The 114,174-nt window shown below is 74.8% G+C and carries 109 protein-coding genes (2 of these 109 only partly in view); 58 read left to right on the forward strand and 51 right to left on the reverse strand.

Features of this window, described 5'->3' with window-relative positions; translation table 11 throughout:
- From BUB17_RS05655 to BUB17_RS05700, 11 genes are all read left to right on the forward strand, one after another.
- Positions 1-176: the 3' end of a glycosyltransferase gene (locus BUB17_RS05655; protein WP_280173854.1), read on the forward strand. 466 nt of this gene lie to the left of the window's left edge; the window shows 176 of its 642 coding nt (coding positions 467-642); the start codon falls outside the window, past its left edge; its stop codon occupies positions 174-176.
- A complete protein-coding gene (locus BUB17_RS27705) occupies positions 173-316 on the forward strand; it encodes a glycosyltransferase family protein (protein ID WP_244276956.1) in 144 nt (47 codons plus the stop codon). The genes BUB17_RS05655 and BUB17_RS27705 overlap by 4 nt, the downstream gene beginning before the upstream one ends.
- A gap of 195 nt (positions 317-511) precedes the next feature.
- A complete protein-coding gene (locus BUB17_RS05660) occupies positions 512-1,267 on the forward strand; it encodes an ANTAR domain-containing protein (protein WP_083606095.1) in 756 nt (251 codons plus the stop codon).
- 181 nt (positions 1,268-1,448) lie between these two features.
- Positions 1,449-1,874 (forward strand): response regulator, encoded by a 426-nt coding sequence (locus BUB17_RS05665; protein WP_072914797.1) that lies wholly within the window; start codon positions 1,449-1,451, stop codon positions 1,872-1,874.
- Positions 1,875-2,083: 209 nt separating this feature from the next.
- Positions 2,084-2,764 carry a response regulator transcription factor gene (locus BUB17_RS05670; RefSeq protein ID WP_072914801.1) on the forward strand — a complete coding sequence of 227 codons (681 nt, stop codon included), beginning with the start codon at positions 2,084-2,086 and terminating at the stop codon, positions 2,762-2,764.
- Between the two features lie 25 nt (positions 2,765-2,789).
- The gene (locus BUB17_RS05675; RefSeq protein WP_072914804.1) at positions 2,790-4,088 is read left to right on the forward strand and encodes a sensor histidine kinase; all 1,299 of its coding nucleotides are present in this window, start codon (positions 2,790-2,792) and stop codon (positions 4,086-4,088) included.
- Positions 4,089-4,223: 135 nt separating this feature from the next.
- Positions 4,224-6,254 (forward strand): multicopper oxidase domain-containing protein, encoded by a 2,031-nt coding sequence (locus BUB17_RS05680; protein ID WP_072914807.1) that lies wholly within the window; start codon positions 4,224-4,226, stop codon positions 6,252-6,254.
- The gene (locus BUB17_RS05685) at positions 6,251-6,910 is read left to right on the forward strand and encodes a hypothetical protein (protein WP_072914809.1); all 660 of its coding nucleotides are present in this window, start codon (positions 6,251-6,253) and stop codon (positions 6,908-6,910) included. Before BUB17_RS05680 ends, BUB17_RS05685 begins: the two co-directional genes overlap by 4 nt.
- Complete coding sequence (gene lepB, locus BUB17_RS05690) at positions 6,907-7,530, forward strand: signal peptidase I (protein WP_208983320.1); 624 nt, start codon at positions 6,907-6,909, stop codon at positions 7,528-7,530. Before BUB17_RS05685 ends, lepB begins: the two co-directional genes overlap by 4 nt.
- Positions 7,531-7,669: 139 nt before the next feature.
- Positions 7,670-8,773 carry a spore photoproduct lyase family protein gene (locus BUB17_RS05695; RefSeq protein ID WP_141242917.1) on the forward strand — a complete coding sequence of 368 codons (1,104 nt, stop codon included), beginning with the start codon at positions 7,670-7,672 and terminating at the stop codon, positions 8,771-8,773.
- 101 nt (positions 8,774-8,874) lie between these two features.
- Positions 8,875-10,551, forward strand: coding sequence for a SpoIIE family protein phosphatase (locus BUB17_RS05700; protein ID WP_072914815.1), 1,677 nt, complete (start codon positions 8,875-8,877; stop codon positions 10,549-10,551).
- 81 nt (positions 10,552-10,632) lie between these two features.
- On the opposite strand, the gene BUB17_RS05705 is transcribed toward BUB17_RS05700, so the two are convergent.
- Positions 10,633-11,319, reverse strand: coding sequence for a DUF6766 family protein (locus tag BUB17_RS05705; protein WP_072914818.1), 687 nt, complete (start codon positions 11,317-11,319; stop codon positions 10,633-10,635).
- Positions 11,320-11,404: 85 nt separating this feature from the next.
- On the reverse strand, positions 11,405-11,800 hold the full coding sequence (locus BUB17_RS05710; RefSeq protein ID WP_072914820.1) for a hypothetical protein: 396 nt from the start codon (positions 11,798-11,800) through the stop codon (positions 11,405-11,407).
- Positions 11,801-11,955: 155 nt separating this feature from the next.
- On the opposite strand from BUB17_RS05710, the gene BUB17_RS05715 reads away from it, so the two are divergent.
- On the forward strand, positions 11,956-13,458 hold the full coding sequence (locus BUB17_RS05715; protein ID WP_072914823.1) for a phytoene desaturase family protein: 1,503 nt from the start codon (positions 11,956-11,958) through the stop codon (positions 13,456-13,458).
- A gap of 250 nt (positions 13,459-13,708) precedes the next feature.
- On the opposite strand, the gene BUB17_RS05720 is transcribed toward BUB17_RS05715, so the two are convergent.
- The 6 genes from BUB17_RS05720 to BUB17_RS05745 all read right to left on the reverse strand — a co-directional run bounded on the left by BUB17_RS05720 (position 13,709) and on the right by BUB17_RS05745 (position 23,225).
- Entirely contained in the window at positions 13,709-15,139 is a 1,431-nt protein-coding gene (locus BUB17_RS05720; RefSeq protein WP_072914827.1) for a hypothetical protein, read from the reverse strand.
- Positions 15,139-16,650: a leucyl aminopeptidase family protein gene (locus tag BUB17_RS05725; RefSeq protein ID WP_072914829.1), complete on the reverse strand. Its 1,512-nt coding sequence runs from the start codon at positions 16,648-16,650 to the stop codon at positions 15,139-15,141. The genes BUB17_RS05720 and BUB17_RS05725 overlap by 1 nt, the downstream gene beginning before the upstream one ends.
- Before the next feature lie 89 nt (positions 16,651-16,739).
- Positions 16,740-16,907, reverse strand: coding sequence for a DUF3117 domain-containing protein (locus BUB17_RS05730; RefSeq protein WP_012947303.1), 168 nt, complete (start codon positions 16,905-16,907; stop codon positions 16,740-16,742).
- 310 nt (positions 16,908-17,217) lie between these two features.
- Positions 17,218-17,787, reverse strand: a complete 570-nt coding sequence (locus BUB17_RS05735; protein WP_280173852.1) for a DNA-3-methyladenine glycosylase I — start codon at positions 17,785-17,787, stop codon at positions 17,218-17,220.
- A 35-nt stretch (positions 17,788-17,822) separates the two neighbouring features.
- The gene (locus BUB17_RS05740) at positions 17,823-22,202 is read right to left on the reverse strand and encodes a fibronectin type III domain-containing protein (RefSeq protein WP_072914836.1); all 4,380 of its coding nucleotides are present in this window, start codon (positions 22,200-22,202) and stop codon (positions 17,823-17,825) included.
- 117 nt (positions 22,203-22,319) lie between these two features.
- Positions 22,320-23,225: a DMT family transporter gene (locus BUB17_RS05745; RefSeq protein ID WP_072914840.1), complete on the reverse strand. Its 906-nt coding sequence runs from the start codon at positions 23,223-23,225 to the stop codon at positions 22,320-22,322.
- 85 nt (positions 23,226-23,310) lie between these two features.
- Here BUB17_RS05745 and BUB17_RS05750 point away from each other — a divergent pair, with 85 nt between their 5' ends.
- The 3 genes from BUB17_RS05750 to BUB17_RS05760 all read left to right on the forward strand — a co-directional run bounded on the left by BUB17_RS05750 (position 23,311) and on the right by BUB17_RS05760 (position 25,006).
- The gene (locus BUB17_RS05750) at positions 23,311-23,766 is read left to right on the forward strand and encodes a DUF2243 domain-containing protein (protein ID WP_244276958.1); all 456 of its coding nucleotides are present in this window, start codon (positions 23,311-23,313) and stop codon (positions 23,764-23,766) included.
- On the forward strand, positions 23,763-24,569 hold the full coding sequence (locus tag BUB17_RS05755) for a cytochrome c oxidase assembly protein (protein ID WP_244276960.1): 807 nt from the start codon (positions 23,763-23,765) through the stop codon (positions 24,567-24,569). The genes BUB17_RS05750 and BUB17_RS05755 overlap by 4 nt, the downstream gene beginning before the upstream one ends.
- A gap of 86 nt (positions 24,570-24,655) precedes the next feature.
- Complete coding sequence (locus BUB17_RS05760; protein ID WP_072915297.1) at positions 24,656-25,006, forward strand: TfoX/Sxy family protein; 351 nt, start codon at positions 24,656-24,658, stop codon at positions 25,004-25,006.
- Between the two features lie 81 nt (positions 25,007-25,087).
- Here the strand turns inward: BUB17_RS05760 and BUB17_RS05765 are convergent, their stop codons facing one another.
- From BUB17_RS05765 to dapE, 4 genes are all read right to left on the reverse strand, one after another.
- Complete coding sequence (locus BUB17_RS05765) at positions 25,088-25,555, reverse strand: SRPBCC family protein (RefSeq protein WP_072914850.1); 468 nt, start codon at positions 25,553-25,555, stop codon at positions 25,088-25,090.
- Positions 25,548-25,913, reverse strand: coding sequence for a DivIVA domain-containing protein (locus BUB17_RS05770; protein ID WP_072914852.1), 366 nt, complete (start codon positions 25,911-25,913; stop codon positions 25,548-25,550). The genes BUB17_RS05765 and BUB17_RS05770 overlap by 8 nt, the downstream gene beginning before the upstream one ends.
- A 162-nt stretch (positions 25,914-26,075) precedes the next feature.
- Entirely contained in the window at positions 26,076-26,915 is an 840-nt protein-coding gene (locus BUB17_RS05775; RefSeq protein ID WP_072914855.1) for an LOG family protein, read from the reverse strand.
- On the reverse strand, positions 26,912-28,024 hold the full coding sequence (gene dapE, locus BUB17_RS05780) for a succinyl-diaminopimelate desuccinylase (protein ID WP_072914858.1): 1,113 nt from the start codon (positions 28,022-28,024) through the stop codon (positions 26,912-26,914). The genes BUB17_RS05775 and dapE overlap by 4 nt, the downstream gene beginning before the upstream one ends.
- A 206-nt stretch (positions 28,025-28,230) precedes the next feature.
- Here dapE and dapD point away from each other — a divergent pair, with 206 nt between their 5' ends.
- Positions 28,231-29,205 carry a 2,3,4,5-tetrahydropyridine-2,6-dicarboxylate N-succinyltransferase gene (dapD, locus tag BUB17_RS05785; RefSeq protein WP_072914862.1) on the forward strand — a complete coding sequence of 325 codons (975 nt, stop codon included), beginning with the start codon at positions 28,231-28,233 and terminating at the stop codon, positions 29,203-29,205.
- A 209-nt stretch (positions 29,206-29,414) separates the two neighbouring features.
- Here dapD and BUB17_RS05790 read toward each other — a convergent pair whose 3' ends face one another.
- Positions 29,415-30,518 carry an alpha/beta fold hydrolase gene (locus tag BUB17_RS05790; RefSeq protein WP_072914865.1) on the reverse strand — a complete coding sequence of 368 codons (1,104 nt, stop codon included), beginning with the start codon at positions 30,516-30,518 and terminating at the stop codon, positions 29,415-29,417.
- 97 nt (positions 30,519-30,615) lie between these two features.
- On the opposite strand from BUB17_RS05790, the gene BUB17_RS05795 reads away from it, so the two are divergent.
- Entirely contained in the window at positions 30,616-31,275 is a 660-nt protein-coding gene (locus BUB17_RS05795; RefSeq protein WP_141242918.1) for a hypothetical protein, read from the forward strand.
- Between the two features lie 25 nt (positions 31,276-31,300).
- On the opposite strand, the gene dapC is transcribed toward BUB17_RS05795, so the two are convergent.
- On the reverse strand, positions 31,301-32,422 hold the full coding sequence (gene dapC / locus BUB17_RS05800; protein WP_072914872.1) for a succinyldiaminopimelate transaminase: 1,122 nt from the start codon (positions 32,420-32,422) through the stop codon (positions 31,301-31,303).
- Positions 32,419-32,745, reverse strand: a complete 327-nt coding sequence (gene fdxA, locus BUB17_RS05805; RefSeq protein ID WP_072914876.1) for a ferredoxin — start codon at positions 32,743-32,745, stop codon at positions 32,419-32,421. The genes dapC and fdxA overlap by 4 nt, the downstream gene beginning before the upstream one ends.
- Before the next feature lie 154 nt (positions 32,746-32,899).
- On the opposite strand from fdxA, the gene BUB17_RS05810 reads away from it, so the two are divergent.
- Positions 32,900-33,652 (forward strand): GNAT family N-acetyltransferase, encoded by a 753-nt coding sequence (locus tag BUB17_RS05810; RefSeq protein WP_244276962.1) that lies wholly within the window; start codon positions 32,900-32,902, stop codon positions 33,650-33,652.
- Between the two features lie 44 nt (positions 33,653-33,696).
- Positions 33,697-36,537, forward strand: a complete 2,841-nt coding sequence (locus tag BUB17_RS05815) for a bifunctional diguanylate cyclase/phosphodiesterase (RefSeq protein WP_072914881.1) — start codon at positions 33,697-33,699, stop codon at positions 36,535-36,537.
- Positions 36,538-36,547: 10 nt separating this feature from the next.
- Here the strand turns inward: BUB17_RS05815 and BUB17_RS05820 are convergent, their stop codons facing one another.
- The 7 genes from BUB17_RS05820 to BUB17_RS05850 form a co-directional block, all read right to left on the reverse strand.
- Entirely contained in the window at positions 36,548-36,934 is a 387-nt protein-coding gene (locus BUB17_RS05820; protein ID WP_072914884.1) for a hypothetical protein, read from the reverse strand.
- Positions 36,931-37,815 carry an N-acetyl-1-D-myo-inositol-2-amino-2-deoxy-alpha-D-glucopyranoside deacetylase gene (gene mshB, locus BUB17_RS05825; protein WP_072914886.1) on the reverse strand — a complete coding sequence of 295 codons (885 nt, stop codon included), beginning with the start codon at positions 37,813-37,815 and terminating at the stop codon, positions 36,931-36,933. Before mshB ends, BUB17_RS05820 begins: the two co-directional genes overlap by 4 nt.
- A 96-nt stretch (positions 37,816-37,911) precedes the next feature.
- On the reverse strand, positions 37,912-38,982 hold the full coding sequence (locus tag BUB17_RS05830; RefSeq protein WP_072914889.1) for an ABC transporter ATP-binding protein: 1,071 nt from the start codon (positions 38,980-38,982) through the stop codon (positions 37,912-37,914).
- The gene (locus BUB17_RS05835; RefSeq protein WP_072914892.1) at positions 38,975-40,027 is read right to left on the reverse strand and encodes an ABC transporter ATP-binding protein; all 1,053 of its coding nucleotides are present in this window, start codon (positions 40,025-40,027) and stop codon (positions 38,975-38,977) included. The genes BUB17_RS05830 and BUB17_RS05835 overlap by 8 nt, the downstream gene beginning before the upstream one ends.
- Positions 40,024-40,974, reverse strand: a complete 951-nt coding sequence (locus BUB17_RS05840) for an ABC transporter permease (protein ID WP_083606072.1) — start codon at positions 40,972-40,974, stop codon at positions 40,024-40,026. Before BUB17_RS05840 ends, BUB17_RS05835 begins: the two co-directional genes overlap by 4 nt.
- Positions 40,967-41,890: an ABC transporter permease gene (locus BUB17_RS05845; RefSeq protein ID WP_072914894.1), complete on the reverse strand. Its 924-nt coding sequence runs from the start codon at positions 41,888-41,890 to the stop codon at positions 40,967-40,969. The genes BUB17_RS05840 and BUB17_RS05845 overlap by 8 nt, the downstream gene beginning before the upstream one ends.
- Positions 41,891-42,026: 136 nt before the next feature.
- Entirely contained in the window at positions 42,027-43,688 is a 1,662-nt protein-coding gene (locus BUB17_RS05850) for a peptide ABC transporter substrate-binding protein (RefSeq protein ID WP_072914897.1), read from the reverse strand.
- A 340-nt stretch (positions 43,689-44,028) separates the two neighbouring features.
- Between BUB17_RS05850 and BUB17_RS05855 the strand changes: the two genes are divergently transcribed.
- Positions 44,029-44,199 (forward strand): CsbD family protein, encoded by a 171-nt coding sequence (locus BUB17_RS05855; RefSeq protein ID WP_091215265.1) that lies wholly within the window; start codon positions 44,029-44,031, stop codon positions 44,197-44,199.
- Between the two features lie 112 nt (positions 44,200-44,311).
- On the opposite strand, the gene BUB17_RS25395 is transcribed toward BUB17_RS05855, so the two are convergent.
- Entirely contained in the window at positions 44,312-45,073 is a 762-nt protein-coding gene (locus BUB17_RS25395) for an NUDIX domain-containing protein (RefSeq protein WP_175561292.1), read from the reverse strand.
- Between the two features lie 35 nt (positions 45,074-45,108).
- Between BUB17_RS25395 and BUB17_RS05865 the strand changes: the two genes are divergently transcribed.
- The 6 genes from BUB17_RS05865 (at position 45,109) to BUB17_RS05895 (ending at position 50,099) form a co-directional block, all read left to right on the forward strand.
- Entirely contained in the window at positions 45,109-45,591 is a 483-nt protein-coding gene (locus BUB17_RS05865; protein WP_072914899.1) for an RrF2 family transcriptional regulator, read from the forward strand.
- 35 nt (positions 45,592-45,626) lie between these two features.
- On the forward strand, positions 45,627-46,178 hold the full coding sequence (gene cysC / locus BUB17_RS05870; protein WP_072915307.1) for an adenylyl-sulfate kinase: 552 nt from the start codon (positions 45,627-45,629) through the stop codon (positions 46,176-46,178).
- Between the two features lie 227 nt (positions 46,179-46,405).
- Positions 46,406-48,076 carry a nitrite/sulfite reductase gene (locus BUB17_RS05875; RefSeq protein WP_072914902.1) on the forward strand — a complete coding sequence of 557 codons (1,671 nt, stop codon included), beginning with the start codon at positions 46,406-46,408 and terminating at the stop codon, positions 48,074-48,076.
- 174 nt (positions 48,077-48,250) lie between these two features.
- On the forward strand, positions 48,251-48,961 hold the full coding sequence (locus tag BUB17_RS05880; protein WP_072914905.1) for a phosphoadenylyl-sulfate reductase: 711 nt from the start codon (positions 48,251-48,253) through the stop codon (positions 48,959-48,961).
- 17 nt (positions 48,962-48,978) lie between these two features.
- Complete coding sequence (locus BUB17_RS05885) at positions 48,979-49,281, forward strand: 4a-hydroxytetrahydrobiopterin dehydratase (protein WP_072914907.1); 303 nt, start codon at positions 48,979-48,981, stop codon at positions 49,279-49,281.
- A 152-nt stretch (positions 49,282-49,433) separates the two neighbouring features.
- On the forward strand, positions 49,434-50,099 hold the full coding sequence (locus BUB17_RS05895) for a hypothetical protein (protein WP_141242920.1): 666 nt from the start codon (positions 49,434-49,436) through the stop codon (positions 50,097-50,099).
- A gap of 66 nt (positions 50,100-50,165) precedes the next feature.
- Here the strand turns inward: BUB17_RS05895 and BUB17_RS05900 are convergent, their stop codons facing one another.
- From BUB17_RS05900 to BUB17_RS05915, 4 genes are all read right to left on the reverse strand, one after another.
- The gene (locus BUB17_RS05900; RefSeq protein ID WP_072914917.1) at positions 50,166-52,400 is read right to left on the reverse strand and encodes a PhoX family protein; all 2,235 of its coding nucleotides are present in this window, start codon (positions 52,398-52,400) and stop codon (positions 50,166-50,168) included.
- A gap of 107 nt (positions 52,401-52,507) precedes the next feature.
- Entirely contained in the window at positions 52,508-52,999 is a 492-nt protein-coding gene (locus BUB17_RS05905) for a DUF3995 domain-containing protein (RefSeq protein ID WP_072914920.1), read from the reverse strand.
- Positions 52,996-53,388 (reverse strand): DUF3037 domain-containing protein, encoded by a 393-nt coding sequence (locus BUB17_RS05910; RefSeq protein ID WP_072914924.1) that lies wholly within the window; start codon positions 53,386-53,388, stop codon positions 52,996-52,998. Before BUB17_RS05910 ends, BUB17_RS05905 begins: the two co-directional genes overlap by 4 nt.
- Complete coding sequence (locus tag BUB17_RS05915) at positions 53,385-54,287, reverse strand: HipA family kinase (RefSeq protein ID WP_072914927.1); 903 nt, start codon at positions 54,285-54,287, stop codon at positions 53,385-53,387. The genes BUB17_RS05910 and BUB17_RS05915 overlap by 4 nt, the downstream gene beginning before the upstream one ends.
- 45 nt (positions 54,288-54,332) lie before the next feature.
- On the opposite strand from BUB17_RS05915, the gene BUB17_RS05920 reads away from it, so the two are divergent.
- The gene (locus tag BUB17_RS05920) at positions 54,333-54,878 is read left to right on the forward strand and encodes a DUF1990 family protein (protein WP_072914930.1); all 546 of its coding nucleotides are present in this window, start codon (positions 54,333-54,335) and stop codon (positions 54,876-54,878) included.
- Between the two features lie 36 nt (positions 54,879-54,914).
- Here BUB17_RS05920 and BUB17_RS05925 read toward each other — a convergent pair whose 3' ends face one another.
- Positions 54,915-55,400, reverse strand: a complete 486-nt coding sequence (locus BUB17_RS05925; protein WP_072914934.1) for an anthrone oxygenase family protein — start codon at positions 55,398-55,400, stop codon at positions 54,915-54,917.
- Between the two features lie 268 nt (positions 55,401-55,668).
- On the opposite strand from BUB17_RS05925, the gene BUB17_RS05930 reads away from it, so the two are divergent.
- Positions 55,669-56,823, forward strand: coding sequence for a serine hydrolase domain-containing protein (locus BUB17_RS05930; protein ID WP_208983321.1), 1,155 nt, complete (start codon positions 55,669-55,671; stop codon positions 56,821-56,823).
- 44 nt (positions 56,824-56,867) lie between these two features.
- On the opposite strand, the gene BUB17_RS05935 is transcribed toward BUB17_RS05930, so the two are convergent.
- Both BUB17_RS05935 and BUB17_RS05940 read right to left on the reverse strand, forming a co-directional pair.
- Entirely contained in the window at positions 56,868-57,680 is an 813-nt protein-coding gene (locus BUB17_RS05935) for a formate/nitrite transporter family protein (RefSeq protein WP_072914939.1), read from the reverse strand.
- A 107-nt stretch (positions 57,681-57,787) separates the two neighbouring features.
- The gene (locus BUB17_RS05940; protein ID WP_072914942.1) at positions 57,788-58,267 is read right to left on the reverse strand and encodes a hypothetical protein; all 480 of its coding nucleotides are present in this window, start codon (positions 58,265-58,267) and stop codon (positions 57,788-57,790) included.
- A gap of 123 nt (positions 58,268-58,390) precedes the next feature.
- Here BUB17_RS05940 and BUB17_RS05945 point away from each other — a divergent pair, with 123 nt between their 5' ends.
- Positions 58,391-59,089 carry a monooxygenase gene (locus BUB17_RS05945; RefSeq protein ID WP_208983322.1) on the forward strand — a complete coding sequence of 233 codons (699 nt, stop codon included), beginning with the start codon at positions 58,391-58,393 and terminating at the stop codon, positions 59,087-59,089.
- A gap of 4 nt (positions 59,090-59,093) precedes the next feature.
- Here BUB17_RS05945 and BUB17_RS05950 read toward each other — a convergent pair whose 3' ends face one another.
- Positions 59,094-59,609 carry a GNAT family N-acetyltransferase gene (locus BUB17_RS05950; protein WP_072914947.1) on the reverse strand — a complete coding sequence of 172 codons (516 nt, stop codon included), beginning with the start codon at positions 59,607-59,609 and terminating at the stop codon, positions 59,094-59,096.
- Positions 59,610-59,829: 220 nt separating this feature from the next.
- Between BUB17_RS05950 and BUB17_RS05955 the strand changes: the two genes are divergently transcribed.
- Positions 59,830-61,302, forward strand: coding sequence for a M1 family metallopeptidase (locus BUB17_RS05955; RefSeq protein WP_072914950.1), 1,473 nt, complete (start codon positions 59,830-59,832; stop codon positions 61,300-61,302).
- Positions 61,303-61,409: 107 nt separating this feature from the next.
- Here the strand turns inward: BUB17_RS05955 and BUB17_RS05960 are convergent, their stop codons facing one another.
- Both BUB17_RS05960 and BUB17_RS05965 read right to left on the reverse strand, forming a co-directional pair.
- Positions 61,410-62,048: an FAD-binding oxidoreductase gene (locus BUB17_RS05960; RefSeq protein WP_072914952.1), complete on the reverse strand. Its 639-nt coding sequence runs from the start codon at positions 62,046-62,048 to the stop codon at positions 61,410-61,412.
- Between the two features lie 148 nt (positions 62,049-62,196).
- On the reverse strand, positions 62,197-62,805 hold the full coding sequence (locus tag BUB17_RS05965) for a sulfite oxidase-like oxidoreductase (RefSeq protein WP_072914955.1): 609 nt from the start codon (positions 62,803-62,805) through the stop codon (positions 62,197-62,199).
- A gap of 176 nt (positions 62,806-62,981) precedes the next feature.
- Between BUB17_RS05965 and BUB17_RS05970 the strand changes: the two genes are divergently transcribed.
- The 3 genes from BUB17_RS05970 to BUB17_RS05980 are packed head-to-tail and all read left to right on the forward strand — an operon-like array spanning position 62,982 to position 66,473.
- Positions 62,982-63,677, forward strand: coding sequence for a succinate dehydrogenase cytochrome b subunit (locus BUB17_RS05970; RefSeq protein ID WP_072915310.1), 696 nt, complete (start codon positions 62,982-62,984; stop codon positions 63,675-63,677).
- A 13-nt stretch (positions 63,678-63,690) separates the two neighbouring features.
- Positions 63,691-65,637, forward strand: coding sequence for a fumarate reductase/succinate dehydrogenase flavoprotein subunit (locus BUB17_RS05975; protein ID WP_072914958.1), 1,947 nt, complete (start codon positions 63,691-63,693; stop codon positions 65,635-65,637).
- Entirely contained in the window at positions 65,634-66,473 is an 840-nt protein-coding gene (locus BUB17_RS05980) for a succinate dehydrogenase/fumarate reductase iron-sulfur subunit (RefSeq protein ID WP_244276964.1), read from the forward strand. The genes BUB17_RS05975 and BUB17_RS05980 overlap by 4 nt, the downstream gene beginning before the upstream one ends.
- Positions 66,474-66,597: 124 nt before the next feature.
- Here BUB17_RS05980 and BUB17_RS05985 read toward each other — a convergent pair whose 3' ends face one another.
- The 4 genes from BUB17_RS05985 to BUB17_RS06000 form a co-directional block, all read right to left on the reverse strand.
- Positions 66,598-68,004 (reverse strand): gluzincin family metallopeptidase, encoded by a 1,407-nt coding sequence (locus BUB17_RS05985; protein WP_072914960.1) that lies wholly within the window; start codon positions 68,002-68,004, stop codon positions 66,598-66,600.
- Between the two features lie 145 nt (positions 68,005-68,149).
- On the reverse strand, positions 68,150-70,432 hold the full coding sequence (locus BUB17_RS05990) for a putative bifunctional diguanylate cyclase/phosphodiesterase (protein ID WP_083606078.1): 2,283 nt from the start codon (positions 70,430-70,432) through the stop codon (positions 68,150-68,152).
- A 262-nt stretch (positions 70,433-70,694) separates the two neighbouring features.
- On the reverse strand, positions 70,695-71,318 hold the full coding sequence (locus BUB17_RS05995; protein ID WP_083606080.1) for an LURP-one-related family protein: 624 nt from the start codon (positions 71,316-71,318) through the stop codon (positions 70,695-70,697).
- An 89-nt stretch (positions 71,319-71,407) separates the two neighbouring features.
- Entirely contained in the window at positions 71,408-71,725 is a 318-nt protein-coding gene (locus BUB17_RS06000; RefSeq protein WP_072914963.1) for a PspC domain-containing protein, read from the reverse strand.
- Between the two features lie 246 nt (positions 71,726-71,971).
- Between BUB17_RS06000 and BUB17_RS26670 the strand changes: the two genes are divergently transcribed.
- Both BUB17_RS26670 and BUB17_RS06010 read left to right on the forward strand, forming a co-directional pair.
- Positions 71,972-72,370, forward strand: a complete 399-nt coding sequence (locus BUB17_RS26670; protein WP_175561293.1) for a DUF1761 domain-containing protein — start codon at positions 71,972-71,974, stop codon at positions 72,368-72,370.
- 17 nt (positions 72,371-72,387) lie between these two features.
- A complete protein-coding gene (locus BUB17_RS06010) occupies positions 72,388-73,356 on the forward strand; it encodes a zinc-binding dehydrogenase (protein ID WP_072914966.1) in 969 nt (322 codons plus the stop codon).
- On the opposite strand, the gene BUB17_RS06015 is transcribed toward BUB17_RS06010, so the two are convergent.
- Both BUB17_RS06015 and BUB17_RS06020 read right to left on the reverse strand, forming a co-directional pair.
- A complete protein-coding gene (locus tag BUB17_RS06015) occupies positions 73,357-74,325 on the reverse strand; it encodes a patatin-like phospholipase family protein (RefSeq protein WP_072915323.1) in 969 nt (322 codons plus the stop codon).
- A 115-nt stretch (positions 74,326-74,440) separates the two neighbouring features.
- On the reverse strand, positions 74,441-75,259 hold the full coding sequence (locus BUB17_RS06020) for an SRPBCC family protein (protein WP_072914968.1): 819 nt from the start codon (positions 75,257-75,259) through the stop codon (positions 74,441-74,443).
- A 150-nt stretch (positions 75,260-75,409) separates the two neighbouring features.
- Between BUB17_RS06020 and BUB17_RS06025 the strand changes: the two genes are divergently transcribed.
- The 3 genes from BUB17_RS06025 to BUB17_RS06035 all read left to right on the forward strand — a co-directional run bounded on the left by BUB17_RS06025 (position 75,410) and on the right by BUB17_RS06035 (position 78,124).
- Positions 75,410-75,730: a hypothetical protein gene (locus tag BUB17_RS06025; RefSeq protein ID WP_072914976.1), complete on the forward strand. Its 321-nt coding sequence runs from the start codon at positions 75,410-75,412 to the stop codon at positions 75,728-75,730.
- Positions 75,731-75,946: 216 nt separating this feature from the next.
- Entirely contained in the window at positions 75,947-77,482 is a 1,536-nt protein-coding gene (locus tag BUB17_RS06030) for a PRC-barrel domain-containing protein (protein WP_072914980.1), read from the forward strand.
- Between the two features lie 243 nt (positions 77,483-77,725).
- Positions 77,726-78,124, forward strand: a complete 399-nt coding sequence (locus tag BUB17_RS06035; protein ID WP_072914982.1) for a hypothetical protein — start codon at positions 77,726-77,728, stop codon at positions 78,122-78,124.
- A 27-nt stretch (positions 78,125-78,151) separates the two neighbouring features.
- On the opposite strand, the gene BUB17_RS06040 is transcribed toward BUB17_RS06035, so the two are convergent.
- Together BUB17_RS06040 and BUB17_RS06045 are read right to left on the reverse strand one after the other, a co-directional pair.
- The gene (locus tag BUB17_RS06040) at positions 78,152-79,474 is read right to left on the reverse strand and encodes an aminotransferase class V-fold PLP-dependent enzyme (RefSeq protein WP_072914985.1); all 1,323 of its coding nucleotides are present in this window, start codon (positions 79,472-79,474) and stop codon (positions 78,152-78,154) included.
- A gap of 113 nt (positions 79,475-79,587) precedes the next feature.
- Entirely contained in the window at positions 79,588-80,250 is a 663-nt protein-coding gene (locus tag BUB17_RS06045; RefSeq protein ID WP_072914988.1) for a pyridoxamine 5'-phosphate oxidase family protein, read from the reverse strand.
- 232 nt (positions 80,251-80,482) lie between these two features.
- On the opposite strand from BUB17_RS06045, the gene BUB17_RS25405 reads away from it, so the two are divergent.
- Together BUB17_RS25405 and BUB17_RS06055 are read left to right on the forward strand one after the other, a co-directional pair.
- A complete protein-coding gene (locus BUB17_RS25405) occupies positions 80,483-80,953 on the forward strand; it encodes a nuclear transport factor 2 family protein (RefSeq protein ID WP_175561294.1) in 471 nt (156 codons plus the stop codon).
- 31 nt (positions 80,954-80,984) lie between these two features.
- Complete coding sequence (locus tag BUB17_RS06055; protein WP_072914994.1) at positions 80,985-82,169, forward strand: NAD(P)/FAD-dependent oxidoreductase; 1,185 nt, start codon at positions 80,985-80,987, stop codon at positions 82,167-82,169.
- A gap of 334 nt (positions 82,170-82,503) precedes the next feature.
- Here BUB17_RS06055 and BUB17_RS06060 read toward each other — a convergent pair whose 3' ends face one another.
- The 3 genes from BUB17_RS06060 to BUB17_RS26675 form a co-directional block, all read right to left on the reverse strand.
- Positions 82,504-83,427: a DUF4231 domain-containing protein gene (locus BUB17_RS06060; RefSeq protein WP_141242921.1), complete on the reverse strand. Its 924-nt coding sequence runs from the start codon at positions 83,425-83,427 to the stop codon at positions 82,504-82,506.
- 31 nt (positions 83,428-83,458) lie between these two features.
- Entirely contained in the window at positions 83,459-87,511 is a 4,053-nt protein-coding gene (locus tag BUB17_RS06065) for an nSTAND1 domain-containing NTPase (protein ID WP_072915001.1), read from the reverse strand.
- Between the two features lie 91 nt (positions 87,512-87,602).
- Positions 87,603-89,132 carry a hypothetical protein gene (locus BUB17_RS26675; RefSeq protein ID WP_175561295.1) on the reverse strand — a complete coding sequence of 510 codons (1,530 nt, stop codon included), beginning with the start codon at positions 89,130-89,132 and terminating at the stop codon, positions 87,603-87,605.
- Between the two features lie 478 nt (positions 89,133-89,610).
- On the opposite strand from BUB17_RS26675, the gene BUB17_RS25415 reads away from it, so the two are divergent.
- Both BUB17_RS25415 and BUB17_RS25420 read left to right on the forward strand, forming a co-directional pair.
- A complete protein-coding gene (locus tag BUB17_RS25415; RefSeq protein WP_208983323.1) occupies positions 89,611-89,901 on the forward strand; it encodes a patatin-like phospholipase family protein in 291 nt (96 codons plus the stop codon).
- Positions 89,902-90,022: 121 nt separating this feature from the next.
- Positions 90,023-90,466 (forward strand): patatin-like phospholipase family protein, encoded by a 444-nt coding sequence (locus tag BUB17_RS25420; RefSeq protein ID WP_083606088.1) that lies wholly within the window; start codon positions 90,023-90,025, stop codon positions 90,464-90,466.
- Positions 90,467-90,515: 49 nt separating this feature from the next.
- Here BUB17_RS25420 and ychF read toward each other — a convergent pair whose 3' ends face one another.
- The 5 genes from ychF to BUB17_RS06100 form a co-directional block, all read right to left on the reverse strand.
- On the reverse strand, positions 90,516-91,589 hold the full coding sequence (ychF, locus tag BUB17_RS06080; RefSeq protein WP_072915006.1) for a redox-regulated ATPase YchF: 1,074 nt from the start codon (positions 91,587-91,589) through the stop codon (positions 90,516-90,518).
- Positions 91,590-91,700: 111 nt separating this feature from the next.
- Positions 91,701-92,336 (reverse strand): response regulator, encoded by a 636-nt coding sequence (locus tag BUB17_RS06085; protein WP_072915009.1) that lies wholly within the window; start codon positions 92,334-92,336, stop codon positions 91,701-91,703.
- The gene (locus tag BUB17_RS06090) at positions 92,333-93,568 is read right to left on the reverse strand and encodes a sensor histidine kinase (RefSeq protein ID WP_072915011.1); all 1,236 of its coding nucleotides are present in this window, start codon (positions 93,566-93,568) and stop codon (positions 92,333-92,335) included. Before BUB17_RS06090 ends, BUB17_RS06085 begins: the two co-directional genes overlap by 4 nt.
- The gene (locus BUB17_RS06095) at positions 93,565-94,392 is read right to left on the reverse strand and encodes an ABC transporter permease (protein ID WP_072915014.1); all 828 of its coding nucleotides are present in this window, start codon (positions 94,390-94,392) and stop codon (positions 93,565-93,567) included. The genes BUB17_RS06090 and BUB17_RS06095 overlap by 4 nt, the downstream gene beginning before the upstream one ends.
- Entirely contained in the window at positions 94,389-95,297 is a 909-nt protein-coding gene (locus BUB17_RS06100) for an ABC transporter ATP-binding protein (protein ID WP_072915016.1), read from the reverse strand. Before BUB17_RS06100 ends, BUB17_RS06095 begins: the two co-directional genes overlap by 4 nt.
- Positions 95,298-95,481: 184 nt before the next feature.
- Between BUB17_RS06100 and BUB17_RS06105 the strand changes: the two genes are divergently transcribed.
- The 10 genes from BUB17_RS06105 (at position 95,482) to BUB17_RS06150 (ending at position 105,338) form a co-directional block, all read left to right on the forward strand.
- Complete coding sequence (locus BUB17_RS06105) at positions 95,482-96,705, forward strand: inositol-3-phosphate synthase (protein WP_244276966.1); 1,224 nt, start codon at positions 95,482-95,484, stop codon at positions 96,703-96,705.
- Positions 96,702-97,601, forward strand: a complete 900-nt coding sequence (locus tag BUB17_RS06110; protein WP_072915021.1) for a hypothetical protein — start codon at positions 96,702-96,704, stop codon at positions 97,599-97,601. Before BUB17_RS06105 ends, BUB17_RS06110 begins: the two co-directional genes overlap by 4 nt.
- A 104-nt stretch (positions 97,602-97,705) precedes the next feature.
- Positions 97,706-98,731, forward strand: a complete 1,026-nt coding sequence (locus tag BUB17_RS06115; RefSeq protein WP_072915024.1) for a class I SAM-dependent methyltransferase — start codon at positions 97,706-97,708, stop codon at positions 98,729-98,731.
- 80 nt (positions 98,732-98,811) lie between these two features.
- A complete protein-coding gene (locus BUB17_RS06120) occupies positions 98,812-99,837 on the forward strand; it encodes a Gfo/Idh/MocA family protein (RefSeq protein WP_072915026.1) in 1,026 nt (341 codons plus the stop codon).
- Positions 99,834-100,706, forward strand: coding sequence for an MBL fold metallo-hydrolase (locus tag BUB17_RS06125; protein ID WP_072915029.1), 873 nt, complete (start codon positions 99,834-99,836; stop codon positions 100,704-100,706). The genes BUB17_RS06120 and BUB17_RS06125 overlap by 4 nt, the downstream gene beginning before the upstream one ends.
- Before the next feature lie 73 nt (positions 100,707-100,779).
- Positions 100,780-102,240, forward strand: a complete 1,461-nt coding sequence (locus tag BUB17_RS06130) for a YcaO-like family protein (RefSeq protein ID WP_072915032.1) — start codon at positions 100,780-100,782, stop codon at positions 102,238-102,240.
- Complete coding sequence (locus BUB17_RS06135; RefSeq protein WP_072915034.1) at positions 102,237-103,073, forward strand: sugar phosphate isomerase/epimerase family protein; 837 nt, start codon at positions 102,237-102,239, stop codon at positions 103,071-103,073. The genes BUB17_RS06130 and BUB17_RS06135 overlap by 4 nt, the downstream gene beginning before the upstream one ends.
- Positions 103,070-104,278 carry a glycosyltransferase family 4 protein gene (locus BUB17_RS06140; protein ID WP_072915037.1) on the forward strand — a complete coding sequence of 403 codons (1,209 nt, stop codon included), beginning with the start codon at positions 103,070-103,072 and terminating at the stop codon, positions 104,276-104,278. Before BUB17_RS06135 ends, BUB17_RS06140 begins: the two co-directional genes overlap by 4 nt.
- On the forward strand, positions 104,275-104,988 hold the full coding sequence (locus BUB17_RS06145) for a PIG-L deacetylase family protein (protein ID WP_072915039.1): 714 nt from the start codon (positions 104,275-104,277) through the stop codon (positions 104,986-104,988). Before BUB17_RS06140 ends, BUB17_RS06145 begins: the two co-directional genes overlap by 4 nt.
- Complete coding sequence (locus tag BUB17_RS06150; RefSeq protein WP_072915042.1) at positions 104,985-105,338, forward strand: amidase family protein; 354 nt, start codon at positions 104,985-104,987, stop codon at positions 105,336-105,338. The genes BUB17_RS06145 and BUB17_RS06150 overlap by 4 nt, the downstream gene beginning before the upstream one ends.
- A gap of 18 nt (positions 105,339-105,356) precedes the next feature.
- On the opposite strand, the gene BUB17_RS27390 is transcribed toward BUB17_RS06150, so the two are convergent.
- Positions 105,357-105,971 carry a hypothetical protein gene (locus BUB17_RS27390; protein ID WP_072915045.1) on the reverse strand — a complete coding sequence of 205 codons (615 nt, stop codon included), beginning with the start codon at positions 105,969-105,971 and terminating at the stop codon, positions 105,357-105,359.
- 183 nt (positions 105,972-106,154) lie between these two features.
- On the opposite strand from BUB17_RS27390, the gene BUB17_RS06160 reads away from it, so the two are divergent.
- The 4 genes from BUB17_RS06160 (at position 106,155) to BUB17_RS06175 (ending at position 110,546) form a co-directional block, all read left to right on the forward strand.
- Positions 106,155-107,642: an AlkA N-terminal domain-containing protein gene (locus BUB17_RS06160; protein WP_083606090.1), complete on the forward strand. Its 1,488-nt coding sequence runs from the start codon at positions 106,155-106,157 to the stop codon at positions 107,640-107,642.
- Complete coding sequence (locus BUB17_RS06165; RefSeq protein WP_072915048.1) at positions 107,639-108,160, forward strand: methylated-DNA--[protein]-cysteine S-methyltransferase; 522 nt, start codon at positions 107,639-107,641, stop codon at positions 108,158-108,160. Before BUB17_RS06160 ends, BUB17_RS06165 begins: the two co-directional genes overlap by 4 nt.
- A gap of 159 nt (positions 108,161-108,319) precedes the next feature.
- Entirely contained in the window at positions 108,320-109,438 is a 1,119-nt protein-coding gene (locus BUB17_RS06170; RefSeq protein ID WP_072915055.1) for a DNA recombination protein RmuC, read from the forward strand.
- Positions 109,439-109,673: 235 nt separating this feature from the next.
- Positions 109,674-110,546 carry a DUF6542 domain-containing protein gene (locus BUB17_RS06175; protein ID WP_141242922.1) on the forward strand — a complete coding sequence of 291 codons (873 nt, stop codon included), beginning with the start codon at positions 109,674-109,676 and terminating at the stop codon, positions 110,544-110,546.
- A 130-nt stretch (positions 110,547-110,676) separates the two neighbouring features.
- On the opposite strand, the gene BUB17_RS06180 is transcribed toward BUB17_RS06175, so the two are convergent.
- Positions 110,677-111,651, reverse strand: coding sequence for a 4-hydroxy-3-methylbut-2-enyl diphosphate reductase (locus tag BUB17_RS06180; RefSeq protein WP_072915061.1), 975 nt, complete (start codon positions 111,649-111,651; stop codon positions 110,677-110,679).
- A gap of 284 nt (positions 111,652-111,935) precedes the next feature.
- On the opposite strand from BUB17_RS06180, the gene BUB17_RS06185 reads away from it, so the two are divergent.
- Together BUB17_RS06185 and xseA are read left to right on the forward strand one after the other, a co-directional pair.
- The gene (locus BUB17_RS06185) at positions 111,936-113,549 is read left to right on the forward strand and encodes a hypothetical protein (protein WP_072915064.1); all 1,614 of its coding nucleotides are present in this window, start codon (positions 111,936-111,938) and stop codon (positions 113,547-113,549) included.
- A 151-nt stretch (positions 113,550-113,700) separates the two neighbouring features.
- A protein-coding gene (gene xseA / locus BUB17_RS06190; RefSeq protein ID WP_072915066.1) for an exodeoxyribonuclease VII large subunit crosses the window boundary here: on the forward strand, positions 113,701-114,174 show its 5' portion. The gene runs 747 nt beyond the window's last position; only the first 474 of its 1,221 coding nucleotides appear in the window; it begins with the start codon at positions 113,701-113,703; its stop codon lies off the right edge, out of view.

The following is a 114,174-nucleotide window of genomic DNA, read 5'->3' on the forward strand; positions in this document are numbered from 1 at the left end:
CGGTGTACGAGCCGCAGGGCATCGTGAACCTGGAGGCCGCGGCGTGCGGCACCGCGGTCGTCGCCAGCGCCGTGGGCGGCATCCCCGAGGTGGTCGCCGACGGCCGGACCGGCCTGCTGGTCCCCTACGACCCCGACGCCGTCGACACCTTCGAGGCGGGCCTCGCCAGCGGGTGACCGAGCTGCTGCACGATCCGGAGCGGGCGGCCCGCATGGGCGCCGCGGGCCGCGAGCGGGTGCTGGCCGAGTTCGGCTGGCCGGCGATCGCGAGGCAGACGGTGGACGTCTACGCCGCGGTCGTCACCGCCCGGGGCTGAGGGAGGACCACCCTCCTCCCCACGCCTCGCAGGCTCGGCGCCGACGGTGCGCGGCGCGCTCGGAGCCGGGCTGGAGTCCGACGACGCGGTGCGGGAGGCCGCCTGCACCTACCGGTCGGAGCAGCCGGCGCACTGATCCGGGGCCCGGCACACCCCAGCACCCCCGTCGTCCCGGCGAGGCGGATGATCCTGCACGTGTCGTCGATCGCCGAGCGCTTCAGCCTCGCGCTGGAGGACGTCCGCGAGCCCCGCCTCGCCGTCCCCGAGCTGCTCCCGGTGCAGCTGGCGCGCGCCTGCGCCCGGACGCTCGGGGTGGACGCCGCCGGGCTGAGCGTGACCGCCGGCGAGGCGGGTCGGGCCCCCCTCGGGGCCAGCTCGGCCACCGCCGACCTCGCCGAGCGGCTGCAGTTCACCGCCGGGGACGGTCCGTGCGAGTCCGCGCACCGCAACCAGGAGCCGGTGTTCGCGGCGACGGCGGACATGCAGCGCCGCTGGCCGGCGTTCGCCCGGCTGCTGGCCGAGCACACGCCCTACCGCGCGGTGGTCGCCCTGCCGATCGGCGAGACGCTGGCCGGCCCGGGCGCCCTGGACCTGTTCTTCACCGACGAGGCGGCCGTCCCCCGGCTCGACGTCTTCGAGGCCATGGCCGTCGGCGACCTGACCTGCGCGGCGCTCGGCGACGCCGCGGTGTGGGCGCCGTGGTCACCGCGCGGCGGGCCGGCGTGGCTGCACGGTCCGGCCGCGCAGCGCCGGGCGCTGGTGTGGACCGCGATCGGCCGGGTCTCGATGGCACACGACACGACCGCACCGGCGGCCCTGGACGTGCTGCGCGCCGCGGCGGCGAGGACCGGGCGCACGGTGGACGACCTCGCCGGGGACGTCGTCGCCGGCCGGCTCGACCCCACCTTCCTCCCGGCGCCGGACGACCTCCCGCCGGCTCCCCGAGGCTGACCGGCGGGCTCCCGCGGGGTCACGGCAGGGTTCCGGAGCCCCCGAGGTGGGGGGTCGGCTCCCCCCGGGGTCGGGCTGTCCCCCGGTGGCGGGCGGTCGGCAGACTGACCGCCGTACCGCCCGGAGCGGCACGGCGGCCGGGTGACACGACCGCCACGGAACGGCGGAAGGGAGGCGAGACGTGATCACGGTCCTGGTCGCCGACGACCACGCGTTCGTCCGCGACTCCCTGGTCGAGCTGTTCACCGCCAGCGGCGACCTCACGGTGGTGGCCGAGTGCGAGGACGGCGCCCAGGTGCTCGACGCCGCCCGGCGCACCCGGCCCGACGTCGTCCTCCTGGACCTGGCGATGCCGCGGGTCACCGGTCTGCAGGCGGCCCGGGAGCTGCTCGCCGACCGCCCCGAGTCGCGCGTGGTCGTGCTGACCGGCTCGCTGACCCCGGCGCTGGTGCGGGAGGCCCGAGAGATCGGCGTCGTGGGGTACCTGCTCAAGGGCGAGGACCCCGGCGCCCTGCCCGGCCACGTGCGGACGGTGGCCGCCGGTGGCACCGCCTGGAGCGCCGCCGCCGCCGCGGCGACCGCCGGCGACGGCGGACGCGGCCACTGACGTCTCACCCCGGAGGGTGAACTGTCCGACACGGACAGATACCACCCCCTGCACGGAGAGTGGTGACTCGCTTGCAGGTGACGCGGACCACCGGGGACCTTAGCCCTCAAGGGGTGTAACGGCCCTGGTCAGACAGCCGTGAGTCAGGTCCCATGAACGCGCTCCCCCGCAGCGGCGGGCCGGGGCGCGGGACGACAACGGGGGTTCCCATGACGCTTGCCCATCTGGAGCGGCCGACCGACCTGGCACGGGTGCTGGTGGTCGATGACCACCGCACGTTCGCCGAGCTCCTCTCCGGGGCGCTGGCGTCGGCCGGGATGGACGCGATCGGCACCGCCTCCTCGGCGGCCCAGGCCGTGGCCATGGCGCAGGACCTGCAGCCCGACATCGTGGTGATGGACATCGAGATGCCCCGCCAGGACGGACTGGCGGCCACCCGCCGGATCCGCGAGGTCGCGCCGAACGCCGTCGTCGCCGTGGTCACCGCCCACCGCGACCCCGACTGGGTCGTCCGCGCCGCGCAGGCCGGCGCCTCGGCGTTCATCCCCAAGGACGGCTCGCTGGCCGAGATGATCGACGTCCTCTCCCGGGTGCAGCCGGGGCAGATGCTGGTCGCCCCCTCCACCTTCGCCGGCGGCGGAAACCGCTCGTCGGCGCCGGCCGGCGGCCGGGCGCCCGTGCCGCAGCTGACCCGGCGCGAGCAGGAGGTGCTGGACTGCCTCGGCCGCGGGATGCAGGTCAAGGCCATAGCCCGGGTGCTCGGCATCACGCTGGAGACCTGCCGCGGCTACGTGAAGTCGCTGCACGCCAAGCTCGGCGTCCGCTCCCAGCTGGAGGCGGTCGTCAAGGCCCAGCAGCTGGGGCTCCTCGGCGCTCCGGATGAGCGCTGAGCCCGGCTCCTCCTCCGCGGGACCCGTGCCCGCCCGTCGTCGCACCGCCTGGGGCCGTGAGCTGGCCGCCTTCTGCGCCACCGCGCTGCTGGTCCTGCTCGCCGTCTCCGCGGGCACGGTCTGGCTGAGCGAGCGCATCGCACGGGCGAACGCGCTGGAGGAGGCCGAGCGCACCGCGCAGCGGCTGGCGCAGTTCCTGATCGAGCCGGCGCTGGCCGAGGCACCGACCGACGCGCCGGGGCGGTTCGACGAGCTCAACGGGGCCGCCGAGAACCGGATGAGCGACGGGTCGGTCGTCCGCATGGTCGTCTGGCGGGCGACCGGGGAGGTCCTCTGGGCCACCGAGCCCGAGCTCGTCGGCCGGGACCTCGGCCCCTCCGACGGGGTGCTGGCCGCGATCGGCGGTGCCACCGTCGCCGAGGTCGACGAGCGACCGGAGACCACACCCCAGGGCGAGCCGCAGACGCTGCTGGAGGTCTACACACCCCTGGCCGGGCCCGGCGAGCAGCTGGCCTTCGAGGCCTACTTCGCCTACGACGGCATCGCCCGCCAGGCGGCGCGACTGCGCGGCCAGATCATCCCGATGGCCATCGGGGCACTGGTCGTCCTGCAGCTGGTCCAGGTCCCCATCGCGACGTCCCTGGCCCGCCGGGTGCGGCGCCAGGAGGCCGAGCGGACCGCGCTGGTGCAGCGCAACGTCGAGGCCTCGGACCGGGAGCGGCGGGCGATCGCCGCCGACGTGCACGACGGGCCCGTGCAGGACCTCGCCGGGGTCAGCTACGCCCTCTCGGCCCTGCGCAACAGCGTGCCCGAGGAGCGACAGCCCACCGTCGACAAGCTGGTGGGAGCCATCCGGCACGCCGTCCAGTCGCTGCGCCGGCTGATGGTCGACATCTACCCGCCCGACCTCAGCGGGCCGGGCCTGGGGGTGGCGATCTCCGACAGCGCCGAGCCGCTGCGCGCCGCCGGCATCGAGGTGCTCATCGACGCCGCCCCCCTGCCGGAGACGCCCCCGGACGTGACCGCGGCGCTCTACCGCACCGCCAAGGAGGCGCTGGCCAACGTCGCCCACCACGCGCAGGCCAAGCACACCTGGATCACCCTGGAGGAGACCGCCCTGTGCGGCACCCCCGCGGTGCGCCTCGAGGTCGCCGACGACGGCATCGGCTTCCCGGCGTCCACCGACAAGCGCGCCGAGGGCCACCTGGGGCTGTCCCTGCTCCGCGACCGGGTGGTCGACCTCGGCGGGACGGTCACCCTGGGTGATCGGCTCGGCGGTGGCGCGCTGCTGACCGCTGTGCTGCCACTGCACCACGGACAGTGACGCCACGAGCGGCTGACCTGCACGGACCCCCCAAATACGGGACCCCTCCGCCCCCCTCGTTCCGGCTGTGACGAGGGGGGCGGACGCGGGAGTGTTCCTCCACCGATCACAAGCGGTAAGTGAGGAGCACCCCCCATGGACACGCCGAGCCTGAACCGCCGCGACGTGCTCAAGGTGTCGCTGGCCGGGACCGCGGCCATGGCGCTGCCGTACCAGGCCGTCCTGTCGGCGCGGACCGCCTCGGAGCTGGACGCGAAGAAGATGCCGCGGCCCTACGTCGCCGCCTTCACGGCGCCGCCGGTGCTGGCGCCGTACCGCTCCGACGACAAGCCGGGCAACAGCTACGGCGCCGTCCCGGGCACCGGCGCCCCGGTCGTCGGCGCCGCCTACACCGGGACCGACTACTACAAGATCGAGCAGAAGCCGACCCAGGTCGAGTTCATCAAGGGCATCAAGACCACGATGTGGGGCTACAACGGGCTGGTCCCGGGGCCCACCATCCGCGTCTACCAGGACAGCTACGTGAACACCGGCCAGAGCCGCCGGGTCGTCATGCAGCAGATCAACAACCTGCCGGCCAAGCACCCGACCATGGGCTACGTCCCGTGGACCTCCACCCACCTGCACGGCTCGCCGTCCAAGCCGCAGTTCGACGGCTACGCCGGCGACCTCACCGACCCGGGTGAGTGGAAGAACTACATGTACCCGAACAACTGCGCGCCGCGGACGCTCTGGTACCACGACCACGGCGTGCACCACACCGCCCAGAACGTGTACATGGGCCTGGCCGCCCAGTACCACCTGGTCGACGAGCGACTCGAGCGCGACCTCGGCATCCCCCGGTACGACCGGGAGAAGGCCCGGCTGGGCCGGCCGCAGTACGAGTTCCCGCTGATCATCAGCGACGTCATGTTCGCCCGGAACGGCCAGCTGATGTGGGACGACGACGGGGAGTCCGGCCTCTACGGGGACGTCATCCTGGTCAACGGGGTGCCGTGGCCGACGATGAAGGTGGAGCCGCGCAAGTACCGCTTCCGGGTGCTCAACGGCTCACTGGCCCGCGGGTACACGCTCAAGCTGAGCAACGGCAAGCCGTTCCAGGTCATCGCCACCGACGGCGGGTTCATGCACGAGCCGCAGACGGTCACCACGCTGACGATCGGCATGGCCGAGCGCTACGAGATCGTTCTCGACTTCGCCGACCTGAAGGGCACGAAGGTCCAGCTGCTCAACGGCGGCGTCAAGAACGCCCGGGACTACGACCACACCGGCAAGGTGATGCAGTTCGAGGTCGGCACGACCGTCACGAGCACCGACGGCAACACCGTGCCGAGCACGCTCGGCGCCCCGCACCCGGTCATGGCGTTGAGCCCGGCCGAGTCGAAGGCCACCCGCCGGATGCGGCTGGAGCGCAGCAACGGCCTGTGGGTCATCAACGGGGAGACCTGGGACGACGTCGTGCGGACGAAGTACGAGCACGTCTTCGCCACGGTCGAGCCGCGCAGCACCGAGATCTGGGAGGTCGAGAACTCCTCCGGCGGCTGGTTCCACCCGTTGCACGTGCACCTGGTCGACTTCCAGGTCCTCAGCCGCAACGGCCGCCCGCCGCGGCCGGAGGAACTGGGCCCCAAGGACGTCGTCTACGTCGGCGAGGGCGAGACCGTCCGCCTCCTCCTGCACTTCGAGCACGAGGAGGGGCGGTACATGATCCACTGCCACAACCTCTCGCACGAGGACCACGACATGATGACCCAGTACCAGGTGGGTCACCACGACATCGACTGCGACTCGATCAACACCTGCCCGCCGACCCGCGGCACGCCCGACGACTTCGAGTCGGCCGATCCGGACGAGGTGCTCAAGGCGTACGAGAAGGCGGTGAAGGAGCAGGCGGAGGCGGCCGAGGAAGCGGCAGAGGAGGCGGCCGAGACGCCGCCGCCGGCCCCGGCGACCGGCACCGACCCGGCCGGCGGGACGACGCAGGTCGGCACGCCCACGACGACGACACCGGCACCGGCCCCGGCACCGGCCCCGGCGGCACCGACGACGTCCACCCCGCCGGCAGCGCCCACCACGTCGGCTCCCGTCCGCCGCGGCGCCACCCCGACCCCGACCCCGGCCCCGGCCCCGGCGACGGCCACGCCGACCCGCCGGCGGACGCGATGACCGCCGTCGCCGCGGCCCCCGCAGCTCCCCGGGTGGCGGTGCGGTCCCGCCGCCACACCGCCTCGTGGCAGCTGGCCGCGGCACTGGGCCTGGCCACGGCCGGCGGGCTGCACGTGGCGGCCGCCGTCGACCACCTGTCCGCGGGCTCGCTCGCGGTCGGCTTCTTCCTGCTCACCGCGCTGGCCCAGGCGGGCCTGGCCGCCTCGCTGGTGCTCGGCGCCTGGGCCGGCACCCGCGCCGGCCGGCTGCTGGTGGCCACGGCGATGCTCGGCACCGTCGGCCTGCTGACCCTCTACGTCGTCGCGCACGGCACCGGGCTGCTCGACTCCTTCGCGGTCCACGACGCCGCGGCCGCGGGGCACCTGCACGACGTCCCCGGCCGGGAGACCGTGGCGGTCGACCCGGTGACCGGCGTGGAGTTCGCCCAGGGCATGCCGCTGGGCGCCTCCGGGCCGGTGGCGATGGACGGGCTCCCCGGATCCACCGGTGGGCACGGGCCCGAGGCGGTCGGCACCGCCGTGGTCGCCGCCGAGCTGCTCACCGTGGCCGCGCTGGCCGCCCTGCTGCCGGCGTCCTGGCGGGGACGGGCGCTCAACGCGCTGCTGGTCCTGGGCGGGTCCGCGTGGGCGCTGTGGCTCACCGGCGTCCTCGGGTGAGGACCGCCTCCCGAACCGCCGCCGCGGTCCCCGGTGACCCCCGCACCAGGGACCGCGGCGGCTCCCCCCGGCACCGCGCCCCGCGCGCCGGCGGGCGGCCCTGGCAGCGGCTGCGCGGCGCCGCCCTGTGGGCTGCCGCCGGGGCGGCGCTGCTGCTGGTCGCGGCCATGGTCGGCCTGCTGCCGGTGCAGCCCATGCGGGTCGACTCCGACAGCATGACGCCGACCACCGCCTCCGGTGACCTGCTGCTCGTGCGGCACGGGCAGGGGCCGGTGCAGCGCGGCGACGTCGTCGCCGTGACCTCCCCGCTCGACGACGGCCTGCTGGTCAAGCGGGCCGTCGGGGTGGGCGGGGACGTGGTGGCGATCGAGGACGGCGTCCTGGTGGTCGACGGGACGCCGGTGTGCGAGCCGGCGATCGACCCGGCCCGGCTGGACGGCGTCTGGTTCGGGCCAGTGACCGTCCCCGAGGGCGAGCTGTTCCTGCTGAGCGACTCCCGCGACGGGTCGGTCGACTCCCGCTCCTTCGGCCCGGTGCCGACCTCCTCGCTCGTCGGCACCGCGACCGCCCGGCTGTGGCCCCACCCCGGGGCGCTGCCATCGCCGTCCGCCGGCTGCTGAGACCCGCCGCGACGCGCCGACCAGCGGGAACAGCCCGGTGAGGCGGGGCGCTGCACCCGTCGTGGGAAGTCCTGCCGCTCCGTCGTCCCCCGCCCACCCCACCGCGTCGTCCCCCGCCCACCCCACCGCGTCGTCCCCCGTGTCCCGCCCCGCCGCATCGTCCCCCGCCCACCCCGCCGACGACCTCTCCCGCCTGCTGCAGGTGCGCCAGGTCTACGCCGAGCCCGCCGCCCTGGCCGCACCCCGCGGCCAGCAGGTGCTGGCCCGCTTCCCCGGCGCCGAGGTGGTCGAGGTCCCCTCGCACTGGGGGATCCCCGAGCTGCACGGCAACGAGGGCAACATCGAGCGCTGGGTGCGCGTCAAGTCCGAGACGCTGGTGCTCGGCGTCAAGAAGTCGCTGACCGCCCGGCCCAACGGCCGCTCGGCGAACTGGATCGCGCCCTCGACGGCCAACGGCTGCGCCATGGCCTGCGCCTACTGCTACGTGCCGCGGCAGAAGGGCTACGCCAACCCGATCACCGTCTTCACCAACATCGAGCAGATCACCGGCTACCTGCGCCGGCACGCGGCGCGGCAGGGTCCCAAGACCGAGCCCGACCAGTGCGACCCGGAGGCCTGGGTCTACGACCTCGGCGAGAACAGCGACTGCTCGGTCGACGCGCTGGTCAGCGACAACGTCGCCGACCTGGTCGCGACCTTCGCCGAGCTGCCGACGGCGAAGGCCTCCTTCGCCACCAAGTACGTCAACCGGCAGCTGCTCGAGCTCGATCCGCGCGGCCGCACCCGCATCCGCTTCTCGGTGATGCCCGAGGACGACGCCAAGCTGCTCGACCTCCGCACCAGCCGGGTCGCCGAGCGGATCGCCGCGGTCGACGACTTCGTCGAGGCCGGTTACGAGGTGCACCTCAACCTCTCCCCCGTCGTGCTGCGCGAGGGCTGGGAGGCCGACTGGGCGCAGCTGCTGCGCCGGCTGGACGACGAGCTCTCCCCCGCGGCCAAGGCGCAGGCCGCCGCCGAGGTGATCCTGCTCACCCACAACCGGGACCTGCACCAGGTCAACCTCGGCTGGCACCCCAAGGCGGAGGAGCTGCTCTGGCGGCCGGACCTGCAGCAGCCCAAGCGCAGCCAGAACGGCAGCTGGAACGTGCGCTACCGCAACGATGTGAAGCGCGCCGGTGTGACCCGGGTGCAGGAGCTCGTCGCGGCGCACGCGCCGTGGCTGCGCATCCGCTACGCCTTCTAGCACAACCACCCCGGTCCGTGTCGACGTGTCGACGCTGCGTGCTGGGTCACTGACCCTGCGTGTGCGACCCTGGGAGGCAACCCCGGGTTGGAGGTGAGGGGATGGCGCTCGACCACGAGGCCGCGGTGACGGCGCCGTCCCTGCTGACCGCGCTGCCGGACACCGTGGTCGTCGCCGACGCCGCGGGCCGGATCACCTACGTCAACCCGCACGTGCGGGTGCTGCTGGGCTACGAGCCCAGCGCCGTCCTGGGCCGGCCGCTCGAGGTGCTCATGCCCGAGCGCTTCCGCCGCGGCCACGGCACCGACTACACCCGCTTCCTGGCCACCGGACAGGGCGAGCTGGCCGGGCGCACCACCCAGCTGCCGGCGCTGCACGCCGACGGCCACGAGGTCACCGTCGACGTCACGCTGGCGATGGTGCCGCCGCCCGAGGGCGCTGGGCCGGAGCAGGCGGGGGTGGTCGCGGTCCTGCGCGACGCCAGCACCACGATCCTGCTCGAGCGTCAGCTGATGGTGAGCCGCTACCTGGCGGCGACGCTGCGGGTCACCGCCGCGCTCACCGAGGCACCCGACGCCGACGTCGCCTTCCGCGACCTGCTGCCGACGCTGTGCACCGAGCTGGACTGGGACGCCGCCACCCTCTGGGAGCCCGACGGCGCCAGCCGGTCGCTGCGCCACGTCGGGACCTGGACCGCTCCCGGCTCGGCGGCACCGGCGCTGCACGCGGCCTCCCACGCCCATCGCATCGGCCGCGGCGAGGTGCTGCCGGGGCTGGTCTGGTCCCGGCGCGAGGCCGTCGTCGTCGAGGACCTGTGGGCCCAGCCCCGCCTCACGCGGCTCGACGCGGCGCGGGCCGACGGGCTGCACACCGGCGTCGCCTTCCCGGTGGTGCGCGGTGACGAGCTGCTCGGGGTGTGCGAGCTGTTCGCCCGCGAGCTGCGGCCGGTGCCCGCCGAGCTGCTCGACGTGCTGGCCCACGCCGGCCGCCAGATCGGCCAGTTCCTCGGCCGGCTGCGCGCCGAGTCCGAGGTCCGGCAGCTGGCCGACACACTGCAGCGCAGCCTGCTGCCGTCGCACCTGCCGGCCATCCGCGGCGTCGAGCTGGCCGCGCGCTACCGGCCGGGCGGTGGCGCCGGGCTGGTCGGCGGGGACACCTACGACGTCATGCCGCTGCCCGACGGCCGCTGGATGGTGCTCATCGCCGACGTCTGCGGCACCGGCGCCGAGGCCGCGGCGGTCACCGCGCTGACCCGGCACACCGCCCGGGCCGCGGCCAGCCCGGCGGCCGAGACGAGCGCCGGCCCGGCCGAGGTGCTGCGCGCGGTGAACGCGGCGTTGCTGCGCGCCCGGACCGACGGCCCGCTGCGTTTCGTCACCGCGTGCTGCCTGGTGCTCTCCCCCGGCCTGGATGGCGTGCGCGCGACGGTCGGCGTGGCCGGGCACCCGCTGCCGGTGCTCGCGTGTCCGGACGGCCCGCGGGAGGTCGGGGTCCCCGGCCGCCCGCTGGGCATCACCCCCGACCTCGACGTCCCGGTGGTGGAGGTCGAGCTGCCGCCGGGGACGACGCTGGTGCTCTACACCGACGGGGTCACCGAAGCCCGCGACGACACCGGGGGGCAGTTCGGCGACGAGGGACTGCTCCGGGTGCTCCGCACAACTCCTCCGGGTGCGGAGGCGACCGTCGAGGCGGTCACCGCGGCGGTGGAGGAGCGGCTGCGCCACTCCCGCTACGAGGCCGACGACCTCGCCGTCCTCGCCCTCGCCGTCCCGCACTGAGTGGCGAGATCTGCACAATCGCTGCCGTCAGGCCGCTGATGACCACCAGTGTGCAGATCTCGCGGGGGCAGCACGGGTCCTTCACCCCGTCTGGCCGGTGTCGGCGTGCGCGGCGCCCACCGGCTTGGACTCCGGTGAGCCCCGCTGACGCAGGTAGACGGCGAAGATCGCCATGGAACCGACGGCCAGCATCTCCGACTGCCAGTTCTGGAAGGACCGGTTCCAGAAGTCGGCCTCGCCGAGGTAACCGACCCAGCTGACCGGGTCCTGCCGCTGGCCCAGCTGCTCGGAGTTGTAGGCGGCCCAGCCGGCGACCGAGGAGGCGGCCCAGGTCAGCAGGAACAGCACGCCCATGAGCAGGCCGAGCGAGCGGGAGAACAGCGCCGTCCGCCACCCACCGGTGCGCGCCCACGTCGGCGACTCCCCGTCGGCGTGCGGCCCGACCTGCTGCTCGCGGTCGGACTCCGTGCCCTCCTTCCCGGGCTCCTTGGACTCCGACGAGCCGCGCTGGACCAGCCACACCGTGGCGAAGACGTAGAGGAAGAACTGCAGGTACTCCGACTGCCAGTTCTCCATGACGTCGACGCCGAAGGACGACGAGGTGACGTAGTCGAGGAGGGACACGGTGGGCAGGCCGTTGGCCACCTGCCGTGCGTTGTGGTCGGCCGTCCCGGCGATCGCCTGGCCGACGAGGGTGACGAGGAAGAGCCCACCGAACGCCAGGCTCAGCGCGTTGGCGCGGATGGAGCCGTAGCGGGGTGCGGTCATCGGCCCATCAGCCCCAGCGCGGTCACGTAGACGATCCCGACCAGGATCACCACCAGGAACCCGACGAAGACCCCGCGGACGCCGTTCACGGCCCCTCCACCTGACAGTCGTAGGGCAGCTCGCCGCGCGGCTCGCAGGCCGCCGCGGTCACCCGCCAGCCGGTCGGCGTCTCGGTCAGGAACACCGTGTCGCCGCCGAGCCGGACCTGCGCGTCGCCGCCCCAGACCTCCACGGCCGCGACCGCGCCGCCGGGCAACGGGACCTGCCCGATGACGTCGACGCACGGTGCCGACTCGTCGGACTCGAGGGTCTCCAGCGTCGAGGGCGCCAGCAGCGCGCACCGGTCCGCCGGCGCCGCGGCCGGGTCCTCGAAGGCGCCGGCCACCCGCCCGACGTCGTCCTCCTGCGAACCGGCGCAACCGCTCAGTGCTGCTGTCGCAAGGACCGCTGCGGCGAGCCTGAGCGTCGTCGGGGTGCTCACGCGCGTCCTCCGTCCTCCCCCTCCGCGTCCGGTGGTGCTGACCGGGACGGCGACCGCCTACCCCGGCCCGCTCGCGCGGCAAACCGCTGTCACGCGGCTGGGGGAACGGCGGGTTGCCCCCGAGGTCGGCGGCTGACCCGCCGTACCGTGACGACGTGGCTCGGGTGGCGGTGGTGGGAGCCGGCCTCGGTGCCCTGGCGGCCGCGGCCCGGCTGGCCGCCCTCGGCCACGCGGTGACCGTGCTGGAGCAGGCACCGCAGGTCGGCGGCAAGCTCGGCTGGTACGCCCGCGACGGGCACGGCTTCGACACCGGGCCGAGCCTGGTGACCCTGCCCCGGCTCTACCGCGACCTGTTCGCGGCCACCGGCGGGCCGCTGGAGGACGCCGTCGACCTGGTGCGCCTGGACCCCGCCGTCGCCTACCGCTTCGCCGACGGGACGCGGCTGTCGGTGCCGGGCGACGCCGCTGCGGTCCCCGCCGCGCTGGACGTCGCGCTGGGGGCGGGCAGCGGCGCGCAGTGGTCGGCGCTGATGGCCCGGGCCGAAGCGATGTGGCGGATCACCGAGCAGCCGTTCCTGCGGTCCCCGCTGGCCGGGGCGGCCACGCTGGCCCGGCTGGCGGGCAGCGGCTCCGACGTCGCGACGGTCGCGCCGTGGCGCACGCTGCGCGGCCTGGGGACGGCGTACCTGCGCGACCCGCGGCTGCGCACGCTGCTCGACCGCTACGCCACCTACTCCGGGTCCGACCCGCGGCGCGCCCCGGCGGTGCTGGCGACCGTGCCCCACGTCGAGCAGGCCTTCGGCTCCTGGTACGTGCGCGGCGGGCTGCGCCGGCTGGCCGAGGCGGTGGCGCAGCGGGCGGTCGAGCGCGGTGCCGTCGTGCGCACCGGGACCGCCGTGGAGCAGGTGCTGGTGGAGGGTGGCCGGGCCGCGGGTGTGCGGCTGGCCGGCGGGGAGGTGCTGCGGGCCGACGTCGTGGTCTCCGGCGCCGACGCCGCGGCGCTGTACGCCGACCTGCTCCCCGCCTCCCGCCCGACCCGGCGGGTGCGCCGCGACCTGGCCCGGAGCACGCCGTCCCTCTCGGGGTTCGTGCTGCTGCTGGCGCTGCGCGGGCGGACGCCGGGGCTGGCGCACCACACCGTCCTCTTCCCCGACGACTACGACGCGGAGTTCGACGCCGTCTTCGGCGTCGGCCGGCACCGCGGCGCCCCGCGGCCGGTCGCCGACCCCACCGTGTACGTCAGCGCGCCCGACGACCCGGCGACCCGTCCGGACGACGACAGCGAGTCGTGGTTCGTGCTGGTCAACGCGCCGCGGCACGACCCGGCGGGCGGTGTGGACTGGACCGCGCCGGGCCTGGCGGACCGGTACGCGCAGCAGGTGCTCGACGTCCTGGCCCGCCGCGGCCTCGACGTCCGCGACCGGGTGCGCTGGTGCGTCGTCCGGACGCCGGCCGACCTCGAGCGCGACACCCGCAGCGTCGGCGGCTCGATCTACGGGACGTCGAGCAACGGCGCCCGCGCGGCCTTCCTGCGTCCCGGCAACGCCTCGCCCGTGCCGGGGCTGTTCCTGGTCGGTGGCTCGTCGCACCCCGGAGGCGGCCTGCCCCTGGTCGCACTCTCGGCGGAGATCGTCGCAGGCCTGGTCGGTCCCGCCTGACCACGGGCCTGCTCCCCCGGGGCCGACGAGGGACGGCGGGCACGTCGGCACCGAGGACGAGTCGACTCAGCCACCCGGGCCGCCGTGCCTGCACACGGGTCGGCGTCAACGCCTTCGCCGCGGTGGGCGTGGACGTCCTCGCCGTGCTGGCCGGGACGGTCGTCCTGGCCCGGCTGCTCGCCGTCCGGCTGGTTCGCCGGGAGGACCCGCCCGGCTGAGAAGACCCCGCAGGGGCGGAGCCGCCGGGCGCTCAGCTGCGGGCGGCGCCGTAGCCGAGCAGGGCGGCCAGGCCCAGCGCGCTGCGGGGGGCGTAGGGCGCTCGCCACAGCCCGCCGTGCACCGCCGCGCAGGCCTCGTCCTGCCACGGCTGCTCGTGCGCGGGACCGCCGCCGGTGTGCAGGTCGTGCACCAGCAGAGCGGCCATGAGCACGTTGGACGTCGCCGGCTCGAACACCTCGACGCCGAACCGGTGCGCGCCTGCGTAGGCCGCCGCGAGGGCGCGGTTCTTGAGCACCGAGCGGGTGCGGGTCGGCGGCGCGACGTTCATCGACACCGTCGTCCCGGCGGCCCGGGCCACCGTCGCCCGCCACCGCTGCAGCCGCTTGGCCAGCGCGTAGTTCGGCCCCTGCTGGGCCACCAGGCTGTCGACGACGCCGGGGTCGCTGCCCGGCAGGTAGGCGCGCTGCAGCAGCCGCCCGGCCGACAGCGTCCGCAGCGGCCGGCCCAGCAGCTTCGCCGCACGTGACCGCCCGGCGTAGGCGCGCACCGACTGCGCCACCGCGTCCGGTGGGACGGCGAAGACGTCGGTCGGCGTGGCGAGGAAGGCCAGCGCGACGTCGTCCCGGGCCGCGGCCAGCCGCACGGTGAGGGCGTCGACCGCCGTCGACACCCGCACGTTGGCGGCACCGTCGGCGTAGACGTAGTTGCCGAGCACCGCTGGCCCCGGCAGGCCGGTCAGCCAGTCGGCGACGGCGGGCACCTCGGTGACCAGGTCCGCACCGCCGTCGGGGTACAGCAGCGTGCCGGCGCCGCGGCGGGCGGTGTCGAGCACCCGCTCCCACAGCTGCGGACGCGGCAGGTCGATCCCGGCCACCCGTGCGCCCCAGCGCAGCAGCGCGGTCAGCGGCCCCATCTCCGCACCTGCGCCGAGCACGACGACGGTGCTGCCGGGCAGCGCCAGCCACTCGGGGTGTGCGGCGACGGTGCGCACCGCCTCGGCGGCCGAGGGCTCGACACTGCCGCACTCGACCCACGTGTCCAGCCGCCGCAGCAGCGCGTCGCCGCGCAGCCGCTCACCGCGGAAGGGCAGCGACAGCTCCCGCTCGGGCTCGGCGGTGCCGGTGACCTCCGCCGTGGTGAGGACGCGGCCGGCCGGTGCGGCGACCAGGTCCCCCAGCGCGGTCTCCGCGCCGTCCGGGGCGGCCACCCGCATCCGCCGGTGCAGCGAGGCCAGGCCCGCATCGGCGATCGTCAGCGCCGCCTCCCGCGAGGCGAGCCCGGCCTCCACCAGCCGGCGGAAGTGCGGCAGGTAGCCGGCCCGCCAGTTCGTCTCCCGCTCGGCGGCGCCGGCACCGGGCGGGTCGACCGGCCGCAGCGCATCGGCGACGACCGCCCGGCCGAGGGCAGCGGTGCTGCGCCGGCCGTCCGGCCCGGCCGGGAAGACGACGCCGAGGTCCGCCATCAGTCGACCAGCGACGACGCGTCGACCGGCGCGCCGGCCTCCAGCCAGCGCAGCAGGATCCGCGCGCCGAAGCCGGTGCCGCCCTTGACCACCTCGGCCTCGTCGGACCCGGCGCGGGCCGGCCCCGCGACGTCCAGGTGCGCCCACGGCAGGTCCCCGGCGAAGGGCCGCAGGAACAGCGCGGCGGTCGTGCCACCCGGGTTGCCCGGCGCGTTGTTCGCATCGGCCACGGCGCTGTCGAGCAGGTCGGCGTGCTCCTCGGCCAGCGGCATCCGCCACACCGGCTCGCCGGCGTGCCCGGCGGCGGTGCGCAGCGCGTCGGCCAGCCCGTCGCTGGTCGCGTACAGCCCCGCGGTCCGGGTGCCCAGGGCGACCTTCATCGCCCCGGTCAGCGTGGCGACGTCGACCAGCACGGTGGCGCCCAGCTCCAGCCGCCCCCACGCCAGCCCGTCGGCGAGCACCATGCGGCCCTCGGCGTCGGTGTTGAGCACCTCCGTCGTCCGGCCGCCGACGTGCCGCACCACGTCGGCCGGGCGGTAGGACGAGCCGGAGACGGCGTTCTCCGCGGCCGGGACGACGGCGGTGACCGTCACCGGCAGCTCCAGCCGGGCCGCGGCGTCCAGCGCGGCCAGGACGGCGGCGCCGCCGGCCATGTCGGTCTTCATCTCGCGCATGCCGGCGTTGGGCTTGATCGAGATGCCGCCGGTGTCGAAGGTGATCCCCTTGCCGACCAGCACGACGTGCCCGGCGCCGGCGCCCGGGGGGCGGGAGCTCGCCACGACCACCCGGGGCGGGCTGGCCGAACCGCTGCCCACGGCGAGCACGCCACCGAAGCCGCCGGCCCGCAGCTCCTCGGGGCCGAGCACGGTGACCGTCACGTGCGGCAGCCCGCCCAGCCGCTCGACGGCCCGGTCGGCCAGCCAGGCCGGGTCCTTGGTGTTGCTGGGGGTGTTGACCAGGTCCCGGGCCCAGGCGACCGCGGAGCCGGTGACCTCGCCGGCCCGCGCGGCGGTCGCGACCGCCGGGTCCGTGCCGTCGGCGACGACCACCGTGACGGTCTGCAGCCGCGGCGGGTGGGGCGCCGAGGTCTCCCGGAAGCGGTAGCCGGCCAGCAGCGCGGCCTCGACGGCGACGCGGACCTCCTCCGCACCCGCGGGGGCGGCCGGCTCGTCCAGCGGCAGCACCAGCCGGCGCGCACCGTGCTCGGCGAGGGTCTGCGCGCGGCGGACGGCGGTGGCCACGTACCCGCGCAGGTCCGGCAGCGTCGCGTCGCCTATCCCGACGGCGACCACGCTGCGCGGCCGGCGGCCGGGGACCGGCAGGTTCGTGACGTTCCCGGGACGACCGGTGTTGCCGGTGTCGGCCAGCGCGCCGGCGAGCAGACCGGCGTCGACCGGTGCCCCCGCGGCGGTCAGCCACGCGGGCAGGGTGGCGCCGCTGCCGACCGGCACGGCCAGGACGTCGTCCTCGCCGAGCGCCGGGAGTTCGGTGCGGACCTCGACCCGCGGCAAGGGCGCGGCCCCGGTCGCCGGCGTGCTGCCGGCGACCGGGGCCGCGTCGTCCTGCGCGGGGCTGCCCGGGGGCAGGCTCGCGGCGGTGTTCAGCTGGTCGCGCCCTTCAGGGCCTCGGAGAGGGCCGCGGCCTCGTCGGGCGACAGCTCGACGACGAGACGGCCGCCGCCTTCGAGCGGAACGCGCATGACCAGGCCGCGCCCTTCCTTGGTGACCTCGAGGGGACCTTCACCCGTGCGCGGCTTCATGGCCGCCATGCGTGCCTCCTTCGTCGGCCGTGCGCAGCCCGGAGGCTGCGCACGGCGTCGTCGATGCTGTGCGCTCCGCTCACATGATCCCGTATCCCCGGCGCAGGTCCAACCCGAGTAGGAGGACCACCCTTCCCCCCACGCCTCGCACGCTCGGCGCGGGCCCCTGAAGGGTGGCCGTTCCAGCACCTCACCGAGCTCGGGCCGGGGCCCTGCAGGAGGGCCGTTCCAGCACCTCACCACGCTCGGCGCGGGCCCCTGAAGGGTGGCCGTTCCAGCACGTCACCGAGCTCGGCGCGGGCCCTGGAGGGTGGCCGTCTCACGGGGTCGCGCGGAAGCAGGTCGCCACGTGGTCGTCGACCATCCCGGTGGCCTGCATGAGGGCGTAGGCGGTCGTCGGGCCGACGAAGACGAAGCCGCGACGCTTGAGCTCGCGGGCCATCGCGGTCGACTCCGGACTGGTCGCCGGGACGTCGGCGAGGGTGGCCGGGCGGGGGCGCGGGGTCGTCGGCGCGAAGGACCACAGCAGCGCCGAGAGCCCCTCGGGGACCCGCTGCGCGGCGCGGGCGTTGCCGATGGCGGCGGCGATCTTGGCGCGGTTGCGGACGATGCCGGCGTCGGCGAGCAGCCGCGCCTCGTCGTCCGGGCCGAACTCGGCCACCGCGTCGATCGAGAAGCCGGCGAAGGCCGCCCGGAACGCCGGGCGCTTGCGCAGGATGGTGAGCCAGGACAGTCCCGACTGGAACGCCTCGAGCGTGAGCCGCTCGAAGAGGGCGTCGTCGCCGTGCAGCGGCGTCCCCCACTCCTCGTCGTGGTAGGCCACGTACTCCGGCGCGCTGTCCCCCCACGCACACCTGACCAGCTCCGCACAGCGGGTGCGCTCGTCCACGCCCGGCAACCTAGCCACCGCCGGTGACAGCGGGGTCAGCCCAGCCCCACGCCCACGGCCCCGGTCAGCAAGTCCTTGGTGTAGACGTCGCGCAGCCGGTTGACGTCGGCGGCGGTCAGCGGCTGTGACGTCGTCACCAGCACCCGGTCGCCGGTGATCGCCAGCACCCGCCCGTACTCGGCCGGCGTGATCGCGCCGGGAGGGCCGGCGGTGGGCCGCCCGGAGGCGTCCGCGGTGACCAGCACCAGCGGCCCGGGGACGCCCCCGTCGAGGTCGCGCCGGTAGTGGTCGGTGTGCCCGTTCGTGTCGGCCGGCAGCACCGCCGCGGCGGTGGAGAAGAAGGCGTGGCGGCCGGTCGGGTCGAGCTCGACCTGGTGCTCCCACACCGTCGTCTGCCCGGTGCCCAGGGGCACGACGGCCCCGGTGCCGGTGTCCACCCGGTAGGCCAGCCCGGTCGGCCAGGTCTGCGCCGGGAAGGCCGTGGTGACCCGGTTGCTGGTGACCAGGGCGACGTAGCGCCCGTCGTCGCTGACCGCCAGGTCGCCGGTGTCGCGGTGGACCGCGAAGGGCAGGGTCCGGCCGGTGGAGGTGGTCACCTGCGAGACCACCCGGAGCTCCCCTGTGCCCGCCCCGGACAGCGTCTTGCGGTGGGCGATCACGCCGGAGGCGCTGTCGGCACCGAAGACGGCGAACCGGCCGTCCGGGGTCAGCGCCAGGGCCGGACCCATGGCCGGGCCGCTGAGCTCGCCGCCGGTGGTGGTCGTGGAGACCCGGGTGACCGTGCCGTCGGAGAGCCGCTTGGCGAAGACGTCGACCCGGTTGTTGGTGTCGCCGGGGACCAGGTCCGCCCGCGCCGAGTGGAAGAGCACCAGGTCGCCGTCGCCGGACACCGCCACCGACGGGGCGGTGGTGTAGACCGACGCCGCGGGCTGCAGCAGGGTGCCGGCCACCGACGGGGAGGCGGTGCCACGCTGCGGTGCGCTCACCAGCGCCCAGCTGCGGGCGCCGACGTCGTAGCGGTAGACGTCGGCCAGCCCGTTGGTGTCGCCCGGGTCCAGGGCCGCGGTCGTGGCCAGGACGACGTAGCGCCCGTCGTCGCTGACCGCCGGGACGCTGGTGTTGGTCGCGTCGCCCGCGCCGGTGGTGGTGGCCGGCAGCGGGGCGATCCGCGTGCGGGTGCCGGCGGTGCGGTCGACGACGTACAGCTCGTAGGCGGTGTTGGTGTCCGACGACTCGAGGCGGGCGCGGGTGCCGACGACGACGAACCGGCCGTCGCCGCTCGCGGCCACGCCGCCGCTCTCCCCCGCCCCCTCGACCGGGACGACGGCGTAGACCGGGGTCACCGACACCGCGGCGGATCGCGCCGAGACGTTGCCGCCGGCGTCGACCGCCACGACGGTGAACGCGTACGTCGTGTCGTTGGCCAGCCCGGTCACCGTTCCCGAGGTCCCCGGCGCCGGCACGGTGACGACGGTGCTGCCGTCGGCGTCCAGCACCCGGTGCTCGGCGACGTCGACGCCTCCGGCGTCCCAGCCCAGCACCGCCTGCCGGTCGCCCGAGGTGGCCGTCACGCCGGTCGGGGCGGGCGGCGGGGTGAGGTCGGTCGGGGTGGCGTCCGCGGTCGCGGGATCGGAGCGGTTGCCGTGGGTGTCCACCACGACCAGCGCGTAGGCGTACCTGCGGTCGTTGACCAGCCCGGGGTCGAGGTGCGTCGGCCCGGCCGGGGTCGCGATCTGCACGCCGTCGCGCAGCAGCACGTAGCCGCCCAGGTCGGGCTCGGTACTCGCCGTCCAGGAGAGCGTGACCTGCCCGTCGCCGCGGACGGCGGTGAACCCGGCCGGCGCCGCCGGCGCGGTGAGGTCGGTCGGGGTGGCGCTCACCGACACGGAGCCGGAGCGGTTGCCGGAGGTGTCCACCGACACCAGCGCGTAGCCGTACGTGCGGTCGTTGACCAGCCCCGCATCGGTGTACGACGTCACGCCGGTCACGGTGGCGACCTCGACGCCGTCGCGCAGCACCCGGAAGGAGGCCACGTCGGCCTCGGGGTTCGCCGTCCAGGACAGCTCGACGAGCCCGTCGCCGCGGACGGCGGTGAACCCGGCCGGCACGGCCGGAGGCGTGAGGTCGGTGGGCTCCGCCGCCGCGGCACCGGACGGCCCCGAGACGTTGCCGGAGGTGTCGACGGCGACCAGCGCGTAGGAGTACGTCGTGTCGTTGACGACGCCGGTGTCGGTGTACGTCGTGCCGGGAACGGTCGCGATCCGCGCGCCGTCGCGCAGCACCACGTAGCCGGCCAGGTCGGGGTCGTCGTTCGCCGTCCAGGTGAGGGTGACCCGCCCGTCGCCGGCGGTGGCGACCAGCCCGGTGGGGGCGGCCGGCGCGAGGCGGTCGGCGGCGGGCACCTCCGCCGTGGCGGAGGGGGCCGACCGGTTGCCGGAGGTGTCGACGGCGACAACCGCGTAGCTGTGGGCGGCGTCGTCGGCCAGGTGGTCGACGTAGCTCGTCCCCGGGACGCTCGCGACCTCCGTGCCGTCGCGCAGGAGTACGTAGCCGGCGAGGTCGGGCTCGGTGTTCGTCGTCCAGGAGAGGCTGACCCGGCCACCGCCGTCGACCGCGGTCACCCCGGTCGGGACGACCGGTGCGGTGAGGTCGGTCGGCCTGGCCGACGCCGTCGCGGCGTCGGAGGCGTTGCCGGAGGTGTCGACGGCGACCAGCGCGTAGGTGTACGTCGTGTCGTTGACGACGGTGGTGTCGCTGTAGGCGGTCCCGGTTCCCGTGGTGAGGACGGCGCCGTCGCGCAGCACCCGGTAGCCGGCGACGTCGGGCTCGCCGTTCGCCGTCCAGGAGAGGTCGACCCGCCCGTCGCCGCGGGTGGCGGTGAAGCCGGGCGGCGGGGCCGGGGCGGCGCGGTCGGCCGGCGTCGCGCGCACCGTCTCCGACGGCGCCGAGGCGTTGTCGTGGGTGTCGACGGCGACGACCGCGTAGGCGTAGGTGGTGTCGTTGACGACGGCGGTGTCGGTGTAGGCGGTCGCGTCGGTCACGGTGGCGAGGACGGCGCCGTCGCGCAGCACCCGGTAGGAGGCGAGGTCGGTCTCGGGACCCGCCGCCCAGGAGAGATCGACCCGCCGGTCGCCGGCGGTGGCGGCCAGGCCGGTGGGCGGCGCCGGGGGGTCGAGCTCGTGCGGGGTCGCGGTGACGGCGGCCGACGAGATCGACCGGTTGCCGTGGGTGTCCACCGCGGCCAGCGTGTAGCGGTAGGTGGTGTCGTTGACCAGCGCGGTGTCGGTGTGGGTGGTCGCACCGGTCACCACCGCGACCTCGACGCCGTCGCGCAGCACCCGGTAGGAGGCCAGGTCGGGCTCGGGGCCCGCCGCCCAGGAGAGGGTGACCTGCCCGTCGCCGCGGACGGCGGTCAGGCCGGTCGGCGCGGCCGGCGGGGTGAGGTCGGTGGGCGTGACCTGGACCGCGGCCGAGGGCGCCGACCGGTTCCCGTGGCCGTCGACGGCGACCAGCGTGTACGTGTACGTCCGGTCGTTGACCAGCCCGGGGTCCAGGTACGCCGTGCCGGGGACCGTGGCGACCTCGACGCCGTCGCGCAGCACCCGGTAGGAGGCCAGGTCGGGCTCGGGGCCCGCCGCCCAGGACAGGCCGGCCCGGCCGTCCCCCCGGCCGCCGACGAGGCCGGTCGGCGGCGCAGGCGGGGTGAGGTCGGTCGGGGTCGCGCTGACCGACGGCACCGAGGAGGCCGACCAGTTCCCCGAGGTGTCGTTCGTCTGCACCGTGTAGACGTAGGTGCGGTCGTTGACCAGGGCGGTGTCGGTGAAGGTGGTGCCGGTGGTCGTCGCGACCTCCACGCCGTCGCGGAACACGCGGTACCCGTCCACGTCGTAGTCACCGCTGTTGGCCGTCCAGGACAGCGTGACCCGGCCGTCGCCACGAGCGGCGCCCACCCCGGTGGGGGCGGCCGGTGCGACGGTGTCCCGCGGCGTGCCGCCAGCGGGGGCGCTGGCCTGGCCCACGTACGTGCGCGGGACGAAGAGGACGACCTGCGTCGTCACGGTCCGGACGGTGACCGTGTACTGCCGACCGTTCACCAGCCCGGTCAGGGTCGCGGTCCTGGTGGTGGCGTTCGTCGTGACCTGCGGCTCGGTCCCTGCGTCCAGGAAGACCTGGTACCCGCTCGTGGCGGTCTCGGTCGACGCGGTCCAGGAGACGACCAGGGCCCGGTCGGCACCGGTCACCACGACGCTCGCCGGCGGCGCCGGGTCCTGGGTGCTCACGGTGTCCAGCCGCGGCGAGGGCGGCGTCTGCCCGCACAGGGCCACGGTGAGCACCGCGAGGACGACGGCCGACAGCCGCAGCAGCCCGCCACGGGGACGCCGGACAGCCCGCTGAGCAGCGCCGCCGTCCCGCATCTGTCAGGTTCCTCCCGCCGGAGGCGCCCGCGGACCGGCGGGTGCCGGAGTCGTCCTCGACACGCACCGCGCCGTTGCTTGAGCCGGGCCCGACGACAGCCCACCCGGACGAGGGACTCAGGGGACGGCGGCGTCCACGTCCCCCAGCTCGGAGCGCCCGCGACGGGCCGGGCTGCGGCGGGTGGCCAGCACGCAGCCGAGCACCACGACCGGCAGGCCGACCGCCAGGCCGAGGGTGAACGGCTCGTCGAGCAGCAGCACGCCGAGCAGCACTGCGACCGCCGGGTTGAGGAAGGTGATGACCAGCGCCCGCTGCGGGCCGACCTCGCGGATCAGCGCGAAGAACAGCGCGAGCGCGACGGCGGTGCACACCACGCCCAGGACGAGCACCGCCAGCAGCGCGTCGGCGGGTGCCCGCGCCGCCTCGTCGAGCCGGGGGACGGCGAACGGTGCGTAGACCGCGGCGGTGACGGTGAGCGCGACGGCGCTCGCCGCCACCCCGGGCACGTCGGGCAGCGACCGCTCGACGATGAGCGGCGCGGTCGCGTACCCGACGACGACCAGCCCGACCGCGAGCAGCGGCAGCGGCGCGATCGCCTCGACGTCCAGTCCGAGCAGCACCGCGATGCCGGCCACGCCCAGGCCCATGCCGAGCAGGCGCACCCGGCCCAGCCGCTCCTCGCCGCCGGTCAGCCGGCCGGCCAGCGCGGCGACGAACGGCACCCCGGCGACGAGCAGGCCGGTGAGCGAACTGGACAGCGTCTGCTCCGCGTAGGCCAGCAGCAGCCACGGACCGGTCATCTCCAGGACCGTGAAGGCCAGCAGCGGCCGCCAGCGGCGCAGCGCCGGGCGCAGCTGGCCGCGGGCGACCGTCCAGGGCAGCAGCAGCGCCGCGCCGAGCGCGCACCGGCCGAAGACGACGACCACCGGCGGCAGCTCCTCGACGGCCACCTTGATGAGCAGGTACGGCACGCCCCAGATCAGCGACATCGCCAGGAACAGCGTCCAGCCCCGCCGGCTCACCGCTGCCCCCGCGCCCCGCCGCACTCCCGCACCCCGCCATCCTGCCCGGGCGTTTCCCGGCCCCTGCACCGGGCACCGCCCGACGGTGAGCGCTGCCCCTCCCGTGCCCGGTCGGCGACCGGCGGTCTCGGGGCTGCTGTTCGGCGCCGGTCTCATGGGCTCGGTCGACGAGATCGTCTTCCACCAGCTGCTGGACTGGCACTCCTTCTACGACCGCGCCGGGGGCACGGTGGGCCTGGTCTCCGACGGCCTGCTGCACGCCGCGACGCTCTCGGCGGTGGTCGCCGGGCTGGCGCTGCTGGCCGACCTCCGCCGCCGCGGCGAGTTCGACGCCGTCCGCTGGTGGGCGTTCGTGCTGCTGGGCGCCGGCGCCTTCCAGCTGTGGGACGGCGTGGTCGACCACAAGCTGCTGCGGGTGCACCAGGTCCGCTACGGCGTCGACCTGACCGGCTACGACCTGGCCTGGAACGCCTCGGCCGTCGTGCTGCTCCTGGCCGGTGCAGCGCTGCTGGTCCGGGCCCGCCGCCGCGCCGTCCGGTGACCGCCCTCTGCGTCGTCGTCCTGCTGGGCGCCGGCGCGCTCCACGTCGCGGCCGGCTGGCGGACCCCGTGGCCGCTCCTCCGGACGGCGTCCTCCCTGGCCGGCCTGGCCGCGGCCGGTGCCGGGGTCGTCCTCTCCACCGCCCACGGCGACCTGCGCCTGCACATGGCCGGGCACCTGCTGCTGGGCATGGTCGCCCCGCTGCTGCTGGTGCTGGGCGCGCCGGTCACGCTGGCGCTGCGGGCACTGCCGGTCGCGGCGGCCCGGCGGCTGACCCGCGTGCTGCGGACCCCGCCGCTGCGGTGGGCGACCGACCCGCTGGTCGCCGTCCCGGCCAACGCCGCCGGGCTCTGGCTGCTCTACGGCACCGGCCTGCACGCCGCCGTCGTCCACCGCCCGGCGCCGACCGCGCTCGTGGCGCTGCACGTGCTGGTGAGCGGGTACCTCGCGACCGCGGCGGTGCTGGCCGTGGACCCGGCACCGCACCGCCGCGGGGTCGGCGTGCGCGCCGGCGCCCTGGCCGCCGGCGCAGCCGCGCACGACGTCCTGGCGAAGTGGCTGTACGCCACTCCCCCGCCGGGGGTGCCGTTCGCCCCGGAGGGCGCGCGGCTGATGTGGGACGGCGGCACGGTCGTCACGCTGGTCGTCGCCGGGGTGCTGTGGCGGCGCTGGTACGTCAGCCGCGCCGCCGTCCGCGCCGCCGGAGCGCCCACGGCCGCCGTCGGGACCGCCCCGCCCCTCGCTGAGCCGCCGGACGCCCCGCTCCACGTCGATCACGGACCTGCGGTGGCGACATCCCGGTGATCGGCGGCGTGTCCCCACCGCAGCTCCGTGATCGACCGGCGGAGCCGAGCGGGCAGGGCTTGTGCCGCCGCCCGCAGCCGCCTGTGATGGCCGCCGTGCACACCGCCGCCGACCGCCTCGCCGCCCTCGTCGACGCCCTCGCCGGTGAGCCGGACGTGACGCTGCCCGACGCCACCGCTCCGCGCCGCTTCGGGTCCCGGGCACTCACGGTCGACGGCGCGGCCTTCGCGCTGGTGGTGCGCGGCGCGCTGGTGCTCAAGCTGCCCGAGGAGCGGGTGGCCGCGCTGCTCGCCGACGGGCGCGGCGGGCCCTTCGGCGGCCGGGGACGGCCCTACCGCGAGTGGGTCGCGCTGGCCGAGGGCGAGCCGGCCACCGACCTGCCGCTGGCCCGCGAGGCGCTGGCCTTCGCCCGCTCCCGGCGGGATGCCGCCGGCTGACCGGCCGGGGGGCCGAGTGGGAACCTGCCGTGGTCACCCGCCCGGGAGGACCACGGCAGGCCCCCTCGGCGGCCGCGGACCTCAGCCGGCGGCGCGGCCGGTGTAGCGACGCGCGAAGTCGGCGAAGCGGTGCAACGAGAGGCGGACCCCCGCCACCGCGGCCGGCTTGACCAGCGGCCAGCCCAGCTGCCCGAGCAGGCCGAAGGGCAGCCACAGCTGCTCGGTCCAGGTCAGGAGGGAGCCCGCGCCCTGAGGGGCGACCTCGAAGGTGCCCGGCCCGCGCACGATCCGGCCGGTGTGCTGGACGACGGCCCGCCGGGGTGGGTCCCACTCGGTGATGACCATCGTGTCGAGCACGCCGAAGCGCCGTCCCCGGACGGGCAGGCCCGTGCGCGCCGCGAGCCGGCCGCCGACCGCCTGCGGGTCCCCGCCGGTGACCTCGACGTCGGTGAGCAGCATCCACTCGCCCTGGCGGGTCCAGTCGGTCAGCGCCGCCCACACCTGCTGCGGCGGCGCGTCCACGACCACCGTCTCCACCAGTTCACGCATCGGTCCGTGCTCCGTTCCCGCCCGCCGGGGCGTCGTCCGCACCGGGCGCCGTCCGCCCGGCCTCGTGGAGCCCGGCGCGCAGCGCCGCGACCTCCGCGTCGCGCTCCTCGAGCGCCCGGGCCAGCTGCTCGAGCAGCCAGTCAACCTCGGTCATCCGGTAGCCCCGGACGGTCACCGTCATGCGCACGCCGCGGACGTCGTCCGCGGTGACCGGCCGGTCCTCGGGCAGCTCCAGCGGCGAGCGGTCGGGATCGGCCGGCGGCTGGGTCTCCCCGCGGCCGAGCAGCACCGAGCCGCCGAGGAACAGCAGCCCGCCGACCACCGCGACGGTGAGGACGAAGACGACCGCCTCGAGCACCCCGGCCTCAGGCCCTTCCCTCGGCGGAGTTCCGCGCCTCGGTCCGCTCCTCGCTCGAGATCGCCGGTGCCCTCCGCGCCGCTCCTCGCTCGCCGGCGCTCGCTGCGATGCTCACCCGCTGTCGGCTCCGGGCATCTCGCCGCGATGCTCCCCCGGCTGTCATCACGCGTCGCTGGGCTCGTCGTCGACGGGGAAGGCGCGCATGCCGCCGCCGTTGTCGCCGGCCTGCCGCGCCTTCGCGGCCTCCTGGACGATCCGCACGACCTCATCGACGTCGTCGGTGACCGTGAACAGGTCCAGGTCGCTGTCCCTGATGGTGGCCGCGGGCACCATCGTCGTCCGCAGCCAGTCGACCAGCCCGGACCAGTACGCCGATCCGAACAGCACCACCGGGAAGCGGGTCACCTTGCGGGTCTGCACCAGGGTCAGCGCCTCGAACAGCTCGTCGAGGGTGCCGAAACCGCCGGGCAGGATGACGAAGGCCTGCGCGTACTTCACGAACATCGTCTTGCGGATGAAGAAGTAGCGGAACGCGATGCCGACGTCGACCCACTCGTTGAGCTCCTGCTCGAACGGCAGCTCGATGCCCAGGCCCACCGACAGCCCGCCGGCCTCCGAGGCCCCGCGGTTGGCCGCCTCCATCGCGCCGGGGCCGCCGCCGGTGATGACGGCGTAGCCCGCGTCGGCCAGCGCCGCGCCGATCGCCACGCCGGCTGCGTAGTGCGGTGAGTCCTGCGGGGTGCGGGCGCTGCCGAAGACGCTGACGGCCTTGGGCAGCTCGGCCAGCAGCCCGAAGCCCTCGACGAACTCGCTCTGGATGCGGAGGACCCGCCACGGGTCGGTGTGCACCCAGTCGGTGGGACCGCGGCGGTCGAGCAGCCGCGCGTCGGTCGTCGTCCCCTGCAGGCGGGGGTCGGGCTCGCCGCCGCGCAGCATCACCGGGCCGCGGTGGCGGGTGGGCCGCGGCTTGCGGGCGCCGGCGGGCTCGGGGGTGGTCGTCATGCGGAGCTCCCGGAGAGATGGGCGGCGAGCGCGTCCTCGGCCGGCTGCAGCCGGTCGACCAGCACGTGCTCCTCGCGGGTGTGGGCCAGCTGCGGGTCGCCGGGGCCGTAGTTCACGGCGGGGATGCCGAAGGCGGCGAACCGGGCGACGTCGGTCCAGCCGAGCTTGGCCCGCGCCGGGCGGCCGACGGCGGCGACGAAGGCCGCGGCCGCGGGCTCGGACAGGCCCGGCAGCGCACCGCCGGCGTTGTCGACGACGGTCAGCGTCGCGCCGGCGGCCACGGCGTCGGCGAAGACCTCGCGGACGTGCGCCTCGGCGGCGTCCTCGTCCCGGTCGGGCGCGTAGCGGAAGTTGACCGTCACCGTGCAGGCGTCGGGGACGACGTTGCCGGCGACGCCGCCCTCGATGCGGACGGCGTTGAGGCCCTCGCGGTAGACGCACCCGTCGATGTCGACCTCCCGCGCCGGGTAGGCCGCGAGGGTGGCCAGGATGCCGGCCGCGCCGTGGATCGCGTTGACGCCGAGCCAGCTGCGGGCGCTGTGGGCCCGCCGGCCGGGGATCTCCAGCACCACCCGCAGGGTGCCCTGGCAGCCGGCCTCGATCTCGCCGTCGGTGGGCTCGAGCAGGATCGCCAGGTCGCCGTAGAGCCAGCCGCGGCGCTCGCGCGCCACCCGGCCGAGGCCGTTCTTGACCGCCTCGACCTCCTCGTTGTCGTAGAAGACGAACGTCAGGTCGTGCGCGGGCGCGGCACCCGGGACGCCGAAGCGCCCGGCCAGGCGCAGCATCACCGCGTCGCCGGCCTTCATGTCGCTGGTGCCGCAGCCGTAGAGCCGGCCGGTGGACCCGTCGAGCCGGCTGGGGACGTTGTCGGCGATCGGCACGGTGTCCAGGTGGCCGGCGAGGACGACCCGGGTGGGCAGGCCGAGGTTCGTCCGCGCGAGGACGGCGTCGCCGACCCGCTCGACCTCCAGACCCCCCAGCGCCCGCAGCGCCGCCTCGACGGCGTCGGCCAGGGCGCCCTCGCTGCCCGACACCGACGGGGCGTCGACCAGCGCACGGGTGAGCGTCAGGACGTCGGCGGCGGGGTCCAGCGGGGGCAGATCGGTCACGACGCCCGAGCCTACGGGCGCGCCGGTGCGCGGGCCGCCGCAGCGCGCGAGCGCCCCCGGCCCGTCGCCCGCCGTCCACCGCAGCCGGCCCAGGCGGGCACTCCCGTCTCCGGGCAGCGCTGGGCGGCGCGAGGGATACGCCGAGTCGGTTCCCCCGGCCCGACCGAGTCGGCAGCGCGCGACCGGCGCTCGGTAGCGTCGTCGTCGTGACCGACTCCGCCCCGCACTCCGCCGTCGCCGCCGGTCTGGCCACCGTGACCCCCGCGGGCACGGTGCTCGACACCTGGTACCCCGAGCCGCGCCTCGGCGCGCCCGAGGGCGCGCGCCCCGGCACCACCCGGCTCGGCGCGCTCGAGATCTCCGGGGAGCTCGGCCCCGACTACGGCGGCCTGGTGCGCCGCGACGAGGCCCGCGGGGTGGAGGTCATCGCCGTCCGGACGGTCATCCCCGACCTCTCGGCCCCGCCGGCCGACACCCACGACGTCTGGCTGCGGCTGCACCTGCTCTCCCACCGGCTGGTCACCCCGCGCAGCATCGACATGGACGGCGTCTTCGGCCTGCTGACCAACGTCGCGTGGACCAGCGCCGGGCCGGTCGAGGCGGCGACGTTCAACGTCCACCGGCTGCGGGCGGCACTGGGGCACGTGACGGTGTTCGGCGTCGACAAGTTCCCGCGGATGGTCGACTACGTGATCCCGTCCGGCGTCCGCGTGGCCGACGGCGACCGGGTGCGGCTGGGGGCCCACCTCGCCGAGGGGACGACGGTCATGCACGAGGGCTTCGTCAACTACAACGCCGGCACGCTCGGGCCGTCCATGGTCGAGGGCCGGATCAGCGCGGGCGTCGTCGTCGGCCCGGACACCGACATCGGCGGCGGCGCGTCGATCATGGGCACCCTCTCCGGCGGCGGGAAGCAGGTCGTCTCGATCGGCTCGGGCTGCCTGCTGGGCGCCAACGCGGGCATCGGCATCTCGCTGGGCGACGACTGCGTCGTCGAGGCCGGCTGCTACGTGACCGCCGGCTCGCGGGTGACCCTGCCCGACGGCTCGGTGGTCAAGGCCGCCGAGCTCTCCGGCCGCGACGGGCTGCTGTTCCGTCGCAACTCGGTCTCCGGTGCGCTGGAGGCCCTGCCCCGGACCGGCACCTGGGGCGAGCTGAACGCCGCTCTGCACGCCAACTGAGGACCCCTGCAGGGTCCCGCCGCCGGCCTCGTCCCGAGGCTCGCCGGCCCCCTGCAGGTGGAAGGACCCCGTCCTCCTCACCACTCGCCAGCTCGCGGCGAGCCTCTGGACGGGGCCTGGCGCGAGCCGGCGAGTGGCGGGGGCAGGGGTCCTCTGACGAGGCGTGAGGAGGACGGGGTCCTGCCACGGTGGGGGGCAGGGGTCCTTCCTCAGGCATCCGACGGCATGGCTGCCGGGACGTCGAGGTGCTCGACCAGGGCGCCGACGAACTCCTGCGGCCGCTCGACGTGCGGGGAGTGCCCGGCACCCGGCAGCACGACCTCCCGGTAGGTCCCGCCGCGGGCGGCGTAGCGGTCCAGGACGGCGCGGGTCTGGGCGACCATCGGCTGCGGCGGGCAGACGTCGGCGCCCGGCCAGCCCTGCACCGCACCCAGCATCCCCAGGTGCGCCAGGTCGAACAGCGACGCGTCGGAGACGATGGCGTCGGCGTCCCCGCGGATCCACAGGACCGGCGGCCTGGCCGGCAGGTCGGTGATCCCGGAGAGGTCGAACACCGTCGGCGCCATCGTGTTGAGCACGCCTCGCTCCCCCGGCGCCACACCCGGCCAGGTGGCGGAGGGAGCGGCGTCCCCCGCGTAGTGGTCCTCGCTGGTGCGGGTGGAGAGCATCGCGGTGACGAACACGTCCTCAAGCTGCGGGTCGATGGGCAGCGACCCGGGCGCCACGTAGAAGGCGCGCAGGATCGACCTCGGGCTGGTCGGGCGGTCGGCCGTGGTGTCGCCGGCGGCGAGCGCGGCCACGAACTCCGGGTTGGCTGCGCCTGCCCCGGAGCCCGCGCCGTCCTCCGACAGCCGTCGTCCCTCCTGCCCGGTGGTCCCCCCGAAGCCGTACGGGGAGATCGGCGCGACCAGCACCACGGATGCGACCTGGTCGGGCCGGTCGAGCAGGTACTGCAGCACCACGCCGGCACCCATGCTCCAGCCGACCAGGTGCACCCGGTCGAGGCCGAGGGCGTCGACGAGCGCAGCGAGGTCGTCCGCCCAGTCCCGCACCCCGCGCCGTGCGTCGATCGGCAGCGGGTCGGTGTCGCCGTAGCCCCGCAGGTCGACTGCGAGCGGCCGCACGTGGCCGGTCGCGGCCAGGGCGAGCACCGGCTGCTGCCAGAACAGCGCTGAGCTGACGTTGCCGTGCACGAAGAGAACGACCTCCCCGGGCCCGGCCGGGTCGACGCCCTCGGGGTGCAGCACGTTCTGGGTCAGCCGCGCAGTGGACACCCGAGTCGCAGTGGTGCCGGGCAGCAGGGTGTCGCTCATGCGGTCTCCTCGCAGGTGGCTGGCGGCGCACCGTAACGACGGACACCTCTCCGCGGCAGCACCGCGGTGCCGGGGTCGGCCCCTACAGTCGCGGACGATGAGCAGCACACGCAGCGCGACGGCACGGCGGGCGACGTCCGCCCGCCGGCCGCCGGCGCGTCGCCCGGCCGCCCGGCGCCGCTCGTCCGGAGGGCGCGCGCCGGTCCGCCGGGGACGCGCGCAGACCGCGGCGTCCTGGGGGTGGCTCGCCGTGGTGCTCGCCGTGGTCGCGCTCGTGGCGGTCGCGCTGGACACCGACGGGGCGGACGTGCCGGTGGCGACCGCGCAGTGCACGCTGCCCGCGACCGGGATCCGGCTCACCGGCGAGCAGATCGGCAACGCCCGGACCATCGCGCAGGTCGGCTACGAGCGCGACCTCCCGGAACGGGCCGTCGTCATCGCCCTGGCCACGGCGATGCAGGAGTCACGGCTGCGCAACCTCGACTACGGCGACCGGGACTCACTCGGCCTGTTCCAGCAGCGCCCCTCGCAGGGTTGGGGGACGCCGGACCAGGTGCAGGACCCCGTCTACGCCGCCGGCAGGTTCTACGACGGCCTGGTGCGGGTCCCGAACTGGCAGACCGGGGAACTGACCCTCGTGGCCGACGCCGTTCAACGCAGCGCCTTCCCGTTCGCCTACGGGCAGTGGTCGGCGCTCGCCGAGGAACTCACCAGCTCCCTGGGTCCCGCTGCGACCGCCGAGTTCCCGTGCCTGTGAGCGGGGAGAGGCGCCCGGGCGACGCTCAGCCGACGAGGCGCTCCACGGCGGCGTCGACCCGCTCGTCGGTGGCGGTGAGCGCCATGCGCACGTGCCGCCCGCCGGCCGGGCCGTAGAAGGAGCCCGGGGCGGCGACGATGCCCAGCCCCGCCAGCCAGTCGATCGTCGTCCAGCAGTCCTCGTCGCGGGTGACCCACAGGTACAGCCCGGCCTCGGAGTGGTCGATGCGGGCGCCGGCGGCCCGGACGGCGGTGGCCAGCCGGTCGCGGCGGCCGCGGTAGCGCTCCCGCTGCTCGTCGACGTGCGCGTCGTCGGCCAGCGCGGCGGCCATGGCCGACTGCACCGGCGTGGGCACCAGCAGGCCGAGGTGGCGGCGCACCTCCCACACCTGGCGGACCAGCGCCGGGTCGCCGGAGAGCAGTCCGGCGCGGTAGCCCGCGGCGGTCGACTGCTTGGACAGCGAGTGCACCGCGAGCAGCCCGGTGTGGTCCTCGCCGGCGACCTCCGGGTGCAGGATCGAGCGCGGCTCGACGTCCCAGCCGAGGGTGGCGTAGCACTCGTCGGCGACGACCGGGACGCCGTGGGCGCGCCCCCACGCCACCCAGGCGCGCAGCTCGTCGTCGGTGAGCACCCGGCCGTGCGGGTTGCCCGGGGAGTTCAGCCACACCAGGACGACGCCCGCGACGTCGGCCGGCGGGGTGTCGGTGCGCCGCACGGTGAGGCCGGCCAGCACCGCGCCCACCTCGTAGGTCGGGTAGGCGACCTCGGGGATCAGCACCGTGCCGGCGCCGCGCAGCCCGAGCATGGTGGGCAGCAGTGCGACGAGCTCCTTGGAGCCGACCGTGGGGACCACCGACGGAACGGCACCCAGCGGGTCGGCCAGCCGCACGCCGAGCCGGCGCTGCAGCCAACCGGCCGCCGCCGTGCGCAGCTCCGCGGTGCCCAGTGCGGTCGGGTAGCCCGGCGCGTTGCCGGCACCGGCCAGGGCGGTGGCGAGCAGCTCAGGGGTGTCGTCGACCGGCGTTCCGATGGAGAGGTCGACGACGCCGCCGGGGTGCCGGGCCGCCTTGGCCCGGGCACCGGCCAGCGAGTCCCAGGGGAAGTCGGGCAGCCGGCCGGCCGCCGTCCCCGTGACCGTGCGGGTCAGTGACCTTCACCCTGCGGCGGGAGAGCGGCCACCAGCGGGTGGTCCTTGCCGATCTTGCCGGTCTTGGCGGCGCCGCCGGGACTGCCCAGGTCGGAGAAGAACTCCACGTTGGCGTTGTAGTAGTCCTTCCACTTGTCCGGGACGTCGTCCTCGTAGTAGATGGCCTCCACCGGGCACACCGGCTCGCAGGCGCCGCAGTCGACGCACTCGTCGGGGTGGATGTACAGCATCCGGTCGCCCTCGTAGATGCAGTCCACCGGGCACTCGTCGATGCACGCCTTGTCGAGGACGTCGACGCAGGCCTGGGTGATGACGTAGGTCACGGTGGTTCCCTCCCGGGGACGTGCGGGGTCGCTCGCCGGCGCGACGGCCGATCGTTCTGCCCTGAGTATGGCCCGTGTCGCTCCCGCGAAACGGAACGGGTGGCCCGGCGGACCCCGCCGGATGGCGCCCGCGCCGACGACGCAGGATCGGACGGTGGGACAGAGCCGGTCACCCCTGGACGTCGCAGGCCTCGAGCTGCTCGCCGCACGGGGCTGGCGGGGCACGGAGCAGGACCCCCTCGGGAACTGGCTGCTGCGGGCCGGCGGCGGCTTCACCGGCCGCGCCAACTCCGCTCTCGTCGTCGGCGACCCCGGCCTGCCGCTGCCGGAGGCGGTGCACGCCGTGGCCCGCTGGTACGCCGACCGCGGTCTGCGGCCGTGCGCCCAGCTGCCCGGCCGGCAGGCCCGTGCCGCCGACGCGGCCTTCGCCGCGGCCGGCTGGGAGCGCGACGAGGAGGTGCTGGTGCTGACCGGGCCGCTCCTCCCGACCGCGGCCGACGGCGTCCCGGTCGACCTCTCCCCCGAGCCGGACGACGCGTGGCTGGCCGGCTACCGGCACCGCGGGCGGCCGCTGCCGCCGGCCGCCCGCGCGGTGCTCACCAACGCCGAGGACGTCGTCTTCGCCTCCGTGCGGCTCGACCCGCCGCCGGCCCCGCTGGCGGCCGTCGCCCGCGGGGTGGTCACCGCCGACTGGCTCGGGGTCGCCGCGGTCACCGTCGAGGAGCGGTACCGCCGGCGGGGGCTGGCCACCGCGGTGATGGCCGGGCTGCAGCGCTGGGCCGCCCGGCGTGCTGCGCGCTGGGTCTACCTGCAGGTGGCCGCGTCCAACACCCCGGCCCGCACGCTCTACCGGCGGGCGGGCCTCCTCGAGCACCACCGCTACCACTACCGGTACGCGCCGACCTGACCCCGAGGAGGGGGATGCGGGCACGCCCGGCTCAAGACCGGCCGGTGGCGGCAGACACGGAGACCATGGGCACCATCGGGTTCGCCAGCGCTGGGGAGCTGTCTCCGTACGACGCCGAGGCGGCCGTCGTGCACCTGCTCGACCGGCTGCGGCAGCGGCTGGGGGCGTCCCGGGTCACCGTGTGGGTCCACGAGGCCACGACGCAGATGGTCGTGCCCTACCGCCAGTCGGTGTCCGCGGCCGCGGTGCCCGGCTCGGGGGTCCCGGTGCTCGACCACGCGGTGCCGCTGGTCCGGGCCCCGCTGATGTCGGCCGTCGTGCGCGGGCGCCGGCCGGTGCGGGTCGAGGCCGACCCCGACGCCGTGGCCCCGGGGATCGCCGCACAGCTGGGCGTCGAGTCGGTGCACGGCGAGCCGTTGCTCGTCGGCGACCGGGTGGTCGGCGTGCTCACCGTCGAGCCGGTCGCCGCGGCCGACGGCCGCGTGCCGCAGGCGGCGGCCGACCTCGCGCAGGCGGTGTCCGCGGCCTGGACGCGCCGGTCGGAGACCCGGCGGCTGGCTCAGGCCGAGGTGCTGCTCGGGCTGATCGAGGCCGCCGCCGAGGCACAGTCCATGGAGCACCTGCTCGCCACGGCCTGCGAGCAGCTGGCCGAGCTGGGCGGGGTGGAGCGGGCCTGCGTCTTCCTGCTGGAGGACGGTCGGCTCGTGCCGCGCATGGCCGGCTACGCCGACGGCCGTCGCGACGCCGGCACCTGGGAGCAGTTCCGCACCGCCCCCGAGCCCCTCCCGCTGGTCGAGGCGGTCCTGCGCACCGGGGAACCACAGGTCGCCGACCGGGACTCCGCCCTGCTGACCGGGTGGTGGGTCGACACGTTCTCCATCGCCTCCGTCCTCGCCGTGCCCCTCGGCCGACGGCCGCAGGTCTCCGGCGTCCTCACGCTCGACAGCCCCCGGCCGCGCACCTTCTCCGAGGACGTGCGCCGGCTGGCCGCCGCCGGCGGCACGCACCTGGGCAGCCTCGTCCAGCAGGCCCGGACCAGCCAGGCGCGCGCGGCCTCGCTGCGCACGGCCCGCGCCGTCCGCCAGATGCTCGTCGACGGAGCCGGCGCCATCGGGGTCGAGGAGGCGGCGGAGGTCCTGGCCCGCGCCGTGCAGGACCTGGCCGGCACCGAGCGCAGCGCCGCCTACCTCGTCGACGACAGCGGGACCGTCGAGTCGGTCCTGCACATGGAGTGGTCGCCCGAGCACCGCCAGGTGGTGGCCGACCGCGTGGTGGGCATGCAGGCGGACGACGTCCCGCTGTGGCGGGCGACCGTCCGCGACTGCCGGCCGGTCTTCGTGGAGGACGCCGGGGCCAGTGACCTGCTCGACCCCCGGCTGATCGCCGCCCTGGAGCTGCGCTCGTACGTCAGCGTGCCCCTGCTGTCCGGCGACCGGCTGCTCGGCCTGGTCGTGACCGGCTCGGTCTCCTCCTCCGTGCAGTGGTCCCCGGCGGTCCACGAGGCCGTGCGGCAGGTCACCCTGGAGGGCGCGCTGGTGGTCGAGAACGCCAAGCTGCGCGCGGCCGAGCAGCTGCGCCTGCAGCAGCTGGCCCGGGAGGCCCACCACGACCCGCTCACGGGCCTGGCCAACCGGCGCCGGTTCACCGAGGAGCTGGAGCGCACCGTCTACGGCCCGGGCGACCGCCGGTGCGCGGTCGTGATGATCGACCTGGACCGGTTCAAGGAGGTCAACGACAGCTTCGGTCACACCGTCGGCGACGACCTGCTGTCCCTCGTCGGCCCACGCCTGGAGCTGGCCCTGCAGCCGGGCGACCTGCTGGCCCGGATGGGCGGCGACGAGTTCGCCGTCCTCCTGCCGGACGCCGGCGAGGCCCGCGCCCGGGAGGTGGCCGGCCGGATCGGGGACGTGCTGCACGAGGCGTTCGTGCTCGACGGGATGTCGCTGACCGTCGACGCGAGCATCGGCATCTCGCTGTGCCCCGACCACGGCCGGGACCGCTCCCTGCTGCTGGCCCGGGCCGACACCGCCATGTACGGAGCCAAGCGGGGCCGGCACGGGTCCGAGGTCTGGGCGCCCGACGCGGACACCGACTCGCGCACCCGGCTGGAGACGCTGGAACAGCTGCGCGTGGCGCTGGACGCCGACCAGCTGGACAACCACTACCAGCCCCAGCTCGACCTGCACACCGGCCGGGTCACCGGCGTGGAGGCGCTCGTCCGCTGGCACCACCCCGAGCGGGGCCTGCTCGCCCCCGGCGCCTTCCTGCCGCTCGCCGAGCAGGCCGGGCTCATGCGACGCCTGGCGCTGCAGGTGCTGGAGCGGGCGATCAGGGACCTGCGGGACTGGCGCGCGGCCGGGCACGTGCTGTCCCTGGCGGTCAACCTGTCGGTGTCCAACCTGCAGGACGTCGCGCTGCCCGACCAGGTGCAGCTGCTGCTGGAGACCCACGGCGTGCCCGCGGACGCGCTCGTCCTGGAAATCACCGAGGACGTGCTCATGGCCGACGCGGCGCGCAGCCAGCAGGTGATGGCCGGGCTGCGGCAGCTCGGCGTCCGGTTGTCGATCGACGACTACGGCACCGGTTACTCGTCGCTGGCCTACCTGCGCGCGCTGCCCGTCGACGAGCTGAAGCTGGACCGCAGCTTCGTCTCCTCGCTCACCACGGACGACAAGGCGGCCGCCATCGTCCGGAGCACGCTGCAGCTGTCCCGGGACCTCGGGATGACGATGGTGGTCGAGGGCGTGGAGGACGCCGCGGCGCTCGATGCGCTGCGCCGGTGGAACTGCGACGTCGCGCAGGGCTACCACATCGCCCGGCCGATGCCGGCCGACCAGTTGCTGGCCTGGCTGCGCGCCCGGCCGGTCCCCGCGGCGGTGTCCTGACCGATCCGGGTCAGGGCTGCCGGTCCACCCCGCCGCGGGGCGCGGCCAGCACCTGCCCGACGGCGAAGGCGGCGGCCACGACCCCGGCGAGCAGGAAGGCCAGGGACAGGAACCCGAGGACGCCGCTGCCGGCCAGCAGCAGGTCACCCTCCGGCCGGCGCAGGCTCGCACCCACGGCGACGACCAGCCACACGACGGCCGGCAGCGTGGCGGCGAGCCGCGAGCCGGTCCAGCGCGCCGCCAGCGCGACCAGCAGCAGGTTGCCGACGACGGCGGCCAGCACCGACACCGGCACCGGGACGCCGAACACCCGCAGCGGCAACCAGAAGACCTCGACCAGCGCGAGCCACGCCGCCAGCACGGTGACCAGCAGGGCCGCCGCCAGCCGCTGGATCACGCGTCCAGGCCGGCGAAGAGGTCGTCCTCCCAGCCGTCGGCGGTTCCGCGCTCCCCCCGCACCAGCCGGTAGTACTCGGTGCCGAGGACCTCCTGGCCCAGGTTGTTCGACAGCGCGAAGAACGGGCCGTCGACGGTGATCTGGGTGGCGTGCGCGCGCATCGCGGCGTCCTTCCGGCCGGCGTGCGCCCGCCCGTCCACCGCCGCGGCGACCAGCTCGTCCGGCACGGCGAACGGGACGTCGTCCACCTCGCCCAGCGACTCGAACGGCGAGGCCTCCCCCAGCGCCGCCATCGCCTCGATGCCCTGCCGGAGGACCGAGCGCGGCACGCAGCTCCAGTAGACCTTCGCGACCTGCCAGGCCCCGCCGAGGTCCGGGCGGTAGGCGGGATCGGCGGCGGCGTCCACGGCGCGCATGGCGACCCGGTGGGCCTGGATGTGGTCGGGGTGGCCGTAGCCGCCGTCCTCGTCGTAGGTGACCACGACCTGCGGCCGGACCTCCCGGACGACGGCGACGGCGTGCGCCACCGCCTCGTCGAGGTCGGCGTTCCAGAAGGCGCGCGGCTTCCCGTTGGCCGGCGTCCCCATCATCCCGGAGTCCCGGTAGCGGCCCGGGCCGCCGAGGAAGCGCCAGTCGGTCACGCCCAGGGCCTCCATCGCCGCCCGCAGCTCGGCGATCCGGTAGCCGCCCAGCTGGTCGGCGTGCTCGGCGGCCAGCAGCTCCAGCTCGGGGACGAGCACCTCGCCCTCCTCCCCCAGCGTGCAGGTGAGCAGGGTGACCGAGGCGCCCTCGGCGACGTAGCGGGCCATGGTGGCGCCGTTGTTGATCGTCTCGTCGTCGGGGTGGGCGTGCACCAGCAGCAGCCGTCGGTCAGCGGTCACGAGGACGCATTCTCCCTGAGCCCGCGTCGATCATGGCGCGGTGACCACGTCGGAGGGCCCCGAGGTGGTCACCGCGCCATGATCGCGGTCGGGCGCCTACTCCACGTCCACGGGGACGACCGTGCGGGCCTCGGCGAAGTGGCAGGCCGAGGGGTGGCCCTGACCGCGGTCGACCAGCGCGGGGGCCTCCTGGGCGCAGACGTCCTGGGCCTTCCAGCAGCGGGTGCGGAACCGGCAGCCCGACGGCGGGTCGGCCGGGCTGGGGACGTCGCCCTGGAGCAGGATCCGGTCCTTCTGCCCGCGCAGGTGCGGCTCGTGCAGCGGCACCGACGACAGCAGCGCCTGCGTGTACGGGTGCGACGGCGAGCCGTAGACCTGCTCGTCGGTGCCCTCCTCCACGATGCTGCCGAGGTACATGACCGCGACCCGGTCGGAGATGTGCCGGACCACGGACAGGTCGTGCGCGATGAACAGGTACGACAGGCCGAACTCGTCCTGCACGTCCTCGAGCAGGTTCACCACCTGCGCCTGCACCGACACGTCGAGGGCCGACACCGGCTCGTCGCAGACGATGACCTCGGGCCGCAGCGCCAGGGCGCGGGCGATGCCGACCCGCTGCCGCTGACCGCCGGAGAACTGGTGCGGGTAGCGGTTGACGTAGTCGGGGTTGAGCCCGACCCGGTCGAGCAGCTCCTGGGTCCGCTGCAGCCGGCCCTTCTTCGGCGCGATGTCGGCGTGGACGGCCCAGCCCTCGGAGACGATGTCGCCGACGGTCATCCGCGGGTTCAGCGACGCGTACGGGTCCTGGAAGATGATCTGGACCTCGCGCCGGTAGGCCTTGAGGGCGCGGCCGCTCATCCGGGCGACGTCGCGGCCCTTGTAGAGGATCTGCCCGTCGGTGGGCCGCTCGAGCACCACCAGCAGCTTCGACACCGTCGACTTGCCACAGCCGGACTCGCCGACCAGGCCCACGGTCTCGCCGCGGCGCATGGTCAGGTCGACGCCGTCCACGGCACGGACGTGGCCGACGGTCCGCTTGAAGACGATCCCCTGGGTCAGTGGGAAGTACTTCTTCAGGCCGCGGATCTCCAGCAGCGTCTCGCCGTGCGCGGCCGACGGCGACGCGGCCCGGGAAGCCGCGGTCGCCCCGGAGCTGTCGTCAGACACCGAGGACCTCCTCGCTGTAGTGGCAGGCCGCCTCGCGGCCCGGGGCGACCAGGCGCAGCGGCGGGAGGTCGGTGGCGCACTCGCGGCCGGGCGCCGCGGCATCCCCGAGCCGCCGGCGCGAGCACCGCGGGTGGAACGGGCAGCCGCTGGGGATGGCTGCCAGGTTCGGCGGCTGACCGTCGATCGGGAGCAACCGGCCGCCCTTGGCCTCGACCTGCGGCACCGAGCTCATCAGACCGTCGGTGTAGGGGTGCGCCGGGTTGCTGAAGACGTCGTCGACGGTTCCGCGCTCGACGATGCGGCCGGCGTACATGACCGCCACGTTGTCGGCGACCTCGTTGACCACGCCGAGGTCGTGGGTGATGAGGACTAGGCCCATCCCGGTGTCGCGCTGCAGGTCCTCGAGCAGGTCCATGACCTGCGCCTGCACGGTGACGTCGAGGGCGGTGGTGGGCTCGTCGGCGATGAGGACCCGCGGGTCGAGGGCGATCGCCATCGCGATCATGACCCGCTGGCGCATGCCGCCGGAGAACTGGTGCGGGTAGTCGTTCACCCGGGACGCCGCCCCGGGGATCCGCACCCGGTCCATCAGCTCGATCGCGCGCTTCTTGGCGTCCCGGCGCGACGTCCCGCGGTGCGCGCGAAACATCTCGCCGATCTGGTAGCCGACGCTGTAGACGGGGTTCAGCGAGGACAGCGCATCCTGGAAGATCATCGAGATCCCCGGCCCGCGGACCTTGCGCTGCTCCTCCGGCGACATGGTGAGCAGGTCGCGGCCCTCGAAGTGGATCCCGCCGCCGCTGATGACCGCCGGCGGGCTGTCGAGGATGCCCATGATGGCCTGCGCCGAGACCGACTTGCCGGAGCCGGACTCGCCCAGGATGGCGAGGGTCTCACCCTCGGTCAGGCTGTAGCTGACGCCGTTGACGGCACTCACCACGCCGGAGCGGGTGCGGAACTCCACGTGCAGGTCGTCGACCTCCAGCACGGGCGTGCCGAGGCCGGTGCCGGGCAGGACGGAGGTGGACGGGTCGGGTCGGGTCATGCGCGCTGCCTCGGGTCGAGGGCGTCGCGCAGGGCGTCGCCCATCATGACGAACGCCATCACGGTCAGGGTCAGGATCAGGCTCGGGAAGAACACGAGGTGCGGAGCCGTGCGCAGCAGGGACTGGCCGGCCTCGATCTGCAGTCCCCAGGAGATGGCCGGGCGCTGCAGGCCCACGCCGAGGAAGGTCAGAGTGGCCTCGGCAGCAATAAGCACGCCGATCGTGATCGTCGCGTAGACCAGCACCGGGGCGACCGCGTTGGGCAGGATGTGGCGCACCAGGATCCGCAGGCTCGAGGCCCCCATCGCCCGCGCCGCCGCGACGTAGTCCGAGCCCTTCACCGCGATGACCTGTGACCGCACCAGTCGCATCGCGGTCATCCAGCCGAACACGGCCAGGGCGACGGCCACCGCGACGACACCGCGCCCGAGGATGCCGCTCCGCAGGATCACGATCGCCCCCAGGATAAAGGGGATCGCGTAGAAGATGTCCGTGATCCGGGACAGCAGGCTGTCGACGGCCCCGCTGAAGAAGCCGGAGAGCGCCCCGACGACGACGCCGAGCACGAGGACCACCACGACGGCGAGCAGCCCGATGATCAGCGAGTTCCGCGCGCCGTAAACCACATTGGCCAGGTAGTCGCAGCCCTGCTGATCGAAGCCGAACCAGGCATCGGCCGACGGTGGCTGGTTGGATTTGCTGAGGCTGCATTCCCGCGGGTCGGCCCCTCGGGCGAACAACTGCGGGAACACCGCCATGAGCAGGAAGCCGAAGCCCAGCACAACCCCGATCCAGAAGAGCGGGTTGCGCCGGAGGTCGCGCGAGGCGTCGCTCCACAGGCTGTTCTGCCGGGCGCTGGTGACGTCGACCGAGGGTGCGGCCAGCCCCGTGGTGGTGCCTGCTGTCACCTCGTCGTGCCGGAGGTCGGCCTGCTGCTGCTCAGTCATAGCGGATCCTCGGGTCGAGGACGGCGTAGAGGACGTCAACGGCCAGGTTGAAGAAGACGAAGAAGAACACCATCAAGGTCACGATGCCGACGACGACCGCGCCCTCTTGTCCCTGGATGGCGTCGAAGACGGCCCGCCCGAGACCCGGGAGGTTGAACACCGTCTCGGTGACGATGGCGCCGCCCATCAGGGTCCCGATGTCCGCGCCGATGAACGTGACGACCGGGATGAGGCTGTTACGTAGCGTGTGCCGGACGACGACGGTGCGGCGGGGCAGCCCCTTGGCCTTCGCCGTCCGGACGAAATCCGCGCGGAGGTTCTCGGCCACGCTGGTGCGGGTCAGCCGGGCCACGTAGGCGAGGGACCCCGCCGCTAGGACCAGTCCCGGCAGGAGATAGCTGTACCAGCCCTCCTGGATGCCGGCGATCGGGAACCAGCCGAACTGCAGTCCGAAGACGAACTGCGCGACGAAGCCGAGCACCAGGATCGGGATGGACACGACGAGAGTGCTGGAAACGAGCACCACGTTGTCCAAGAAGCCGTTGCGCCGGATACCGGCCAGCACACCGGCGACGATGCCGATGACCGCCTCGAAGGCGATGGCCACGATCGTCAGCCGGATCGTCACCGGCAGCGTCCGCTCGACGGTATCGAGGACGGGGCGGCCGCGGAAATCTGTGCCGAAGTCGCCTTGGAGCAGGTCCCCCATGTACTTGACGTACTGCAACCACAGCGGGTCGTTGAGGTTGAACTCGTCCCGGAGTTGCGCGACGACGGCGGGGGCGAGCGGCCGGTCGCCCCCCAAGGCCCGGATCGGGTCGCCGGGCAGCGCGTACACCAGCGCGAAGATCAGGAAGGACGCCCCGATGAGGACCGGGATGGTGAGCAGTAGGCGGCGCGCGATGTAGCGGCCCATGGCGCTCCTCGGTTGGACACGCGGACGCGGTCGATGCGTCTCGTCGCGTCGTCCATTTTGGGGCCCCGCTCGGCGAATCGCCGGGGACACCGTCCGGGCGGACGATGTCCCCGGCGATGGCCGGTGCGGTGCGGGGTCAGTTGACGGTGACCTCCGCGACCCGGATGTCGCCGAAGACGTCGATCACGACGTCGCTGACGGCCTCCGAGTGGGCCGACTGCTCCACCTGGAAGAAAACCGGGATGATCGGCATGTCCTGCAGCAGGATGTCCTCGGCCTGCTGGTAGCCCGCGATGGCCTCTTCGTTGCTGGCGGCCGAGTTGGCCTGCTGGACGAGCGCGTCGAACTCGGGGTTCGAGTAGAAGAAGTAGTTCGACCCACCCGGGGGGAGCGCGGTCGTGCCGAACAGCTTCTCCGTGTAATTCTGCGGGCTCGGGTAGTCCATGCTCCACCCGAGCCGGAACGGACCGGTCACACCGCCCGACTCGAGCAGCGGCAGGTACTCAGCAAACTCGAGGTCACCCCGCAGGGTGTACTCGACGCCGAGGTTCTCGCGGAACTGGTTGCCGATCGCCTCTACCCAGGCGTCGTGGCCCCCGCCGGCGTCGAACCACAGCTCGATCGGTTGGCTGCGGTCGAAACCGGCCTCGTCGAGCAGCTGGTTGGCCCGCTCGACGTCGAGCTCGCAGTACTCGCAGATCCCGGGACGGTGACCTTCCACCACCGGCGCGATGTAGGAATCGGCGGGCTCGTAAGCGCCGGCGAAGATTGCGTCAGCGACCGCCTGGCGGTCGAAGGCCATCGAGAAGGCCTGGCGCACCCGCGGGTCGGCGAAGCGCGCGTCGTAGGTGGGGTAGCCCAGGAACTGGGTTCCGGAGGACGGTGCCTGGAGGAACCGGTCGCCGAACTCGTCCTCGATGCTGGCGAGCGCGTCCGGGGGCAGGTCGGGGAGGACGTCCAGGTTGCCGGCCTGCAGGTCGGTGTAGCCGGTGCTCACGTCGGCGTACACGCGGAACTCGACCGACTCCGCCTTGGCCGGCTCTTCGCCGCCGTAGTCGTCGTAGCGGGTCACGGTGAAGCCTTGACCAGGCACGAACTCCTCGGTGGCCTGGAAAGGCCCGTTGCCGATCGGCAGCGTGCCGGCCGCCTCCGGGTCCTCGAAGAAGGCCTCCGGCAGCGGGTAGAACGCGTTGTAGCCGACCGTGATCGGGAACTGCGCGAACGGCGCCGCGAGGGTGACGGTGAAGGTCAGGTCGTCGACGACCTGCAGGCCGCTCATCTCGGTCGCAACAGGGTCACCGGTGACGTTGCCGGCGGCGTCGGTCGGCGCCTGCAGGTCCGCGTAGCCCTGGATGTTGGAGAAGAAGCCTGACGTCTGCTGCGCGTTCGGGCTGTAGGCGCCGTAGTTCCACGCGTCGACGAAGGACTGGGCGGTGACCGGCGTCCCGTCGTGGAAGTTCCAACCGTCCTTGAGGGTGACCGTCCAGGTCGTGCTGTCAGGCGACTCGATGGACTCGGCGACGCCGGTGTACTGGACCTCACCCTCGGCCGAGTACTCGATCAGGCCGGTGAACAGGGTGGACAGGACCTGGTGCCCCTCGCTCTCCGCGGTGTTGGTCGGGATGAGCGGGTTCTCGGGCTCGTTGATCATGATGCTGAAGGTGCCGCCGTCGCCGTCGCTGCCGCCACCCCCAGCGCCGGAGCCGCTGTCATCGCCTCCGCCACCACAAGCGGACAGCAGCATCGCGCCGGTCACGCCGGTCGCGATGAGCACAGCAGAGCGCTTGCTCAACCTCACGTGCAATGCCTCCCTCGTCCCGCTCTGCGGGGGGACCGGACTGGTTCGCCGGCAGCCAGCGTCCACGGACGGGCGGCCGGGGTCGTGCGGACAGGTACCAGTCAACCCGGTACGAGCGGGGACCCTAGGCGCGCTCCGCGAAGGCAGTCCACGACCGTCACCGACTTGTGACCTCGGGTCAGATCTCACCATGTGGAATGGCGCTCGGGTGCGCCGGAGGGATCGTCGTCCCTGAGGATCTCTGGCCCGCCGAGGCCTGGGCCGGACGTCTTGCGCCTCGGCTCCGCGTGTGAGGTCGTTGTTCGTGGGTATCTCGGATGGACCGACGAGAGGAGTCGACGTGAGCGGCATCGACAAGATGAAGAACAAGGCTGAGGAGCTTTCCGGCAAGGGCAAGGAGAGCGTCGGCGAGGCGACCGGCGACCGCGACCTGCAGGCCGAGGGCAAGGCTGACCAGGCGTCGGGCAACCTCAAGCAGGCGGGCGAGAAGGTCAAGGACGTCTTCAAGTAGAAGGACTCCGCTGCCCCCCACCCCTCGCCGGCTCGGGTTGGGTTCCTGCAGCAGGGCCGTTCCAGCACGTCAACGTGGGCGCCGTACCTCCTGGGGACGGCGCCCACGCGTGTCAGAGCCGGCCGAGCAGCGCGCGGACAGCGGGCAGCAGCGGCCGGTCCGCCGGGATCCAGTCCAGCGCCTCCAGCTCGTCGGCGGTCAGCCAGCGCAGCTCGCTGTGCTCGCGGGCGGTGACCTCGCTCCCGGCCTCGATGCGAGCCCACCACACCCGCAGCGTGGAGGCGCCGGGCAGCCCGCCGGCGACGACGCCGTCCAGCACCACCTCGCCGAGGAACGCCTGCGGGACGACGGCCACGCCGAGCTCCTCACCGATCTCGCGCCCCAGCGCGGCGAGCTCCTCCTCCCCCGGCTCGACCTTGCCGCCGGGGAACTCCCAGCAGCCGTCGTAGGGCCCGCCCGACCGCTGCGCGACGAGCACCCGGTCGCCGTCCACGAGCGCGGCGCCGACCACCTGGACGACGTCGAGGGCCCGCCGGGCGGCAGCGGCGGCGTAGCCGTCGAGGTGGACCGTCATCGCCCGGAGCACGCGCCGGCGCAGCAGCGGGTCCACCACCCGCCCGAGCGGGCCCGGCAGCGCGGTCGCCCAGTCCACCTGCTCCTCGACGAGGGTGCCGGCGCCGGTGGCGGTGAAGCGGCGCGCGTGGATCAGCCAGCGCCGGCCGCGGCCGGGTCCCACGGCGTAGACGTCCCGGAACGGCCGGACCGACACGACCTCCTCCAGCGGCGTCGGCCAGGGCCGGCCGAGGGCGCGGGCGACGTCGAAGGCCACGGTCAGCGGCGCCTCCACCAAGGTGGTGAAACGCAGCTGGACCACGGTGTCACCCTCCCAGACAGGGCAGACTGGCCGCCGTGCGCATCACCGCCCGGGTCGACTACGCCGTCCGGGCCGCCGTGGAGCTGGCCGCGGCGGCACCCGGAGCCCTGACCTGCGACCGCATCGCGGCGGCGCAGGGCATCCCGTCCCGCTTCCTCCAGTCGATCCTCGGCGACCTGCAGCACGCCCGCCTGGTCACCAGCCAGCGCGGCCGAGAGGGCGGCTACCGGCTGGCCCTGCCGCCCTCGGAGGTCTCCATCGCCCGGGTCATGCGGGTGGAGCAGGGCTTCCTCGCCGAGGTGCACGGCCAGCGCCCCGAAGACGTCGAGTACCCGGGCACCGCCGTCCCGCTGGCCTCGGTGTGGGTGGCCGCCCGCGAGGCCTACCGTCGGGTGCTCGAGCAGGTCACCCTCGCCGACGTCGTCGCCGGCGAGCTGCCGGCCCCGGTCGCCGAGCTGGCCGCGCTCGAGGAGGCCTGGCGCTCCTTCAGCGACCAGGCCGCCGGTCGGGGGCGGTGACCTCCCGCGGCGACGGGCTGGGCGAGACTGGCGGCATGTCGGCTGCACCGCGCCCGGGCGTCACCGTGTTCCTCACCGGTCTCTCCGGGGCGGGCAAGTCCACGATCGCCGACGCGCTGGTCGCCGACCTGGAGGCCGCGGGCCGGCCGGTGACGGTCCTGGACGGCGACGTCGTGCGGACCCACCTGTCCAGCGAGCTCTCCTTCTCCCGGGAGGACCGCGACCTGAACATCCGCCGGATCGGCTTCGTCGCCGGGGAGGTCGTGAAGCACGGCGGCACGGTCGTCGTCGCCGCGATCGCGCCGTACGAGGCCGCCCGCGAGGAGGCCCGCGCGCTGGTCGAGCGGCACGGCCGGTTCGTGCTGGTCCACCTGTCCACCCCGCTGGAGGTGTGCGAGGGCCGCGACGTCAAGGGCCTGTACGCGCGGGCCCGCGCCGGGCAGATCACCGGGTTCACCGGCATCGACGACCCGTACGAGCCGCCGGCACGCGCGGAGGTCGTCATCGACACCTCGGTCACCCCGCTGACCGAGTCGGTCGCCCGCATCCGGGAGGCGATGAACGGGGCCGTCGCGCCTGTCTCCTGAGTCACACTCCTCCGGCCCTGCCGCGTGTGGGACCATGGGGGCGTGACCGGTCGCGCCCTGCTCCTCGTCGCGCGCCGTCACATCGACCTCGCGCTGGTCAGCAGCGCGGTCTGTCGCCCCGCGCGCTGACCCCGGTCCCCCGCAGCACCCGCTGCGCCTCCCGATCCGGCAGCGCCCACCCCGTCCGGTCCGGCGCCGCGACGGCCGGCGCAGAAGGAAGTGCCACCGTGACCACTCCCCGCACGAGCAGCAGGCCCCAGCGTGGCCAGGGCCAGTGGGCGCTGGGCTACCGGGAGCCGCTCAACCCCAACGAGCGGATGAAGAAGGACGCCGACGGCCTCACGGTGCGTCAGCGCGTCCTCGACATCTACGCGCACACCGGCTTCGGGGGCATCGACCCCGGCGACCTGCGCGGCCGCATGCGGTGGATGGGGCTCTACACCCAGCGGGCCCAGGGCATCCCCGGCGGCAAGACCGCCGTGCTGGAGCCCGAGGAGCTCGAGGACTCCTACTTCATGATGCGGGTGCGGACCGACGGCGGGGCGCTGACCAGCGCGCAGCTGCGGACCATCGGCGGCATCAGCACCGAGTTCGGCCGCGACGTCGCCGACGTCACCGACCGGCAGAACATCCAGTACCACTGGATCCGCATCGAGGACGTCCCGGAGATCTGGCGCCGGCTCGAGGCGGTCGGCCTCACCACGACCGAGGCCTGCGGCGACACCCCCCGCGGCATGCTCAACTGCCCGCTGGCCGGCGTCCTGGAGGACGAGGTCCTCGACGCATCCGACGTCATGGCGCAGACGGTGGCCAAGTACGTCGGCAGCCCCGAGTTCAGCAACCTGCCGCGCAAGTGGAAGACGTCGATGTCCGGCTGCGTCGACCACTGCACCGAGCCGGAGATCGACGACATCTCCTTCGTCGGTGTGCGCAACGCCGAGGGCGAGGCCGGCTACGACCTGTGGGTCGGCGGCGGCCTGTCGACCAACCCGATGTTCGCCAAGCGGCTCGGCGTCTTCGTGCGGCCCGACCAGGTGACCGACGTCTGGGCGGCCTGCACCTCGATCTTCCGCGACTACGGCTACCGCCGGCAGCGCAACCGCGCCCGCATCAAGTTCCTCGTGGCCGACTGGGGCCCGGAGAAGTTCCGCCAGGTGCTGGAGGAGGAGTACCTCCACCAGCAGCTCCCCGACGGCCCCGCGGCGGCTCCGCCGGAGCACGAGTCGCGCGACCACGTCGGCGTCGCCCGGCAGAAGGACGGCACCAACGCCGTCGGCTTCGCGCTGCGCACCGGCCGGATCACCGGCAGCCTGCTCACCCGGATCGCCGACCTCGCCGACGAGTACGGGCAGGGGCGCACCCGGACGACGACCCAGCAGAAGATGGTCGTCCTCGACGTCCCCGACGAGCGGGTCGAGGACCTCGTGACGGCGCTCGCCGAGCACGACCTGCTGGTGCGCCCGAGCGCCTTCCGCCGCGGCACGATGGCCTGCACGGGCCTGGAGTTCTGCAAGCTCGCGATCGTCGAGACCAAGCAGCACGCCCAGGACCTCTACGCCGAGCTGGAGAAGCGGCTGCCGGACTTCGACGAGCCGATCGGCATCAACGTCAACGGCTGCCCGAACAGCTGCGCCCGGTTCCAGACCGCCGACATCGGCCTCAAGGGCTCGATGGTGCGCGACGACAGCGGCGAGATGGTCGAGGGCTTCCAGGTGCACCTGGGTGGCCACCTCGGCACCGAGGCCGCCTTCGGCCGCAAGTTCCGCGGCCACAAGGTGACCAAGGCCGAGAGCGCCGACTACTGCGAGCGGGTGCTGCGCGGCTACCTGGAGCGCCGGGAGCCCGGCGAGCGGTTCGCCGCCTACGTGGCGCGCGCCGAGGAAGCCTGGCTGGTCTGAGGTGGCGGAGGAGTCCGCGGACCCGGGCGGAAGATCCCACCAGTTGCCCGTGTTCTTCTGCCCGTACTGCGGGGACGAGGAGCTGACCCCGCACGGGGACGGGAGCGAGTGGCACTGCGCTGCTTGCCTGCGGACCTTCACCGTCCGGCTCACCGGGACAGGAGTGCAGCAGCCATGACGACCGCGATCGCGCCGACGCCCGAGCTCGCCGCCGAGGCCGACGCCCGCTTCGAGGGGATCGCCGACCCCGTCGAGCAGGCGCTCGCCGTGCTGCGCTGGGCCGGGGAGACCTTCGGGGCCGACTTCGCGGTCACCTCCTCCATGGCCGACGGGCTGCTCCCGCACCTGGCGTCGCGGGCGGTCCCCGGTGTCAACGTGGTCTTCCTCGACACGGGCTACCACTTCGCCGAGACCATCGGCACCCGCGACTGGGTCAGCGGGGTCATGCCGATCACGCTGGTCAACGTGCTCCCCGAGCAGACGGTGGCCGAGCAGGACGCCGAGCACGGCGCGAGGCTGCACGACCGCGACCCCGACCTGTGCTGCTCGCTGCGCAAGGTGCAGCCGCTGGCGAAGGCCCTCGCCGGGTACCTGGCGTGGGGCTCGGGCGTGCGCCGCGACGAGTCGCCGACCCGCGCGGGCACCAAGGTCGTCGACTGGGACGCCAGACGCGGCATGGTGAAGGTCAACCCGCTGGCCGCCTGGACCCAGGAGCACGTCGACGCCTACACCGCCGAGCACCAGGTGCCGGTCAACCCGCTGCAGGAGATCGGCTACGCCTCGATCGGCTGCGCGCCGTGCACCCGTCCGGTGGCCCCGGGCGAGGACTCGCGCGCCGGCCGCTGGGCCGGGCGCGGCAAGACGGAGTGCGGCCTGCACCTCTGACCGTCGGGCGCGGCAGGATGACCGCCGTGCCCCGCCCACCGCGCTTGTCCCCCGACGGGCTCGCCGCCGCCCTGTCCGGGCTGCCGCTGTGGTCGGGGGACGGCGAGGGCATCCGCCGCAGCGTCCAGCTGCCCGGCTTCCCGGACGCCGTGGCCGCGCTGGTGCGGATCGCGTTCGTCGCCGAGGAGCTGGACCACCACCCCGACGTGGACCTGCGCTGGCGCACCCTGCACCTGACGCTGGTCACCCACTCCGCGGGCGGGGTCACCGAGCTGGACGTGGAGCTCGCGCGCCGGGTCGACCGGCTGCTCCCGGGCTGACCGCGCGACGGGTCACTCGATCGGAGGAGGCGTCCCCCCGACAGGGTCGGTGGATCGCAGGTGGACGACCGGTCGACTCCGCGTGACCGCACGTCGACACTTAGTATGCGACGGGTGTCCCGAACCAGACCACGCTCCGCGGCGCGTCCGCGGTGAGTTCAGCACCGCACTCCCTCCAGCGCTCCGCGGCCTCCCCGCCGTCCTCCCCGCCGTCTCTCGGACCGGCCCGGGAGACCCGGCGGGCGGCGGCGTGGCGGCCGATCGCCGCGACCCAGGTGGCCGGCGTGCTGCTGGTCGCCGCCACGGCGGTGGCGTCCCGGGTGCTGCACGCCCCGGTGGCCGCGTTCACCCGGGACGTCCAAGACCTGGCGGGCATCCCTTGGTTCAGCGGCGCGGTCAGCACCCTCACGGTGATGACCTGGACCGCGGTCGCGACGCTGGCGCTGCTCGCAGCCGGGGTCGTGCGCACCGGCCGGCGGCGCGCCGCGCTGTTCGCCGCCCTGGCGGTGGCGCTGACGGTGGACGACGCCTTCCTCGTGCACGAGGCGGTCGGTCCGGAGAACGGTGTGCCGCAGGAGCTGTTCCTGAGCGGGTACGCCGTGCTGGCCGCGGTCCTCGTCGTGTCGTTCCTCCGCACTCCCCGTGCCGGCAGCACGGTGGCCTTCCTGCTCGGCCTGGCGTGGCTCGGCCTCTCCGCAGTGGCCGACACCGTCCTCCACCACCGGTTCCTGCTGGAGGACGGGAGCAAGCTCCTGGGCGCCCTGACGTGGCTCGCCGTCCCGCTGCTCACCCTGAAGGACCGAGCGCCACGCGCGTGAGCCACCGGGGTCTGGTCCCCTCACCGCGCGCCACAGCGCCGTGGTCGTCGTGCGCGGGGACGGCGCTCAGCTGCCGACGCGGCCGCCGTCCTCGCGGGCGACCACCACCACGCTGGGCCGCGGGAACGGCCGCTCGGGCAGCCGGTCGGGCCAGGTGCTCGAGGGGTCGTCCCGTGTGGAGCCGGTGGTCTCGCCCGGGTGCTGGACGGACACGAACACCGACCGCCCGTCCCGGGGGATCATCGGGCCGCTGCACTCGGCGCCGATCGGCACGGTGAGGAACGCCTTGAGGTGCCCGCGCTCGGCTCCCTGGGTCGGGACGGCGAAGAGCCCGTCGTTCGTGCCCCCGATGGTGCCCGCCTCCTGGTTGCGGGTCGACAACACGGTGCCGTCGGTGGAGATCCACAGGTTGCCGACCGGGTCGAACTCCAGGTTGTCCGGGCAGGACATGGCACTGACCTGGGACTTGTCGTAGCCGGCGAAGTACGTCCCGGGGTCCTCCGGGTTGCCGGCCAGGATGAAGACCCGCCAGGTGAAGGTGTCCCCTGCGATCGAGCCGGTCTCCTCCCACTCGATGACGTGGCCGTTGCGGTTGCCGGGGCGCTCCTCGTAGCGGCCGTCCTCGGCGTCGAAGGCGAACGACCGGCTCACCGGGTTGGCCTCGTCCGACCCGGGCCGGCCGTCCTGCCCGGTCCGGTTCGAGTTGTTGGTCAGGGCCGCGTACACCCGCCCGTTGACCGGGTTGACCTGGATGTCCTCCGGCCGGTCCATCTTGGTGGCCACCTGCCCCGGGTCGATGACCACCGGGTTGGCCGGGTCGGGGAAGTCCCCGTCGGCGTCGAGCTGCTTGCCGACGCGGTCGGCGGCCAGCCGGGTGAAGGTCAGCACCCACGCGACGTCCTTGCCCGGGATCATCGAGCGGCCGTCCTGCACCAGCGGGACCCACCGGCCGGCGCCGTCGAACTCGCCGTCCCCGGGCAGGGCGCCGCTGCCGTCGATCTCCGCGGCCGGCGAGTCGCCGCTGAAGTGGGCGACGTAGAGGTCGCCCTCCTCCAGGAGGGTCATGTTGTGCGCCCGTGCCGCTGGGTCGTCGCCCTCCCGGTACTTCTTCCTCGACACGAACTTGTAGATGTAGTCGAACCGCTCGTCGTCCCCGGAGTAGGCGACGACCCGGCCGTCCTCGGCGATGCGGACGTTGGCCGTCTCGTGCTTGAAGCGCCCCAGCGACGTGTGCTTGCGCGGGGTCGAGGTGGGGTCGTACGGGTCGACCTCGACGACCCAGCCGAAGCGGTTGACCTCGTTGGGCTCCTGCGCCAGGTCGAACCGCGGGTCGACGGCGCCCCACTGACGACCGGGCGAGTCCTCCGCGCCGACGCTGTACCGGCCCAGGCGGGGCTCCCGCGGGTCCTCGACGATCGGCGCGGACGTCCCGAAGTACTGGTTGAAGTTCTCCTCGCCGTGCAGCGTCGTGCCCCAGGGGGTGATGCCGCCGGCGCAGTTGTTGAGCGTGCCCAGGACGGTGCGGCCCTCGGGGTCGGCCGTCGTGCGCAGGTACTGCGACCCCGCGGCGGGCCCGGTGACCCGGAAGGGCGTCGAGGCGGTGATCCGGCGGTTGCGGTCGCGCTCGGGGGTCGGCAGCCACACGCCCGAGTCGCCCTGTCGCCAGATCTGCACCACGGAGATGCCGTGGGCCATCATCGCCACGCGCTTCTGCTCGTCGGTCGTCGGCGCGTCCTCCTCGGCGACGCCGGAGAACATGAGCTGCTCGTTGGTGTACTCGTGGTTCACGACGAGCAGCGCGCGCCGGCGCCCGAGCGGCAGGAACCCGATGAAGTCGCAGTTGTAGCCGAACTGCCTGGCCTGCGCCTCGGCGGTCTGGGCGTCGACGTCGAACTCCGGCGCTCCTTCCTCGACCGGGTCGCCCCAGCGGATCACGACGGCGGAGCCGTAACCGGCCGGGACGACGACGTCGTCGAGGAAGTTCTGCTCGACCGGCTCGAAGGTGAGCGCACCGTCCCCGGCCGCCCCACGGCGTCCCGGCGCGGCCGCCGCCGGCTCGGGGAACAGCGGGGCCGTGGCCACCACCAGGGCCCCGGCGCCGGCTGCCTGGAGCAGGGCGCGCCGGCTGAGGGCCGTCTGGACGACGGACTCGAAGGTGGGGTTGTCGGTGCGGTTGGGCACGGCCGCGTCGCAGGCGTTGCCGCACTTGTAGTAGCAGGTCGCGTGACTGCGAGTGCCGTGACGGACCGAGTCGAGCAGCGGCAGGAAGAGGCGGCGGCGGGAGGGGGAGGTGTCCGTCATCGGGTCCTCGGCTCTGGGAGACGTCGGTGCCCGGACGCTAGTGCGGCCGACCGACGCCCGCACGACGCGCGGGCACCGGTCTCGTGACGTGGCCGATCACCTGCCGTTCACCCGGTCGGGCTGCCGCGGGACAGCCGTCGTCGGAAGCGCGCAGCCACGACGAGCAGCAGACCCCAGAGCAGGAACCACGGGTCCCAGAGGAGGACGTGCCAGCGCAGCGCGGTGGGATCGGCCGGCTCGCCGAGGACACCGGTCAGCGCCAGCGCCCCCACGGCGACGAGCACCCCGCCGTAGAGGATGAGCACGCCGCCGGCCAGCAGCGCCGTCGTCCCGACCAACCGCTGCAGCCGGCGACCGGCCGGCGGGTGCGCCAGCGCCAGGGCCAGCCCCGCGAGCGCGAGCTTCAGCACGACGACCAAGGCGAGCCCGGCCCTCACCACGGCGCCGCCCTGCCGGCCCTGCGCCTCGACGGCACCGCCCACGGTCGACAGCAACCAGGTGCCTCCGGCGAGCCAGTGGGCGCTCACCGCGGCCGACAGCCCCGCCAGCACGGCCGCCCCGTACGCCGAGCCGGTCAGCAGCCTGCTGCGGTCGGTCACTCGGACAGCGGCAGGACCAGCAGCTGCAGCAGCCGGTCGGCCTCGGCGTCCGGATCATCGGTCAGCCCGGTGTGCACCGGCCCGGCCTGGACGACGGTGCTGCGCGGCGCGGTGAGCCAGCGGAACCGCGACCCCAGCGCCTCGCGCCCGGCGGCACCCGACGCCGGGTCGGCGGCGCAGACGTCCGCGGCGGCCTGCAGCGCGCGGCGGATCGCGTCGGGGTCGGCGGTGGGGTCCAGGGCGCGCAGCCGGTCGGCGTCCAGGTGCACCCGGGAACCGAGGTAGTCCCGCTGCCGGCAGTAGACGAGGACGCCGGCGTTGAGCGACTCCCCCCGCTCCACCCGCGGCACCACGCGGAGGACGGCGTACTCGAAGGTCTCCCGGCTCATCGCTGGGACATCCCCTCGGGCGGTGGCGGGCCCAGCCACGACGGCCGGTTCTCCCCCCGCGGGGCCCGGCGGCGCGACCCGCCCGCGGCCGCGGTCGCCACCAGTGGCGGCAGCCAGGCGTCGCGGGCGGCCAGCCGGGCCAGCAGTTGGTCGACGTAGCGGGCGCGCACCTCCGAGAGGGCCCCGGCCTCCCCACCCCCCGCGAGCTCGGGGCGCTGCCCCGGCCGGGGCCACCCCTGTGCCGCCTCCGCCAGCCAGTCGTCGGGCACCTGGCGCAGCACCTGCTCCAGCAGCGGGCGGGTGACCCGCGGGCCGAGCGCGGCGTCGGCGGCGCGGACGTCGGGCGAGCACTCGACGAGGGCGTGCTGCGCGGCGTCGTAGGGCCGGGACACCGCGGCGGCGGCCCCGGGCCAGTGGTGGTGGAAGGTCAGCGCGGCCCCGTGGTCGATCAGCTGCAGCCGGCCGTGCCAGAACAGCATGTTGGGGTTGCGCCAGGAACGGTCGACGTTGCCCACGAGCGCGTCGAACCACAGCACCCGCCCGGCCAGCTCGGACTCGACCGACCCGACGCCGGCCTCGAAGTCCAGCGCCCCGGGCAGGTAGTCCAGCCCCAGGTTGACCCCGGCCGAGCGCTGCAGCAGCTCCTGCACCTCGACGTCGGGCTCCCCCACCGCCAGCTCCGGCGCCACGTCGACGGTCACCAGCGCCGGCACCGGCAACGACAGCGCCCGGGCCAGCTCGCCGCAGACCACCTCGGCGACGAGCACCTTCACGCCCTGCCCGGCGGCCCGCCACTTGACCACGTAGGTGCCCAGGTCGTCGGCCTCCATGAGCCCCGGCAGGGAGCCACCCTCGCGCAGCGGGGTGACGTAGCGGGTGGCGGTGACGGCGGGCAGCACAGTGGCCGCGACCCTACCGGCGGGGTGCCCGGCAGACTGCTGAGCATGGGCATCCTGCGCGTCCTCCACCCCGCCGACCTGGGCGGCGTCCCGTTCACGTACGCCGAGGTCGGCGCGACGCGGGACGCCGAGCTGCCCGCCGGCTACCAGCACGTCGAGCGCTCGGTCGTCGTCGGCTCCGGCCCGGAGGCGTTCGAGCGGGCCGTGGCGGCGGTGTTCGACTGGCGGATGCAGCGGGCCGTCGGGCTGCGGGTGCGGGCCACCGGGCCGGCGAGCGAGCCGGGCACCGTCGTCGTCCTGACCGCGGGGTTGCCGCGACCGGGCTACGACATCCCGTGCCGCGTGGTGTGGGCGCAGACGAGCGGCGACGAGCGCGGGTTCGCCTACGGCACCCTGCCCGGCCACCCGGAGAGCGGCGAGGAGGCGTTCCTCGTCCGGCTCGAGCCCGCCGGCGACGTCGTCTTCTCGCTGCGGGTGTTCGCCCGGCTGGCCTCCCCGCTGGCCCGTCTCGGCGGGCCGGTCAGCACGGCGGTGCAGCGGCTGGCCACCGCCCGCTACCTGACCGCGGTGGGGCAGGCCGCCCGCGGCTGAGGACCGCTCCGCGCGGGCGCGGGACCCCGGGCGCCCTCAGGGCCGGCGTCCCAGGGCCGCCGCTGCGGCCACCGCGGCGACGATCCCGAGGCCCACCCGGAGGTGGTGCCAGCGCGCCCAGGTGCCCAGCAGGTCCCTGGTCTCGGCGTCGGTCAGGGATCCCCCCGTGAACCGGGCGTTGGCCGGCTCGTTCACCGTGACGGTGACCGCCACCACGCCGACGGTGGCTGCCGCGGCCGTCAGGGAGGCCGGGCCGGGCCGGCGGGAGACGGACGCCTCCACGGCCGCCGTCGCGACGCTGGCCGCCCCGGCGGCGGCACCCAGCGGCACCATGAGCGCGCGGATCCGCGGGGCGTTCGCGGTGAACCAGCGGCGGAAATCCTCGGGCGGGACGCTGCGCCAGAACGGCAGCAGCACCACCTCGATGAGGACCATCCCCCCGGCGAGGAGGCCGACGAGCACTGCCGAGAGGAGGCCGACCGGCCGTGCCCCGCCGGCTCGAGTGCGCTGCAGCGGACCCATGGGAGTCCCCTCCTCGCGGCTGCCGTCCGGAAGGCGGCGCAGGTGCGGGTCGGCCCGGGCCGGATCGCACGATCTCGCGCCTCCGGCAGCGTAGCCAGCGACGTCGTCCACGGGGCCGGTTCCGCACGCGCCGGTCCCGCGGGCGGGCCGGGCGGGTCGTCCGCACCGCCGGGCGCCGCCGCACTGCGGTCCAGGAGGCCGCCCCCGGCCGATGAGTCCGGCGGCGCCGGTCGGTCGGAGCAGGGGACGACACAGCGAGGAGGCGGCCGTGGGGCTGGCGGAGGACGTCGAGGCGGTGGTGGCCGGGCACGTGGCCGCGGACGCGGTGCCCGGGGCGGCGTGGTGGGTCCGCCGGGACGGCGAGGTGGCCCGCGGGGCGGCCGGGACGCACACGCCGGCCGGGGACGAGCCGGTGCGCCCGGACACCCTCTTCCGCATCTCCTCGTCGACCAAGCCGGTCGTGGCCGCGGCCGCGTTGAGCCTGGTCGACGAGGGGCGGCTGGGCCTCGACGACCCGGTGGACGACGTGCTGCCCGAGCTCGCCGGCCGGGAGGTGCTGGCCGACCCGGCCGACGCCGCCGCCGGCACCGTGCCGGCCCGCCGCCCGGTCACCGTGCGCGACGTCCTCACCTTCCGGCTCGGTCTCGGCATGGACTTCACCGCCCCGTGGCCGACCCCCACCCTCGCCGCGCTGGCCGAGGCCGGGCTGCCCGCCGGCCCGCCCGCCCCGCAGGCCGCCCCCGCGCCGGACGAGTGGCTGCGCCGGCTGGCCTTCGTACCGCTGGCCTACCAGCCCGGCGAGCGCTGGCTGTACCACACCGGGGCCAGCGTGCTGGGCGTCCTCGTGGCCCGGGCCGCCGGCCGGCCGCTGCCCGAGGTGCTCGCCGAGCGGGTCCTCGCGCCGATCGGCATGCGCGACACCGGCTTCGCCGTGCCGGAGCACGCGCGCGACCGGTTCGGCCCGCACTGGACGCCGCCGGGCGAGGACGGCAGCCGCGAGGTCTACGACCCCGCCGACGGTCAGTGGGCACGCCTCCCGGCGTTCCCAGACGGCGGCGACGGCCTGGTGTCCACCGTCGACGACCTGGCCGCCTTCGCCGCGGTGCTGGCCGCCGGGGGCCGCACGCCGGAGGGCACCCGGGTGCTCGCGGAGGACACGGTGCGGGCGATGACCAGCGAGCAGGCCGGCCCGGTGGACGACGAGGGCGGCGGCTGGGGCCTCGGGATCGGCGTCCGCCGCACCGACGAGCCCGGCGGCCGGCACGCCGGCTCCCACGGCTGGGACGGCGGTCTGGGCAGCTCCTGCTGGACCGACCCGGTCACCGGGACGACGGCGGTGCTGCTCACCAACCAGATGTGGTCCTCGCCTCAGCCGCCGGCGCTCTTCGCCGACTTCCGGGCCGTCGCCTTCGGGCCGCGCTGAGCCGGGTGCAGACGTCGCGGCGCTCGAGCCGCACCCCCGCGTGCTCAGGCCCCGGCGGCGGACCGCTCGCGCTCGATGAGCTCCTTGCTGCGCACCAGCCGCAGGAACGTGACGACGACCAGCCCGCCGACGACGTTGAGCAGCGTCGTGTACCAGAACCAGGCCAGCCACTCCCCGTAGCCGTACGGCGCGCCGTGGTGGATCGCGCCGAAGATGATCAGCGAGTCCAGGATCGAGTGGAACAGCACCAGGCCGGCGAGCAGGAACGCCCCGGCCACCGCGGCGGCGAGCTTGCCCGCCTCGGAGTCCGCGCCGTGCTGCATCCGGGTCATCAGCGTGATGAAGGCGCCGGCCAGCAGCGCCAGGCAGACCGCCTGCAGGTCCAGCGGCGCCTCGACGAAGGTCCGGCCCGACTCGACCGCCGTGGCGCCGAGCTCCGGGAGGCCGTGCACGACCAGCCACATCACCAGCCAGCCACCGACGAGGTTGGCCACCAGCGTCCCGGCCCACAGCTTGGCCAGCTGCCCGGTGCTCGCCCGGCCGGCGACCACCGCGGTCACCGGCACGAGGAAGCCCTCGGTGAACAGCTCGCTCTTGGCCAGCATCAGGGCGATGAAGCCGATGCTGAACGCCAGGCCGGCCAGCAGGTGGCTGCCGGTCGCGGCATAGGTGGCCAGCAGCGCGACCACGCCGGTGGCCACCTCGAGCCCGCCGGCCAGGCCGGTGGTCAGCACCTCCCGCCACGAGCGGTGCAGCCGCTGCGCCCCCTCGTCGACGATCGTGTCGAAGGCCTGCACCACCTGGTCCTCGACCGGGGCGTCGGTGTCGCCCAGCTCCTCGCGTGCGGACTGCGTCACGGCAGGCCTCCTCCCGGCGGCCGACCGACTCGCCCGGGGGTTCGGGGCGCCGGCGCGACCGGAGGGGGGCTACCCGGGCTGCCCGCAGCTGCACACGTCGCGGTCGCTCAGCCCCGCGCGGCCGCGGCGGGCGCGTCCTCCACGAACGGGATCTTCGTGACGTACTGCTGGTAGAGCTTCACGCCGTCCTCGACGGAGATCGTGCCGAACTCCAGCAGCGTGGCGAGCCCCTCGAGCTCAGCGTCGGCCGCCTCGACCGCGCTGAGTTCCGCGACGGGGTCGCGCGACCTGTTGATGTTGGTCAGGACCGTGGCGCCGACCGAGACCAGGAGCGCCAGCAAGCAGAGCGTCTTCCACACCGTCGAGGTGCTGTTGAGGCCCAACAGGTTCTTGACGGCCTCGGCGAACGTGACCCCGCCGAGCGCGGGTCCGGCGGTGAAGACCGCCGACAGGGACGTGAGCACCAGCGTGACGGTGGCCCACCGGCGGACGCGGGGTCGCCGCCGGCGCAGGTAGGCCTCGACCCCCGCCCGGCGCGCGTTCACCCGCCTCAGCAGGTCCTGTCGACGGTCGGTCTGGTCGGCCATGCCGGTCCCCCCCGTCCCTGTGTCCCGGGTAGTACGCAGCGTAGTGGCGGTTCCGGTCCCGAGGGGCCCGCGACGACGGCCTCGCCGCAGCGCGGCCCGCCCATGACGGGGAGGATCGGACCCGTGACCACACGACGGCTGGCGACCCTGCACGTGTGGGGCGTGCCCGGCCGGTCGGTACCCGCCGCGCTGCTGCGGATGGCGACCGACCGGCGTCCGCTGCGCCGCGCCCCCGGGTTGCGGTTCGCCAAGCTGCTGGGCACCGGCAGCGGGCGGACCTTCACCGCGCGCGACGCCGACCCCCGCCGGTGGGCGCTGCTGGCGGTGTGGGACGACGAGCGGTCGGCCGCCGCCTTCGAGTCCGGGGACGTCGTCCGCCGGTGGCAGCGGATCGCCGACGAGCAGTGGAGCGCCCGGATGCGCCCCCTCGCCGCCCGCGGCCGGTGGTCGCGGGCGGAGCCCTTCGGGAAGCCCTGGCCGCAGCGCTGGGACGGCCCGGTCGCCGCGGTCACCCGCGCCCGGCTGACCCCGCGCAAGGCGGTGACGTTCTGGCGCGCCGTCCCGCCGGTCTCCGCCGACCTGCACGACAGCCCGGGGCTGCGCCTCGCGCTCGGCATCGGTGAGGCCCCGCTCGGGCTGCAGGGCACCTTCAGCATCTGGGACTCCGCGGCGACGCTGAACTCCTTCGCCTACGACCGCGCCCCGCACGCCGCCGTCGTCACCCGGACCGCGCAGGAGGGCTGGTACGCCGAGGAGCTGTTCGCCCGCCTGGCCCTGCTCTCGGCCGAGGGCACCGTGGCCGGCCGCGATCCGCTGGCGTAGCCCCCTACAGCCGGCAGGTCAGGTGCAGCTCGTCGCGGTCGTCGCCCGGCGCCACCCGGACCGCGCCCGGCATCCGGCCGAACTCCCGGTAGCCGAAGCTCGCGTAGAACGCCTCGAGGCCGGTGCCGCCGCGCACGGTGAGGTGCAGGAACTCCAGCCCGCGCTCCCGGGCGATGGCGTGCACCCCGCTCACCAGCTCCCGGCCCAGGCCCCGTCCCTGCCGCTCCGGGCGCACCTGCACGCGCAGCACCGTGGCCCAGTGCCGCCGCAGCGGGCTGACCGACAGCGACAGGACGGCGAACCCCGCGAACTCGCCGTCCACCCGCAGCACGGCGAACAGCTCGTGGCCGCGGTGCACCCGCTCGACCACCAGGTCGAGGTAGGGCGCGACCTCCTCCTCGGTCACCGGGGGCACGAAGCCGACCGACCCGCCGGCGTTGCTCACGTCGGTCCAGCAGGCGAGCAGCTGCGCCCGGAGGTCGTCGTCGACGGCCTCGACCGGGCAGACCTCGGTGTGCACGGCCTGGATTCTCCCGGTGCGGTGGACGGCTCCTCGACGCGGGCGGTCCCGCCACCGATCGGCAGCGTGGTGCACCGCACAGCGATCGCCCCGTGCCCGCTCCGTCAGGAAACGCGCCACCAGCGGAGCAGCCCGCGGTCATCCCGGGTCGCACGGTGCGCGCGGCACTACCCTCCGGCCGTCCCGGCGCGGGACGCGGCGCACCCACCCAGGAGGGGCCATGGCCCGCAGACCCGTCGTGCTGGTGGCCACCGCCAGCCTCCTCGTCGGCCTGGTGCCGGCGACCGCGATCGCCGACGACCACGACCGCGGCGGCGCCCCACCCTCCCCGGGCGCGCCCGGGATCGGCGACCCGTACTTCCCGCTCGACGGCAACGGCGGCTACGACGTCGAGCACTACGACCTGGACCTGGGCTACGACCCGGCCACCGACGTCCTGTCCGGCTCGGCGACCGTCGAGGCCCAGGCGACGCAGGCGCTGTCGGCCTTCGACCTCGACTTCGTCGGCCCGACCGTCGAGGCGGTCACGGTCGACGGCCGGCCGGCCACCTGGGTCCGTGCCGACGGCGAGCTCACCGTCACGCCCGAGCGCCCCCTGCGCGACGACCGCGAGTTCGAGGTCACCGTGACCTACTCCGGCGTGCCGGCCACGATCCAGGCTCCCCTGATCGGGTCGTCGGGGTTCATCCACACCGACGACGGCGCGCTGGCCCTGGGCCAGCCGGACGTCGCGGCCCACTGGTTCCCGGCCAACGACCACCCGCTGGACGACGCGACCTTCGCCGTCTCCCTGACCGTCCCCGAGGGCCTGGAAGGCGTCTCGAACGGGGCGCTGGAGGACGTGCGCACCCAGGACGGCCGCACGACGTGGTCCTGGCAGACGCGCGAGCCCATGGCCCCCTACCTGGCGACGATGGCCGTCGGGGACTTCGAGATCGAGGAGTACGAGGCCGGCGGGCTCCGGTTCTGGGACGCGGTCGACCCCGACGCCGCGGCCACTCCGCCGCCCACGGAGCCCGGCGCGCCGCCCGGGGAGCCGGTGTCGGTCGTCGACCAGGTGCGGGCCTCGTTCGCACGGCAGCCGGAGGTCCTCGACTTCCTGTCCGGGCACTTCGGGCCGTACCCGTTCCAGACCGCGGGCGGGGTCGTGGACGCCGTTCCGGAGTTGCGCTTCGCGCTGGAGACCCAGACCCGGCCGGTCTACTCCCCCGCGTTCTTCACCGACCCCGTCCTGGCCGACAGCACCCTGGTCCACGAGTACGCGCACCAGTGGTACGGCAACTCGGTCCGCCTCGCCGCATGGCAGCACGTGTGGCTGAACGAGGGCTTCGCGACCTACGCCGAGTGGCTGTGGCAGGAGCAGGAGGGCGTGTCCACCGCACAGCAGACGTTCGACGCGGTGTACGGCAACGCACCGCCGGAGTTCTGGCAGGTCGTCATCGGCGACCCGGGGCCGGAGGCGCTGTTCGACATCGCCGTGTACTACCGCGGCGCGATGACGCTGCACGCGCTGCGGCAGGTCATCGGGAACACCGCCTTCTCCCAGGTCCTGGAGGAGTGGGCCGCGTCCCGGGCCGGTGAGGCGGTCACCACCGACGAGTTCACCGCGCTGGCCGAGGAGCTGTCCGGGCGCGACCTCGACGACTTCTTCGAGGCCTGGCTGTTCACGCCCGCGCGGCCGCCGCTCGGCTAGGGAGTCCCCCGGCCTCCTCGCAGGGTCCCGCCGCAGGCACCGTCCCGAGCTTGCCAGGGGTGAGGAGGACGGGTCCTCCGACGGTGGGGACGAGGGGTTCCTTTCTCTCAGCCGCTGGCGCCGAAGCGCTCGACGCGGACGTCGGTCGCCGGGATCCCCAGCTCGACGAGCAGCTGGCTGGCCGCCTCCGCGAAACCGGCCGAGCCGCAGACGTACGCCGTCTGGCCCGGCTCCCACAGCGGCACGAGGTCGGCGGCGGTGAGCCGGCCGGCCGGTCGCACCCCGTGCGGCTCGCGGGTGGTCCCCACCAGGGCGCCGGCCTCGAGCAGCTCGTCGGCGTAGGGCAGCTCGGCGAGGGTGCGGGTCGACACGGCGGCGCGCAGCAGGTCGCCGCGGCCGAGCTCGCGCGCGGTGCGCAGCATGGCCACCAGGGGCACGACGCCGGTGCCGCCGCCGACCAGCAGCGCCGGCCGCTCGCCGTCCCACACGAACCAGCCGCCGATCGGGCCGCGCACCTCCAGCCGGTCGCCGGGCTCCACGACGTCGGCGAGGAAGGTGGACACCTCGCCGTCGTCCAGGCGCTCGACGAACAGCTCGACCAGCGGGTTCCCCGGCGCGGAGGCGACCGAGTACGACCGCTGCGCGGTGTAGCCGTCCTCGGCGGTCAGCCGGACGACGTAGTGCTGGCCGGCCAGGTGCTGCACCCGGTCGGCGACGTCGAGCCGCAGCTCCACCGCCCGCGGCACCGGCCGCCGGATGCCGACGACCGTGGCGGTGCGCCACCCACCGCTGGGCGCGCGGCCGGCCCCGTTCCCAGGCCCGCCCGGGGCAAGGACGGCCCCGCTCAGAGGCTCATCCCGAGCCTGCGAGGGATGAGGAGAGCGGGGTCCTTCTTCAGTCACCCTGGTAGCGCTGCTCGCGCCACGGGTCGCCGCGGTCGTGGTAGCCGTTCTGCTCCCAGAAGCCGGGCTGGTCGCGCTGCAGGAGGGTCAGCCGGGTGACCCACTTGGCGCTCTTCCAGAAGTAGAGGTGCGGCACGAGCAGCCGCACCGGGCCGCCGTGCTCGACCGGCAGCGGGCCGCCGTCGTACTCCCAGACCACCCATGCCTTGCCGCCGGTGACGTCCGCCAGCGGCAGGTTGGTGGTGTAGCCGGTCTTGGACGTCGCGACGACGAAGTGCGCCTCGGGGGTCGGGCGGGCCGCCTCGAGCAGCGTGTCGACGCTGACGCCGGCGAACCAGGTGTCGAACTTCGACCACGTGGTGACGCAGTGGATGTCGCCGCGGTACTCCGAGCGAGGCAACCGGTGGGCCTCGTCCCAGGTCCACGTCGTCGGGCTCTCCACCCGGCCGTCGACGGTGATGCTCCAGGTCCCGGGCGAGATGCGCGGCGTCGGCTCGGCGGTCAGCACCGGCCAGTCGCGGCCGGCGTCGTACTGCCCCGGCGGCAGCCGCGGGTCGCGCTCCCGGCGCCGGCCGAGGAACCCTCGCGTGGGTCCAGCCATGTCGTTCCCCTCCCCTGCGCGGACGCCCGCCAACCCCTCGGGCGGTGTCGCGCTGCCCACGCGGGCGCGCACCTTAACCGCCGAAGTCGGTAAGGGCCGCCTTACGAGAGCTGAGTCACCTCGCGTTGACGTGGTCGCAAACCCCGGAGGGGCCTACCTTCGGCTCTGTGGTGACGGTGACACAACCCGGACAGCGCAGAGCGCCCAAGGCCGCGAAGACGAGCTCGGTCTTCAAGAAGGTCGTGATGGCGGTCAGCGGCATCATCCTGGTGCTGTACCTGATCGCGCACATGATCGGGAACCTCAAGGTCTTCGCGGGCCGCGAGTCGTTCAACGGCTACTCCGAGTGGATCCGCACGATCGGTGAGCCGGCCGTTCCCGCGCAGACGACCCTCACGATCATCCGCATCGTGCTGCTGGTCGCCGTGATCGCCCACATCTGGGCGGCGATCGCGCTGTGGCGGCAGGCCAAGCGGGCGCGGCCCAACGGCTACGTCACCAAGAAGGCGGTCGCCCAGAGCTACGCCTCGCGGACCATGCGCTGGGGCGGCGTGATCGTCGGCCTGTTCGTCATCTACCACATCCTCGACCTCACGATGGGCGTGGCGAACCCCGAGGGACCCAGCGGCACGCCGTACGACCGTCTGGTCGCCGGGTTCTCCAACCCGCTCATCACCGCGGTCTACGTGATCGCCCTGATCCTGCTCGGCATGCACCTGCGGCACGGCATCTGGAGTGCGACGCAGACGCTCGGGCAGAGCAACAAGCGCCGGGAGAAGACGGTCAACCTCTTCGCCCTGGTCTTCTCCGTGGTCCTGATCGGCGGCTTCCTGATCGTCCCGTTCAGCGTCCTCTTCGGGCTCGTCGGCTAAGGAGCTCAACACGATGCCTCTCGACCTCTTCACCGTCGGCGACCCGATCGCCGACACCAAGGCGCCGGTGGACGTGCCGATCGGCGAGCGGTGGAGCACCCGCCGGTTCCGCGCCCGTCTGGTCAACCCGGCCAACCGCCGCAAGCTGACCGTCATCGTCGTCGGCACCGGCCTGGCCGGTGGCTCGGCCGCCGCGACGCTCGGCGAGGCCGGCTACAAGGTCAAGAACTTCTGGTTCCACGACAGCCCGCGCCGGGCGCACAGCGTCGCCGCGCAGGGCGGCATCAACGCCGCGAAGAACTACCGGAACGACGGCGACAGCGTGCACCGGCTGTTCTACGACACGGTCAAGGGCGGCGACTTCCGCTCCCGTGAGAACAACGTGCACCGCCTGGCCGAGGTCAGCGTCAACATCATCGACCAGTGCGTCGCCCAGGGCGTGCCCTTCGCCCGCGAGTACGGCGGCCTGCTCGACAACCGCTCGTTCGGTGGCGCGCAGGTGTCGCGCACCTTCTACGCCCGCGGCCAGACCGGCCAGCAGTTGCTGTACGGCGCCTACCAGGCGCTGGAGCGGCAGATGGCGGCCGGCACCGTCGAGCAGTTCGCGCGGCACGAGATGCTCGACCTGATCATCGTCGACGGCCGGGCCCGCGGCATCGTGGCGCGCAACCTCATCACCGGCGAGGTCAGCACGCACTTCGCCGACGCCGTCGTCCTGGCCACCGGCGGGTACAGCAACGTCTTCTACCTGTCCACGAACGCCAAGGGCTCCAACGCCACCGCGATCTGGCGGGCGCACAAGCGGGGCGCGTACTTCGCCAACCCCTGCTACACGCAGATCCACCCGACCTGCATCCCGGTCAAGGGCGACTACCAGTCCAAGCTCACGCTGATGAGCGAGTCGCTGCGCAACGACGGCCGCGTGTGGGTGCCCAAGGAGCGCGGTGACGAGCGGGATCCGCGGGACATCCCCGAGGACGAGCGCGACTACTACCTCGAGCGGATCTACCCCGCGTTCGGCAACCTGGTGCCCCGCGACATCGCCTCGCGCCAGGCCAAGAACGTCTGCGACGAGGGCCGCGGCGTGGGCCCGGGTGGGCTGGGCGTCTACCTGGACTTCGGCGACGCGATGAAGCGGCTGGGCCGGCCGGCCATCGAGGCCAAGTACGGCAACCTCTTCGACATGTACGCCCAGATCACGGGCGAGGACCCCTACGAGACGCCGATGCGGATCTACCCGGCGGTCCACTACACGATGGGCGGGCTGTGGGTGGACTACGACCTGCAGTCGACCATCCCCGGCATGTTCGTGATCGGTGAGGCCAACTTCTCCGACCACGGTGCGAACCGCCTGGGTGCCAGCGCGCTGATGCAGGGCCTGGCCGACGGCTACTTCGTGCTGCCGAACACCATCAACGACTACCTGGCCGACGGCCCCTTCGAGAAGGTCGACGACGGCCACCCGGCCGTCGCGGAGGCGCTGCAGGACGTGCAGGGCCGGGTGCAGAAGCTGCTGTCGATCAACGGCAACCGCACCCCGGCCTCGTTCCACCGCGAGCTCGGCCGGCTGATGTGGGACCTCTGCGGCATGGAGCGTTCCGACGAGGGCCTGCGCAAGGCCCTGGACCGGATCCCCGAGATCCGCCAGGAGTTCTGGACCAACCTCAAGGTGTCCGGCGACCAGGACACGATCAACCCGACCCTGGAGCACGCCGGCCGCGTGGCCGACTTCATCGACCTCGCCGAGCTGATGTGCATCGACGCCCTGCACCGCAACGAGAGCTGCGGTGGGCACTTCCGGGCCGAGAGCCAGACCCCCGAGGGCGAGGCGCTGCGCGACGACGAGAACTTCGCCTACGTCGCCGCGTGGGAGTGGACGCCGGAGGGCGCTCCCCCCGTCCTGCACCGCGAAGACCTCGAGTACGAGTACGTCCACCTCGCACAGCGGAGCTACAAGTGACAGCGACACGTGAGGGCGCGAGCTTCGCGTCCGGCACGGCGACCGATCCGGCCATGGCCCCCCACGGCATGACGCTGACGCTGCGCATCTGGCGTCAGAAGGGCCCGGCCGACAAGGGCCGGATGGTGACCTACCAGGTCGAGGACATCTCCCCCGACATGTCGTTCCTGGAGATGCTCGACGTCCTGAACGAGAAGCTGATCCTCGCCGATGACGACCCGGTGGTCTTCGACCACGACTGCCGCGAGGGCATCTGCGGCAGCTGCGGTCTGATGATCAACGGCACGGCGCACGGCCGCGGCACCTCGGGCGGTCCCACGACCACCTGCCAGCTGCACATGCGCAAGTTCAAGGACGGCGACACGATCGACATCGAGCCGTGGCGCGCGACCGCGTTCCCGGTGATCAAGGACCTGTCGGTCGACCGCGGCGCCCTCGACCGGATCATCCAGTCCGGCGGTTACATCAGCGCGCCGACGGGGACCGCGCCCGAGGCCCACTCCATCCTGGTGCCGAAGAAGGACTCCGACGCGGCCTTCGACGCGGCGACCTGCATCGGCTGCGGCGCCTGCGTGGCGGCCTGCCCGAACGCCTCCTCGATGCTGTTCACCGCGGCCAAGGTCAGCCACCTGGGGCTGTTCCCGCAGGGCCAGCCCGAGCGCAACGAGCGGGTGGTCAACATGATCGCCCAGCAGGACCTCGAGGGCTTCGGCGGCTGCACCAACATCGGCGAGTGCTCGGCGGCCTGCCCCAAGGGCATCTCGATGGAGAACATCTCCCGGCTCAACCACGACCTGCTCGGGGCGCTGCGCGCCGGCGCCCGGCCGAAGAGCTGAAGAAGGACCCCGCTCCCCTCACCCCTCGCGAGCTCGGGGCGAGCCTCTGAGCGGGGCCAGCCGCCGGAGGGTGGGGACCCGAGCACCGGGTCCCCACCCTCCGGCGCGTCGGGGGCCGGGCGGTTCAGTTCCCGGCGGCCTCGACGTCCCGCTGGTCCAGGGCACCGGCCTCGACCAGGACGTCGAGTGCGGGCTCCAGGTCCGACAGGGCACGGGCCAGGTCCTCGGGCCGGGCGATCGTCCAGGCCTGGGACTCCACGTAGCAGCGCACCGCCTCGTCGAACGCCTGCGCGCCGGCCGCCTCGCGCGCGACCGCCAGGGCCGCGGCACCCTTGCCGTAGACCAGCTCCTCGTACTCGTCCTGGTCGTCGAACGAGGCCATCGAGCCGCCGACGGCACCCCGCCGGTCCAGGCGGTCCCCGTCGGCGCCCCCCTCGGCGTAGGTGGCGAAGGCCTCGTCGAGCCATGGGTCCCGGAACTGCGAGTTGCCGACCATGCCGTAGAACCACATGTGCGCGGCCTCGTGGACGACCAGGCCGGAGTCGTCGTCGCCGAGCACGAACGCCGACGAGTACTCCTCCCCACCGCCGCCGTCCCCGACCAGGGGAACGGCCAGCGTCGGGTACGGGAAGGGTCCGAAGCGGCGCTCCAGGTCCTCGATCGCCTCGGCGGTGGTCTCGGCCAGTTCCTCGGCGGAGGTCTCGGCGTCGGCCAGCACCCCGGCGGTGACCCGGGTGCCCCCGGCGTCGACCGTCGCGGTCCGGAACTCCCCCACCGCGACCAGCACGTCCCGGGCGACGGGGTCGGCGGATTCCCAGACCCGGCGTCCGTCGGCGGTCGCCCGGGGCTCGGCCTGCTCGCCCGACATGAGCACGACGAGGTCGTCGGGCACCGAGACGCGGATCCTCGTGTCGGCCGCCGGCCCGGCGGTGGTCTCCCCGCTGACCTCGACCATCGGGTCCTGCGCCCATCCGTGGCCCGGCTCCCAGGTGAGCAGGGGGAAGCCGCTGCCCCACCAGGTCACGCCGTCGTCGACGCCCAGGCGGTCGAAGCCGGCCGGCGTCCGCTCCGGGGTGAGCCGCAACCGGAAGTCCAGCTCCACCGAGACGGTCGCCCCCGCGGGCACCGTCTCGCGGAGGTCCACGCGGTAGAGCCCACCCGGCGTCCCGGGGGCGGCGCCCTCGTCGACGTACCCGCCACCGGTCACCAGGTCCCCCCGCACCGACTCGACGGTGAGCCGGTGCCCGGCCGACTGGGGTGCGTTGGGGATCAGCCGGAACCACATCTCGTCCACCGGCAGGTCCGGGGTGAGGGCCACGGTCTCGGTGCCGGTCACGGTCCGCAGGTCGTCCTCCAGCCGCATGTCCAGGCCGACGACCGGCCGGTCCGGGTCGGGCGCGGCCCGCTCGGTGACCGGGCAGCCGGCTGCGGGCGGGAGGGCCGCCGCGGGCTCACCGGACGCCGTGCAGCCGGCCAGGACGACGACCGCGCAGCAGGTCGGGGCCCATCGACGGACGGTCGAGGAACGCATCGGCTCAGCCCACCCGGCAGGTCGGCCCGGCCCGCGCCCGACGGGTCCGATCCCGGCCGACCCACTCGGGCGCGACCCTAGGGACACCGGGTCGAGCCGCAACAGGCCCCGGCGCGCGGGAACTGCAAGCGTCAAGGAACAGCGCTCAGGCGACCGGGGTGGCCGTCCTGGCCTGCAGCCACCGCTCCAACTGCTCGGCCGGCAGCGGGCGGCTGAGGTGGTACCCCTGGACGACGTCGCAGCCGAGCGCCGCCAGCGCGTCGACGGTGGCCCGGTCCTCGGCCCCCTCGGCGACGAACACCAGGCCGAGCGCGTGCGCGAGCTGCAGCGTCGAGGTCACGATCGACGCCGACCGGTCGCTGTCGTTCATCGCGCTGACGAAGGTGCGGTCGAGCTTGAGCTCGGTCACCGGCAGGCTGGCCAGGTAGGCCAGGCTCGAGTAGCCGGTGCCGTAGTCGTCGATGGAGATGCCGACGCCGGTCTCCCGCAGCGCGGAGAGCACGCGGACGGCGCGTTCACGGTCCGCCATGAGCAGGCTCTCGGTCACCTCGAGGACCAGCGCGGTCGCCGGGACGCCGTGCCGGGCCAGCAGCCCGGCCACCTCGTCGGGAAAGCCCTCGTCGACCAGGTTCGACGGGCTGACGTTGACCGCGACGGTCAGCTCCCGCCCGCGGTCGGCCCACGCCCGCCGCTGGGCCAGGGCGGCATCCAGCACCCGGCGGGTCAGCGGCCCCATGAGGCCGGCGGACTCGGCCAGCTCGATGAACGCGTCGGGGAACAGCAGCCCGCGCTCGGGGTGCTGCCAGCGCACCAGCGCCTCCACCCCGTCGACCCGGCCGGTCTGCAGGCTCAGCTTGGGCTGGTGGTGCAGCACCAGCTCGCCCTCGGTGATGGCCCGGCGCAGCTGAGCGACGGCCTCGAGACGGTACCGACCGGAGCCGTGGCGCTCCTCGTCGTAGACCACCGCGCAGCTGCGGCCGGCCTTGGCCGCGTACATGGCCAGGTCGGCCATCTGCAGCAGCTCCTCGGCGTGCCGCGAGTGCCGCGGGCCGATCGCGATGCCCACGCTGGCTTCCACGCTGAGCGCCATGCCGGCGAGCCGGAACGACCGCGCGAGGGTGGCGCACAGCCGCTCGGCCAGGGCCAGCGCGCCGTCCTCGTCCATGTCGGCGGCCAGGACGACGAACTCGTCCCCGCCCAGGCGGGCCAGCAGGTCGCCGCTGCGGAGGTGGCCGGCCAGCCGCGGCCCCACCTCGCGCAGCAGGGCGTCACCGACGCCGTGGCCGAGGGAGTCGTTGATCTCCTTGAACCGGTCCAGGTCCATGACCAGCACCGCGGCCGTCCCCCCGGCGGCCATCCGCGCGTCGGCGGCGCGGAAGGTCTCGAAGACCTGCCTGCGGTTGGGCAGGCCGGTGAGCTCGTCGGTGCGCGCCTGGTGCTGGCTGTCGGCCAGGGCGCGGACCTCGCGGAAGGTCAGCGCGGTGCGGGCGAGGGCGGCCACCACGGCGGTGAACGCCAGCCCGCCGGCCAGCGGGTCGCCGTCCTCCAGATAGCCCCGCAGCAGCAGGACCAGCGCGCCGATGGCGCACAGCCCGGGGACGACGAGGGCCCGGACACCGGGCAACGGGACGGAGGTGCGCGGCCGGGGCGCCTGGCAGGCGGCCATGCCGTAGCAGACGAACGCCAGGCCCCAGCCCACGTCGAGCAGGCCGCCGATGACGTAGGTCCCGTGCGCGACCTGGTAGGCGTACACGGTGTCGGTGACCACGAACAGCGCGGTCCCGGCGGTGAGCCACCACCAGGCGGCACCGGCGCCGCGGCCGATGACGGCGAGGGCTCCGGCGATGAACACCAGCAGCAGCAGGTCGGCGATCGGGTAGACGGCGACGAGGAGGGCGTTGCGCAGCGCGGTGTGGAGGTAGGCGCCGATGGCGAACGCAGAGGCGAAGGCCGCCGCGGTCAGTCCCGTCACGACGGCGTCGAGCCACATGCTCGACGTCAGCCGCCGCATCCGGGACCGGAGCAGCCGGAACAGCGCGGCGGCGGCCAGCGGGTGGAAGGCGATGAAGGCGAGGTCGGCCCAGATCGGCCGGATGATCGGCGCCGGTCCGCCGTTGGTCAGGGCGTAACCCAGGGACCCCACGGTGTAGGACCCGACGGCGGCGGCGAAGAGCAGCCAGACGGCTCGGTCCTCCGGCACGGTGACCGCCCGCAGCACCAGCAGGCCGGTCAGTCCGACGATGAACAGCCACTTGCCGCCGACGGCGAGAGCGGCGAGCACGCCGTCGTCCCCGAGCCCGTGCGCTGCCAGCGAGAGCAGGTAGACCGACGCCAGGACGGCGGCGGACACGCGGACGGCCCGCAGCGACCGGTCGGCCGGCTGTCGGGTGCGTCGCCGCCGGGCGGCGTGCGTGATGACCTGGACCACAGGGAGAGCATCGGCCACCCAGCCGCGGCCCTTCAGCCCGCCATGACAGAACCCGGATCCGCCTCACCCCCTGGAGTGGGAGGGTGACGTGGCGTCGAACCGACCGAACGGCGTGGCCTCCACCCCGCACCGGGCACGCCCACCCGCCCCTGCTGGTCGGCTGACCCGCCCTGGTCGGCGCGCAGCGGCGGGCTTCCCGGGCGCGGCGTGCCCCCGGTCGCGCTGCGTGCGGTGCCCGATGTCGAACAGCCGGCCGCCCGGCTCAGCGGCTCTGCAGCGCGTCCAGGGCGACGGCCATGGACGCCGCGACGCGGAAGTCCAGCCGCGGGTCGGGCACCCGAACGGTGTAGCGGTCGCGGACGGCCTTCCGTCGCTCGCTGGTCAGCACGGGCGCGCCGGTCGCGGTGTCGACGAAGTCGAAGTGGAAGACGAACGGCACCCAGACGTCCCCGACGTAGGGGATGAAGTCCCACACCCGGCGCAGGATGGCGATCGACTGCCGGCGCTCCCGGCCGACGGCGCCGATGCCGGGAGCCGACAGCGTCCAGGTCGAGCGCAGCAGGCTGGCGCCGAACTGCTTGCGGAAGTACCCGAGCGGGTTGCCGTACTCGTCGAACACGTCGTGCTCGGCGGCGACGTCGAGCCGCTGCCGCGCCTTGAAGCTGAAGACCGCGCGGCTCCTGGAGGCGTCGGCGTAGAAGACGACCTCCTCCTTGAGCTTCATCCGCTTCTGCTCCGCGAACGCGAGCAGCGGCCCCTCGGAGCCGTCGGGGTTCATCCCGATGACCTCGTAGCGGTTGACCATCAGCGTGATCCGCTGCTTGACGAAGAAGGCCGGCACCACCATCGGGGACGGCTGCTGCTGCGGTCCGGGCGGAACGGTCACGTCAGGTCTCCCGTGCTGGTCGGAGGTGGGTGCTGGAGCGTCATCGTGGCTCATCGGGACGCCGTCCTGCCGGTCGCGGACCGTCCTGCTCAGGCGGAGCCGCCCGGCGGAGGGCCGGATCGGGTCCCGGTGAGGGCGGCGTGCAGCCGGTCGACGAACCCGTCCAGGATCGACGGGGAGCGGTCGGCAGGCAGCGGCGCCGACGGCAGCAGCACCCACAGCAGCAGGTAGACGACGACGCCGGCGCCGCCGGCGACGGTGAGACCGACGGCGCCGACCCGCCAGAGCACGGCGTCGATGCCGCTGTACTCGGCGAGGCCGCCGCAGACGCCGCCGAGCCAGCGGTCGGTGCCGCTGCGGCGCAGTTCGGGACGGGTGGGTGCGGGAACCTGGGGTGTGCTGGTCATGGGACGAGCCTGGCGTGGTCCGGACGCCGCGAACACCGGGGAAGACCCGGATCGTCCCCCGGTTCCCGCGGTCGGGGTGTCCCCGGTGCGAGTCCGGGTGGCAGGGATCGGCGACGCCGTCCCGGCTGCTCGGGGGTCGCGGGTCAGGCGCCGCCGACGTCCGGCCGCGATCACCACCGGAGGGACGTGCTGCCTGGTCTACTGCGGGGGCTCCGGACCACCCGCCTGCCCCACCGAGGAGGAACCGTGCGCACCGTCGAGGACCTGCCGGCCATCGGTCTCGCCACCGCAGCAGCCGTCGCCGCGAGCGGGGCGTGGTACGCGGCGTTCGGCCGCCGGCTGGCAGAGCTGGACGACGCCTACGCGGAGGACACCGCGGCGGCCGGCTGGATCGTGCCCGTCGAGCTGGCCCGCAGTGGCACCGTGGCGGTGACCGTCTCCGCCCTCGCCGCCCGCACCGGGGTGACCGGCCCGCGCGAGGCGGTGCGGCTCGGCCTGGCACTGTGGGTCGCGTTCCCGGTCGTGCTGCTGACCGGGTCCGTCGTCCACGAGAAGGTCCCCTGGCGGCTGGCCGCCATCCACGCGGGCGACTGGCTGGTCAAGCTGCTGCTGGTGTCCCTGGCCACCGGGGCCCGCCGGCGCTGACGTCGGGAGGAGCGGGCGTGCGACGCATCGTGTGCCGGGAGTTCGGCCCGGTCGACCGGCTGGAACTGGTGGAGGAACCGGACCCCTCCCCCGGGCCCGGCGAGGTGGTCGTCGCGGTCGAGGCGGCGGCCGTCGCCTTCGTCGACGGCCTGATCGTGCAGGGCCGCTACCAGGTGCGGCCCCCGCTCCCCCACACGCCGGGTTCGGCGGTGGCCGGCCGCGTGCGAGCGGTGGGTGCGGACGCCGATCCCGTGTCGGTGGGCGCCCCGGTCGTCGTCCTGTCGATGGGCGGCGGCGGGTTCGCGACCGACCTGGTGGCCCCCGCCTGGGCGGTGTCACCGCTGCCGGACGGCGTCCCCGCGGCCGTGGCCGCCACCGCGGTGGAGAGCTACAGCACGCTGACCTTCGCCCTCTCCCGCCGGGTGCAGGTCCGTCCGGGTGAGTGGGTCCTGGTGCTGGGCGCGGGCGGCGGCATCGGCCTGGCCGCGGTGGACGTCGCCCGGGCGGCCGGTGCCCGCGTCGTCGCCGCCGCGTCCACGGAGGCCAAGCGCGAGGCGGCGCAGGCAGCCGGCGCCGAGGTGACCGTCGACTACACCGACCTCAAGGGCCGGGTGCGCGAGGTCACCGGTGGCGGGGCGGACGTCGTCGTCGACCCGGTGGGTGGGCCGCTGGCCGAGGCGGCGCTGCGGTCGCTGACCGCCTACGGGCGGTTCTGCGTCGTCGGGTTCGCCGGCGGCGAGATCCCCCGGCTGCCGGCGAACGTCGTACTGCTGCGCAACCGCACCGTCGTCGGCGTCGACTGGGGCGACTGGGCGCGGACCGAGCCGGAGGCGGCGAGCGCCCTGGTGTCCGACGTCCTCGGCCGGGTCGCCCGCGGCGAACTCCGGCCGCCGGAACCCCGGTGCCTCCCGCTCGACCGGGCCGCGGAGGCGCTGACGCGGCTCAGCCGGCGGGACGTGGTCGGAAAGCTCGCGCTGGTCCCCTGATCAGCGGCCGGCTGCGGCTCGGAGCAGGTCGGCGACCTCGGGCCTGGCGGCGTACGCGCCGGTCGCCAGGTAGGACTGCTGGATGACCCCGTTGAGGTCGTGCCGCGACATCATGTCGTTGCCCATGGCGCGCTGCTCGGCCGCGCCGGGAGCGAGGACGACCGTCCGGATCCCCGCCCGCTGCAGCGCCCTGACCTCCTGCTTGAGCAGGCGTGCGGCGTGCCGGCGGGAGGCCGCGTAGACATCGGGCAGCCACCCTGCGGGACCGCTCATCGGCGAGACGACGAGAACGAGGTCGAGTCCGCGACCGCGGAGGACGGCGGCGTTGGTGGGCGAGTGGACTCCGCCGTCGACGTAGCTGTGCCCTCCGATCCGGACCGGAGCGAAGTACCCCGGCACCGCGCACGACGCCGCGACCGCCTGGTGGACCGGCACCTCGGGCGTGCCCGGGCGACCGAACACGATCCGGCGCCCGTCGCGCTGCCGGACGGCACAGATCCACAGGTCCCTGTCCGGCCATCCCGGCCCCTCGAGCTCGCGGAGTGCGGCCAGTTGCTCGGCGATGTCGTGCCGCCCCGGCGCGATCAGGGCCATCCCGGCCGCCAGCGGCCGGAACCGCCACGGCCTGGCCAGCGCGCGCTGCACCATGTGCCGCCCCGGCAGCCGCAGGGGCCGGCGCAGGACGTGCAGCGGGTTGAAGGGGGCGAGCTCGGGGACGGGGGTGCCGGCCACGTGCCGGAGGACGTCGCCCTCGTCGGACAGCGGCGCCTTCACCGTCCAGGCGGCGAGGTCCTCGGCCGAGACGCCCAACCGCAGCAGCGTGCCGGTGATGGACCCGGCCGAGGTCCCGACGATCACGTCCACCGTGCGGGCGTCGAAGCCGAAGTCGTTCTGGAGCACCGCCAGCACGCCCGAGTGGTACGCCTGGCCCACGACGCCGCCACCGCCCAGCACCAAGCCGACGCGCATCACGCAGCGAGCGTTCCAGGCCCCCGCGAGGTCCGCGACCAGCTCGGGTGTCCCGGCGGACCACAATGCCGGTCGGTGGAGGCGGCGCTGCTCCCGCCTCCACCGACCGCTGGGCTCAGCTGCGGCTACCGCCTCCGATCATGGGGTCGTCGCCGGAGTTCCGGACACCCTTCTCGACGCCCTCGGTGGAGGACGGCGCGGTGTACCCGGCCGGGTTCGACTCCTCGGTCAGCGCGTCGTCCCGCACCACGTCCGGGGACGGCTGCTCGACGACGGTCACCTCCTGGGGCTGGCGCACGCCCTCCGGCTGCTGCGTCCCCTCGCTCCCCCTCGACGAGGCCGCGGCGGCAGCGCCTGCCGCCGCGACACCGGCCACGGCCGCGACGCCGGCGGCGACGGCCTTCCCCGACACCCCCGCCTTGCCGCTGTCACCGTGCGAGCCGACGGCGTCCCCGACCCCGGGCGTGCCGACGTCGAGGTCCTCGTTGATCGAGCCGCGCCAGGCACCGGTGGCGTAGCCCTCGTCCTCGATCAGCCTCTTGAACCTCTCGAGGTCGGAGTTGACCTGCCGCTCGACGATGCCGAGCTTGTCGCCGACCTGCTCCACGACACCCTCGGGCTCGTACTCCAGGGTCAGGTACACGATCGTCGAGCTCGGGCCGGCGGCCTCGAAGCGGACCGCCCCGGCGTTGGTGGCCCCGCTGGTCGCGGCCCAGGCGACCTTGCGGTCCGGCTCCTGCTCGAGGACCGAGGCGTCCCACTCCCGCCGGACGCCGGCGATCTCGGCGACCCAGTGCAGGCGACGGTCGTCGAGCTGGCGGACCTCCTTGACCCCGCCCATGAAGTGCGGGAAGTCCTCGAACTGGGTCCACTGGTTGTAGGCCTGGTTCACCGGTACGTCGACCTGGATCGACTTCTCGACCTTGGTCGTCATCGCTGGTCCTCCCTCGTCGCGGGCACTGGAGCACCCCCGCTACCCCGGGGTGCGACGGGTGATGCACATCATCCCGAGCGTGCTGTGACGGCCGGGGCGTGCGTGACGTGGGGGTTCGCGCCGGGCGCGTCGTCCGCCGATGACGGGGGCATGCGCGCCAGCCACGTCGCCACCGCCCTCGCCGCCTTCCTCGCCGGTTCGACCGCCGCCACGGTCCTGCACCGCCGGGCCGCCCGCCCGGCCGCGGCCGCCACTGCCCTGCCCACCGCACCGGTCGAGGAGCGCGACGCCGTCGTCCTGCCCTTCCCGCGCCCCGGGGTCGAGCACCCGGCGACGCCGGCTGTCGCTGCTCCGGTCGTGGCCGCCCCGGCCCGCTGCGGTGACAGCGGCGGCGTGACCAGGGCCGGCGCGCCGTGCGGCGCCCGCGCGACCGCCGGTGGCCGCTGCCACCACCACCCGCTGGCCGCCTGAGCGGCGTCACCGCCTGGCGCCTCGGCATCGGTGTGCGCGGATGCGCAGTTCCTCGGCTGCGAACTGCGGATCCGCGCACTGCGTCGAGACCCTGGCGGCCGGACCGGTGCCGGCGTCCGACCGGCGCCGCGGATTGGCGAGCCACCTGCTGGGTAGCTGCGGGCGACGGCCGTCGTGCGACGGCCCTGTCGTCCGGCGCTCACGACAGGAGCAACCATGACACTGCCCGATCGGGACGCGGCGAGGGACTGGATCGGCAGGACGGTGGTCGACCGCGACGGCGCCGAGATCGGGGTGTGCGCCGCCCTGCTGGCCGACGAGGCGACCGGGCAGCCGGAGTGGCTGTACGCCGATCGCGACGAGGTGACCGTGGTGGTCCCGCTCCTCGACGCGACGGGGGACGGTGACCGGGTCCAGGTCACGGTCACCCGGGCGGACGCCGACGGCGCGCCACGGTTCGGCTCCGCGCGTGAGCTGTCCCAGGAGCAGGAGGCGGAGCTCTACCGGCACTACGGGATCGAGTACTCGACGGACACGTCGGACAGCCTCCTGCCGGCGACCGAGGCCGAGCCGACCCGGGCCGGGTCCGCCGTGTCCGAGGGGACCGACGCCGAGCCCACCGCACCCGAGCCCACCGCACCCGAGCCCACCGCACCCGCGCCCACCGCACCCGCGCCCACCGCACCCGCGCCGGCCACGTCCGAGCCGACCGAGGCCGCACCGGCCGCGACGGTCGAGCAGGTCCCCACGAGGGGTGCCGCGCAGCGCGGTCGTGGGGTGGCGGCCGCCGTGGCCGCGTTCGCCGCCCTGGCAGCGGCCGTCGTCGCGGCGGTGCGCCTGCGCCGGGGGGCGCCCCTCGGGTCGGTGCGCCTCTTCCGGCGCGCGACTCCCCCGCCGCGGTCGGCCGCGGTCCGCGCCCTCGCCGGGGCGACCGCCGCCCGTGATCGAGCCGTGCAGCTCGCTGCGATGGCCGCACCGGCGGTGGAGGCCTCGATCCGCCGTGCGGCCGTGGACGCCGCGCAGCAGGGCCGTGCGACGGCGGCGGCGGCGCGGACCTACACCGACGAGGCAGCGGCGCGACTCACGCCGCTGCTGGCCACGACCGGGCAGGCGGCCTGGCGTGCCGCCCGCGCCGGGACGGCCACGGCCCTGCAGGCCACCGATGCAGCCACCGTGGCGGTCGGGTCGGCCCTGCCGCGGGTGGCGACCGGCGTCGGCCGTGCCGGGCGGACGGGCCTGGGAGCTGTGCTCGCCGTGGGCGCGGCAGCGGAGGCGGTGCCCGAGGTGGTCGCCGAGACCGGAGAACGACTGGAGAAGGGCTGGAGGAGAGTCATGGGCAGGTTGTCGTTGGGACTCGGTCTCGGGGTCGGGTACGTGCTCGGCGCGCGCGCCGGGCGGGCCCGGTACGAGCAGATCAAGCAGGCTGCGGCCGGCTTCATGGAGCGGCCGGAGGTCCAGCAGGCCGTGGAGCAGGTCAGGGCCGCCGCGCCGGCTCCGCTGCAGAGCAGCATCGACAAGCTGTCCGGGGGCGGGCCCGGCCGCCACAGCGCCGACACCGGCGCTAGCACCGGCACCGGCACCGGTAACGACACGGTCGACATCGACGCGCTGGTCGTCGAGGAGGTCGACGTCGTCGTGACGCCTCCTCCGCCGGTGTCGGGCACGGGCGGCCCCCGCGGGACGGACGGTTCGCTGCCGGACCCGCTGATCCCGCCCGCCAAGTCGGACGACGACCCGACCGGACGGCCGTGACCACGGCGTAGCCGTACCGGCCCGGCGGGTCCCGACCGCCGTCTCCGCCGGTGCGGGTGAGGGTGTCGCTCATCCGCACCGGCGTCGAGCACGTCGTCCCCCTGCGCCCCGGGTAGGGGTCGATCCCGCTGTCACGCACGGCCGCCGCCACGACCTGCCGACACCGGATCAGGTCGGCGCCGTCCTCGAGACTGCAGCCGGCCCCTCGGGGGCCGGCCCGTGGCTCGTGGGCACCCCGGAGGCGTGAGCCTCGTGGGGCCGCAGGTGGCGGGAGGAGGCTCGTCCGGCGCGCTCGGCAACGAACGGGAGGTGCCGGTGCCCACCGAGGTCGCCTTCTCCAGCATCCAGACCATCACGGCGCCGACGGACCTCGGCGCCGTGTCGACGGATCGCTACGCACGCATCCGAGTCCTGGCGGACTGCCGGTTCTCCTCCGACTCGACGGTGGAGATCAGGCTGGTCCTGCACGAGGGCGGCGGCGCCCCCGGCGACCTGGACCGGTTCCTCCTGGATCCGGGCGAGTCGGTGCAGCGCACCTACGAGGTTCCCGGCACCGGCCTCGGCGTCCGGGCGTCACCGATCCACTCCGGCTCGAGCAGCATCGACGTCTGGATCTGGGGCCACCGGGCACCCGGCGAGTAGGGGCCGACGGGCGGCACGGATCGGCGTTCAGCGCGGCGGCCGCCGGGGAGTGGGTACGGAGGGCACCACGTCGCCGTGCTCGTCGCGCACGTAGCCGCGGGCCTGCTCGGGGGTTGCCGTGATGGTGCGCAGCGCCTCGCCCAACGCTGCGATGTCGGCCAGCGGGGTCGCCGGGGTGCAGCTGACCCGCACCGCTCCGGGCAGCCGGTGGTGCAGGTTCCTCCGAGCGTCCTCGTGGAACTGTCGCACCTGGTCGGCACCGAGTCCGAACAGGCGGGTCAGGTACGGGTGCGCGCAGAAGCAGCCGCTGCGCACCCCGATGCCGTACTCGGTGGCCAGCCGGGCGGCGACGAGCCCGTGCGACATCCCGTCGACGACGCAGGCCGCCACGGGGAGCCGGTCGCCCGACGCCGTCCCCAGGCGACGCAGCCCGGGGACGGCGGCGAGTTCGTCGTCCAACGCCCGGACGAGCGCCGCCTCGCGGCGCAGTCGGTCTCCCCAGTTCCCGCTGCCCAGCTCCTCTGCAGCGGCCGCGAGGGCGACGACGCCCACGACGTTGGGTGAGCCGGCGTCGTCCCGGTCGGGGCAGTCGGCCCAGACGACCTCCTCGAAGGACACCGCCTTCACCGCTCCGCCCCCCACCAGGAAGGGCTCACCGTCCGCGAGCAGCCGGCGCGGCAGGACGAGCGCTCCCGCGCCGAACGGTGCGTGCATCTTGTGACCCGAGAACGCCAGCACGTCGATCCCGAGCGCGGTGATGTCCACCGGGCGGTGGGGCACGAGCTGCGCGCCGTCGACCACGACGAGGACGCCGCGTTCCCGGGCCGCCGCCGCGATCGGGCGCAGGTCGGGCAACCACCCCGTGACGTTGGACGCGCCGGTCACCGCCAGCACGCGCGGTGCGGGCCGCGCGTCGAGCGCGGCCACCACGGCGGCGACGTCGAAGACGCCGCGCTCGTCGACGTCGACGACCCGCAGCCGGGCGTGGCGCCGCCACGGCAGCAGGTTGGCGTGGTGCTCGACCGCGGTGGTCAGGACCACGTCGTCGCGGCTGAGGCCCAGCCGGAAGGCGATCACGTTGAGCGCCTCGGTGGTGTTCCGGGGGAAGAGCGCCACGTGCGTCGCCGGGTCGGCTCCCACGAAGCGGACCAGCGTCTCGCGCGCCTCCTCGTACCGAGCGCTGGAGTACCGGGACTTCGCCCCAGCGCCCCGGTGGACGCTCGAGTACCACGGCAGGAAGTCCTGGACGGCGCGGACGACGGCCTCCGACGCCGACGTGGTGGCCGCGGTGTCGAGGTCGATGTATCGACGTGGCTCGCCCGCCACGGAGATCGTCAGGTCGTCACCCACGAGACGACCGCGGGGACGGAGCGTTCCCCTCCCTCGCGGCGGGATCCTCCCGGCGGCCCGGTCCTGGGCCTGCGCCACGGCGTCGGTCCCCGGCTCCGGGACCGGACGCGGCATCAGTCGGCCCGCCCGGCCGGTGTGGGGACGGCGACAGGCGTGCCGTCGACCCAGGGTCGGGGAGAGTGCTTGGCCCGGAAGTAGTCGCCGCCCTTGCGGACGGCGTCGTCGGTGCCCCAGGCCCGCGCCACGTCAGAGCGCTCGACCATCCGCGGGATGTGCTTGGAGCAGTGGATGTAGGCCTCGACGACGTCGACCCGGACCCATCGCTCGGGCCGGCGGCCCCCTCCGGCGGACGAGCTCGCGGTCACGGCGCCGGGCGATGCCGCACCCGCCGGCACCTCGTCGTCCTCCACGATGGTGGCCCGGCCGTTGACGTGCAGACCGATCGCGTCGCCCGTGAAGTCGATGAAGAGCAGCCCGATGTGTGCGTTCTCGACGATGTTGCCCAGGCTGGCCATGACGCCGTTGCCGCGGTACTCGGGGAGGACCAGGACCCGCTCGCCCAGGACACGGACGAACCCGGGAGGACCGGCCCGGAAGGAGCAGTCGGCCTCGCCGCAGCCGTCGGCGGTGGCGACGAACGCCATCTCCATGCGGCCGATGAAGGTCTGCATGTGGTCGTTGAGGTGGTCGAGCACCTGGTGGTCGTAGAACCCCCGGGCGCGGGGCGCTGTGCCGTAGCGCTGCTGGAGGCGGTGCTCACCGATCGAGCCGGGCATGGTGGGTCCTCGCGTCTCATCGACGGGTCTCCTGTGCCCGCCGCACGGACGGGCCTGTGCCGAGCATCCGCAAGGGCTCGGGGCGGCTCTCACGAACACAGCCCTGACGGTCAGATGTGAACGGGTCGAGGTCGCAGGGTGCCTCGTCCTGCAGAGCACCGTCGGGTGCCTCCTGATACGCGAGCAGCGGCACGCCGGGGACGTGAGGTGCGCGTCCCGGACGGGGAGGCGGATGGGCTTCGCGGCGATCGCGGGGGCGATCGGCGCGGCGATGCACCCTGGCCCGCCAGCACGTGACCGCGCGGCGGCCGCGGATGGACGTGAGCCGCGCAGAGCAGCAGCGGGTCGTGGAGCGGTCCTCGCCGCGCTCACCGCCGGCGATGTGCAGGGCCTGATGGCCGTGGTCGCCCCCGACGTCGTGGTGGTCACGGACGGCGGAGGCCTGGCGCCCGCCGCGCGACGCCCGTTCGCGGGCCGGGAGCGGGTGGCCTCGGCGCTCTCCCGGTTCAGGGAGCCCGTGCTCTCCGTGGAGATCAGCACGCCGCTGGTCAACGGCGCGGTGGCCGCTCGCATCGACCCCGGCGGCGAGTTCGACACGGCGATCACCTTCGTCGTCGAGGACGGCCGGATCACCTGCACGTACGCCATGCGGAGCCCGCACGAACTGGGCAGGCTGGACACGGTGGCCGAGCTGCGGCGGTGACGGAGGTCCGCGGCCTTCAGTCGGGAGCGACGTGGAACGCAGCGAGATCCTCATCATCGGAGGCGGCAACGCCGGCATCTCCCTGGCGGCGCGGTTGCTCCGCGACGGCGTCCGGGACGTCACCGTCGTGGCCCCTCAGCCGGTGCACCGGTACAAGCCGCTGCTCAACTACGTCGGCGGCGGGCAGGCGACGATGGCGGACCTCGAACGCCCGATGCGGGATGTCGTCCCCGCCGGGTGCACGTGGGTTCGCGACAGCGTCGAGGCGGTCGACCCGGCGGCCATGACGGTGCGCACGCGCGGAGGACGCACGCTGCACTGCTCGACCCTCGTCCTCTGCCCCGGCCTGGTGGAGGACTGGGACGCCACCCCGGGCCTGCAGTCGGCGTACCACGACGGGTGGGCGGCCTCCACGTACGTCCCGGGCAGCACGCCGCAGGTGTGGCCGCGACTGACGTCGCTGCGGGCCGGCTCCGTGGTGTTCACCGTGCCACCGGAGCCGGCGTCCTGCGGTCCGACCGCGCTCAAGCCGCTGCTCATGGCATGCGACCACTGGCGGCGCGCCGGTGTGCTGCCGGATCTCGAGGTCCGGCTGGTGCTGCCCACTGCGACCGCGACCGGTGTGCCGGAGGCCGACGAGATCCTCGAGCGCACCTTCGCGAGCTACGGCGTCGAGGTGCTGCGCGAGGCCCGGATCGAGCGCGTGGACTGGGACGTCCACGCCGTCACGGTCGCGACGGGCACCGGCCGACGGGTGCTCGAGGACGTCGCCTTCGCCCACGCCGTCCCGCACTACCGGGCGCCGCGGTGGATCGCCGACGCCGGCCTCGCGGCCGACCCGGCGCCGGGCCTGGTCGACATCGACCCGCAGACACTGCGCTCCCGCCGGCACGAGTCGGTGTGGGCCATCGGCGACGCGGCCGACGTGGCGACCCGGCCCTCGGGCGGGGCCCTGCGGTACCAGGTCGACGTCCTGGCCAAGAACATCGCAGCCGCCCGGAACGGGACGCCGATGCAGCGGTACGACGGGTACACGGTCATCCCGATCACCCTGAGCCGCCGGAAGCTGCTGCTCGTCGAGGTCGACCGCGACAACCGGCCGAGCCCGTCGGTGCCGTTCGTCGATCCGATCAAGCCCCGCCACGTGACCTGGTTCCTCGACCGCTACGCCCTCCCGGCGATCTACTTCCGCCGGATCCTCCGGGGACGGGTGTGACCGCCGTCAGACGTTGAAGCGGAACGAATGCGGTGTCTTCGACCATCGTGGGTTGTCGACGGCACAGGCCCCTGGCCAGCGGTCTCGTGATTGGCCACGATCGGCTGACATCGGCCACAGCCGACCGTTCTGCGGACTGTGTGCGGACTGGCTCCACTCCCACTCAGCTCAGTCGACATTCGTCCGTTGTAGATGCGCCAGGACCAACCTCGACAGGAGGTGCCCACGCAGCACATGGTGATCACGGCGACGGCGGAGATCGCCTGGCGGAGTTGTTGGGCGGTGCTGGGCTGAGACGGGCCTGCACCGCAGGTACCGTCGCGGCCGCAGCCGGTCATGGGCTGGCGGGTGCGGCCTCGGCCTTACCGCCGTCGTCGCGGCTCCACGCAGCCATCCAGCTCTCGTTCTCACGCGAGATGACGTCCTCGCAGTCCCGCACCAACCGGGCGGCCGCTCCCGGACTGTGATCCGTGCCGTCGCGCCACTGCGCCACGCGAGCCCTCAACTGCCGGACGGTGGACAGGTACGTCAGCACGACGTGCTCGTGACGGGCGGCGGCGATGTGGGCGGTGATCGCCGCGCCCACGGTCGTGACCACCGCCACCCAGGCGCCGACGGCGTCGAGTCCCGTGGCAGCCGCGACGGCGCCGAGCAGGGCACCCAGCAGCGCCAGGCCGAACTCGACCGTGCGGAGCTGCGTCAGGCGTCGCTGGTGCCTGGCGGCGCCGGGCGTGTAGTACCGGTCGATCTGCGGCTGCACGCGCTCGCGGAGGTACGACTCCACACCGTCGACGGCCGGCAGCAGCGCGTCCTCGGCCGGGCAGCCGAGGGTGTGTCCGGCGAGGTCCTCGGCGTCGTCCGTCATGCTGTACGTCCTCTTCCCGAGCTCGGCGTCCCGGCCGGTGCCGTCGTAGGGCGGTGTGCCGGTGAGGTAGAGGTAGACCTCCTCCTTGAGGCCCTCCGAAACCGACCGGGCCCGGGTCCACGCCTCGATGCGGTCGCTCCCCAGTCGCGCGGCACGGATGACCGGCACCAGGGCGAGCACCACGGCGGCGGCGACGCTGAGCCCCCTGCCGACGTCGCTGTCGAGGCCAACCTGGGTCGCGAGCGTGGCGAGCACGGCGCCGGCGATGGCCAGCGCGAGGGCGGTGGTGCGCCACCGGACGATGCGCTTCTTGAGGCGGCTCGCCGCATGGGACCACCGCCGCTGGTCCCGCCACGCCTCCACGAGGGCGTCGGTCGGCGTACGAGTCGTCACTGCAACCTCCCGCAACCGAGGGACGCGACGGTCAGCGTGCACACGTGTCGAGGTACTCCAGGTCCCGGACGTAGCTGTCCCACTCCTCGCGATCGAGTCCGCGACCGGTGATGGCGCAGGCCCGCTCCGCAGGCTGGTCCCGCACCTGCCGGAGCGGGTCGAGGTCCCACAGCCTGACTGCCCGGTCCCCGCTGCCGCTCACCAGCGTCGCGTCCCCGGCGAACGCGACGGCGTTCACCGATCCGCCCTGCCCGGTCAGGGGACCGCCGAGCGGGCGGGGCCGATCCCGGTCGGTGAGGTCCCACAGGACGACCGCGCCGTCGGCACCGCCACTGGTCAGCGTCCTCCCGTCGGGAGCGAACGCCACCGAGAAGACCCGGTCGGTGTGCCCGGTTAGCACAGGCCCCAGCCGACGGGGGTGCCCCGGGTCGGTGACGTCCCAGAGCAGGACAGTGTGGTCGGCACCACCCGCGGCCAGCGTGCGCCCGTCCGGGTCGAAGGCCACCGAGTTGACGTGACTGGTGTGGTCGGTCAGCGCGGGCTCCAGCCGACGTGGGCGGGTCGGGTCGGCGAGGTCCCACAGGATGACCGCGTTGTCCGCGCCGCCGCTGGCCAGCAGCCCTCCCTGGGAGGCGAACGCCACCGAGAACACCTGACCAGTGTGGCCGGTCAGGGGCTCGCCGAGCGGCCGCGGCCGCTCGGGGTCGGCGACGTCCCACAGGCGGACCGTCCGGTCGGCACCGGCGCTGGCGAGTACCCGTCCGTCGGAGCTGAACGCCACCGCGTACACCCGTCCGGCGTGACCGGTCATCGGCTCCCCGGACGGGACCGGCCGGGACGGGTCGGTCAGGTCCCACACGGAGACGGTTCCGTCCGCGCCGGCGGTGGCCAGCGTGCGCCCGTCCGGGGCGAGCGCCACCGAGCGCACATCACCCGCCTGGTCGGCGGGGATCCGGCCGACCTCTCCCGGCGGACTGCCGTCCCTGGCACCCCACAGCAGGACGGTCCCGTCGGCTCCACCGCTGGCGAGCAGCTGCCCGTCCCGGGCGGAGGACACCGAGTAGACGTAGTCGGCGTGGCCGGTCAGGGGGTCGCCGAGCGGCCGCGGCCGAGCGGGCTCGGCCAGGTCCCACAGGATCACCGTGCTGTCCGTGCTCCCGCTGGCCAGCATCCGCCCGTTCTCGACGAAGGTCACGGAGTAGACGTACTCGGTGTGCCCGGTCAGCGGATCGCCGAGCAGCTGTGGGTCGGCCGGGTCGGCGAGGTCCCATAGGCGGACCGTCCGGTCGCCGCTCGCGGTGGCCAGGGTGCGGCCGTCGGGCGCGAACGCCACCGAGTAGACCGGGCTGACGTGGCCGGTCATGGGCTGTCCCAGCCGGCGGGGCCGGGACGGATCGGCGACGTCCCACAGCAGGGCCGTGCCGTCGGCGCTCCCGGTGGCGAGGACGGGGCTGTCGGGCGCGAACGCCACCTCCCACACCGCGTTGCGGTGGCCGGTCAGGGGCTCGCCGATCGGGCGTGGAGCGGCCAGATCGGCGACGTCCCACAGCCTGACCACGCCGTCGAACCCGGCGGAGGCCAGCGTGCGCCCGTCCGGGGAGAAGGCGACCGTGGTGACGCGACCGCTGTGGGCCAGCAGGGGGTCGACGAGCCGACGGGGCCCGGAGGGGTCACTGACGTCCCAGAGCAGGACGATGCCGTCGGCGCTTCCGCTGGCCAGCGTGCGCCCGTCCGGGGAGAACACCGCCGTGTGCACCTGGTCGGAATGGCCGGCCAGCGGTCGGCCGAGCGGCTCGGGTCGGGCCGGCTCGGTGACGTCCCACAGGACCACGGTCCGGTCCCCGCTGGCCGAGGCCAGGGTTCGCCCGTCCGGGGACCACTCGACCGAGTAGACGAACTTGCGGTGGCCGACCAGCGGCTCCCCGATCCGGCGCGGGCGGGCCGGGTCGGCGAGGTCCCACAGCACGACGCGGCCGTCCATCCCCCCGGTGGCGAGGGTGCGCCCGTCGCGGGTGAGAGCCACGGACACCACCTCGTCGTCGTGCGGGAGAGTGCGGGCGTATCGCGTGTGCGTCAGGGTCTCCACCAGGCTGGAACGGGTCTCCGGGTCGGGGTGGATGCGCTGCGCCGCGACGCCGAGCAGCAGGGCCGTGCGCGGGTCGGCGGCTCTCGCCGCATCCGCCTGGGCGACGAGCTGGCGGGCCACCGCCTCCTGCTGGCTCCGCTGCGCGGTGTTCGTCTGGACCATCGCCAGGCCCGCCCCGGCGAGCGCGAGGACCAACAGCACCGACAGGACGACCGTGCTCCTGCCGCGCCGACGCCGGTCACGCCGGAGGCTCGACCGGAGGAACTTCCGGGCCAGCGTGCTGAGCTCGACCCGGTCGGCGACCAGCGTCCCCTGGGGGCGCCCCCGCTGTAGGCGCGCTCCCGTGTCGGCCAGCGCAGCGGCCAGCTGACCGCGTTCCCACAGCCGGGACGGCGGCTCGTCGGCAGCCGCCCACTCGGCAGCGGCCAGCTCGACCACGCGACGGGCCCGCAACGCGGTGGATGCGGCCTCGATCGCCTCGCGCAGCGGGGACCACGCGGTCAGGAAGGCCTCGTGGGCGACCCCGACGACCACACGGTCATCCTCACGGTCGGTGGTCAGCAACCGCCGGGCGACGAACGCGTCGAGCTCGGTGGCCACCTGGTCGGGCAGTTCGTCGCGCGGCACGCGCCAGCGGGTGGGGCGGCCCTGTTCGTCCACGGTGACCAGCCGGAGCAGCTCCTTGACGACCTGCTCTCGGCTGCGGCCGGTGGCGGCCGTCGCGTCGGCGAGGGCAGCCTCGGCCTGCCGGGTCAGGGCACCCTGGACCCCGCCGAGCTGCTCGTAGCGGCTCGTGAGCAACCGGCCGCCCCGACCGATCCCCTCGGCCAGCTCGGCCAGGGTGTACGCCAGCAGCGGCAGCGCCTCACCGCTGTCGGTGTCCGCCACCAGCCGGGTGACGAGGTCGTCGTCCACCTCGATGCCGGCCAACTGGGCGGGCTCCTCGACCACCGCACGCAGCGCCTCCCGGCGCAGCGGCTGCACGGCGTGGATCCGCTTCGGCAGCGCGTTCAGCTCGGGGTCGGTCAGCAGCGGCTCGAGGAACTCCGGCCGCAGGGTGGCGACCAGCTGCACCGGCCCGGTCAGCGCCGGACGCAGGCAGGCGGCAAGACGGGCCCGCTCGGGCGGCGGCGCCTGGGTCAGCACCTCTTCGAACTGGTCGGCCACGACCAGCAGCCGACGTCGGCGGTGTCCGGGGACGGCCAGGAGCAGCTCGTCGGCCAGCTCGGTCAGTCCCCCGTGGTCGAGCCGGCAACGGACGTCGGCCAGCGACCAGTCCCGGCCGAGGAGACGGGCTGCGGCCGAGAGCTCCCGCGTCAGGGCCCCGACCGGGTCGGCACCGGTGAGGAACGGCGACAGCGTCCACCAGTCCGGTTCCTCGGCCATCACCGGCAGCAGGCCGGCTCTGACCAGCGAGGACTTGCCGCACCCCGAGGGACCCACCACGAGCAGGGCGGTCCCGTCGGCCCGCTCGGCCGGTGACCGGAGCAGCGAGGCCAGTTGGTCCACGTCGCGCTCACGGCCGAAGAACACCCGGTGCTGGTCGACGTCGAAGGGCCGCAGGCCCGGGAACGGTGAGCGGCCGTCCGACCATCCTCCACCGCCGGCGGAGTCCAGCCGGAACAGTGCCTCCGCCAGCCCGGCCCGTGCCCGTTCCTCGTCCTTCGTGACGTCGACGTACTGGACGGCGGTCAGCAGCGGGTGGCGGGCGCCGGCCTCCGCGCGGACGGGGACCAGGCGGCTGCCCCGTGACCGGGCGAAGACGACCTCCGCGGTGCACCACACCGACCGGGTGTAGGCGGACGTGACGACGCAGACGACCGCATCGGCCCAGCGGAGGCGCTCGAGCAGCCGCTGCTCCCACTCGTCACCGGCGACGATGCCGTCCCGCAGGTCCTGGTCGAGGAAGACGTCGTGGTCGGCGGCGCGCAGCCACCCGTGCACGGTGGCGGCCGGCTCGGCGTCCTCGCTGGCGTGGCTGAGGAAGACCCTTGCCACCCCTCCCCCTCACGGATCAGCGCTCGCGGCCCACGGCCGTGCCGGCCGGGGCCGCCAGGAACCCGTGGAAGGGATCGTCACAGCGGCCTGCTCACGGAGTGACCTGTCCCTCGGGCTCTGTCTTGTCCGCCTCGGCTTTCTCCGCCTCGGCTTTCTCCGCCTCGGCCTTCTCCGCCTCGGCCTTCTCCGCCGCCGCGGCCTTCTCCGCCGCGGCCTTCTCCGCCTCGGCCTCCGCCTCGGCCTTCTCCGCCGCGGCCTTCTCCGCCTCGGCCTCCGCCGCGGCCTCCGCCGCCTCGGCCTTGTCCGCCGCGGCCTCCGCCGCGGCCTTCTCCGCCTCGGCCTTCTCCGCCTCGGCCTCCGCCGCGGCCTCCGCCGCGGCCTCCTCCGCCTCGGCCTTCTCCGCCTCGGCCTCCGCCGCGGCCTCCGCCGCGGCCTCCGCCGCGGCCTTCTCCGCCTCGGCCTCCGCCGCGGCCTTCTCCGCCGCGGCCTTCTCCGCCTCGGCCTTCTCCGCCTCGGCCTTCTCCGCCTCGGCCTCCGCCGCGGCCTTCTCCGCCTCGGCCTTGTCTGCCTCGGCCTCGTTGGTGGTCACCGACTGGGGCGCTGTGTACGGCGGGGGCTGATCCTCTGTCCTCGGCGGGAGCGTCTCGTCGAGCTTCTCCCTGCACGAGGCGACGTCGTCGGAGTCCTCCTCCTTCTCCGCACACTCCGCGACGGCTTCGAACCCGTCCTGCACCACTTCGGTGCCGCTCGGCAGCGGCACTCCCTTCTGGGGATCACCGTTCCCGCTCCCCGTCCGGATCTGCTCATCGGTGAGGAGGTCACCATTCGCATTCTTCAGGAGGAAGGCGCTCCCGCAGCCGGTTCCTGTGAGTACGACTCTCGGCGGGACACTCTCGTCGTCCCAGTTGGCCTCACACGGCCCGTTGCCTTGGGGTGCCTCCGTGCTGTAGACGGCCCTCTGCAACCCTGCCGCGAAGAACTCACGGGCGATCCTCTTGCACTCTTCGACATTCTCTACGGGCCTGACCTCACTGGGGTTGTCAGGATCAGGGCGATCCTGGTCCTCGCAGTCCATGTAGAGCCCTCGAAGAGCGGCCTCCAGGTTTCCCGTCCCTTGGAACTTGTTGAAGTCCGGGTTGTTGACCGGATCCACCGGCGGGAATTGTTCGCTCGGCCTGTTCTCGTCCGTCGTGCCGCCGCCCCCGCCCGGTTGGCCTGGCTGCCCCGGCCCCTGTTCGTCCGTTGTGCCGCCGCCTCCGCCAGACGCTGACCCGGGGGGCGGCTTCACCGCCTCCTCGGCCATCCCGCCGCCCTCAGGCAGTCGTCCGTCAGTCGGCAGTGCCGCGGGGTCGATGGGCTCGTTGTTCGAGTCGACCAGGTGGAAGGCGCTCACGCAGTCCGCACCGGCCAGCACGACGGTGCCCGCTTCCCAGTCAGCACGACATCCGGCACGGCCATGGTCGACCAGCCGGGTCGGTGCCGACTCGAAGAACTGCTGGACGTCGTCCTCGCACGCCGCTCGGTCCGTCACGCCGGGATCGCCGCACCGCTCATAGAGGATCGCCACAGCGGCATCCAGGCTCTCGGCACCCGAGACCGACTCGAGGAACTCGTCGTCCAACTCGACGGCGCCCTCGCCCGGCGACCCCGCCTCCGCCTGTGGTCGCCCAGCCTCACCACCTGCTACGCCGGAGTCGGAACGGGACCCACACCCCGCCACGAGCAGCAAGACCGCCACGGTCCAGAAGAGACGGGCTCGGACAGACCTCAGCATGGCTGGTCCCCCGGGGGCGCTGGGACGGTGTCTGGAGAGACAGACAGTCCTCTGCTCGCTCGTGATACGTCTACGGGAAAAAGCCCGCACCCCGGCGGTGCGCGGGGAGCTGCGGAGCCCGATCCGTGCCCGTCAGAGGTCATGGTCCGGCAGGCGCGCAGCTCAGAAGGTGGATCCGCCCGCCGAGGCCGATGCCGGTCTCCCGCTGGCGCGCACGGGATGGCCCACGACCCGGTGACGCGGTGGTGACGCCACGGTGATGCCCGCTCCTGAGACTCGCTTGCTCCCGAAGCCCCTGCGGTCCGAGGAGCCGGAGGCGCCGGCAGTGGCGAAGGTCGTGATCGCGTGTCAGGGCGGCGGCAGTCACACGGCGTTCACGGCTGGTGTGCTCCATCGTCTGCTGGTCGCCGAGGACCACAGGATCGTCGCCTTGTCCGGCACCTCCGGTGGGGCCATCTGCGCTCTGCTCGCCGGGTACGGCCCGCTGACGAGCAGCGCGGCCGAGGCCGGGCGGCTACTGGAGCGCGTCCGGGAAGCCAACTCGGGGACGACGCTGAAGGACAGAGCCGCCAACGCGTGGCTGGTGGGACTGGCCCGGCTGGAGGCCGGGTGCTGACGCCACCGCTGGTCAGCCCGTATGCGTCCCCGGAGTACGCGAGGGCCGCCCTGACCGATCTGCTGACCCGGCACGCCGGCTTCGACCGCGTCGCCCAGCTGCAGGAAGGGCGCGGATCACTGTGGAAGCCGTCCTGGCCTCGGCCGCCGTAACCCCGCTGTTCGGGGCCGTCCATGTGGGAGACAGCTGCTACTGGGACGGCCTGTTCAGCTGGAACCCGCCGGTACATCAGCTCCCCGACACCGGCCCGGAGGGGGTCTGGGTGATCCGGATCAACCCGCTCAGCCGGGCTCGGGAGCCGAAGACCATCGCCGACATCGCCGACCGCCGCAACGAACTGGCCGGCAACCTGTCGTTGCAGCGGGAGCTGTGCTTCATCGCGAAGGTCAGCGAATGGGCGGAGCGCCTCGGCGACCGGTACCGGCACATCGAGGTTCGAGCGACCGACCTCGACCTCGACCTCGATGTGGCCAGCTTGCTCGACCGGAGCCCCGCCTTCATCAGCCGACTCCTCGAGGAGGGACGACGGGAGGCGACGCGCTTCCTCGCCACCGTCCCGAGCTGAGGGCCGAGTCGGGCGTGGCGAGCGACCCCGTTGACCCGTCGCCCCCGCCTCACACGTTGAAGCGGAATTCCACGACGTCGCCGTCCTGCATGACGTAGTCCTTGCCCTCCATGCGCACCCAGCCGCGGGCCTTGGCCTCGGCCATGGAGCCGGCCTCGACGAGCTGGTCGTAGGAGACGATCTCGGCCTTGATGAAGCCGCGCTGGAAGTCGGTGTGGATGACACCGGCGGCCTGCGGGGCGGTCGCGCCGATCGGGATGGTCCAGGCGCGGGCCTCCTTGGGGCCGGCGGTCAGGTAGGTCTGCAGGCCGAGGGTGGCGAAGCCGATGCGGGCCAGCTGGTGCAGGCCGGGCTCCTCTTGGCCGATGCCGGCGAGCAGCTCGGCGGCCTCCTCCTCGGGCAGCTCGGCGAGCTCGGCCTCGATCTTGGCGTCCATGAGGATCGCCTCGGCCGGGGCCACCAGGGCACGCAGCTCGGCGATGAGCTCCTCGTTGGCCAGCTCCTCCTCGTCGACGTTGAAGACGTAGAGGAACGGCTTGGTGGTCAGCAGGGTCAGCTCGCGCAGCGGCTCGGGGTCGACGCCGGCGGAGAACAGCGTCTTCCCCTCGTCGAGCACCTTCTGGGCGTCGAGGGCAGCGGCCAGCAGCGCGGCCCGCTCCTTGTCCTTGCGCGACTCCTTCTCCAGCCGCGGGATCGCCTTCTCCAGCGTCTGCATGTCGGCGAGGACGAGCTCGGTGTTGATCGTCTCGATGTCGTCGGCCGGGCTGATCTTGCCCTCGACGTGCACGACGTCGGGGTCGGTGAACACCCGGATCACCTGGCAGATCGCGTCGCTCTCGCGGATGTTGGCCAGGAACTTGTTGCCCAAGCCCTGCCCCTCGCTGGCGCCACGCACGATGCCGGCGATGTCGACGAACGACACCGTCGCCGGGATCGTCTTCTGCGAGGAGAACAGCTCCGCCAGCTTGCCCAGGCGGGGGTCCGGCACACCCACCACACCGACGTTGGGCTCGATGGTGGCGAACGGGTAGTTCGCCGCCAGGACGTCGTTCTTGGTCAACGCGTTGAACAGCGTGGACTTGCCGACGTTGGGCAGCCCGACGATGCCGATGGTGAGACTCACGCGCACTTCCTCGCTTCGCTCGTCGTCCGCGTTCGTCGGACTGCTGTGCTCGTCGCCGAGCTCGCAGGCTCGCTCGGGCAGGATCCAGCCTACGTGCGCCGCCCGGAGGGGTCAGCCACCCGGCCGGGGCAGCAGGCCGCGCTCGACGGCGACCATCACCGCCCTCGTGCGGTCGTCGACGCCGAGCTTCGCGAACACCCGCAGCAGGTGGGTCTTCACCGTCGCCTCGCCGATGAACAGCTCCCGGCCGATCTCGGCGTTGGTGAGCCCGCGCGCCACGCCGGCCAGCACCTCGAGCTCCCGCCCGGTCGGGGCCTCGGCCGCCGGCGCCCGCAGGTGCGAGACCAGCCGCGCGGCCACCGGCGGCGCGAGCACCGTCTCCCCTCGGGCCGCGGCGCGCACGGCGTCGGCCAGCTGCGGCAGCGGCGCGTCCTTGAGCAGGTAGCCGGTCGCGCCGGCGGCAACGGCCCGCACGATGTCGGCGTCGGTGTCGTAGGTGGTCAGCACCAGCACCCGGACGCCGGGGTGCGTTCCCGCCAGCTTCTCGATCGCGGTCACGCCGTCCATCCGTGGCATCCGCAGGTCCATCAGGACGACGTCGGGGTCCGCCGACGCCACCATCGCGAGCGCCTCGAGTCCGTCGGCGGCCTCGCCCACCACGGTCAGGTCGGGCTGGGCGTCGAGCCAGCCGACCAGGCCGCCCCGCACCACCGGGTGGTCGTCGACCACCAGCACCCGCGTGCTCACGACTCCGGCACCCGCACGGTCACCCGCGTGCCCGATCCCGGCGCCGAGGCGACGTCGACCTCACCGCCGACCTGCTCCACCCGGTCGCGCAGCCCCGCCAGACCCGAGACGGAGACCGCGGTCGGGTCGAAGCCCATGCCGTCGTCCTCCACGTGCACCGACACCTGCGAGCCCACCCGCGCCAGCCGCAGCACCACCGCCGTCGCCCGGGCGTGCCGGCGGACGTTGGCCAGCGCCTCCTGCGCACCGCGCAGCAGGACCACCTCCTCGTCGGTGCGCAGTCCCGGCACACCGTCGAGCGCCGCGGTGTCCACCCGCACCGCCAGCCCGGTCTCCCGCGCGAACCGCTCGGCCAGCCGCTGCAGCGCCTCCACCAGCGTCGACCCGTCGAGCGCCACCGGCCGGAACGCGGCCACCACGGCGCGGGCCTCGGCGAGGTTGTCGCGGGCGACCTCCTCGATGACGGCCAGCCGCTCACGCGCGGCCTCCGGATCCGCGGGGAGCAGCGCGTCGGCGGTCTGCGCCAGGACGACGATCGAGGTGTAGCCCTGCGCGAGGGTGTCGTGCACCTCCTGCGCCAGCCGCTCGCGCTCGGCCAGCACGCCGCGTTCGCGCTCGGCGGCCGCCAGCTCCGACCGGGTGTCCTCCAGCTGGGCGATCAGCGAGGCCCGCTCGGCGCTCTCCCGCAGCACCCGGCTGATCCAGACGCCCAGCGCCAGGCTGAACGCGATGCCGATGCCGGTCTCGAGCAGCACCTCCGCGGCGCTCCTGCCCGACCCCAGCGTCAGCACGGGACCGGTCGCGCTGGCCAGCCCCAGCAGCAGCGTCCAGCTGATCCCGGTGAGGTTCCCCTGGACGGCGAACCAGACCTGCGGGTAGGCGAGGAAGAGCAGGAACAGCAAGCCGGGAGCCAGCCAGCCGAGCAGGCCGAACGCGGCGACGAGCACGACGAGGTAGGCCACCGCCCGCCGCCGGGCGCCGGCCCCGATCGCCGGCATGCCGAGGACGGCGTACGCGACGCCCAGCGCGGCCAGCACGGCGAGGGCGGGCGCCCGCCGGTCGTCGTCGACGGCGTCCCCCACCGCCGCGGAGACCACGGCCAGGCTCCAGACGACGGCGGAGATCACGTGCACGCCGACGACCGTGGTCCGCCACCCGCGCTCGGGCAGCGGCTCGCCGCCGTCGTCCTCGGGAGGGACGACGGCGGCGGCCAGCCGGCGCGTCAGGCTCATGCCGTCCGGCGCCAGCGGAACGTGCGGCTGCAGACCGCCAGACCGACGACCACCCACACCGCGAGCACGAGGGCGATCATGCCGTGCTCCCAGCTGCCCGCGGGCTCCGCGGCGACCGCGGCGTCCGGCAGGAACACCGAGCGCATGCCCTGCACCAGCCACTTCAGCGGGAAGACCGCAGCCACCTCCTGCATCCAGGAGGGCAGCTCGGAGAAGACGAAGAAGACCCCGGAGAAGAACTGCAGCACGACGGCGAACGCGCTGATCCCGTTCCCCACCGCACGGCTGCTGCCCACCGAGGCGACCGCGATGCCGAGCACGGTGCCCGCCAGCGCTCCGCCGAGCGCCACCCAGGCGAAGGTCAGCCACCGGCCGGCCCCGTCCGGCATCGGCACGTCGTAGGCGGTCGCCGCCACGGTGAGCAGGACCGCGAGCTGGAGCACCGTCGTGACCAGCACCTGACCGGCCTTGCCGAGGAAGTAGCCCAGCGGCGGCGTGCCGATCACCTGCAGCCGGGCGAGGTCGCCGCGCTCACGCTCCTCGGCCAGCGCCGTCCCCACCGCCTGGAAGCTGGTCAGCATGATCCCGGTGGCCGCGATCCCGGCGAGGAAGTACTGCGCGAACGGCACCCCGCCCGGCCGGTCCTCGCCGGCGAAGACCGACGCGAAGATCACCAGCATCACGATCGGATAGGCGAAGGAGAACACCACCTGGGCCGGGTCACGGACGAACAGCCGCAGCTCCAGCGCCGTCCGGGCCAGCCCGATGGTCAGGGCCGGCGGCGGTGCCGGCCGCGTGGGAGCCGGGGTCAGGACGGCGGTCATCGGGAGGCCTCCTCGGGAGTGGCGCCGACCAGGGACAGGTAGACGTCCTCCAGGCCGGGGCGGGTGACGGTCAGGCCGGGCACCTCGCCGGCCGGGTGCGCGGCGAGCAGGTCGCGCAGGACGGCGGCCGGCTCCCCGGTGCCGACCTCGCGGGGGACGCCGTCCTCGGTCCAGCGGACGGTGGCCGTCCTGCGCAGCTCGGCGCCGAGCTCGTCCGGCGACGCCACGTCGACCAGGCGCCCCGCGGCCAGCACGCCCACGCGGTCGGCCAGCGCGGCGGCCTCGTCGAGGTAGTGGGTGGTGAGGACGACGGTGGTCCCGCCGGCCCGCAGCCCGCGCACCAGCGCCCAGAACTGCCGGCGCGCGACCGGGTCCATGCCGGTGGTGGGCTCGTCGAGGAACAGCAGCTCGGGCCGGCCCTGGACGCCGAGGGCCACCTCCAGCCGACGCCGCTGGCCACCCGACAGCCGCGACACCCGCGTGCCCACGGCCTCGGTGAGCCCGACGGCCTCGACGAGCTCGCCGGTGTCCTGCGCGGTGCCGTGGTACCGGGCGAAGTGGTCGAGGGTCTCCCGGACGGTGAGCGCGTCGCCGACGCCGGTGCTCTGCGCCACGACGCCGACGCGGTCGCGCCAGGCCCGCCCGGCGCGACCGGGGTCCTCGCCGAGGACGGCGACCTCCCCGCCGTCGCGCCGCCGCACGCCCTCGAGCACCTCGATCGTCGTCGTCTTGCCGGCACCGTTCGGGCCGAGCAGCGCGAAGACCTCGCCGCGGCGGACGTCGAGGTCGACCCCGTCGACGACGGCACGCCCGCCGTACCGCCTGACCAGGCCGCGCACGCGGACCGCCGGGTGGTCGTCGGGCGCCGTCCTGGGAGGAGCCGGTGCCGGTCGGGTCGTCGTCATGCCACGACCCTCTCCTCCGCCTCGGCCCGGCGGGACGGCCGATCTGCCGGTCCGCCGTCCACCGGTCGGTGGACGCCCGGCGTCGACCGCGTGATTGGAGCGGCTCCACTTTCGAGCTGCGGGTCCCGGTGAGCCGTGTCACGGTTGACCGCGCGTCATCAAGTCGAGTGCGAGGGAGATCACGTTGTCTGCTGGACCGCGTCGGGTCGGGATGGCCGTCGTCGGCCTCGGAGGAGCGGTCGCCACGACCGCCGTGGCGGGGCTGGAACTGCTCCGCATCGGCGCGAGCGACACCTCGGGGCTGCCACTCGCCGGAGTGGAGGTGGACGGCGCCCCGGTCGCGGAGGCGACCGGCATGGTCGGGTACGCCGACCTGGTCGTCGGCGGCTGGGACCTCGATGGCAGCGACCTGCGCAAGGCCGCCGACCAGCACGGCGTCCTCGACCACCGTCAGCTGGAGCAGGCCGGGCCGTACCTGTCCTCGGTCATCCCGTGGGCGGCGGCCGGCGACGCCGACTTCTGCCGCAACGTCACCGGCGGCAACGTGGTGCTCGCCGAGACCCGCCGCGCGCAGGTCGACGCCGTCCGGGCCGACCTGCGCCGCTTCCGCGAGGAGGAGCGGCTCGACGGACTGGTGCTGGTCAACCTGGCCTCCACGGAGCGCTGGCCGGATCCGGCGGCGCCCGCGCTGCAGACGGTCGAGGCCTTCGAGGCCGGGCTGGACGCTGACGACCGCTCGATCACCCCGTCGATGGTCTACGCCTACGCGGCGATCGCCGAGGGCGTCGGGTACGTCAACTTCACCCCGTCGCTGGCCGCCGACGTCCCCGCGCTGATCGCCTTCGCCGAGAGCCGCGGCGTCCCGGTCGCCGGCAAGGACGGCAAGACCGGCCAGACGATGATGAAGACGGTGCTGGCCCCGGCCTTCCGCAGCCGGTCGCTGACCGTCGAGGGCTGGTACTCCACCAACATCCTGGGCAACCGCGACGGCCTGGCCCTCGAGGACCCGGACTCGCTGGAGAGCAAGCTGCAGACCAAGGGCAGCGTGCTGGACTCGATCCTGGGCTACCCGGTCGAGGACCACGTCGTGCGGATCGACTACTACCGCCCGCGCGGTGACCAGAAGGAGGCCTGGGACGCCATCGACCTGGTCGGCTTCCTCGGCCAGCGGATGCAGGTCAAGGTCGACTTCCAGTGCCGCGACTCGATCCTGGCCGCGCCGCTGGCCATCGAACTGGCCCGGCTGACCGACCTGGCGCAGCAGCGCGGGCAGGGCGGCGTCCAGACCCAGTTCGGCTGGTTCTTCAAGGCGCCGATGACCCCGGACGGCAGCACCCCCGAGCACGCCCTGCACCGGCAGGAGCGCGTGCTGCTCGACTGGGTCGCCGGCGTGCCGGCCGGCCGGTGACGGGCGGCTCCCCCGCCCTCGCCGAGCTCCGCCCGCTGCTGACCGAGGTCGGCGACGCCAAGCGGGTCCGTGTCGCCGACGCCCCCGGCTCGCTGGCCGAGCAGGCCTTCGCCCGCGCCTGGGGGCGGCTGGTCGCGGGGGAGGACGCGGCCGCGGTCGCGCTGTCGGAGACGGCGGCGGCCGTGGCCCGCGCCCGGCTGGCCGGCATCGACGGTGCGGTGCTGCGGACGGCGGGCCTGACCGACGACGAGGCGCTCGACGTGCTGCGCCGCGGCTTCGACGAGGTCGCCGGCCCGCTGGACGGCGGCCTGCGGGCCGGGCTGCGGGCGGCGCTGCCGCTCGCCGTCCCGACGCCGGAGCCGCCGGCGCTGGCCGAGCTGCTCAACCGCCAGCCGCGCGCCGGGGCCACCGCCCCGGGGAAGGCGCGGGTGGTGGTCGAGCCGCCGGAGAGCCACGGCGACCACTGCCTGACCGTCGCCGTCTACGGCGTGCTCGTCGCGCCGGTGTTCGGTGCCGACCCGGTCGCGCCGTTCCTCGTCGGCCTGGCCCACCACCTGCACAACGTCGTGCTGCCCGACGCCGGGTTCGCCGGCGAGGTGCTGCTCGGCTCGGCGCTCGGCCAGGTCATGGCGACGCTGGAGGAGCGCGAGCTGACCGCCCTGCCGGGCCCGCTGGCCGAGCGGCTGCGCACGGTGCTGCGGCTGCGGGCCGACGCCGGGGCGCCCGAGTCCCAGGCCTTCCACGCCGCCGACGTCCTCGACCGGGTGCTGCAGGTGCACCACCACGCCCGCGCGGCCGCGTTCACCGCCGCCCAGGCGCTGGACGACCTCGAGCTCGTGCACGCGGGGCCGGTGCAGGCCTTCCACCTCGACGTCCTGGCGGCGGCGGGGCTGTGAGCGGCTGTGCACGTGCCGGCTCCGCCGCGCGGCAGCGAACGGTGGTGCTGTGAGCGGCGCTGCCGATCGGGCGGCTGCGCTGCGCGGGAGAGGACGGTGACGCGTTGAGCACGGCGGCACCCGCCGTCCCGGTGGTGGACGGCATCCCGTTCGCGCGAGCCGGCCGCGACGAGCTGCGCGCGCAGGTGGTCGGCCTGCTCGCCCACGGCGAGGTCGACCGCGCCCGCGGAGCGCTGCTGGCCGACGCCGACGACTGGTGGACCGAGCCGCCCCCGCCGCCCGAGCAGCTGGCCCGCGTGCCGGCCGCGACGACCCTGCGGGAGGCGATGGGCCTGCTCGGCATGGGCCGGGTGGCCGACTACTTCGCCCACCGCTGGTCCGACCCCACCCACCTGGCGGGGCTGGCGCTGCTCCAGCAGCACTGGCCCGGGAACCGTCCGGTGGTGGACGTCGCCTGCGGCATCGGCACCCACCTGCGGGAGCTGGCCCGCCGCGGCTGCACCGAGCTGGTGGGTGTCGACGTCGTCTGGGCCAAGCTGTGGCTGGCCCGGCGCTTCGTCTGCCCGTCGGCGCGCTACGTGTGCGCCGACGTGACCGGCGTCCCCTCCCTGGACGTGCCGACGCCGGCCTACGTGCTGTGCCACGACGCCTTCTACTTCCTGCGCGACAAGCCGGCCGCGGCCGCGGCGATGCGCGGGATCGCAGGGGACGGCGGCACCGTGGTCGTCGGGCACGCGCACGTCGCCGACCCGCACGGCGAGCCGCTGACCCCGGAGGGCTACGCCGCGGTGCTCGGCACCGGCCTGCTCTACGACGACGCAGAGCTCACCGCCGCGCTGCTCGCCGGCCGCCCGCCCCGGGCCGCCGCAGCCGCCGACCTGCACGCCAGCGAGGCGGTGGCCCTGGTCGCCGGCGACCCGCTCTCCCCCGCCCCGGTCGACCTCGGCGAGCCGCTGCCGCCGCTGCGGCCCAACCCGCTCTACGCCGACGGGGAGCTGCGCTGGCCCAGCGAGCGCTACGCCGGCGAGTACGGGCCGCGGTCGACCTACCTGCCGGCCCGCTGGCCCGACCCGCTGCCCGCCGACGCCGCCCGCCGGCGGCTGCTCGTCGACCTGCCGGAGGCGTGGTGAGCGCGCGAGATCTGCACAGTGGCGGTCATCAGCGGGCTGATGACCGCCACTGTGCAGATCTGGCGCAGCGGAGGGGCGCGGTGAGCGCCGTCGGGTGGGGTGGCGTCGGGTGGGGTGGCGTCGGGTGGGGTATCGCCGGCTGCGGCTGGGTGGCCCGCGACCACGCGCTCCCCGCACTGACCGCGACGCCGGGCGCCCGCGTCGTCGCGCTGCACGACCGCGACCCCGGCGCGCTGGCCCGGGTGGACGTCGACGCGCCCGCGCACGCCGACCTCGGTGCCTTTCTCGCCACCCCCGGGCTGGACGCCGTCTACGTCGCCGTCCCCAACGCCGCGCACCGCGAGGTGGTCGAGGCGGTGGCCGCGGCGGGCAAGGCGGTGCTCTGCGAGAAGCCGCTGGCCGCCGACGCCGGCGACGCGCAGGCGATGGTGACCGCCGCCCGCGACGCCGGCGTCCTGCTGGGCACGGCCTACGACCAGCGCTGGCACCCCGCCCACGTGCGGCTGCGCGAGCTGGTGCCCGAGCTCGGCACGGTCACCGCGCTGCGCATCGTCTACTGCTGCTGGCTGCCCGCCGACTGGACGCCGGACGGCCGCCCGCACGACAACTGGCGGGTCGACCGCGCGCGGGCCGGCGGCGGCGCGGCGATCGACCTGGCCCCGCACGGCCTGGACCTGGCCGGCGTGCTGCTCGGCGAGGACGTCGTGGAGCTGCGCGCGCTGCTGCAGCGCCGGGTGCAGGACTACCCGGTGGACGACGGCGCGCTGCTGTCCGGGCGCACCGCGGGCGGCGTGCTGGTCGACCTGCACGTCGCCTTCAACACCCCCGACGCGCTCCCCCGCCGCCGGCTGGAGGTCGTCGGCACCCGCGGGATGGCCGTCGCCGTCGACACGATGGGCCAGACCGCGGGAGGCTCGCTCACGCTCCACCGGCCCGACCCGGTCGACGTCCCCTTCGCCGGGGACTCCCCCTTCGCCGCGCAGTTCGCCGCCTTCACCGCCGCGGTCGCCGGGACCGCGCCGGCGGGGACGGCATGGCCGTACGACGCCGCCCGCGACCTGGCCCTGCACCGGCTCCTCCTCACCGCCCTGGGAGACGCGAGATGACCAACCCCTACCGCGGGCTGCTACCCGACCTGCCCGCCTACGCCTGCACCAACTGCGGGCACTGGCAGCGCTGGCCGGCGCCCGGGCCGCTGGTCTGCCCGGTCTGCGCCGACGTCCGCAACGCGCTGCCCGAGAACGGCTTCGAGTTCGTGACGCCTGCGCAGGTCGAGGAGACGGTCGAGGGCTTCTGCCGCCCGACCGCCGTCGCGGGCGTCACCGAGTTCGGCACGCACCCGCGCTTCGGGCTGGACAGCCGCGGCTGGGTGATCGAGTCCGACGCCGGGCTGGTCGGCTTCGAGTGCGCGCCCTGGTACACCGCCGACATGCTCGCCCAGCTCCGCCGGATGGCTCTGGCGTCGGGCGGGTTCGACGTCCTCGCCTCCAGCCACGTGCACGGGTACGGCGCGCTGTGGCAGCTGCAGCAGGAGCTCGAGCCGCGGGTGGTCTGCGTCGGCGTCCGCGACCTGGAGTGGACCAAGGCCTTCCGGGTCACCTGGCCGGCGGACGACGAACTGGAGCTGGCCCCCGACCTCACCCTGCACCGCACCGGCGGGCACTTCCCCGGGCACTCGGTGCTGCACGACCGCCGCCGCGGCGTGCTGTTCTGCGGCGACTCGCTCAAGGTCGACCTCGACGAGGCCGGGCAGCCGGTCGCGCTGAGCGCGCACAAGGCGTTCCACGCGCAGATCCCGCTCTCCCACGGAGAGCTGCGCGAGTACCTGACCGTCGTCGGCGCGCTGGACTTCGAGGCCGTCGCGACGCCGTTCGAGCTGGTCCGCGGGGTGACCACCGACCACGTCGTGCACCTGGTGCGGCGGCTGCTCTCCGGGCCGCCGGACGCCGCCCCCGTCGCCCTGGAGGACCTGTGAACGAGCTCGCGAGCTCACCGGTGGGCACGGCACCCCTGGGCACGAGCCCGACGAGCGCCAGCGAGGAGGACTCGTGACCAGCACGCTGACCGCGTCGCAGCGGTACCTCGACTCCTTCCCCACGGCGGTCGACGAGTTCGCCATCGAGGGCCTCGACGTCCTCGACGTGCCGCTGCACAGCGCGGTCCTGGCACCGTCGCCCGAGCACCCCGGCGGCAGCGGGCTGGGCTACGGCGCCACCCGTGAGGAGGCCCGCACCGGGGCGATGGGCGAGATGGCCGAGATGGCGCTGTCGCTGCGCGCGCACCAGGGCGTCGAGCGCGAACAGGGCTCCCACGCGGAGATGACCCGGCGGCACGGCAGCGACCGGGTGGCCGACCCGCGCACCCTCTGCCTGGAGGCCGGCAGCGCCTACGACGACGACCGGCCGCTGCAGTGGCTGCCGATGACCCGGCAGCGGGACGGCGAGACGGTGCTGGTCCCCGCCGAGCTCGTCGCCTCCGCGCCGGACGACCTGCCCGGCGCCCCGCCGCCCGGCGGCTGGCTGACCACGGTGATCACCAACGGGCAGGGCGCGGCGTTCGACGCCGACCGGGCGGTCTCGCACGCACTGCTCGAGCTGCTGCAGCGCGACGGCAACGCCACCTCCTTCCGCGCCATGGACACCGGCGTCGTGGTCGACCTCGCCGGTCTGCGCGACCCCGACGCGCTGGCGCTGCTCGAGCGGCTCGACGCCGAGGGCATCGACGTGGTGGTGAAGCTGGCGGCGACGGAGTTCGGCGTGGTCGACCTCTACGCCGTCGGCTGTTCGCGCGACCTGTCCGAGCCGGTGCCGGTGATGGCGACCGCGTGCGGCGAGGCGGCGCACCCCGACCGCGACACCGCCGTCCGCAAGGCGCTGCACGAGTTCGCGTCGGCGCGCAGCCGCAAGGCGTTCATGCACGGCCCGTTCGACGTCGTGCTGCCGGCCACCCCGCCGGGCTACCTGGAGCACTGGCGCGGCGGGCACCCGCCGGAGCGGCTGGTCGAGGAGGACCGCGCGCTGGAGGCGATGCTCGCCTGGACCCGGATGGGCACCGGCGCGCTGGTGGACCTGCTGCAGGACACCGTGCTGTCCCGCCGGTCGACCGTCGCGCTGACCGACCTGCCGACCTGGTCCGGCGACGACCTGCACACGGCCGCCACCGGAGCCCTGCACGCCGCCGGGTACGACGTGCTGGTGGAGCTGCAGCCCTCGATGGGCGACGCGGTCGCGGCCAAGGTGCTGGTGCCGGGCCTGGAGGTCGAGACCATGTCCTACGGGCGGATCGGCGAGCGCGGCGTGCGCCGGCTGCGCGAGCGCGGCGAGCCGCTGGTCGCGATCGGGGCCGATCCCGGCGGCTGGGCGCGAGTGCACCTGACCGCGGCGGCCGAGGAGCGGCTGGGCGGGCCGGCCTGGTTCGACCGCGCCGGCGCCGACCGGCGGGTGGGCGCGCTCTACGCGCTCTACCGCGAGCCGGGCCGGCACACGGTCGCGGAGGTGCTCGCCCGATGACGGCTCTGCGCTACGCGTACAACACCAACGGGCTGACCTCGCACCGGCTGTCCGACGCGCTGCCCTTCCTCGCCGACACCGGCTACGCGGGGGTGGCCCTGACGCTGGACGTCGTCCACCTGGACCCGTTCGCGCCCGACGCCTTCGCCCGGGCCGAGAAGACGCGGGCGCGCTGCGACGAGCTGGGCCTGGGCGTCGTCGTCGAGACCGGCGCCCGCTACCTGCTCGACCCGCGGGTCAAGCACGAGCCGACGCTGGTCACCGCGGACGCCGAGGGCCGGGCGCGGCGGCTGGCCTACCTGCGGCTGGCCTGCGACCTGGCCGAGGTGCTGGGCGCGGAGGCGGTCAGCTTCTGGACGGGCGTGCCGCGGCCGGGGGTGGATCGCGACGAGGCGTGGGGCTGGGTGGTCGACGGCGTGCGTGCCCTGGTCGACAGCTCCGGCGGGAGGAGCTGCGCCCTGGCCGTCGAGCCCGAGCCCGGGATGCTGGTCGAGGACTGCGACGGCTGGGCCCGGCTGGCCGCCGAGGCACCCGGGATCACCCTCGCCCTGGACACCGGCCACTGCGTCGTCGCCGGGGCGTACGAGCCGCAGCAGGCCGTCGCCGCGTTCGCCCCGCACCTGGGCACGGTCGCCGTCGAGGGCATGCGCCGCGGCGTGCACGACCACCTGCCCCTCGACGAGGGGGACGTCGACCTGCCCGCCGTCCTGCGGGCGCTGCGGGAGGTGGGCTACGACCGGCTGGTCACCCTCGAGCTCTCCCGCGACGGGCACCGGGCGCACGAGATGGTGCCGCGCGCGTTCGCGACGCTGAGGGAGGCCGAGCAGGCGTGAGGATCTGCTTCGTCAGCCGCCGCTACTGGCCCGCGGTCAGCGGGATGAGCGTCTACGCGGAGAACCTGCTGCGCGAGCTGGTCGCCCTCGGCTCCGAGGTGACGCTGGTCAGCCAGTACCGCGACGACGAGGCCGGCACCCGGGTCTACGGCGGCGGCCCACCCCCGCCCGACCGGGTCCCGGCCGGCGTCGACGTGGTCGCGCTGCCCAGCCGCGGCGAGACGGTCGTGCCCGCCGACTGGGAGGGCGACATCGACGAGATCGTGCGCACCGTCGTCGGCCTGCACGCCGAGCGGCCCTTCGACGTCCTGCACGCCCAGTACGGCTACCCGCCGGGCCTGGCGGTGCTGGCCGCCGCCCGCGAGACCGGGCTGCCGGCCGTGGTGAGCATCCAGGGCGGCGACGGCCACTGGGTGGGCACCTGCTGCAGCACCCACGCCGCGGCGATGCGCGCCGTCGTCGACTCGTCGTCCGCGGTGCTCATCGGCAGCGCCAGCTTCCGCGACGAGGTGGTCGGCAACCTCGGCAGCGACCCGGCGCGGTTCACGATCGTCCCCGGGGCCACCGACACCCGGCGGTTCACGCCGGCCGAGCGGCCGCTGGGCGCGCTGCGCGAGCCGCCGGTGCTGCTCTTCCACGGCCGGGTGGACCGGCGCAAGGGGGTGCTCGACCTGCTCGAGGCGCTGCCCGACGGCGTCCGCCTGGTGGTCTCCGGCATCGGTCCCGACCTCGACGAGGCGAAGGCGCGCGCCGACGAGCGGACGACGTTCCTCGGTTACGTCCCGCCCGACCGCGCGCCGGAGGTCTACCGCTCGGCCGACGTCTTCGTCAGCCCGACCTACAGCGAGGGGTTCAGCAACACCCTGCTGGAGGCGATGGCCAGCGGCCTGCCGACGGTGAGCACCGACAGCGTCGGCGTCGTGGACTGCCTGCGGCACGAGGACAACGGGCTGCTGCACACCCCGGGCGACGTCGCCGGGCTGCGGGCCGCGCTCACCCGGCTGCTGGACGACGGCGCGCTGCGGAAGCGGCTGGCGACGACGGCGCTCGAGGAGGTGCGGCGGCTCTACTCGTGGCCGGTGCTGGCGGCCTCCGTCGAGGCCGTCTACGCCGAGGTCGCCGGGACGACGCCGTCCGCCGACCGGTCGATGCCCTCGGGCGTCGACCTGTCCTGCCGGTTCCGCTCCGCGGCGCACCTGCTGTGAGGGTGCTCGCGGTCAGCCCGCACCTCGACGACGCCGCCTTCTCCGTCGGCGGCACGCTCGCGGCGCTCGCCGCGGCCGGCCACGAGGTCACGGTGGTCACCTGCTTCACCGCGAGCGTGCCCGACCCGGAGGGCTTCGCACTGGCCTGCCAGCTGGACAAGGGGCTGCCGGCCGACGTCGACTACCTGGCCCTGCGCCGCGCCGAGGACGCCGCGGCGATGGCCGTGCTGGGCGCCAGGCCGGTGTACCTCGGCCTGCCCGAGGCTCCGCACCGCGGTTACACCAGCGCCGCCGACCTGTTCGCCGGCGTCCACCCCGGGGACGACGTCGAGCGGTCGCTGACGGCGGCGCTCGACGGGTACGACGCCGACCTGTGGCTGGCGCCGCAGGCCCTCGGCGGGCACGTCGACCACCGGCAGGTGCTGCGGGCGGTGGCCCCGCTCGACCGGCCGGTGCTGTGGTGGCGCGACAGCCCGTACGTGCTGCGCGACCCGGCTGCCGTGCCCGGCCCCGAGCTGCCGGACGGGCTGGCCGAGGTGCGCCTCCCGCAGGACCTCGACCGGCGAGCCGACGCCTGCGCCTGCTACCCCACCCAGCTCGGCTTCCAGTTCGGGGGGGTCGAGCCGATGCGCACCGCGCTGGCCGGCCTGCCCGAGGTGCTGCTGGCCGGCGCCCGGGCGCGGGAGGTCGTCGCCGACCTCGCCCGGTGAGCCCGCGGGCCTCCATCGAGGAGACGCTGGCCCGGGGTCCCGGGACCGAGGACGACCTAGACGCGGTCATGGCGCTCACCAACACCCCGGGCTGGGTGACCAGGTACGTCAACCTGGACGGCGTCGCCGACGCGTACGTCTACGCCTCCTCCACGCCGGCGGCGGTCGCCGGCTACCCGAACGTGACCGTGCCCGCAGGCTTCGCCGGGCCCCAGGAGGCGCTGCCGATCGGCGTCAGCTTCATCGGACCCCGCTGGGCCGACGCCGACGTGCTCGACCTCGCCGCCGACTTCGAGGCCGAGGTGGGAGCGCGCCGGGCGCCGGGCCACCTGCCCACCGTGGGCGGGTGACGGACCGGCTCGCCGGCGCTACGCGCCGGTGACCGGCCGCCCGGCCAGCGCGGTGACCACCTCGACGGCGGGGTCCCAGTACCGCGCGTAGTGGTGGGGGTCGGCGTTGCGCTGGGTGCGGTGTGCGGCGATCGTCGGCGGCAGCGCCTGCCAGTCCGGGACCTCCTGCAGGGCCCGGAAGAAGTTGACGGCGCTGGTGGTGGGGTCCATCCGGTCGGCGTAGGAGCCCCAGGCGCCGTTGGCCCGCTGCTGGAACAGCCCCCGTGAATCGGGGCCGACAGCGTCGCCGCGGTCGAGGACCCGCAGCGAGGACTCCCCCATCGCCGTCATGACGCCGATCGTCTGGGCGCACGTGTCCAGGCCCAGCGCCTCCCCGGCGTTGACGATCGCCGCGGCGTTGGCCAACTGCTCACCGCGGTACCCGGCGACCGGTCCGCCCGGCACGCCGGCCGGGTCGATCCGCACCCCGGCCTGCGCCACCGCGCACTCCGCCGACCGCGGGGCCTCCCGGTCCGCCTCGCGCACGAGCAGCGCACCGGACACCACCAGGACGGTGGCGGCCAGTGCGACCGGCGTCCGCCCCCGGGGAGCCGGCGTCGGCCGTCGAGCTCTCCGCGGCGTGCCGACCTGCATCCCGCTCCCCTGCTCGCGCTGCCCGACACCCCTCCAACGGACGGCGGGCCGAGAGGGTCCCCGCCCGGTCGCCCGGCCCCGGCTGCCGAGCCCCGGCGCAGGGGGGCGGACGCCCCGCCCGACCCCCACGGCCGCGTCCGGAAACCGCCAGTCACCGGGGCCCGGCGCTGTCATGCTCGTCGCGTGAGACAGCTGCTGGACACCGAACGCTGCTACCGCGCGGTCGCCAGCCGGGACGCCCGGTTCGACGGCTGGTTCGTCACCGCGGTCGCCACCACCGGCATCTACTGCCGCCCCTCCTGCCCGGCCCGCACCCCGCTGCCGCGCAACGTCAGCTTCTTCTCCACCGCGGCCGCCGCCCAGGGCGCGGGCTACCGCGCCTGCCGCCGCTGCCGGCCCGACGCCGTCCCCGGCTCCCCGGAGTGGGACACCCGCGCCGACGTCGTCGCCCGGGCCGTGCGACTCATCGGCGACGGCGAGGTCGAGCGCTCCGGCGTCCCCGGCCTGGCCGCGCGGCTGGGCTACTCCGAGCGCCAGCTGCACCGGCTGCTCGTCGGTGAGCTCGGCGTCGGCTCGCTCGCGCTGGCCCGGGCGCAGCGCGCGCAGACCGCCCGGCTGCTCATCGAGACCACCGACCTGCCCATGGCCGACGTCGCCTTCGCCGCGGGGTTCGCCAGCATCCGGCAGTTCAACGACACCGTCCGCGAGGTCTTCGCCGCCACCCCCGGCGAGCTGCGCCGCACCGCGCCGCCCGGCCCGCCGGGCACGCCCGGCCGGCTGACGCTGCGGCTGGCCGCGCGCGCCCCGTACGAGGCAGCGGAGGTGCTGCTGTTCCTCGGCGTGCACGCCGTCCCCGGGCTGGAGGAGTGGGACGGGACGACGTTCTCCCGCGTGCTCGACCTGCCGCACGGGCCCGGGGTCGTGCACCTCTCCCCCGCCCCGGACGGCGGCTCCGCGGTGTCCGCCCGGCTGCAGCTCACCGCCCTGCGCGACCTGGGGACGGCGGTGGCCCGCTGCCGCCGCATGCTGGACCTCGACGCCGACCCGGCGGCGGTGGACGGCGTCCTCGGTGCCGACCCGGCGCTGGCCGGGCTGGTCGCGGCCGCGCCCGGACGCCGGGTGCCCGCCTCTCCGGACGCCGACGAGCTCGCCGTCCGCGCCGTCCTCGGCCAGCAGGTCTCCCTCGCCGGCGCCCGCACGCTCACCGCCCGGGTGCTGCAGGCCGCGGGCACGCCGCTACCCGAGCCGGTCGGCACGCTGACCCACGCCTTCCCCCGCCCGGCCGCCCTGGCCGACGCCGACCTCACCGCCGTCGGCCTGACCGGCGCCCGGCGGCGCACCGTGCACGCGCTGGCCGACGCACTGGCGGCCGGGGCGGTGACGCTGGACCCCGGCGCCGACCGCCAGGAGGCCGGCCGGGCGCTGCGCGCGGTCCCCGGGATCGGTCCGTGGACCGCCGCGCTGGTCGAGCTGCGCGGCCTGGGCGACCCCGACGTGTGGCTGCCCGGCGACCTGGCGTTGCGGCGCTCGCTCGTCACCCTCGGCAGCTCCGACGCCGACGCCGCCACCCGCTGGCGGCCGTGGCGGTCCTACGCCGTGATGCACCTGTGGGCGCTGGCCGTACCTGCGCTCTCGACCCGACCACTCCCTCTCGAACGGAGCGTCTCATGACCCCGCTTCCCGCCCGCTCCGCCACCGTCGAGACCCCGCCCGGGCCGTTCACCGTGGTCGTGGCCCGCGACGGCGCCGTCCTCGCCAGCGGCTGGACCGCCGACGTCGCCGACCTCCTCCCCGTGGTGCACCGCGCGCTGCGCCCGGCCTGGGTCGAGGAGGTCGAGCACCTGCCCGCGCTCGACGCCGTCACCGCCTTCGTCGCCGGGAACGTCACCGCCATCGACGACGTCGCGGTGCGCCAGCGCTCGGGCCCGTTCCTCGAGGACGCCTGGGAGGTGCTGCGCACCGTCCCCGCCGGCGAGCCGGACACCTACGCCGCCTTCGCCGCGCGCTGCGGGCGCCCGGCGGCGGTGCGCGCGGCGGCCAACGCCTGCGCGCGCAACGCCGCGGCGCTGTTCGTGCCCTGCCACCGGGTGCTCGGCTCCGACGGCGGGCTGGGCGGCTTCCGCTGGGGGACGCCGGTCAAGCGCTGGCTGCTCGACCACGAGGCGGCACACGCCCCCGTGACCGTCTGAAGCAGGACCCCCTTGCCCCCGCCGCTCGCAGGCTCGCGGCGGGTCCCTGCAGGGAGGCCGTTCCAGCACCTCGCCGGGCTCGACGCGGGTCCCTGCAGGCCGGCCGCCGCGGCCGTGTGTCGGCCGGGAACCGTCGGACTCGTCCGGCAGGCTCGCAGTGTGGACGCCGCCTCACTGCTCACCGGTCTCCTCGTCGGCGCGCTGCTGGCCACCGCGGTCACCCTGGGCGTCGTCGCGCTGGTCGCCCGCAACCGACCGGCCGACGACGGCCTGGAGCCGGTGCACGAGTCGCTCGACCACCTGCACCGCCTGCTGGCCGGCATCGAGCGGGACCGGGCCACCGCGCACGGCGAGCTCCGTGAGCAGATGGGCAGCGTGGGGCAGACCTCGGCGATGCTGCGGCAGGAGACCGCCGCGCTGGTCACCGCGCTGCGCACCCCGCACGTGCGGGGCCGGTGGGGCGAGGTGCAGCTGCGCCGGGTGGTCGAGGTGGCCGGGCTGCTCGAGCACTGCGACTTCGTCGAGCAGCCCTCCGCCACCAACGACGCCGGCGCGGGCGTGCGGCCCGACCTGGTGGTCACCCTCTCCGACGGCCGGCAGGTGGTGGTCGACGCCAAGGTGCCGTTCACCGGCTACATCGAGGCGGTGCAGGCCGAGGACGTCGCGGTGCGCGCCGAGCGGATCGTCGCGCACGCCCGGCAGCTGCGCGCCCACGTCGACGCCCTCGCCGCCCGCCGCTACCCCACGGCATTCCGGCCGGCGGCACCGTTCACGGTGCTCTTCGTGCCCTCCGACGGGTTCCTCACCACCGCGCTGGAGGCCGAGCCCGGCCTGCTCGAGTACGGCTTCGCCCGAGACGTCGTGCTGGCCACGCCGAGCACGCTGCTCGCGCTGCTGCGCACCGTCGCCTACTCGTGGCGGCAGGAGCGACTGGCCCGCGACGCCGACCAGGTGCTCGAGGTCGGCCGCCGGCTGCACGCCCGGCTGTCCACCCTCTCCGGCCACCTCACCCGCCTGGGCTCGGCGCTGTCCTCGACGCTGACCCGCTACAACGAGACCGTCGGCTCCTACGAGAGCTCGGTGCTGGTCGCCGCCCGCCGCTTCGACGACCTCGGCGTCGCGGAGTCCCCGGTGCCCACGCCGCCGCCGGTGGAGGCCACGGTGCGCACCCTGCGGCCGGCCGAGTTCCCGCTGCCCGGGGACCTGCCCCGCCGCACCGGGCTGGCGCCGCAGGACGACGGCCCCCCAGCGGCGGAGCGCGACGGCACGACCGGCTGAACGCGGGCCCGGCGCACCGGGGCACACCCGTCGTCGCGCCGGTGCCGTTCCGTCACAGCCGTCCCGCCGTCCCCACCGGATGTGCGTCCGGGGCTGCGGTTTTGGCACTTGTGCACAGCGTGGCTCGGTGCCGTCCTCCCCCGTGGTCCCTGCGGCCGTCGCTACCGTTGCCCTCGACAGGGACGCCCGCGAGGGGGTCCGCCGACGAGGGGACGGGAGGTCCGCCATGGCCTCGGTGAGCACAGCCGACACCTGGCGCGAGTCCGGACCGCGTGCCGAGCGGCGCGGCGGCGTCCGTCCCGAGGCGGCGGACTACGTGTCCCGCATCGGTCGCCCGCCGGTGCCGCCGCCGCCGCCCCCGCGGATGCGGTCGGCCGAGCTGCCGCCGTTCCCCGAGGACATGGCCCGCTCCGCGCACGGCGACCACATGGCTCGCTCCGCGCACGGCGACCACATGGCTCGCTCCGCGCACGGCGACCACATGGCTCGCTCCGCGCACGGCCGTGACGACCGTCGTCCCCCGCTGCCCCCGCGCCCGTCCCGCGAGCGGACCGCGCGTCCCTCCCGGGAGGCCGGCCGCGGCCGGCCCGTCTCCTCCGACGCCGACCGCCCCCGGGATGACCGTCCCCGCGACCTGCACGCCTCCGAGGGGGCCGACGCCGCTGACCGCCGCCGCGGGCCGCGGGCGCCCGAGCCCCGGCCGACGTCCCGCCGCCCCGCCGGTCGCGGCGCGACGGCGCAGACGCCGGAGGACGGCGGCGGGCTGCGCGGCGCGGTCGCCGTCCTCGCGGTCTTCCTGGTCACCCTGGCCGGTGCGGCCCTCGAGTCCTGGATCGGTGCCGGGCTGGGCCTCGTCACGCTGGCAACGCTCACCGTGGCCAGCGCCGTGGCCACGGTGGCGGTGCGCCGCCGCGACCTGCTCACTCCGGTGGTCGCCCCGCCGCTGGTCTACATCGCCGTCGCCGTGCTGAACACCGCGCTCGCCCCGTCGGCGACGCTGAACACCGCCTCGGTGGCGACCCTGCTCATCCGCGGCTTCCCGGCGATGGCGGTCGCGACCGCCGCCGCCGCGGTCGTCGCGCTGATCCGGTGGGCCGCCCGCCGCTGACGAAGGACCCCGTCCCTCCCGCCCTCAAGGTGGGACCCGGGACGGCCGCCGTACCGCCAGAGTGGCCCCCTCCCGGGATCGGGAGGGGGCCACCGTCGTCAGGGGCCGCCTCGAGCCTGCGGGGCCCTGCTCAGGCCGGGTCGGTGGTGGAGCGCTCCGTGCGGCGCGGACGCAGCTCGTGCGGCAGCGCGAACACCAGCCGCTCCTCGGCGGCCTTGACCGTCCCCACGTCGGGGTAGCCGCGCTCGGCCAGCCAGTCCAGGACCTCGCCGACCAGCACCTCGGGCACCGAGGCGCCACTGGTGACGCCCACGGTGCCGACGCCCTCGAGCCAGGCGGGGTCGATCTCGGAGGCGAAGTCGACCAGGTGGGAGGCGCGGGCGCCGGCCTCGAGCGCCACCTCGACCAGCCGGACGGAGTTCGACGAGTTGGTCGAGCCGACCACGATGACCAGGTCGCACTCGGCGGCCATCTGCTTGACGGCCTGCTGCCGGTTCTGCGTGGCGTAGCAGATGTCGTCGCTGGGCGGGGACTGCAGTCCGGGGAAGCGCGTCTTCAGCTGGTCGACCGTCGACAGGGTCTCGTCGACCGACAGCGTGGTCTGGGACAGCCAGACGACCTTCTCCGGATCGCGGACCTGGACGTTGGCCACGTCCTCGGCGCCGTCGACGAGCTGGATGTGCCCGGGCGCCTCGCCGGAGGTGCCCTCGACCTCCTCGTGGCCGCGGTGGCCGATCAGCAGGATGTCGTAGTCGTCGCGGGCGAACCGCTTGGCCTCCTGGTGCACCTTGGTCACCAGCGGGCAGGTCGCGTCGATGGTCCTCAGCTGCCGGGCCGCGGCCTCGGCGTGCACCGCCGGCGATACGCCGTGGGCGCTGAAGACGACGACCGAGCCCTCGGGCACCTCGTCGGTCTCGTCGACGAAGACCGCCCCGCGCCGCTCCAGCGTCGCCACCACGTGCTTGTTGTGGACGATCTGCTTGCGGACGTAGACCGGGGCGCCGTGGAGCTCCAGGGCGCGCTCGACGGCGACCACCGCCCGGTCCACGCCGGCGCAGTAGCCCCGGGGATCGGCCAGCAGGACGCGTCCGCGGTGATCAGCCATGGCCCCATGGTAGAGAAAGGACCCCCTGCCCCCCGGTGTTCGCAGGCTCACACCCTGCCCCCGGTGTTCGCAGGCTCACACCGGGCCCCTGCAGGGGGCCGCCTGCCCCCCGCCACTCGCAAGCTCGCAACGGGTCCCTGCAGGGCGGCCGCCCTGGAGTGTCAGCAGACTCACACCGGAACCCTGCAGGGCGGCCGCACCGGGGATGAGACGCCTACCTCCATCCGTGTGGTCGCCGCCAGCGCGGGGGTGTCGCGCGCGGCGTTTCGGGGCAGGGTGGGGCCATGTCGCGTGAGATCCCACAGGTCGTCCGCGCGGTGGTCGGCCTGGCCGCCACCGTCATCGACGACACCCTCCAGCTCCCCCGGACGCTGCCGGGCCTGCCCGTGCGGGTGATCGGGCTGGCCATGCAGGCCACGATGAAGCTGCAGCAGCACTACTCCGGGCTGGTCGCCCGCGGCGACGAGGTCTTCACCGGCCTGCGCGGCGAGTCCGAGCCAGGGCTGGCGACGTTCGACGAGGACATGCCCGAGCCGGCCGCCGGCCGCACCTCCGCCTTCGACCGCGCCCCCGGTTTCGACCAGCCCACCTCCTTCGACCGCGCCTCCGCGCCGGTCACCGACGAGGAGATCGCCGAGGAGGTCGCCGCGCTGATCGACGACGAGGTCTCCGGCCTGCCCGCCGACCCGGCGCCCGAGGAGGTCGTCGAGGCACTCGCCGACATCAGCGACGAGGTGGCCGCCGCGGGGCTCGACCTCGACCGCACCGAGCCCGGTCTCTCGACGGAGGACGCGCTGGAGACCGCGCTGCTCGAAGCCGACGGCGCCCCCGACAGCGCGCTGGTCGACGGCGGCACCGGGGACACCGGCACCGTCGACACCGACGAGATCGCCGAGAGCCCGACCACCCCTCCGGCGTCCCTGCTGGACGCCGACGCCACCGAGTTCGACGTGCACGCGTCCGCGGCGACCGACGCACCGGCGCCCAGTGACCCGGGCGGCTCCCCTGTCGGGGAGGTGTCCGGCGCCCCCGACGTGACCACCGACGTCGACGTCCTGACCCCGGACGGCGGTGTCGCGACCGTCGAGGGCACCGTGACCGACGAGGGCGTCGCCGCACCCGAGGCGCCGACGGACGGGGAGGCCGCCGCGCCCCAGGCGCCGGCCGACGAAGGGGCCGGCGCGACTGACGTGACCACCGACGTCGACGTCCTGACCCCGGACGGCGGTGTCGCGACCGTCGAGGGCACCGTGACCGACGAGGGCGTCGCCGCACCCGAGGCGCCGACGGACGGGGAGGCCGCCGCGCCCCAGGCATCCGCCGACGAGACCCCCGGCGCCCCGGCCCAGGCCGACGAGCAGGACAGCGGGGTCGACGAGGCGCTCGGCAGCGAGGCCAGCGACGCGGACACCCGCCCCTCCACCGAGGGCGCGCCCGCCGGGGACGACCGGGACGCCACCGGCAGCGGGGACGAGGTCGTCACCGCCGCGGGCGCGCAGGTCGACGACGCGATCGGCACCGGCGAGGACACGTCCGCACCGGCCGCGACCGACGAGGGCACCACCGACGACGTGGTCGCCACCGACGAGAGCGGCACCGACGTGGCCGCGGCGACCGGCGTCCGCACCGACGTCGACGAGTCCGGCACCCCCGAGGACGCGGCGGACACCACCGGCGCGGCGGCCGGCTCCGCGCCGGTCGACGGTTACGACAGCTTCACCGTCGCCCAGCTGCGCGGCCGGCTGCGCGGCTACCAGCTCGCCACCGTGGCGGACCTGCTCGCCTACGAGGAGGCGACCCGGGCCCGCGAGCCCTACCTGCGGATGCTGCGCAACCGGCTGGAGAAGCTGGAGCGCCAGGCCGTCGAGGAGAGCCCGCTGGCTCCGCGCGGCGCCTGAAAGAGGACCACCCTTCCCCCCACGCCTCGCACGCTCGGCGGGTCCCTGAAGGGTGGCCGTTCCAGCACGTCACCAGCCTCGGGGCGGGGACCGGGACGGGCCGCCCCGGGCAGCTCCACGGAGCGTCGGCGCCGTTTGGCACGCTCGGGGGGTGACCTCCCCCTCCACACCGGAAGCCCCCTGGCCGGTCCGCACGGTGGCCCGCAAGGTCGCCGAGTGGATCGGCCGACTGGGTGAGGTCTGGGTCGAGGGGCAGGTGGCCCAGCTGTCCCGGCGCGGCGCAGCGACGGTCTTCCTCACCCTGCGTGACCCGGCCGCCGACCTGTCGGTGCCGGTGACCTGCAGCCGCGACGTTGCCGGCCGGCCGGGCCTGGAACTCACCGAGGGCGCCCGCGTCATCGTGCGGGCCCGGCCGGACTACTACATCGCCCGCGGGTCCTTCTCGCTGCGCGCCACCGAGATCCGCGCCGTCGGCCTCGGTGAGCTGCTGGCCCGCATCGAGCGGATCCGCCGGCTGCTGGCCGCCGAGGGGCTCTTCGACGCCGCCCGCAAGCGCCCGCTGCCGTTCGCCCCCGCCGTCGTCGGGGTGGTCACCGGCCGCGACAGCGCCGCCGAGCGCGACGTC

Origin of the sequence: Geodermatophilus obscurus, from assembly GCF_900143215.1 — a bacterium.
Lineage (GTDB): Bacteria > Actinomycetota > Actinomycetes > Mycobacteriales > Geodermatophilaceae > Geodermatophilus > Geodermatophilus obscurus_A.

Excerpts from the sequence above, each read along its gene's own strand:
- BUB17_RS27390 (WP_072915045.1), bottom strand. The coding sequence starts at position 105,971 with ATGCAGGTCGGCACGCCGCGGAGAGCTCGACGGCCGACGCCGGCTCCC.
- BUB17_RS05700 (WP_072914815.1), top strand. The coding sequence starts at position 8,875 with ATGGCGCTCGACCACGAGGCCGCGGTGACGGCGCCGTCCCTGCTGACC.
- BUB17_RS06020 (WP_072914968.1), bottom strand. The coding sequence starts at position 75,259 with ATGACGACCAAGGTCGAGAAGTCGATCCAGGTCGACGTACCGGTGAAC.
- BUB17_RS05925 (WP_072914934.1), bottom strand. The coding sequence starts at position 55,400 with ATGGGTCCGCTGCAGCGCACTCGAGCCGGCGGGGCACGGCCGGTCGGC.
- BUB17_RS05880 (WP_072914905.1), top strand. The coding sequence starts at position 48,251 with ATGACGACCGCGATCGCGCCGACGCCCGAGCTCGCCGCCGAGGCCGAC.
- BUB17_RS05705 (WP_072914818.1), bottom strand. The coding sequence starts at position 11,319 with ATGACCGCACCCCGCTACGGCTCCATCCGCGCCAACGCGCTGAGCCTG.
- BUB17_RS05720 (WP_072914827.1), bottom strand. The coding sequence starts at position 15,139 with ATGGCGGACCTCGGCGTCGTCTTCCCGGCCGGGCCGGACGGCCGGCGC.
- BUB17_RS05760 (WP_072915297.1), top strand. The coding sequence starts at position 24,656 with ATGGCCGCCGTGCACACCGCCGCCGACCGCCTCGCCGCCCTCGTCGAC.
- cysC (WP_072915307.1), top strand. The coding sequence starts at position 45,627 with ATGTCGGCTGCACCGCGCCCGGGCGTCACCGTGTTCCTCACCGGTCTC.
- BUB17_RS05840 (WP_083606072.1), bottom strand. The coding sequence starts at position 40,974 with ATGACTGAGCAGCAGCAGGCCGACCTCCGGCACGACGAGGTGACAGCA.
- BUB17_RS05775 (WP_072914855.1), bottom strand. The coding sequence starts at position 26,915 with ATGACGACCACCCCCGAGCCCGCCGGCGCCCGCAAGCCGCGGCCCACC.
- BUB17_RS05910 (WP_072914924.1), bottom strand. The coding sequence starts at position 53,388 with ATGAGCCGGGAGACCTTCGAGTACGCCGTCCTCCGCGTGGTGCCGCGG.
- BUB17_RS06180 (WP_072915061.1), bottom strand. The coding sequence starts at position 111,651 with ATGGCTGATCACCGCGGACGCGTCCTGCTGGCCGATCCCCGGGGCTAC.
- BUB17_RS05740 (WP_072914836.1), bottom strand. The coding sequence starts at position 22,202 with ATGCGGGACGGCGGCGCTGCTCAGCGGGCTGTCCGGCGTCCCCGTGGC.
- BUB17_RS06045 (WP_072914988.1), bottom strand. The coding sequence starts at position 80,250 with ATGCCCGGCTCGATCGGTGAGCACCGCCTCCAGCAGCGCTACGGCACA.
- BUB17_RS06095 (WP_072915014.1), bottom strand. The coding sequence starts at position 94,392 with ATGACCGCCGTCCTGACCCCGGCTCCCACGCGGCCGGCACCGCCGCCG.
- BUB17_RS25405 (WP_175561294.1), top strand. The coding sequence starts at position 80,483 with ATGGGCTTCGCGGCGATCGCGGGGGCGATCGGCGCGGCGATGCACCCT.
- BUB17_RS06030 (WP_072914980.1), top strand. The coding sequence starts at position 75,947 with ATGACACTGCCCGATCGGGACGCGGCGAGGGACTGGATCGGCAGGACG.
- BUB17_RS05940 (WP_072914942.1), bottom strand. The coding sequence starts at position 58,267 with ATGGCCGACCAGACCGACCGTCGACAGGACCTGCTGAGGCGGGTGAAC.
- BUB17_RS05730 (WP_012947303.1), bottom strand. The coding sequence starts at position 16,907 with ATGGCGGCCATGAAGCCGCGCACGGGTGAAGGTCCCCTCGAGGTCACC.
- BUB17_RS06090 (WP_072915011.1), bottom strand. The coding sequence starts at position 93,568 with ATGAGCCTGACGCGCCGGCTGGCCGCCGCCGTCGTCCCTCCCGAGGAC.
- BUB17_RS06165 (WP_072915048.1), top strand. The coding sequence starts at position 107,639 with ATGACCCCGCTTCCCGCCCGCTCCGCCACCGTCGAGACCCCGCCCGGG.
- BUB17_RS05835 (WP_072914892.1), bottom strand. The coding sequence starts at position 40,027 with ATGACCCGACCCGACCCGTCCACCTCCGTCCTGCCCGGCACCGGCCTC.
- BUB17_RS06025 (WP_072914976.1), top strand. The coding sequence starts at position 75,410 with ATGCGCGCCAGCCACGTCGCCACCGCCCTCGCCGCCTTCCTCGCCGGT.
- BUB17_RS05765 (WP_072914850.1), bottom strand. The coding sequence starts at position 25,555 with ATGCGTGAACTGGTGGAGACGGTGGTCGTGGACGCGCCGCCGCAGCAG.
- BUB17_RS05975 (WP_072914958.1), top strand. The coding sequence starts at position 63,691 with ATGCCTCTCGACCTCTTCACCGTCGGCGACCCGATCGCCGACACCAAG.
- BUB17_RS05795 (WP_141242918.1), top strand. The coding sequence starts at position 30,616 with ATGAGCAGCACACGCAGCGCGACGGCACGGCGGGCGACGTCCGCCCGC.
- BUB17_RS05965 (WP_072914955.1), bottom strand. The coding sequence starts at position 62,805 with ATGGCTGGACCCACGCGAGGGTTCCTCGGCCGGCGCCGGGAGCGCGAC.
- BUB17_RS05670 (WP_072914801.1), top strand. The coding sequence starts at position 2,084 with ATGACGCTTGCCCATCTGGAGCGGCCGACCGACCTGGCACGGGTGCTG.
- BUB17_RS06135 (WP_072915034.1), top strand. The coding sequence starts at position 102,237 with ATGACGGCTCTGCGCTACGCGTACAACACCAACGGGCTGACCTCGCAC.
- BUB17_RS05685 (WP_072914809.1), top strand. The coding sequence starts at position 6,251 with ATGACCGCCGTCGCCGCGGCCCCCGCAGCTCCCCGGGTGGCGGTGCGG.
- BUB17_RS05790 (WP_072914865.1), bottom strand. The coding sequence starts at position 30,518 with ATGAGCGACACCCTGCTGCCCGGCACCACTGCGACTCGGGTGTCCACT.
- BUB17_RS05955 (WP_072914950.1), top strand. The coding sequence starts at position 59,830 with ATGGCCCGCAGACCCGTCGTGCTGGTGGCCACCGCCAGCCTCCTCGTC.
- BUB17_RS06185 (WP_072915064.1), top strand. The coding sequence starts at position 111,936 with ATGTCGCGTGAGATCCCACAGGTCGTCCGCGCGGTGGTCGGCCTGGCC.
- BUB17_RS05885 (WP_072914907.1), top strand. The coding sequence starts at position 48,979 with ATGACCGCCGTGCCCCGCCCACCGCGCTTGTCCCCCGACGGGCTCGCC.
- BUB17_RS05845 (WP_072914894.1), bottom strand. The coding sequence starts at position 41,890 with ATGGGCCGCTACATCGCGCGCCGCCTACTGCTCACCATCCCGGTCCTC.
- BUB17_RS05680 (WP_072914807.1), top strand. The coding sequence starts at position 4,224 with ATGGACACGCCGAGCCTGAACCGCCGCGACGTGCTCAAGGTGTCGCTG.
- BUB17_RS06125 (WP_072915029.1), top strand. The coding sequence starts at position 99,834 with ATGACCAACCCCTACCGCGGGCTGCTACCCGACCTGCCCGCCTACGCC.
- BUB17_RS06000 (WP_072914963.1), bottom strand. The coding sequence starts at position 71,725 with ATGACCAGCACACCCCAGGTTCCCGCACCCACCCGTCCCGAACTGCGC.
- BUB17_RS05985 (WP_072914960.1), bottom strand. The coding sequence starts at position 68,004 with ATGCGTTCCTCGACCGTCCGTCGATGGGCCCCGACCTGCTGCGCGGTC.
- BUB17_RS05900 (WP_072914917.1), bottom strand. The coding sequence starts at position 52,400 with ATGACGGACACCTCCCCCTCCCGCCGCCGCCTCTTCCTGCCGCTGCTC.
- BUB17_RS06015 (WP_072915323.1), bottom strand. The coding sequence starts at position 74,325 with ATGCGCGTCGGCTTGGTGCTGGGCGGTGGCGGCGTCGTGGGCCAGGCG.
- BUB17_RS06100 (WP_072915016.1), bottom strand. The coding sequence starts at position 95,297 with ATGACGACGACCCGACCGGCACCGGCTCCTCCCAGGACGGCGCCCGAC.
- BUB17_RS05920 (WP_072914930.1), top strand. The coding sequence starts at position 54,333 with ATGGGCATCCTGCGCGTCCTCCACCCCGCCGACCTGGGCGGCGTCCCG.